Origin of the sequence: Halosimplex halophilum, assembly GCF_004698125.1 — an archaeon.
Taxonomy (GTDB): Archaea; Halobacteriota; Halobacteria; order Halobacteriales; family Haloarculaceae; genus Halosimplex; species Halosimplex halophilum.
On record NZ_SRHV01000005.1, the window covers coordinates 278,527 to 391,205 of the forward strand.

Annotated in this window: 106 protein-coding genes and 3 pseudogenes (2 of these 109 only partly in view); 53 read left to right on the forward strand and 56 right to left on the reverse strand. The window is 68.3% G+C overall.

Annotation, left to right across the window (positions count from 1 at the left end):
• On the forward strand, positions 1–118 hold the 3' end of the coding sequence (locus tag E3328_RS17785; protein WP_135365980.1) for an ABC transporter permease subunit. The gene continues 917 nt to the left of window position 1, outside the view; the window shows 118 of its 1,035 coding nt (coding positions 918–1,035); its start codon lies beyond the left edge, outside the window; the stop codon is at positions 116–118.
• A 110-nt stretch (positions 119–228) separates the two neighbouring features.
• Here E3328_RS17785 and E3328_RS17790 read toward each other — a convergent pair whose 3' ends face one another.
• The 7 genes and pseudogenes from E3328_RS17790 to E3328_RS17820 form a co-directional block, all read right to left on the reverse strand.
• Positions 229–543 (reverse strand): hypothetical protein, encoded by a 315-nt coding sequence (locus E3328_RS17790; protein ID WP_135365981.1) that lies wholly within the window; start codon positions 541–543, stop codon positions 229–231.
• Between the two features lie 73 nt (positions 544–616).
• Positions 617–2,710, reverse strand: coding sequence for an NAD-dependent DNA ligase LigA (gene ligA / locus E3328_RS17795; RefSeq protein WP_135365982.1), 2,094 nt, complete (start codon positions 2,708–2,710; stop codon positions 617–619).
• Positions 2,711–2,786: 76 nt separating this feature from the next.
• Positions 2,787–3,047 carry a DUF7123 family protein gene (locus E3328_RS17800; RefSeq protein ID WP_135365983.1) on the reverse strand — a complete coding sequence of 87 codons (261 nt, stop codon included), beginning with the start codon at positions 3,045–3,047 and terminating at the stop codon, positions 2,787–2,789.
• An 82-nt stretch (positions 3,048–3,129) separates the two neighbouring features.
• A complete protein-coding gene (locus E3328_RS17805; RefSeq protein WP_135365984.1) occupies positions 3,130–3,867 on the reverse strand; it encodes a bacteriorhodopsin in 738 nt (245 codons plus the stop codon).
• Positions 3,860–5,461, reverse strand: a complete 1,602-nt coding sequence (locus E3328_RS17810; protein ID WP_135365985.1) for a methyl-accepting chemotaxis protein — start codon at positions 5,459–5,461, stop codon at positions 3,860–3,862. The genes E3328_RS17805 and E3328_RS17810 overlap by 8 nt, the downstream gene beginning before the upstream one ends.
• Positions 5,462–5,648: 187 nt before the next feature.
• Positions 5,649–7,937 carry a nitric-oxide reductase large subunit gene (locus E3328_RS17815; RefSeq protein ID WP_135365986.1) on the reverse strand — a complete coding sequence of 763 codons (2,289 nt, stop codon included), beginning with the start codon at positions 7,935–7,937 and terminating at the stop codon, positions 5,649–5,651.
• Between the two features lie 159 nt (positions 7,938–8,096).
• Positions 8,097–8,246 (reverse strand): annotated as a pseudogene (locus E3328_RS17820) (alanine--glyoxylate aminotransferase family protein); the annotation flags it as partial.
• 58 nt (positions 8,247–8,304) lie between these two features.
• Between E3328_RS17820 and E3328_RS22185 the strand changes: the two are divergent.
• Positions 8,305–8,457, forward strand: coding sequence for a hypothetical protein (locus tag E3328_RS22185; RefSeq protein ID WP_167837456.1), 153 nt, complete (start codon positions 8,305–8,307; stop codon positions 8,455–8,457).
• Positions 8,454–8,843: pseudogene (locus E3328_RS17825) on the forward strand (type II toxin-antitoxin system VapC family toxin). Before E3328_RS22185 ends, E3328_RS17825 begins: the two are co-directional and overlap by 4 nt.
• Before the next feature lie 107 nt (positions 8,844–8,950).
• Here E3328_RS17825 and E3328_RS17830 read toward each other — a convergent pair.
• From E3328_RS17830 to E3328_RS17840, 3 genes are all read right to left on the reverse strand, one after another.
• Positions 8,951–10,063, reverse strand: coding sequence for a pyridoxal-phosphate-dependent aminotransferase family protein (locus tag E3328_RS17830; RefSeq protein ID WP_135365987.1), 1,113 nt, complete (start codon positions 10,061–10,063; stop codon positions 8,951–8,953).
• A 123-nt stretch (positions 10,064–10,186) separates the two neighbouring features.
• Positions 10,187–10,585: an ArsR/SmtB family transcription factor gene (locus E3328_RS17835; RefSeq protein WP_135365988.1), complete on the reverse strand. Its 399-nt coding sequence runs from the start codon at positions 10,583–10,585 to the stop codon at positions 10,187–10,189.
• Between the two features lie 150 nt (positions 10,586–10,735).
• Entirely contained in the window at positions 10,736–11,131 is a 396-nt protein-coding gene (locus E3328_RS17840) for an Hsp20/alpha crystallin family protein (RefSeq protein ID WP_135365989.1), read from the reverse strand.
• A gap of 687 nt (positions 11,132–11,818) precedes the next feature.
• Between E3328_RS17840 and E3328_RS17845 the strand changes: the two genes are divergently transcribed.
• Positions 11,819–13,102: a TIGR00341 family protein gene (locus E3328_RS17845; RefSeq protein WP_135365990.1), complete on the forward strand. Its 1,284-nt coding sequence runs from the start codon at positions 11,819–11,821 to the stop codon at positions 13,100–13,102.
• A 140-nt stretch (positions 13,103–13,242) separates the two neighbouring features.
• Positions 13,243–13,998: an SIMPL domain-containing protein gene (locus E3328_RS17850; protein ID WP_135365991.1), complete on the forward strand. Its 756-nt coding sequence runs from the start codon at positions 13,243–13,245 to the stop codon at positions 13,996–13,998.
• A 205-nt stretch (positions 13,999–14,203) separates the two neighbouring features.
• Here the strand turns inward: E3328_RS17850 and E3328_RS17855 are convergent, their stop codons facing one another.
• On the reverse strand, positions 14,204–15,211 hold the full coding sequence (locus E3328_RS17855) for an NOG1 family protein (protein ID WP_135365992.1): 1,008 nt from the start codon (positions 15,209–15,211) through the stop codon (positions 14,204–14,206).
• 170 nt (positions 15,212–15,381) lie between these two features.
• Between E3328_RS17855 and E3328_RS17860 the strand changes: the two genes are divergently transcribed.
• A complete protein-coding gene (locus E3328_RS17860; protein ID WP_135365993.1) occupies positions 15,382–15,747 on the forward strand; it encodes a DUF5518 domain-containing protein in 366 nt (121 codons plus the stop codon).
• A gap of 65 nt (positions 15,748–15,812) precedes the next feature.
• On the forward strand, positions 15,813–16,127 hold the full coding sequence (locus tag E3328_RS17865) for an ASCH domain-containing protein (RefSeq protein ID WP_135365994.1): 315 nt from the start codon (positions 15,813–15,815) through the stop codon (positions 16,125–16,127).
• Between the two features lie 288 nt (positions 16,128–16,415).
• Here the strand turns inward: E3328_RS17865 and hisE are convergent, their stop codons facing one another.
• The 3 genes from hisE to pdxT form a co-directional block, all read right to left on the reverse strand.
• A complete protein-coding gene (hisE, locus tag E3328_RS17870) occupies positions 16,416–16,703 on the reverse strand; it encodes a phosphoribosyl-ATP diphosphatase (RefSeq protein ID WP_135365995.1) in 288 nt (95 codons plus the stop codon).
• Between the two features lie 67 nt (positions 16,704–16,770).
• Positions 16,771–17,016, reverse strand: a complete 246-nt coding sequence (locus E3328_RS17875; protein ID WP_167837457.1) for an SHOCT domain-containing protein — start codon at positions 17,014–17,016, stop codon at positions 16,771–16,773.
• A 157-nt stretch (positions 17,017–17,173) separates the two neighbouring features.
• On the reverse strand, positions 17,174–17,800 hold the full coding sequence (gene pdxT, locus E3328_RS17880; protein WP_135365997.1) for a pyridoxal 5'-phosphate synthase glutaminase subunit PdxT: 627 nt from the start codon (positions 17,798–17,800) through the stop codon (positions 17,174–17,176).
• Between the two features lie 324 nt (positions 17,801–18,124).
• Here pdxT and E3328_RS17885 point away from each other — a divergent pair, with 324 nt between their 5' ends.
• A complete protein-coding gene (locus E3328_RS17885) occupies positions 18,125–19,138 on the forward strand; it encodes a PrsW family intramembrane metalloprotease (protein WP_135365998.1) in 1,014 nt (337 codons plus the stop codon).
• A gap of 7 nt (positions 19,139–19,145) precedes the next feature.
• Here E3328_RS17885 and E3328_RS17890 read toward each other — a convergent pair whose 3' ends face one another.
• Positions 19,146–19,802, reverse strand: a complete 657-nt coding sequence (locus E3328_RS17890; protein ID WP_135365999.1) for a riboflavin synthase — start codon at positions 19,800–19,802, stop codon at positions 19,146–19,148.
• Between the two features lie 136 nt (positions 19,803–19,938).
• On the opposite strand from E3328_RS17890, the gene E3328_RS17895 reads away from it, so the two are divergent.
• Positions 19,939–20,187: a DUF7533 family protein gene (locus E3328_RS17895; protein ID WP_209452234.1), complete on the forward strand. Its 249-nt coding sequence runs from the start codon at positions 19,939–19,941 to the stop codon at positions 20,185–20,187.
• Positions 20,188–20,236: 49 nt separating this feature from the next.
• Complete coding sequence (locus E3328_RS17900) at positions 20,237–22,168, forward strand: flippase activity-associated protein Agl23 (protein WP_135366000.1); 1,932 nt, start codon at positions 20,237–20,239, stop codon at positions 22,166–22,168.
• Positions 22,169–22,180: 12 nt separating this feature from the next.
• On the opposite strand, the gene E3328_RS17905 is transcribed toward E3328_RS17900, so the two are convergent.
• Together E3328_RS17905 and E3328_RS17910 are read right to left on the reverse strand one after the other, a co-directional pair.
• Positions 22,181–23,086 (reverse strand): ketopantoate reductase family protein, encoded by a 906-nt coding sequence (locus E3328_RS17905; RefSeq protein ID WP_135366001.1) that lies wholly within the window; start codon positions 23,084–23,086, stop codon positions 22,181–22,183.
• A 9-nt stretch (positions 23,087–23,095) separates the two neighbouring features.
• The gene (locus E3328_RS17910; protein ID WP_135366002.1) at positions 23,096–23,389 is read right to left on the reverse strand and encodes a DUF7130 family rubredoxin-like protein; all 294 of its coding nucleotides are present in this window, start codon (positions 23,387–23,389) and stop codon (positions 23,096–23,098) included.
• Between the two features lie 711 nt (positions 23,390–24,100).
• On the opposite strand from E3328_RS17910, the gene E3328_RS17915 reads away from it, so the two are divergent.
• Both E3328_RS17915 and E3328_RS17920 read left to right on the forward strand, forming a co-directional pair.
• The gene (locus tag E3328_RS17915) at positions 24,101–24,835 is read left to right on the forward strand and encodes a class I SAM-dependent methyltransferase (RefSeq protein WP_135366003.1); all 735 of its coding nucleotides are present in this window, start codon (positions 24,101–24,103) and stop codon (positions 24,833–24,835) included.
• Positions 24,836–24,908: 73 nt separating this feature from the next.
• On the forward strand, positions 24,909–26,171 hold the full coding sequence (locus tag E3328_RS17920; protein WP_167837458.1) for a sulfatase family protein: 1,263 nt from the start codon (positions 24,909–24,911) through the stop codon (positions 26,169–26,171).
• Positions 26,172–26,214: 43 nt separating this feature from the next.
• Here E3328_RS17920 and E3328_RS17925 read toward each other — a convergent pair whose 3' ends face one another.
• Positions 26,215–27,633: a M28 family metallopeptidase gene (locus tag E3328_RS17925; protein WP_135366005.1), complete on the reverse strand. Its 1,419-nt coding sequence runs from the start codon at positions 27,631–27,633 to the stop codon at positions 26,215–26,217.
• 142 nt (positions 27,634–27,775) lie between these two features.
• Here E3328_RS17925 and pepF point away from each other — a divergent pair, with 142 nt between their 5' ends.
• A complete protein-coding gene (pepF, locus tag E3328_RS17930; protein ID WP_135366006.1) occupies positions 27,776–29,566 on the forward strand; it encodes an oligoendopeptidase F in 1,791 nt (596 codons plus the stop codon).
• 93 nt (positions 29,567–29,659) lie between these two features.
• Positions 29,660–29,998 (forward strand): DUF7968 family protein, encoded by a 339-nt coding sequence (locus tag E3328_RS17935; RefSeq protein ID WP_135366007.1) that lies wholly within the window; start codon positions 29,660–29,662, stop codon positions 29,996–29,998.
• 3 nt (positions 29,999–30,001) lie between these two features.
• Here the strand turns inward: E3328_RS17935 and E3328_RS17940 are convergent, their stop codons facing one another.
• The 4 genes from E3328_RS17940 to E3328_RS17955 all read right to left on the reverse strand — a co-directional run bounded on the left by E3328_RS17940 (position 30,002) and on the right by E3328_RS17955 (position 31,883).
• Entirely contained in the window at positions 30,002–30,328 is a 327-nt protein-coding gene (locus tag E3328_RS17940; protein ID WP_135366008.1) for a type II toxin-antitoxin system PemK/MazF family toxin, read from the reverse strand.
• A complete protein-coding gene (locus tag E3328_RS17945; protein WP_135366009.1) occupies positions 30,325–30,675 on the reverse strand; it encodes a MarR family transcriptional regulator in 351 nt (116 codons plus the stop codon). The genes E3328_RS17940 and E3328_RS17945 overlap by 4 nt, the downstream gene beginning before the upstream one ends.
• Before the next feature lie 92 nt (positions 30,676–30,767).
• Positions 30,768–31,226, reverse strand: coding sequence for a DUF5812 family protein (locus E3328_RS17950; RefSeq protein WP_135366010.1), 459 nt, complete (start codon positions 31,224–31,226; stop codon positions 30,768–30,770).
• 84 nt (positions 31,227–31,310) lie between these two features.
• Complete coding sequence (locus E3328_RS17955; protein ID WP_246023052.1) at positions 31,311–31,883, reverse strand: DUF8056 family protein; 573 nt, start codon at positions 31,881–31,883, stop codon at positions 31,311–31,313.
• A 139-nt stretch (positions 31,884–32,022) separates the two neighbouring features.
• Here E3328_RS17955 and E3328_RS17960 point away from each other — a divergent pair, with 139 nt between their 5' ends.
• The 3 genes from E3328_RS17960 (at position 32,023) to E3328_RS17970 (ending at position 34,879) form a co-directional block, all read left to right on the forward strand.
• Positions 32,023–33,318, forward strand: coding sequence for a glucose-6-phosphate isomerase (locus tag E3328_RS17960; RefSeq protein ID WP_135366011.1), 1,296 nt, complete (start codon positions 32,023–32,025; stop codon positions 33,316–33,318).
• 503 nt (positions 33,319–33,821) lie between these two features.
• The gene (locus E3328_RS17965) at positions 33,822–34,613 is read left to right on the forward strand and encodes a CPBP family intramembrane glutamic endopeptidase (RefSeq protein WP_135366012.1); all 792 of its coding nucleotides are present in this window, start codon (positions 33,822–33,824) and stop codon (positions 34,611–34,613) included.
• Positions 34,614–34,732: 119 nt separating this feature from the next.
• The gene (locus tag E3328_RS17970; RefSeq protein WP_135366013.1) at positions 34,733–34,879 is read left to right on the forward strand and encodes a CopG family transcriptional regulator; all 147 of its coding nucleotides are present in this window, start codon (positions 34,733–34,735) and stop codon (positions 34,877–34,879) included.
• A 78-nt stretch (positions 34,880–34,957) separates the two neighbouring features.
• Here the strand turns inward: E3328_RS17970 and E3328_RS17975 are convergent, their stop codons facing one another.
• Positions 34,958–35,416 (reverse strand): NOB1 family endonuclease, encoded by a 459-nt coding sequence (locus E3328_RS17975; protein WP_135366014.1) that lies wholly within the window; start codon positions 35,414–35,416, stop codon positions 34,958–34,960.
• A complete protein-coding gene (locus E3328_RS17980; protein WP_135366015.1) occupies positions 35,417–35,656 on the reverse strand; it encodes a PRC-barrel domain-containing protein in 240 nt (79 codons plus the stop codon).
• Positions 35,657–35,804: 148 nt separating this feature from the next.
• Here E3328_RS17980 and E3328_RS17985 point away from each other — a divergent pair, with 148 nt between their 5' ends.
• The 3 genes from E3328_RS17985 (at position 35,805) to infB (ending at position 38,933) form a co-directional block, all read left to right on the forward strand.
• A complete protein-coding gene (locus E3328_RS17985) occupies positions 35,805–36,344 on the forward strand; it encodes a plastocyanin/azurin family copper-binding protein (protein ID WP_135366016.1) in 540 nt (179 codons plus the stop codon).
• Positions 36,345–36,435: 91 nt separating this feature from the next.
• Entirely contained in the window at positions 36,436–37,020 is a 585-nt protein-coding gene (locus tag E3328_RS17990; protein ID WP_135366017.1) for a cupredoxin domain-containing protein, read from the forward strand.
• A gap of 98 nt (positions 37,021–37,118) precedes the next feature.
• The gene (gene infB, locus E3328_RS17995) at positions 37,119–38,933 is read left to right on the forward strand and encodes a translation initiation factor IF-2 (RefSeq protein WP_135366018.1); all 1,815 of its coding nucleotides are present in this window, start codon (positions 37,119–37,121) and stop codon (positions 38,931–38,933) included.
• A gap of 95 nt (positions 38,934–39,028) precedes the next feature.
• Here the strand turns inward: infB and E3328_RS18000 are convergent, their stop codons facing one another.
• Entirely contained in the window at positions 39,029–39,562 is a 534-nt protein-coding gene (locus tag E3328_RS18000) for a hypothetical protein (protein WP_135366019.1), read from the reverse strand.
• Positions 39,563–39,856: 294 nt separating this feature from the next.
• Here E3328_RS18000 and E3328_RS18005 point away from each other — a divergent pair, with 294 nt between their 5' ends.
• Positions 39,857–40,072 carry a DUF8015 family protein gene (locus E3328_RS18005; protein WP_135366020.1) on the forward strand — a complete coding sequence of 72 codons (216 nt, stop codon included), beginning with the start codon at positions 39,857–39,859 and terminating at the stop codon, positions 40,070–40,072.
• A gap of 13 nt (positions 40,073–40,085) precedes the next feature.
• Here the strand turns inward: E3328_RS18005 and E3328_RS18010 are convergent, their stop codons facing one another.
• Together E3328_RS18010 and E3328_RS18015 are read right to left on the reverse strand one after the other, a co-directional pair.
• A complete protein-coding gene (locus E3328_RS18010; RefSeq protein WP_135366021.1) occupies positions 40,086–40,439 on the reverse strand; it encodes a DUF5811 family protein in 354 nt (117 codons plus the stop codon).
• Between the two features lie 117 nt (positions 40,440–40,556).
• A complete protein-coding gene (locus E3328_RS18015; RefSeq protein ID WP_135366022.1) occupies positions 40,557–41,042 on the reverse strand; it encodes a pyruvoyl-dependent arginine decarboxylase in 486 nt (161 codons plus the stop codon).
• A gap of 109 nt (positions 41,043–41,151) precedes the next feature.
• Between E3328_RS18015 and E3328_RS18020 the strand changes: the two genes are divergently transcribed.
• Positions 41,152–41,730 carry a hypothetical protein gene (locus tag E3328_RS18020; protein WP_135366023.1) on the forward strand — a complete coding sequence of 193 codons (579 nt, stop codon included), beginning with the start codon at positions 41,152–41,154 and terminating at the stop codon, positions 41,728–41,730.
• 16 nt (positions 41,731–41,746) lie between these two features.
• Here the strand turns inward: E3328_RS18020 and E3328_RS18025 are convergent, their stop codons facing one another.
• The gene (locus E3328_RS18025) at positions 41,747–42,655 is read right to left on the reverse strand and encodes an NAD+ synthase (RefSeq protein ID WP_135366024.1); all 909 of its coding nucleotides are present in this window, start codon (positions 42,653–42,655) and stop codon (positions 41,747–41,749) included.
• A 166-nt stretch (positions 42,656–42,821) separates the two neighbouring features.
• Between E3328_RS18025 and E3328_RS18030 the strand changes: the two genes are divergently transcribed.
• Positions 42,822–43,457, forward strand: a complete 636-nt coding sequence (locus E3328_RS18030; protein ID WP_135366025.1) for a class I SAM-dependent methyltransferase — start codon at positions 42,822–42,824, stop codon at positions 43,455–43,457.
• 223 nt (positions 43,458–43,680) lie between these two features.
• Here E3328_RS18030 and pan2 read toward each other — a convergent pair whose 3' ends face one another.
• A complete protein-coding gene (pan2, locus tag E3328_RS18035; protein WP_135366026.1) occupies positions 43,681–44,901 on the reverse strand; it encodes a proteasome-activating nucleotidase Pan2 in 1,221 nt (406 codons plus the stop codon).
• Between the two features lie 193 nt (positions 44,902–45,094).
• Here pan2 and secF point away from each other — a divergent pair, with 193 nt between their 5' ends.
• On the forward strand, positions 45,095–45,949 hold the full coding sequence (gene secF / locus E3328_RS18040; RefSeq protein ID WP_135366027.1) for a protein translocase subunit SecF: 855 nt from the start codon (positions 45,095–45,097) through the stop codon (positions 45,947–45,949).
• Between the two features lie 55 nt (positions 45,950–46,004).
• On the forward strand, positions 46,005–47,600 hold the full coding sequence (locus E3328_RS18045; RefSeq protein WP_135366028.1) for a preprotein translocase subunit SecD: 1,596 nt from the start codon (positions 46,005–46,007) through the stop codon (positions 47,598–47,600).
• A 37-nt stretch (positions 47,601–47,637) separates the two neighbouring features.
• Here the strand turns inward: E3328_RS18045 and E3328_RS18050 are convergent, their stop codons facing one another.
• From E3328_RS18050 to E3328_RS18065, 4 genes are all read right to left on the reverse strand, one after another.
• On the reverse strand, positions 47,638–49,530 hold the full coding sequence (locus E3328_RS18050; RefSeq protein ID WP_135366029.1) for a hypothetical protein: 1,893 nt from the start codon (positions 49,528–49,530) through the stop codon (positions 47,638–47,640).
• Positions 49,531–49,636: 106 nt separating this feature from the next.
• Entirely contained in the window at positions 49,637–50,395 is a 759-nt protein-coding gene (gene rnhB / locus E3328_RS18055) for a ribonuclease HII (RefSeq protein WP_135366030.1), read from the reverse strand.
• A gap of 209 nt (positions 50,396–50,604) precedes the next feature.
• Positions 50,605–51,621 carry a GDSL-type esterase/lipase family protein gene (locus tag E3328_RS18060; protein ID WP_135366031.1) on the reverse strand — a complete coding sequence of 339 codons (1,017 nt, stop codon included), beginning with the start codon at positions 51,619–51,621 and terminating at the stop codon, positions 50,605–50,607.
• An 899-nt stretch (positions 51,622–52,520) separates the two neighbouring features.
• Positions 52,521–53,840 (reverse strand): HAD family hydrolase, encoded by a 1,320-nt coding sequence (locus tag E3328_RS18065; protein ID WP_135366032.1) that lies wholly within the window; start codon positions 53,838–53,840, stop codon positions 52,521–52,523.
• A gap of 135 nt (positions 53,841–53,975) precedes the next feature.
• Between E3328_RS18065 and gfcR the strand changes: the two genes are divergently transcribed.
• Together gfcR and E3328_RS18075 are read left to right on the forward strand one after the other, a co-directional pair.
• Positions 53,976–54,608, forward strand: coding sequence for a transcriptional regulator GfcR (gene gfcR / locus E3328_RS18070; protein WP_135366033.1), 633 nt, complete (start codon positions 53,976–53,978; stop codon positions 54,606–54,608).
• Positions 54,609–54,719: 111 nt separating this feature from the next.
• Positions 54,720–55,676 (forward strand): carbohydrate kinase family protein, encoded by a 957-nt coding sequence (locus E3328_RS18075; protein ID WP_135366034.1) that lies wholly within the window; start codon positions 54,720–54,722, stop codon positions 55,674–55,676.
• Between the two features lie 96 nt (positions 55,677–55,772).
• Here E3328_RS18075 and E3328_RS18080 read toward each other — a convergent pair whose 3' ends face one another.
• Both E3328_RS18080 and E3328_RS18085 read right to left on the reverse strand, forming a co-directional pair.
• Positions 55,773–57,251 (reverse strand): glycoside hydrolase family 32 protein, encoded by a 1,479-nt coding sequence (locus E3328_RS18080; RefSeq protein WP_135366035.1) that lies wholly within the window; start codon positions 57,249–57,251, stop codon positions 55,773–55,775.
• A 216-nt stretch (positions 57,252–57,467) separates the two neighbouring features.
• Complete coding sequence (locus E3328_RS18085) at positions 57,468–57,926, reverse strand: universal stress protein (RefSeq protein WP_135366036.1); 459 nt, start codon at positions 57,924–57,926, stop codon at positions 57,468–57,470.
• Between the two features lie 183 nt (positions 57,927–58,109).
• Here E3328_RS18085 and E3328_RS18090 point away from each other — a divergent pair, with 183 nt between their 5' ends.
• Positions 58,110–59,462: a glycoside hydrolase family 68 protein gene (locus tag E3328_RS18090; protein WP_135366037.1), complete on the forward strand. Its 1,353-nt coding sequence runs from the start codon at positions 58,110–58,112 to the stop codon at positions 59,460–59,462.
• A gap of 137 nt (positions 59,463–59,599) precedes the next feature.
• Here E3328_RS18090 and E3328_RS18095 read toward each other — a convergent pair whose 3' ends face one another.
• The 5 genes from E3328_RS18095 to E3328_RS18115 all read right to left on the reverse strand — a co-directional run bounded on the left by E3328_RS18095 (position 59,600) and on the right by E3328_RS18115 (position 65,622).
• Positions 59,600–60,784, reverse strand: coding sequence for an ABC transporter ATP-binding protein (locus tag E3328_RS18095; protein WP_135366038.1), 1,185 nt, complete (start codon positions 60,782–60,784; stop codon positions 59,600–59,602).
• A 2-nt stretch (positions 60,785–60,786) separates the two neighbouring features.
• Entirely contained in the window at positions 60,787–61,764 is a 978-nt protein-coding gene (locus E3328_RS18100) for a carbohydrate ABC transporter permease (protein ID WP_135366039.1), read from the reverse strand.
• Between the two features lies 1 nt (position 61,765).
• Positions 61,766–62,761, reverse strand: a complete 996-nt coding sequence (locus E3328_RS18105; protein ID WP_135366040.1) for a carbohydrate ABC transporter permease — start codon at positions 62,759–62,761, stop codon at positions 61,766–61,768.
• A 158-nt stretch (positions 62,762–62,919) separates the two neighbouring features.
• On the reverse strand, positions 62,920–64,386 hold the full coding sequence (locus tag E3328_RS18110; RefSeq protein WP_135366041.1) for an extracellular solute-binding protein: 1,467 nt from the start codon (positions 64,384–64,386) through the stop codon (positions 62,920–62,922).
• A gap of 168 nt (positions 64,387–64,554) precedes the next feature.
• A complete protein-coding gene (locus tag E3328_RS18115) occupies positions 64,555–65,622 on the reverse strand; it encodes a TrmB family transcriptional regulator (protein ID WP_135366042.1) in 1,068 nt (355 codons plus the stop codon).
• Positions 65,623–65,742: 120 nt separating this feature from the next.
• Between E3328_RS18115 and E3328_RS18120 the strand changes: the two genes are divergently transcribed.
• Complete coding sequence (locus E3328_RS18120; protein WP_167837459.1) at positions 65,743–66,483, forward strand: IclR family transcriptional regulator; 741 nt, start codon at positions 65,743–65,745, stop codon at positions 66,481–66,483.
• A 1,777-nt stretch (positions 66,484–68,260) separates the two neighbouring features.
• Here the strand turns inward: E3328_RS18120 and E3328_RS18125 are convergent.
• From E3328_RS18125 to E3328_RS22190, 5 genes are all read right to left on the reverse strand, one after another.
• Positions 68,261–69,589, reverse strand: coding sequence for a tRNA pseudouridine(54/55) synthase Pus10 (locus tag E3328_RS18125; RefSeq protein ID WP_135366044.1), 1,329 nt, complete (start codon positions 69,587–69,589; stop codon positions 68,261–68,263).
• A 94-nt stretch (positions 69,590–69,683) separates the two neighbouring features.
• Positions 69,684–70,640, reverse strand: coding sequence for a type IV pilin domain-containing protein (locus tag E3328_RS22390; RefSeq protein ID WP_209452235.1), 957 nt, complete (start codon positions 70,638–70,640; stop codon positions 69,684–69,686).
• Positions 70,641–70,729: 89 nt separating this feature from the next.
• A complete protein-coding gene (locus E3328_RS18135) occupies positions 70,730–71,092 on the reverse strand; it encodes a type II toxin-antitoxin system PemK/MazF family toxin (protein WP_135366045.1) in 363 nt (120 codons plus the stop codon).
• Positions 71,093–71,359, reverse strand: a complete 267-nt coding sequence (locus E3328_RS18140) for an AbrB/MazE/SpoVT family DNA-binding domain-containing protein (RefSeq protein WP_135366046.1) — start codon at positions 71,357–71,359, stop codon at positions 71,093–71,095.
• 141 nt (positions 71,360–71,500) lie between these two features.
• On the reverse strand, positions 71,501–72,586 hold the full coding sequence (locus tag E3328_RS22190; RefSeq protein WP_167837460.1) for a hypothetical protein: 1,086 nt from the start codon (positions 72,584–72,586) through the stop codon (positions 71,501–71,503).
• Positions 72,587–72,963: 377 nt separating this feature from the next.
• Here E3328_RS22190 and E3328_RS18150 point away from each other — a divergent pair, with 377 nt between their 5' ends.
• A complete protein-coding gene (locus E3328_RS18150) occupies positions 72,964–73,836 on the forward strand; it encodes an undecaprenyl-diphosphate phosphatase (protein WP_135366047.1) in 873 nt (290 codons plus the stop codon).
• A 100-nt stretch (positions 73,837–73,936) separates the two neighbouring features.
• Here the strand turns inward: E3328_RS18150 and E3328_RS18155 are convergent, their stop codons facing one another.
• Entirely contained in the window at positions 73,937–74,194 is a 258-nt protein-coding gene (locus E3328_RS18155; protein WP_135366048.1) for a hypothetical protein, read from the reverse strand.
• Positions 74,195–74,393: 199 nt separating this feature from the next.
• Between E3328_RS18155 and E3328_RS18160 the strand changes: the two genes are divergently transcribed.
• From E3328_RS18160 to hepT, 4 genes are all read left to right on the forward strand, one after another.
• On the forward strand, positions 74,394–75,332 hold the full coding sequence (locus E3328_RS18160) for a winged helix-turn-helix domain-containing protein (protein ID WP_135366049.1): 939 nt from the start codon (positions 74,394–74,396) through the stop codon (positions 75,330–75,332).
• Positions 75,333–75,417: 85 nt separating this feature from the next.
• Positions 75,418–76,287: a CheF family chemotaxis protein gene (locus tag E3328_RS18165; RefSeq protein ID WP_135366050.1), complete on the forward strand. Its 870-nt coding sequence runs from the start codon at positions 75,418–75,420 to the stop codon at positions 76,285–76,287.
• A gap of 63 nt (positions 76,288–76,350) precedes the next feature.
• Positions 76,351–76,785: a type VII toxin-antitoxin system MntA family adenylyltransferase antitoxin gene (mntA, locus tag E3328_RS18170; RefSeq protein WP_135366051.1), complete on the forward strand. Its 435-nt coding sequence runs from the start codon at positions 76,351–76,353 to the stop codon at positions 76,783–76,785.
• Positions 76,786–77,214, forward strand: coding sequence for a type VII toxin-antitoxin system HepT family RNase toxin (hepT, locus tag E3328_RS18175; RefSeq protein ID WP_135366052.1), 429 nt, complete (start codon positions 76,786–76,788; stop codon positions 77,212–77,214).
• Between the two features lie 115 nt (positions 77,215–77,329).
• Here hepT and E3328_RS18180 read toward each other — a convergent pair whose 3' ends face one another.
• The gene (locus E3328_RS18180) at positions 77,330–78,415 is read right to left on the reverse strand and encodes a Gfo/Idh/MocA family protein (RefSeq protein ID WP_135366053.1); all 1,086 of its coding nucleotides are present in this window, start codon (positions 78,413–78,415) and stop codon (positions 77,330–77,332) included.
• A gap of 211 nt (positions 78,416–78,626) precedes the next feature.
• On the opposite strand from E3328_RS18180, the gene E3328_RS18185 reads away from it, so the two are divergent.
• The 6 genes from E3328_RS18185 (at position 78,627) to E3328_RS18210 (ending at position 86,103) form a co-directional block, all read left to right on the forward strand.
• On the forward strand, positions 78,627–79,487 hold the full coding sequence (locus E3328_RS18185) for a CheF family chemotaxis protein (protein WP_135366054.1): 861 nt from the start codon (positions 78,627–78,629) through the stop codon (positions 79,485–79,487).
• 55 nt (positions 79,488–79,542) lie between these two features.
• Complete coding sequence (locus E3328_RS18190) at positions 79,543–79,818, forward strand: ribbon-helix-helix domain-containing protein (protein ID WP_135366055.1); 276 nt, start codon at positions 79,543–79,545, stop codon at positions 79,816–79,818.
• Positions 79,819–79,947: 129 nt separating this feature from the next.
• A complete protein-coding gene (gene glmU / locus E3328_RS18195) occupies positions 79,948–81,147 on the forward strand; it encodes a bifunctional sugar-1-phosphate nucleotidylyltransferase/acetyltransferase (RefSeq protein WP_135366056.1) in 1,200 nt (399 codons plus the stop codon).
• A gap of 61 nt (positions 81,148–81,208) precedes the next feature.
• Positions 81,209–83,017 carry a glutamine--fructose-6-phosphate transaminase (isomerizing) gene (gene glmS / locus E3328_RS18200; protein ID WP_135366057.1) on the forward strand — a complete coding sequence of 603 codons (1,809 nt, stop codon included), beginning with the start codon at positions 81,209–81,211 and terminating at the stop codon, positions 83,015–83,017.
• 88 nt (positions 83,018–83,105) lie between these two features.
• Positions 83,106–84,899, forward strand: a complete 1,794-nt coding sequence (locus E3328_RS18205) for an ABC transporter ATP-binding protein (RefSeq protein ID WP_135366058.1) — start codon at positions 83,106–83,108, stop codon at positions 84,897–84,899.
• A gap of 199 nt (positions 84,900–85,098) precedes the next feature.
• Entirely contained in the window at positions 85,099–86,103 is a 1,005-nt protein-coding gene (locus E3328_RS18210; RefSeq protein WP_135366059.1) for a hypothetical protein, read from the forward strand.
• Positions 86,104–86,122: 19 nt separating this feature from the next.
• On the opposite strand, the gene E3328_RS18215 is transcribed toward E3328_RS18210, so the two are convergent.
• The gene (locus E3328_RS18215; RefSeq protein WP_167837461.1) at positions 86,123–86,854 is read right to left on the reverse strand and encodes a class I SAM-dependent methyltransferase; all 732 of its coding nucleotides are present in this window, start codon (positions 86,852–86,854) and stop codon (positions 86,123–86,125) included.
• Between the two features lie 564 nt (positions 86,855–87,418).
• Between E3328_RS18215 and E3328_RS18220 the strand changes: the two genes are divergently transcribed.
• Together E3328_RS18220 and E3328_RS18225 are read left to right on the forward strand one after the other, a co-directional pair.
• Positions 87,419–88,270: an FkbM family methyltransferase gene (locus tag E3328_RS18220; RefSeq protein WP_135366061.1), complete on the forward strand. Its 852-nt coding sequence runs from the start codon at positions 87,419–87,421 to the stop codon at positions 88,268–88,270.
• Positions 88,267–89,106, forward strand: coding sequence for a glycosyltransferase family protein (locus tag E3328_RS18225; RefSeq protein ID WP_167837462.1), 840 nt, complete (start codon positions 88,267–88,269; stop codon positions 89,104–89,106). Before E3328_RS18220 ends, E3328_RS18225 begins: the two co-directional genes overlap by 4 nt.
• A 133-nt stretch (positions 89,107–89,239) precedes the next feature.
• Here E3328_RS18225 and E3328_RS18230 read toward each other — a convergent pair.
• Positions 89,240–90,060, reverse strand: a pseudogene (locus E3328_RS18230) (IS1595 family transposase).
• A gap of 128 nt (positions 90,061–90,188) precedes the next feature.
• On the opposite strand from E3328_RS18230, the gene E3328_RS18235 reads away from it, so the two are divergent.
• Positions 90,189–90,974, forward strand: a complete 786-nt coding sequence (locus E3328_RS18235; protein WP_135366063.1) for a class I SAM-dependent methyltransferase — start codon at positions 90,189–90,191, stop codon at positions 90,972–90,974.
• A gap of 33 nt (positions 90,975–91,007) precedes the next feature.
• The gene (locus tag E3328_RS18240) at positions 91,008–92,123 is read left to right on the forward strand and encodes a glycosyltransferase family 4 protein (RefSeq protein ID WP_135366064.1); all 1,116 of its coding nucleotides are present in this window, start codon (positions 91,008–91,010) and stop codon (positions 92,121–92,123) included.
• Between the two features lie 23 nt (positions 92,124–92,146).
• Here the strand turns inward: E3328_RS18240 and E3328_RS18245 are convergent, their stop codons facing one another.
• Positions 92,147–93,238, reverse strand: coding sequence for a glycosyltransferase family 4 protein (locus E3328_RS18245; protein ID WP_167837463.1), 1,092 nt, complete (start codon positions 93,236–93,238; stop codon positions 92,147–92,149).
• A 24-nt stretch (positions 93,239–93,262) separates the two neighbouring features.
• Positions 93,263–94,369 (reverse strand): alkaline phosphatase family protein, encoded by a 1,107-nt coding sequence (locus tag E3328_RS18250; RefSeq protein ID WP_246023053.1) that lies wholly within the window; start codon positions 94,367–94,369, stop codon positions 93,263–93,265.
• A gap of 71 nt (positions 94,370–94,440) precedes the next feature.
• Between E3328_RS18250 and E3328_RS18255 the strand changes: the two genes are divergently transcribed.
• The 7 genes from E3328_RS18255 to E3328_RS18280 all read left to right on the forward strand — a co-directional run bounded on the left by E3328_RS18255 (position 94,441) and on the right by E3328_RS18280 (position 101,949).
• Positions 94,441–95,580 carry a glycosyltransferase family 4 protein gene (locus E3328_RS18255; protein ID WP_135366066.1) on the forward strand — a complete coding sequence of 380 codons (1,140 nt, stop codon included), beginning with the start codon at positions 94,441–94,443 and terminating at the stop codon, positions 95,578–95,580.
• 48 nt (positions 95,581–95,628) lie between these two features.
• Positions 95,629–96,804, forward strand: a complete 1,176-nt coding sequence (locus E3328_RS18260; RefSeq protein ID WP_135366067.1) for a hypothetical protein — start codon at positions 95,629–95,631, stop codon at positions 96,802–96,804.
• 66 nt (positions 96,805–96,870) lie between these two features.
• Positions 96,871–96,999, forward strand: coding sequence for a hypothetical protein (locus E3328_RS22765; RefSeq protein ID WP_281275813.1), 129 nt, complete (start codon positions 96,871–96,873; stop codon positions 96,997–96,999).
• Positions 96,996–98,540: a sulfatase gene (locus E3328_RS18265; protein WP_135366068.1), complete on the forward strand. Its 1,545-nt coding sequence runs from the start codon at positions 96,996–96,998 to the stop codon at positions 98,538–98,540. The genes E3328_RS22765 and E3328_RS18265 overlap by 4 nt, the downstream gene beginning before the upstream one ends.
• A 126-nt stretch (positions 98,541–98,666) precedes the next feature.
• A complete protein-coding gene (locus E3328_RS18270) occupies positions 98,667–99,851 on the forward strand; it encodes an NAD-dependent epimerase/dehydratase family protein (protein ID WP_135366069.1) in 1,185 nt (394 codons plus the stop codon).
• 3 nt (positions 99,852–99,854) lie between these two features.
• The gene (locus E3328_RS18275; RefSeq protein ID WP_135366070.1) at positions 99,855–100,829 is read left to right on the forward strand and encodes an NAD-dependent epimerase/dehydratase family protein; all 975 of its coding nucleotides are present in this window, start codon (positions 99,855–99,857) and stop codon (positions 100,827–100,829) included.
• 157 nt (positions 100,830–100,986) lie between these two features.
• On the forward strand, positions 100,987–101,949 hold the full coding sequence (locus E3328_RS18280) for an NAD-dependent epimerase/dehydratase family protein (RefSeq protein WP_135366071.1): 963 nt from the start codon (positions 100,987–100,989) through the stop codon (positions 101,947–101,949).
• 32 nt (positions 101,950–101,981) lie between these two features.
• Here the strand turns inward: E3328_RS18280 and E3328_RS18285 are convergent, their stop codons facing one another.
• Both E3328_RS18285 and E3328_RS18290 read right to left on the reverse strand, forming a co-directional pair.
• Complete coding sequence (locus E3328_RS18285; RefSeq protein ID WP_135366072.1) at positions 101,982–103,187, reverse strand: glycosyltransferase family 4 protein; 1,206 nt, start codon at positions 103,185–103,187, stop codon at positions 101,982–101,984.
• Between the two features lie 13 nt (positions 103,188–103,200).
• A complete protein-coding gene (locus tag E3328_RS18290; protein WP_135366073.1) occupies positions 103,201–104,643 on the reverse strand; it encodes a sugar transferase in 1,443 nt (480 codons plus the stop codon).
• Positions 104,644–104,856: 213 nt separating this feature from the next.
• Here E3328_RS18290 and E3328_RS18295 point away from each other — a divergent pair, with 213 nt between their 5' ends.
• Together E3328_RS18295 and E3328_RS18300 are read left to right on the forward strand one after the other, a co-directional pair.
• Positions 104,857–107,844: a LamG-like jellyroll fold domain-containing protein gene (locus E3328_RS18295; protein ID WP_135366074.1), complete on the forward strand. Its 2,988-nt coding sequence runs from the start codon at positions 104,857–104,859 to the stop codon at positions 107,842–107,844.
• Between the two features lie 133 nt (positions 107,845–107,977).
• Positions 107,978–108,904 carry a DUF1616 domain-containing protein gene (locus tag E3328_RS18300; RefSeq protein ID WP_135366075.1) on the forward strand — a complete coding sequence of 309 codons (927 nt, stop codon included), beginning with the start codon at positions 107,978–107,980 and terminating at the stop codon, positions 108,902–108,904.
• A 46-nt stretch (positions 108,905–108,950) separates the two neighbouring features.
• Here E3328_RS18300 and E3328_RS18305 read toward each other — a convergent pair whose 3' ends face one another.
• The 3 genes from E3328_RS18305 to E3328_RS18315 form a co-directional block, all read right to left on the reverse strand.
• Positions 108,951–110,072 carry a glycosyltransferase family 4 protein gene (locus E3328_RS18305; RefSeq protein WP_135366076.1) on the reverse strand — a complete coding sequence of 374 codons (1,122 nt, stop codon included), beginning with the start codon at positions 110,070–110,072 and terminating at the stop codon, positions 108,951–108,953.
• Between the two features lie 87 nt (positions 110,073–110,159).
• Entirely contained in the window at positions 110,160–111,995 is a 1,836-nt protein-coding gene (locus tag E3328_RS18310; RefSeq protein WP_135366077.1) for a hypothetical protein, read from the reverse strand.
• 81 nt (positions 111,996–112,076) lie between these two features.
• A protein-coding gene (locus E3328_RS18315; RefSeq protein ID WP_135366078.1) for a flippase crosses the window boundary here: on the reverse strand, positions 112,077–112,679 show its final stretch. The gene runs 930 nt beyond the window's last position; the window shows 603 of its 1,533 coding nt (coding positions 931–1,533); its start codon lies beyond the right edge, outside the window — the gene reads right to left on this strand; its stop codon occupies positions 112,077–112,079.

The following is a 112,679-nucleotide window of genomic DNA, read 5'->3' on the forward strand; positions in this document are numbered from 1 at the left end:
GGGCGGCTCCGGCGTCCCCCTGTACTTCTCGGACCCCGCCGTCTTCGCGAGCTTCCTCGTCTGGATCGGGCTGGCCGCCGCGATCAGCTACTACACCTTCGACCGCGTGGACCTCTGAGGCGTTCCCCGTTCGGATCCAGTTTTCGTTCGGACCCGCCCGGGCAGCTCTCCCGTACGACGAGAAACCGATAGGCTCCCGCCCGGGGTGAGACTCCGGATACGGGCGTGCTACAGCGTCACGCCGAAGATCCCCAGGACGATCTCCAGGAGGACGTACCCGACGGAGAGCGCGAGAACGGCGACTATCGCGAGGATGGCGACCGTCTGGAGGACCGAGTCGCCGGAATCCGCCCCGGTACTGCCGCCCCCGCCCACTTCGCTTTCGCCGTCGATGTAGCCCATCGACCGCAGGGTCCCGGTCGCGGCGTCCTCGTCGGGGTCTCCCCCCGCACCAATGTCGATGTTTCCGTCCGCACCCCCTGTCTCGAAGCTGTTCATCTCCCCCCTGCCGCGGTTCGGGCCGTCGTCGCCGTCTCCGTCCATGCTCTTTCACACCTACCGACACGTATAAGCTTTCTCCGGCGGTCGGTCCGCGATCCCGATCGCGACGCCGGCGTCACGCCGTCGTCTCGACGCCGTACTCCCGCAGTTTCGCCTCGAACGCCTCGACGCCGTCCAGCGTCTCAACCCCGTGCTCGGCGGCGTCGTCCCGCTTGGTCTGACCGGGGTTCTCCCCGAGGACCAGATAGTCCGTGTTGCTCGACACGCTACTGGTCGCCGACCCGCCGGCCCGTTCGACCAGCTCCTGGGCCTCGCTGCGGGTGTAGCCGTCCAGCGAGCCGGTGAAGACGAAGGTCAGTCCGTCGAGGGCGTCGCCGGTCGAAGTTTCGGCCTCCTGGGGGTCGACGTGGGCGAGCAGGCGGTCGAGCACGTCCCGGTTGGCCTCGCTGTCGAAGAAGTCCCGGATCTCCGCGGCGACGGTCGGCCCCACGTCCTCGACGGCTTGCAGGTCGTCCTCGGAGGCTTCGCGGACCGCCTCGAACGTGCCGAAGTGGCGGGCGAGCGACGCCGCGACGGTCTCGCCCACTTCGGGGATGCCGATGGCGGTGAGGAAGTCGGCCAGCGGCGGTTCGCGGGCGTCGTCGAGTTCCGCGAGGAGGTTCTCGGCACTGGTCTGGCCCCACCCCTCCAGGTCGGTCAGGTCGTCGGCGGTCAGCTCGTAGAGGTCGGCCACGTCGTCGACGAGGCCGGCGTCGAGCAGCTGCTGGACGCGCTCCTCGCCGACGCCCTCGATATCGAGGCCCTTCCGGGAGGCGTAGTGCTGGACCGACCGCTCGCGCTGGGCGCGACAGCCCAGGCCGCCCGAGCAGAACGCCATCGGGCCGTCGCGCTCGACGGCGCTGCCGCAGACGGGACACTCCTCGGGGAACTCGAAGTGGCCGTCGCCCGCGGGCTCGGTCACCTCGGCGACCTCGGGGATCACGTCGCCCGCGCGGCGGACGCGCACCTCGTCGCCGACGCCGACGCCCAGGCGCTCGATCTCGGCGGGGTTGTGCAGGGAGGCCCGCGAGACCGTGACGCCGCCGACCTCGACGGGGTCCAGCAGCGCGACGGGGGTCAGCCGGCCGGTCCGGCCGACCTGGACGACCACGTCCCGGACCGTCGTGTGCTCGCTGCGGGCGGGGAACTTGTAGGCGAACGCCCAGCGGGGCGCCCGCGAGGTGGTCCCCAGTTCGTCGCAGGCGTCGGTGTCGTTCACCGAGATCACGACGCCGTCGATCTCGTAGTCCAGGTCGTCCCGTTCGTCCAGTCGGGCGTCGCGGTAGTCGATGGCCGCCTCGACGTCGTCGACGAGTTCGGTCTTCTCGCAGACGCGCAGCCCCCACTCGGGGAGGGTCTCGTGCATCTCCCAGCGGGTGTCGAACTCGGCACCGTCGAGCACGTCGAAGAAGAACACCGAGAGGGGGCGCTCCGCCGTCACGGACGGATCCAGCTGGCGGAGCGTCCCGGCGGCGGCGTTGCGGGGGTTGGCGAAGGGGTCGTCGCCCCGCTCGACGAGTTCGCGGTTGTACGCCTGGAAGGCGGGTTTGGGCATGTACACCTCGCCCCGCACCGCGAGGAAGTCGGGGTGGTCGCCCCGCAGGCGCTGTGGGACGCTGGGGATGGTGCGGACGTTCTCGGTCACGTCGTCGCCGACCGCGCCGTCCCCGCGCGTGGCCGCCCGCCGGAAGACCCCGTCCTCGTAGACGACCTCGACGGAGAGGCCGTCGAACTTCGGCTCGCAGTAGTACGCGAGTTCCCCGTCCCAGTCGGCCGAGTCGAGCCCCTCGCGGACGCGCCGATCGAACTCCCGCACGTCCTCGGCGTCGCCGCCCTGGTCGATGGAGCGCATCGGCGCGACGTGCTCCACGTCGGGGAGTTCGTCGCGGGGTGCGCCGCCCACCCGCTGGGTGGGGCTGTCCTCGGTCTGCAGGTCGAACGCCTCCTCCAGGTCGCGCAGCCGCGAGAAGAGGGCGTCGTAGGTCCGGTCGTCGATAGCGGGGTCGTTCTCGACGTAGTAGCGGTGGTCGTGGTAGCGGATCGCCTCGCGCAAGTGCTCGGCCTGGGCCTCGGCGTCGGACTCCGACAGGTCCTCGACCGGGTCGAAGTCGGTCGGCGGCTCGGCGAGATAGGGGTTGTCGGCTGACGGGTCGGCCGCGTCGTCGCTCATTGCCCGACTCTCGCGGCGGCACCCTCTTTGCAGGTTCGGTGCCGGACCGGTCCGCCGACCGCGGGTCGCCGGGTCCTCACTCCCGGGCGCTGACCTTCCAGGTCGTACTGGACGAGCGGCCCCACTGTTCGATCGTCACGTCGTCGGCCCGGTCGGCGAGGATGCCCATGTTGATCCCGACCTCCTTGCTGGAGAGGTCGAGCTCCTCGGCGACGTACTTGGCCTTCAGGTAGGCGGTTCCGTCGACCCGGTCGCGGAGGTACGAGAGGAGCCGCGCTTGCGTCTCGGACAGCGAGGGGCTCGCGACAGAGCCGTCCCGGCGGGCTGGCGTGGGCATGGCCGGGCGGACGGCGCGCAGGCACATCGTTATGCGCCGTATTCCGGCCGAAAACGGGGCGTTCGCGGGCGACCGTGACCGGTCAGTCGCCGCCGGCCGCGTCCGGCCGGTCGGGGTCGATCTCCGGTCGCACGGCGTCGAGCAGTTCGTCGCCGGCGTCGTCGACGTCGATCGCGTCGACGTTGGCGAACAGGAAGCCGGCGAACCCGACGCGGATCAGCGCGCCGACGTACTCCCCGAGGACGCCGGAGACGTAGGTGTCGAAGACGCCCGCGACGCCGAGGACCGCGTAGGCGATCAGCATCCCGATCAGGAACAGGAGGAGGTTCCGGGCCTTCCAGTGGAGGAGCCGCTGGCGGTCGGGGAGTCGCCCGGCGCGCTCCCAGACCGGGCCGAACAGCAGGTACGCCAGCAGGAGGTGGCCGGCGACGACGGTCGCGATCCCGACGAGGCCGACGACGCCGCCGAGGACCGAGGCGGCGTTGAACGCGACGACCTGGACCACGGGGACGGCCACGAAGACCCCGACCGTCCGGCGCGACTCGTTGGCGAGCAGCGCCGCGACCCCCCACAGCAGCGGGTAGGCGATCAGGTCGTCCAGCACGCTCGGGAGGTCGAGCGAGCCCCCGCCGACGGCGACGACGCCGACGCCGACCAGCGACAGCGCGGTCGTCACCGCCGAGACGCCGACGGCGGCCACCGCGGGGTAACAGTACGTCCGGCGCCGCTCGGGGATCCGGGTCAACCAGGCGACCAGGCCGACCGCGGCCAGGGCGTAGACGGCCGCGGCGACCGCGTAGACCGTCGACAGCTCAATCATCGTCGCCCCCCGCGACCGGCCGCGCGGCCGGGGCCGGCCCGTCGCCGGCCGGGTCGTCCCCCCGCGTCTCGAACTCGGCGAGGCGGTCGAGCAGCGCGTCCGTCCGGGCGGTGAGGTCGTCGGCGCGCTCGCGCACGTCGGCCATCGTCCCCGCCGTCTCGGCGGCGGTGTCGGCCAGCTCGTGCGAGCGGTCCGCGACGCGGCGGGCGACCTCGCCGACGGAGTCGACGGTCGCGGCCACCTCCTCGGTCGCGGCGGCGCCGTCGTCGGTGGCGCGGGCGATCTCGCCCATCGCGGCGTCGACGTCGTCGACGGTGTCGGTCAGCGAGTCGAGCGTCTCGCCGACGCCGGTGACCGTGTCGACGCTCGCGCCGATCCGGTCGCGCGTCCGGTCCATCTCGTCGGTCACGTCGTCGACGTCGGCCCGCGCGCCCTCGACGATGGCCTCGATCTCGTCGATGGCGTCCTGGGTCTCCTCGGCGAGCTGTTTCACCTCGTCGGCGACGACGGCGAACCCGTCGCCGCCCGCGTCGGCGTGGGAGGCCTCGATGTTGGCGTTCAGCGCGAGGATGTTCGTCTGCTCGGCGATGTCGTCGATGATCCCCGTCGTCGCCGCCACCTCGTCCATCCGGTCGTCGAGCTCGGTGACCAGCCGGTCGAGCTCGTCGACCGTCGTCTCGACGGTCCGGATCGCCTCGATGGCCTCGTCGGCGCGGTCGGCCCCGGTCGCGCCCACCTCGGAGGCCTCGGTGGCCTGGTCGGCGATCTCGTCGGTCGTGGCCGCGACCTCCTCGATGGTCGCGGAGAGGTCGTCGACCTCCGCGACAGCGCTCTCCAGCTGCTCGGCCTGCTCCTCCAGGTCGGTCGCCAGCTCGCGGATGTCCTCGGCGAGCCGCTCGTTGAGCCGCTGGACCTCCGCGGCCTCCTCGGCGACGGCGCCGCTCGATTCCTCGACGCGCTCGGCGAACGTCCGGATCTCCTCGACGGTGCCGGAGAGGCCGGCGGCCATCTCGTCGTAGGCGACGGCGATCCGGTCGACGGCGTCGACCTCGGTGTCCGTCGCGAGGTCGCGCGTGAAGTCGCCCTCGGCGGCCGCGGTCATCGCGTCGCCGATCCGCTCGGCGTGGTCGAGCAGCTCCTCGTTGAACGCCTCGGCCTGCTCGGTCGCGGCTTCGGCCTCCTCCCGGGCCTGTTCGGCCTCGCGGCGGGCCCGCTCGGACTCGTCGAACGCCTCGTCGAGCGACCGGCGCATGCTGTCGAAGGCGTCGGCCAGCCGGCCGAACTCGTCGGCGCGGTCGACGTCGGCCGAGGCGTCGAGGTCCCCCGCCTCGACGGCCGCCGCGGCGCCGTTCAGCCGCCGGAGCGCGACCGCCGCGTTCCCGCCCAGCACGATCGCCAGCAGTCCGAGGTTCAACACGACGACGAACAGCGTCCCCGCGATGCCGGCCAGCCCCGCGCCGCCCTCGGGCGCGGCGTCGACGTACACCGCAAAGAGCGCCCCGAGTCCGACCGTCGCCGCCGCCGTCAGCGCCACCGACGCGGCGATGCGCCGGCTGTAGTGTTCGAAGACCGCCTTTCCTGTCGCGATAGCCATCACTGCCGTCGGATTTCTCGACGGCCGTCTTATCGGTGATCCTCCGAGAACAGAATTTGATAACAAATGAACGAACGATCCGGATGTTCTGAGGCCTGTCTGCGGGGAAACCCCTCTCGGTATCACCGTCGAGTTCGAGAGGGCTGCGGACCGGTCCCCCGGTGGTGGCCGGCGGCGTCCCCGGGGTTCAGTCGTCGCCCAGCACGCCCTCGGCGACGGCCATGTCGTCGACGCTGGGGTCGTCCTCGGTCCCGCGGAGGACGAACCGCTTGCGCACCAGGTCGGCGGCGTACAGCGCCGTCCCGGCGATGATCATGGTGTCGCCGGGCAGCCGCGCCCAGAACAGCGTCTGGACGATCGGCCGCTCGTAGAACGCGAGGCTGCGGCCGGCGTCGTAGCTGGCGGTGAAGATGGCCTCCAGCTGGAGGAACCCGACGGGCAGGACGGAGACGAACACCATCAGCGCGAGGCCGACGTTCCACAGCCAGAACGCGCCGCGCAGCCAGGAGCCGTCCCAGCGCTCGGGCCGGATGGCGATCCGGAGCATGTAGGTGACCATCCCCAGCGCGAGGAAGCCGAAGGCGCCGAACATCGCGGCGTGGGCGTGGCCGACGGTGAGGTAGGTGCCGTGCTCGTAGTAGTTGATCAGCGGGAGGTTGATGAAGAAGCCGAGCACGCCGGCGCCGACGAAGTTCCAGAACCCGCTGGCGACGATGAACATGAAGGGGAGCCGGTAGGGGAACGGGTCGCTCCCGGAGTGCATCGCGCGGTACTGGCCGATAGCCTCGTAGAGGATGAAGACGAGCGGGAGCAGCTCCAGCGTGGAGAAGACGCTCCCGATGGGCACCCACAGGTCGGGCATGCCGATCCACCAGTAGTGATGCGAGACGCCGATGACGCCGGTCGACATCACCAAAAGCGCCTGGAGCATGACCGCCTTCTCGGCGCTGCGCCGTTTGAGGAGGTTCATCGACACCAGGGTCAGGCCGACGATGGCGACGATGAAGAACTCGAAGGCGCCCTCGACCCACATGTGGACGACCCACCAGCGCCAGAACTCCGTGACGGCGATGTTGGTCTCGGGGGTGAACAGGAACCCGGCGGTAAAGAGCAGGGCGATGGAGCCGCCGGCGTAGAGGATCATGTGCGCGAGCCCGTAGACCGGTTCGCTGTCGAGCATGGGCTTGAGCCCGCGAACGGAGAGGACGGCCCAGGCGAGGAACCCGGCGAGCAGCCCCGCCTGCCAGACCTTCCCCACTTCGAGGTACTCCAGACCCTCGTTGCCGATCAGCCACCACAGCGCGCCGTCGAGGTAGCCCTGCGCGCCGAGCCAGATGCCCGCCATGCCGCCGACGGTGACGACGACGACCGCGCCGAGCAGACCGTTGACGAACGTCGACTGGCGCTTCGGCTCGTGGCCGGTCAGCAGCGGCGGGAGGAACAGGCCGGCGCCCAGCCACGTCGCGGCGATCCAGAGGACCCCCAGGTCGATGTGCCAGGTCTTGGCGAGGGCGAAGGGGAGCAACTGGAGGATGTGGACGCCGAATATCTCCTCGATCCCGAAGAAGCCGGCGCGCTCGATGTAGAAGTGCGCGAGCAGGCCCCCGAGCATGACCTGCGCCAGAAAGAGCCCGGCGGCGACCGGGATGAATCGCAGCGCGGCCCGCTGGCTCGGGAAGACGCTCACGTCGCCGGGTTCGGGGACGGAGATGCCCTCGGCGGAGGGCTCGGGGAGCCGGACCGACTTGTAGAGCCAGATGCCGGCGCCGGCGGCGCCGACCAGGAGGACCATGGCGATGACGCTCCAGGTCATCGCGGCGGCGGTGGCGTCGTTGCCGGCGGCGGGCTGGTAGGGCCAGTCGTTCGTGTAGGAGTGGTCGCCCGCCGGCCGGTCGGTGTGGGAGAACCAGGCCGTCCACAGCGCGAAGTCCGCGAACTGCCGGGCCTCGGTCTCGTCGTCGATCATGTCGACGGGGACCCCGCGCTCGTGGTCGCCCTCGTGGTAGCGCTCGACGTACTCCTCGCGGACCTGCTCGTGGGCGTACACCTCGGCGGCGGAGTACTCGATGGCGCCGCCCCCGTAGGACTCGTCGAGGTCCTGCTCGACGTCGTCGCCGACGGCGGCCTGTTCGGCGGAGTCGAGTTCGCCGTACTCGGCGCCGTAGCGCTCGCGGGCGTAGTACTCGCGCATGTGCTCGACCTTCAGGTCGAGCGTGTCCGCGGTGTAGTCGGCGCCGTAGTAGGCGCCGTTGCCGAGTATCGACCCGTGGTTCATCAGCCCGTCGCGCTGGAAGGCCTTCTTGCCCTCGCGGATGTCCGTCCCGGTCATCACCGTCTCGCCGTCGGGCCCGACGACCTCCTCGGGGATCGGCGGCGCCTCCTGGTAGGCCAGCCAGGCGCCGCCGGCCATCACCACCAGGTTGAACACGAAGACCGCTGCCAGTATCTTCGCGATCGTCGCGCGCTTGACTTCCATGTGCGGGCCTCTGTCGCCCGCACTTACCAAACCCCGCCCCGCTCCCGGTGACCGGAACGCCATGCGAACATCTTCGCCCGACCCGGGTCGCTATCGTCCGTCGATCCGGACGCAATCGTGCGAAAAGCGGTGTTGGTTCCCCGTCGTCCGGCGGCCGTTTCAGAGGTCGGCCACGTCCTCGATGGCGTCGGTGAGCGCCCGGATGCTCTCCAGGTCGTGCTCACCCATGTGGCCGATGCGGAATGTTTTCTCGCCGAGCTGGGAGCCGTAGCCGTTCGAGAACACGAAGTCGTACTCCTCGAAGACGGCACCGGCCCGGAGTCGAACCGCCGGCAGGTTTTTGCGAACGGCAGTGTAACCGATACACATGAGCCTCACTACGGAAGACCTCGCGGAGTTCGTGGCGACGGACCCGGAGGACGACGAGAGCGTTCCGCTGGGCGACGCGCTGGAGGAGCTGGCCGTCGACGTCGAAGTCGATGCTGTCGAGGCGGTTCGCGACGCCCGCGAACGGCTATGAAACTGCTTCTCGATACGAACGTCCTCGTCGCAGCGGTCACGACCGATACGGAGCGGTCGGACCTGGCACGAGAACTTCTCAACGAGGCCGACGACCCGCACGTCTCGGTACTCAACCTGATGGAGCTCAGGAGCGTCCTCTCGAAGAAAAAGCAGTTCGAGCGCGACCGGATCGAACAGATCGAAAACCGGGTCACGTCCCGAACGACGGTCACGTTCATCGATGCTTCGGACGGGATGGCTGCCAACTGACTCCAGTCCGAAACACTCCTCTATCCGATGGACGCCCTCGTTCTCGCCGCGGCCGAGGCGATCGACGCGACGCTCGTCTCGTTCGACGGCGAACTGGTCGAACACGGAGCAGTGCTCCCGGAAGACGCGGTCTGAATACGCAGGAAACCGGATCGCCGGTCACTTCGCCACGCGGCCGCCCGTTCGACGACTTACCCCGGTCGGGCCGCGAATCGCGCTCCCCCGGCGCAATCAGGCTCCGCTCAGAGGTCGGCCACGTCCTCGATGGCGTCAGTGAGCGCCCGGATGCTTTCCAGGTCGTGCTCACCCATGTGGCCGATGCGGAATGTTTTCTCGCCGAGCTGGGAGCCGTAGCCGTTCGAGAACACGAAGTCGTACTCCTCGGACACCTGTTCGATGGTCGCGGCCACGTCGATGCCCTGGGTGTTCTCGATGCAGGAGACGGTCTGGGAACGGTAGCCTTCCTCGGCGAAGAGATCGAAGTGTTCGCGGGCCCAGTCGTGGACGTACTCGGTCATCTCCTGGTGGCGCTGGTCGCGGGCGCGGTGGCCCTCCTCCAGCATGTGTTTCATCTGCTTGCGGTAGGCGAGCATGACCGGGATGGCGGGGGTGGAGTGGGTCTGACCCTTCCGGTCGTAGTAGTCCAGCGTGCGCTGGAAGCCGCCGTACCACGACGCCGAGTCCTTGTCGAGTTCCCGCTCGTAGGCCTCGTCGCTGACGACGCAGACTGCGAGGCCGGGGGGCATCGCGAACGCCTTCTGCGTCGAGGCGAAGATCACGTCGATGTCGTGTTCGTCGATGTCGACGTAGTCGCCGCCCAGCGCGGAGACGGCGTCGACGACGAAGTAGGTGTCCGGGTACTCGGCGACCACGTCGCCGATCTCCTCGATGGGGTTGCGGACGCCCGTCGAGGACTCGTTCATCACCGTGGCGACCACGTCGTAGTGTTTGTCGCTCTCCTCCAGTTCCGCGCGGATGTCCTCGGGCTTGATGGCCTCGCCCCAGTCGTACTCCAGGCGGTCGACGTCCTTGCCGAGGCGCTCGGCGACGTTGGCGTGGCGCTCGCTGAAGCTCCCGCAGGTGGGGACGAGGATGTTCTCGTCGACGAGGTTCAGCGTCGAGGCCTCCCAGAACTCGGTGCCGGAGGCGGTGAGGATGACGACCTCGTTGTCGGTGCCGAGGAACTCCTTGGTGTCCTCGACGATGGTCGTGTAGAGGTCGGTCATCCGGTCCATCCGGTGGCCGAACATCGGCTGGGCCATCTCGTCGATGACGTCCTCGCGCACTTCGGTCGGGCCGGGGATGTACAGCGTCTTGTCGTCGTAGTCGCCTGTGTATTCCTGTTTCTTGGGCACGGAAACCACCGTCTGTTACCGGAACGGTCGGAGCGAGGCGGTATGGTAGTTTTGATGCCGGGGCGACACGGTCGACGCAGTCGACACAGTCGGCGTCGTCACCCCCCGCGAATCGGTAGTTCGTCACTCGCCCCGCCACGGCGCCGAGAGGTGGACGTGGAACAGCTTCTCGCACTCCTCGTCGCCACAGACCGGACACTCGTCGGTGCCGGCGGCGTTCGCGTCCGATCCGGCGGTGTCGACGGTTGGAGCGTCGGTGTCGTCCGCCTCGCCCGTCGCCGCGATCACGCGACTGCCGGCGTGTCCGAGTTCGTAGCCGTCGGCCGTCTCGCGGACGAAGTACTCGCACAGGCGCCGCAGGTGGTAGCTGAACCGGCCGGAGTCGGCCACGCCGGCGCGCTCGCGCAGGCGGGTGAACGCCAGCGGCTCGTCGGCCTCGGCCAGCGCCCGCAGGATCGACAGTCGCGTTTCGTCGCCCAGCAGTTCGAACGCCTCGGCCGGGTCGTCGACCGGACCGGTCATCGGCGGGAGTGCGGCCGGCCGGTTCCTGTATTTTGTGGCGGGTGCGGGACCGACGAACTGCCGGCCGTCGAGGGCGAGCCGGGGGCTCGGGACGTGTGGTGGGAAGCGAGCGACTACCGCCGCGGTGGCGGCGGGGACGACCGGAACCGCTCAGGACAGGTCGATGTTCGCGGAGTCGTCGGCGCGGTCGAAGGTCACTTCGAGGATGCCGTTGTTGTACGACGCCGCGGCGGAGTGTTCGTCGACGCGAGCGGGCAGGCGGACCCGCTCGTGGTACTCGCGGGCGTCGCCGGCCGCGTCGAGGGTGAGCACTTCGCCGTCACAGCGCAGGTCGATGTCGCGCTTGTCGACGCCGGGGATGTCCGCGACCACCCGCAGGGAGTCGTCCTCCTCGTACACGTCGAGGTGGACGTCCGCGCCCGACGGCTCCGAGGCGCCGGGGTCGGCGCCCCCGCGGGTGCGGGCGTCGTCCATCACGTCGTTCATCATCCGCTCTATCTCCCGGAAGAACTCGTCGAAGGGGTCGTCGCGGTCGTCGCGTCGCATGCAACGTGCTATGTGGATCGGCGGCAAAAGCTTTCGGCTCGCGGATCCGTCCGGGCGTGACGGCGTGTGAGTCGAGTCGGTGTTTCGAGTCGCCCCCTCGTGAAGGGGATCGGGCCGATCGCGACCGCACTCGACGACAGGCGATGAAAGCCCTCGGCGCGCTCGCGGTCGCTGTCGCCGGAAATCGAAGATTTCCAAGATGACGAGAGCGCTTCGCTCTCTCGAACCAAGCGACATATCCGCGCTCTCCGCACCGCCCGCTCACGGCACAGCCGTTCGCTTCGAGGCGCTGCGCGCCTCGCACCGCGCGGACAGGGGTCGCTCAGACGACTACATAAACGCGAGCACGCCTCGCCCGTTCAGTCCGCCGGGAGAGCAAGCTCTCCCGAGCCCGCGCTCACACGTTCGCGCGGACGCCAGGGACCGCGCCGCACCGCGACCGCAACCGCCCCGCACAGCACCGCAGACGGCCACGAACCTCCCCAGCCGATTCGCTCCGTCACTCCGTTCCTCCGCTCATCCCTCGCGCGGTTTCCGTCGCGCGCACGAGAGCGCGCTCCAGCGCGTGCCGACCGCACCGCGACCGCTACCTGACCCCTGTACCGCGGAGCAACCCGCCGGTCGACCGCGAAGCGCGGCGGGGTTCGATCCCGAGCGTATTTCACCGTCCTGCACGTTCGGTGGCACGTGCGTCTCGTCCAGATCACGATCCCGACGGGCAAGCGCGAGACAGTCACGCGGGCGCTCGACGAGGAGGACATCGACTACATCGTCACGGACGAGACCAGCGGCCGGGAGTACGCCGCGGTGGCGTACGTCCCGCTGCCGACCAACGCCGTCGAGCCGGTGCTGGACACGCTCCGGGGCGCCGGCATCGACGAGAGCACCTACACGGTCGTCCTCGACGCGGAGACGGTCGTCTCCGACGAGTTCGAACAGCTGGAGGAGCGCTACGCCGAGGAGGAGAACGGCGACCGCATCGCCCGGGAGGAGCTGGTCGCGGCGGCCAAGGACCTGCTGCTGTCGACGCCGGCGTACCTCGTGATGACGGTCGTCAGCGCGGTCATCGCGACCGCCGGCCTCCTGCTGAACTCCCCGGCGGTCATCGTCGGGTCGATGGTGATCGCGCCGCTGATCGGCCCGGCGATGGCCGCCAGCGTCGGGACGGTCGTCGTCGACGACGACCTGTTCGCACGCGGCGTCAAGCTGCAGGCGGTCGGCCTCGCCGTCTCGATCGCGAGCGCCGCCGCCTTCGCGTGGCTGGTCAAGACCGTCCACCTGATCCCGCCGTTTACCGACGTGACGGCCATCCCGCAGGTCCGCAGCCGGCTGTACCCCGACTTCCTCTCGCTGGTGGTCGCACTCGGCGCGGGCGTCGCCGGCGCGATCTCGCTGACGGCGGGGATCTCCTCTGCGATCGTCGGCGTGATGATCGCCGTCGCGCTCATCCCGCCGGCGGCCACCGTCGGCATCGGTATCGCGTGGGGCAAACCCGTCGTCTCGCTGGGTTCGAGCGTGCTCGTGCTGGTGAACCTGCTGTCGATCAACCTCGCCGCGCTGGTCGTCCTCCGCTACAGCGGCTACCGGCCGACCAACTGGTTCCAGCTGGAGGAGGCCCGCGGCGCGACCGTCCGCCGGATCGGCATCCTCGTCGTCGCCATCGTCGCGCTGTCGGTGTTCCTCGGCGGCGTCACCTACGACTCCTTCCAGGGGGCGACGACCGAGGAGCGGATCCAGGAGGCGACAAACGCCGCGCTCGCCGAGACGGAGGGCTCCCCGGAGGTGCTCTCGATGGAGGTCAACCGCAGCGGCGGTCCGCTCTTTCGCCACCCCGTCGGGATCACGGTGACCGTCGGCGTCGACGACCACGACCACCCGGCGCTGGCCGAACGGATCGACCGCCGCGTCGAGCGGGCCATCGACCGGGAGGTCGAGACACAGGTCCGGTACGTCGTCACCGACTCGGCCTGACAGCCGGCTGTCACCCGCGGCGGGCCGGTCCCGGTCCGGTGTGTCCCGTCAGACGCCCGTCAGACGGTGATTTCGGACCTTCAAAGAGGCGTTTGAGTTAACGTGGTTGCTATTTGATAGGGGGTCGTCCGACCGAGTGCATGAACTCACGACTCACACTCGCCGGCGTGGCCGTCGTCGCCGCGCTGCTGGCGACGGCGGGCGTCGGCGCCGCGTTCGCGGCCGGCGGCTCGCCGGTCGAGGCACAGCAGTCCGCCCAGGCGGACGCGAGCGACACGATCACCGTCGGCGCCTCCGGGCAGGTCCAGGCCGAGGCCGACCGCGCGGTCGTCCGCGTCGGCGTCGTCGCCACGGGTGACGACATCGAGACGGTCCGGTCGCACCTCTCGGAGAACGCCAGTTCGATGCGTTCGGCGCTCGAAGAGATGGGCATCGAGAGCGGTCAGATCCGGACGGCCTACTACGACATCTCGACGAACCGCCGCTACGGCGGCGGCCAGAGCGAGGAGCCGGCCTACCGCGCCATCCACACGTTCGCCATCACGACCGACGACCCCGACAGCGTCGGCCAGGTCGTCGACACCGCCGTCACCAACGGCGCCGACGAGGTCGACGGCATCGAGTTCACCCTCTCGGCGGACAAGCGCGAGGAGCTCCGCCAGGAGGCCCTGACCGAGGCGATGAACACCGCGCGCGGCGAGGCCGGCACCATCGCCGCCGCCGAGGACCTGAGCGTCACCGGCGTCGACCGCGTCTCCACCACGGAGTACAGCGCCCGGCCCTACGCCGTCGAGACGGCCGCGCTCTCCGCCGGCGGCGACGCTGGCACCTCCATCGACAGCGGCCCGGTCAGCGTCAGCGCCTCCGTCACCGTCGTCTACGAGACCGACGGCTGACGCCGACTGCCGCTCGTCCCACGACCGGTTGCCATCCGCCACCCACCGCCCGGCGCCCCGTACCGGTCCCGCGGCGTCGGGCACTCCCCACCCGCTGACGGTTCCGTTCTCCCGTCACCGGTTCCCCCGGTGACGCTTCGCTCGCCTCGACAGCCGCGGCTCGCGGTTCTGCGGGCCGCCGAAAAACAGCGGTCCGGTCCCGCCGTCAGGACCCGTCGTAGGGCAGTTCCGGCTCGTAGTCGACCGCCTCGACCGCGGCGTCGAGGACGCCCTGGACGTTCTCGTCCTCGGTGACGCTCATGTACAGGTCCGCGTCCACGTCGCGCGAGCGGTCGGCCTTGTTGCAGACGGTGAGCACGGGCACGTCGAAGCGCGCTTCGAGGTCGTCGCGCAGGGCGAGCTGCGTGTCCAGCGGGTAGCCACACTCCCCGCTGGCGTCGACGAGCACGAGCACCCCGTCGGCGAGGTGTTCGAGCGCGCTGACGGCCTGCGATTCCACGTCGTTGCGCTCCTCGGGCGCCCGGTCGAGGAGACCCGGGGTGTCGACGATCTGGTAGCGGATGTGTCCGTCGTCGAAGTGCCCGACGCGGATCTCGGTCGTCGTGAACGGGTAGGAGGCGGTCTCGTTTTCGGCGTTGGTGACGGCGTTGACGAACGTGGACTTGCCGACGTTGGGGTAGCCGGCGACGACGATGGTCGGCTCGTCGGGACGGATGTCCGGCAGCGTCTTCAGGTCGTCGCGGGCGGCGCCGACCGCCGCGAGGTCGTCCTCGACCTCCTCGACCACGTCGGCGATGCGGGCAAAGGCCTGCTTGCGGAGCTCCCGGGCGGTGTCGATGTCGCCGGTGGCAATCCGGCCCTGGTACTCGTCGCGGATCTCGGCGGTCTTCTGACTCGCCCAGTTGATCTCCGAGAGGTGCTGTCGGACGGCGTCGATACCGCCAATCGCCGGCGCGTCGTCGCCGGTGGTGTTGGAGGCGATGACGGCGTCGGCCAGTTCCTCGTAGAACGGGTCCAGGTCGTCGAAGTCCGGCCAGTCGGTGACGACGTTCTCCAGGTTGTCGGAGGCGATATTGGAGGCGGTCTGTAGCATCGAGAGTGGGGCGTCGTGGCCGCTCTTGGCCCGCCCCGCGCGCGCGGCCCGCGAGAACGCCTTGTCCACCAGCTCCTCGGCGGTCGGCGTCGTCGGCAGGTCCTCGAACGGTTGGCTCATTGGGCCCCCGTAGACGGCCGGCGCGTAAAAGGCCGTTTACTCGCCGACGGCCGTGTCAGCCCGCCGCAGCCCGCGAGCCGGCGCCTGTTCCCCGACCCGCCACCCGCCCCGCCCACCGGGCCTGCGAACCACGGCGGATCGCCTATGGGTCCCGGCGCCCTACAGAGGGTATGACAGACTGGAGCGCGGTCGTCTGGGGGTTCGTCGCCGGTATCGTCGCGGGACTCGCCGCCTTCCTCGTCCCGGTGGTCGGCCACGTCGGCGCCGGGCTGATCGCGGGGTTCGTCGCCGGCTACCTCGCCGGCGGCGGCCTCGGGAACGGCCTCTGGCACGGGCTGCTCGCCGGCGCCTTCGGCGGGCTGGTGCTCGTCGTCGTCACTGCCCCCATCGCCGGCCTCCTGGGCGGCGCCCTCGGCGGCCCCATCGGCGGGCTGCTCGGCGGCGTCAGCGTCGTCGTCGTCGGCCTCGTCATCGCGTTCGTCTTCGCCCTCGACAGCGCCGTCGGCGGCGCCATCGGCGCGGTCCTCGCGGACTGACCCGGAGCGTCGGGAACTGACCCGCCGGAGTCACCCTTTTGCCGGTCCCGTCCTGACGCTCGCACATGACCGAGATCGACGCCGGCGAACTCCTGCCGAACGAGCACGTCCAGCGGATGGCCGCGGCCGGGGAGGTCACACAGCTACACCGCGGGCACAGATACGCCGACGAGGGCGACACCTTCGAGGTCGACGGGACGACCTTCGAGGTGACCGACGTGACCCGCCGCACGCTCGGCGACCTGACCGACGAGGACGCCCAGCGTGAGGGATCCGAGGACCTGGCGGCCTACCGCGAGCGGCTGAAGCGCGTCCACGACTCCTTCGAGTGGGACGACGACAGCGAGGTCGTCCGTCACCGGTTCGAGCCGCGGGAGTAGCTTCCGAACCCGTCCGAGGAGGACTACTGCCACGGCTACGGAAACCGGGACCGCAAGTAGTGTGAAAGACCCCACCCGCGTAGACTGCTCGTTCAGGAGAAACGGGTGGGAATGAAAGGGGCGACCGTCTGCACGAACCCCGGCGACGCAAGCACTGGACCGAGCGAAGCGAGGGAAGCGCGCAGCGAGCCGCGGGAGTGCAGACGGTCGGGGCTTTCACGCTGTTCGCAGTGCCGATCGAGTCCGCGGTCGCCGTGAGAGCGGTCGCGGTGACGACTGCGTTCGTCTCTACCGCCGCTCAGCCAACTCGTCGCGCAGGTCCGCCAGGTCCATGTCCTTCATCGCCAGCAGGACGAGCAGGTGGTAGACGATGTCGGCGGACTCGTGGGCGACCTCCTCGCGGTCGTCGTCCTTGGCGGCCAGCAGCAGCTCGGTCGTCTCCTCGCCGAGCTTCTCCAGGACGGCGTTCTCGCCCTTCTCGTGGGTGAACAGCGAGGCGGTGTAGGAATCCTCGGGGAGTTCGGCCTTGCGGTCCTCGATGACGGCGAACAGTTCGTCTAGCACGTCGTCAGTCATTACACGGGCTGTCGGCGCGCTCCGGTAAGTCCCCTCGGGTTCGCGCTCGCGGCGACCGAGCGGGGACTCACAGTCGGTCGCGCTCGCTGAGCCGGATCCGGCGCTCCTCGAAGGCCTCGTCGTCGATCTCGCCGCGGGCGTACCGGCGTTCGAGCGTCGTCATCGGGTCCGCCGCCTCGCGGGCGCCGCTGTCCCCCAGCCGGTCGGCGAGCAGATACGCTGCGGCGAAAAGCAGGGCGACCGAGAGGAGCACCCACAGCAGTCCCCAGGGGAGTCCGAACCCCATCCAGCCGCCCCCACCGGCGGCTCCCATCGCTCCCCCCTGGGGTCCGTGGTGCGGTCCGTGCTGAAGCAGTATCGCTGTGTCGAGCATGGAATCACTCCTCACTCGAACGGACGCACCGCGGAGATAAACCGCTGGTCGGGATTGTCACGACCTGAGAACGGGGTCGACCGGCCGCGACCGGACGCTACGCTTCGGGCTCGCTTCCACGGTCGTTCGCCGCGCTCGCGGCTTCGCCCTCGAAGAAGGCCAGGTCGTGGATCCGGGCGTCGTCGGTCAGCTCGGGGTGGAAGGAGGTGGCGACGACGGGTCCGTCGCGGACCGCGACGGCGCGGCCGTCCCACTCGGCGAGGACCTCCACGTCGCCGACCGAGTCGATGACCGGCGCGCGGATGAACACGGCGGGGAAGGGTTCGTCGAGGCCAGCCACGTCCAGCGGCGCCTCGAAGCTGTCGGCCTGGCGGCCGAAGGCGTTGCGCTCGACGCTCACGTCGACCAGCCCCAGCGAGTCGACGCGGTCGTCGTTCGGGTCGGCCGCGGCGACGATGAGGCCCGCGCAGGTCGCCAGGACGGGCTTGCCGTCGGCGACGTGGGCCTCGATCTCGGGGGCGATGCCCTCGCGGTGGAGGTGCCGGGAGATGGCCGTCGACTCGCCGCCGGGCATGAGGAGGATGTCGCAGTCGGGGACGACGCCCGACTGGCGGATCTCGACGACCTCGGCCTCGGCGCCGCGGCCGGCGGCGGCTCGTCGGATGGCGTCGGCGTGTTCGCTCACGTCGCCCTGGACGGCGACGACGCCCGCCCTGATGGTCATACCACTCCTATCGAACCTGTGGCGAAAAAGCTCTCGCTCCCCGCAGGCGTTGCGCGCTACTGGTCTCCCCGATGCAACCTCCGGCGACCCGCTCAGTCGTCGGCCGATTCCTCGGCCGTCGGCTCCTCGTCGGCGTCCTCGCCCGGCGGGGTCGAGTAGAGCATCCCGCGGCTGGAACTGACTCGTGTCATCGGGCGTCACTCCCGGGTTCGCACGCATAACCGTACCCCTCAATGGGATATGGTGTGTTAAACTACCTCTAGCACGTATAAGGTCGGGCCGGCAGGGCCAAACTGTTAGGGGTTGTGGGCCGACAGTGGATCCATGTCAGACAGTCGGGATCCGGTCGAGGCGCGCGCCGACAGCGGGCGCGACCTCTACGAGGTGTCGACGTGGGAGCCGCGGTCGCTGCTGGACAGCCTGTCCGTGTTCGTCTACTCGGCGGGGGTGTCGGGGCTGCGGCTGCTCGTCGTGGTGCTGGCGCTGGCGATCCTCGCGTCGCAGTTCGTCCTCGGCGGGCTCGGGGCGGTCACGGACCCGATCGTCGGCACCTTCACGCTGCTGTCGGCGGTGCCGGCGCTGGGGCTGGCGGCGTACGTCTGGTACGCCGACGTGACCAGCTCCGAGCCGCTGGAGCTGCTCGTGGGGACGTTCGCGCTCGGCGTGCTGTTCGCCGGGTTCGCCGGCGTCGTGAATACCGTCGTCAGCGTCTCGCTGGAGAGCCTGGGACTGATGTTCTGGGGCACCCAGATCCTCTATTTCTTCCTCGTCGTCGGCCCGGTCGAGGAGACGGTGAAGCTGCTGGCGGTCCGACTCTACGCCTACCGCACCTCGAAGTTCGACGCGGTCGTCGACGGCGCGGTCTACGGCGCGATGGCCGGCCTGGGCTTCGCGACCATCGAGAACGCCATCTACATCGCGGGCCAGACGCAGGGCATCGCGGACACGTTCAACCTCGTCCTCGCCGGCAGCGGCATCACCGCAGTCCGCGCGCTCGCGGGGCCGGGCCACGTCATCTACTCGGCGTTCGCCGGCTACTACCTCGGCCTGGCGAAGTTCAACCCCGACCGCGCCGGCCCCATCGTCGTCAAGGGACTCATCATCGCGACGGTGGTCCACGCGCTGTACAACACGCTGTCGGGGTACCTGCCGGGCGTCGTCGCCGACATCACGGGGATCCCCTGGTTCGTCGCCTTCTTCGGGTTCATCCTCGTCTACGACGGGGTCTTCGGCCTCCTGCTGATCCGGAAGATCTCCCGGTACAGGCGGGCCTACCGCGAGGCGACCGACGAGGCGCCCGACGACGAGCCCGCGGAGCTCACCGAGTTCGACGGCTGAACGCCGGCTACCGGTACTCGCCGAGGGCCTCGCGGACGGCGGCGGCGTCCGCGAGGCCCTCGGCGTCGCGGTCGGCCATCCCGAGCATCCGCTCGACGTACTTGGCGAACACGTCCACCTCGACGTGGACGGGGTCGCCGACTTCCTTCGCCGAGAGCGTCGTCTCGTGGTAGGTCGTCGGGATGATCGCCACGGAGAACGTCCCGCCGGCGTCGTCGAGCGCGGCGACGGTCAGGCTGATCCCGTCGAGCGCGACCGACCCCTTCTCGACGACGTACTGTTCGAGTCCGGCGGGGAGCTCGAAGGTGTACGCCCAGTCCTCCCCCACCCGTTCGATGTCGACGATCTCGGTGGTGCCGTCGACGTGGCCCTGGACGACGTGGCCGTCGAACCGCTCGTCGGCCGAAAGCGCCCGCTCCAGGTTGACCGCCTGGCCCTCGCTGGCCGCGTCGAAGGTCGTCCGCTCCAGCGTCTCGGCGGCCAGGAACACCGAGAACCACTCGCCGTCGGCGTGTTCCTCGACCGTGAGACACGCCCCGTCGACGCTGATGCTCTGGCCGCCCTCGAGGTCCGCGAACGTCGTCGCGATCCGGAGCCGGCGGCCGGCGTCGCTGTCCTCGATCTCGACGATCTCGCCCGTCTCCTCGACGATCCCGGTGAACATACCCGACGCTTGGGAGGATCGTCGCAAAAGGGTTACCGTTCCCGGATCTGGAACGGGAGTGTCGCTACCGGGGCGGAGCGGTCCGACCCCGGACGGGAGGCGGGGAGCTTTTGCCCGTCGGCGGGGAACCGGGGGTATGGCGCGGAGCATCCTCGGGATGGTCGGGCTGGGGACGACGCTGGTGTTCGCGATCCCGGTCGCGCTGCTGGGGCTGGAGTTCCTGCTGGCGCGGGGCCGGCCGACCGTCGGCGCGGGGCTGCTCGTCGTCGCCGTGCTGATGGTCGCCATCGAGGAGTACGTCACGACGGCCGAGGACCTGGCCGGCGAGGCCGTCGACAGGACGGTCGGCGCGGTCGCGAAGTCGCCCGACGAGGACGAGGAGTGACCCGCTGGAGATCCAAGCGTTGAAATCGTGAGGGGGCGACACGGCGGACATGAGCCGCTCCGACTCCGAGTCAGACGCCGCCGACGGCGGGGCCGAGGGCGTTGCCGGGCCCGAGGCCGCCGATAGCGACGCGGACGGTGACTCGGCCGCAGCGGGCGATTCGGCCCGTGAGTCCCCGGCGAACGACCGCTCCTCCCGGGACCCGGACGACGGGCTCGCCGGCCGGTTCGACCGCGTCGACCGGACGACCCGCTGGGTCCTCGGGATCGTCGCCGCCGGCCTGCTCGCCCGCCTCGCCCTCCTCGGCCATCGCGTCGCCCACTACGACGAGGGCCGGGTCGCCTGGTGGTCGACGTACTTCCTCGACTCCGGCGAGTTCCACTACCGGTACATCATCCACGGGCCGCTCGTCCAGCACGTCAACAAGTTCCTCTTCGACGCGCTGGGCGCCAACGACTTCACGATGCGGCTGTTCGTCGCGCTGGTCGGCGCCGCCCTCCCGCTCGCCGCCCTCCTCTTCCGCGAGCACCTCGACGGCGACGAGATCGTCGGGACCGCTTTCTTCCTCGCGTTCAGCCCCCTCCTGCTGTACTACTCGCGGTTCTTCCGGAGCACGCTGCTGGCCGCGGCGTTCGCGTTCGTCGCCTTCGGCCTGCTCGTGCGGGCCTACGACGAGCGGTCGGTGTGGTACGTCTACGGCGCGGTCGTCCTCGTCGCGCTCGCCTTTACCGCCAAGGAGAACGCCGCCGTCTATCTGCTGGTGTGGGTCGGCGCCACCGCCCTGTTGCTCGACCAGACGCTGTTCCGCACCGGCGGCGACCGCTCGGGGTTCGAGTGGGCGCGCGAGCGCTTCGACGACCTGCGGGGGCGGCGCCCGCTCGCCGACTACGTCGCCGACTTCGTCTGGCACGGGACGGTCGCGCTCTTCCTCTTCCTCGCGGTCACGCTGTACTTCTACGCGCCGCGCTCGCCCGACACCGCCGCCGTCGGCTTCTGGCAGGCGGTCGTCAACCCGACGCTGTTCCCGGATCTGTTCGACCGGACGCTCGACGACGTGGTCAGGGGCTACAGCTACTGGTTCGGCGGGACGACCGACGCCGGCTGCCGGAAGGACAACATCATCGACGCCTACCTCTGTTTCCTCGGCCAGGAGGTCCACGCGATGGCCCAGTCGGCGCTCGCGCTGACGCTGATGGCCGTCGTCGGCTTCCTCGCCGAGCGGTGGGGCCGCGTCCGCTCGCGGGGCGTCGTCCTCTTCTGCGCCTACTGGGGGTTCGTCTCCGTCGTCGGCTACCCGCTCGGGACCGACATCGCCAACGCCTGGATCGCCGTCAACGCCTTGGTGCCGCTGGCGGTCCCCGCCGGCGTCGGCATCGCGCTGGTCGCCGACAGGGCCCGGGACGCCCTCCACACGGACTCGGTCCGGTTCGGCATCACCGCGTTCGCCCTCGTGTTGATCGCCGGCTACATGGCCGGCTCCGCGGGGTGGTACGTCTACATGAACGACACCACCGACGACAACGAACTCGTCCAGTACGCCCAGCCGGCCGACGACTTCCGCCCCTCGATGGCGGTGCTGGAGGACCACGCCGCCGACCACGAGGGGGTCGACGTGCTCTTCGTCGGGAACAGCTACGTCCGCGACAACCCGCGGGACGCCGGGATCGAACCGACGTGTACGAGCATCGGCAACACGCTCCCCTTGCAGTGGTACGTCGAGGCGTACGGCGCCGAGGGCGACTGCATCCAGGACGCCGAGACCGCCGCCCAGCAACTCCAGGACGGCGACGTCGACCCGCTGGTCGTCATCGCGCCGAACGAACTGGAGACGGATCTCGCGCCCGCGCTGGAGGGGTACGACGCCGACGAACACCGCCTGCGCCACTACGGCAGCGAGGCCGTCTTCTTCAGCGACCGGTCGCCCGACGAGTCGAGCGACGCGAGCGCCGTCGAACCGCGCGCGCTCGCCGTCCGCGACTGACTGGCCTCCGAGTCACGTTTCGCCCTCCGGCCGCAACCCGCGCTCGCGCTCCCAGCCACGGACCAGCGCCGCCAGCGTCTCGTTGACCGGCACCGCTCCCTCGGCCCGGTCGACGACCGCGCCGTTGATCGCGTCGATCTCGGTCCGCTCGCCGCCGTCCACGTCCTGCAGCATCGACGACCGGTTGGCGCTCGTCGCCGCCGCCACCCGTTCGACCGCCTCGACGGCCGTCGACTCGGGCAGGTCGACCCCCCGCTCGCGCGCGACCCGCGCGGCCTCCCTCGCGGCGCGGCGGGCCGGCCCGCCCGCCGGCCCGTCGACGACGGCGCCGTTCTCGACCCGCGCCAGCGCGGTCACGGCGTTGATACCGGCGTTGACCGCCAGCTTCTCCCACAGTCGCCGGGGCATGTCGGCCGCCACGGTCGTCTCGACCCCGGCCGCCCGCAGGGCCGCGCCGACCGACTCGGCGACCGGCGACTCGCCGCCGTCGGGCGGCCCCAGCGCCACCTCGCCGCGGCCGGTGCACTCGACGACCCCCGGCTCGGTCAGGCGCGCGCCGTACGTGCAGGTGCCCGCGAGCACCGCGGCGTCGAGCGCGCCCGCCAGCGTCGCCTCGTTGCCCAGCCCGTTCTGGATCGAGAGGACGGCGTCGACCCTCGCGGTGGCGAGCGCCTCGGCGGCCGCCGGCGTGTCGAAGGCCTTCACGGCGACGACGGCCAGGTCGAAGCGCTCGTCGGGGACCGCCGTCGCGGCCGCCGGTTCGACGCGCTCTGCACACTCGCCGGTTATCCGGAGGCCCTCGCTCCGGACCCGCTCGACGTGGGGGTCGCGGCCGACCAGCGTCACGTCGTGGGCGCGCGCGAGCAGGCCGCCGAGGAGGCTGCCGAGGCTGCCGGCGCCGAAGACGAGGACGCGCACGGCCGGGCGTCAGTCCTCGGTCCAGTAGTAGATGCTCTCCCGTTCGGCGCCGCAGGCCGGGCACGTGTCGGGGATCTCCTCGATGTCGCCCATCTCGCCGCACTCCCAGCAGCGCCACATCAGCTCGGCCTCGCCGGAGTCGGCGGTCGTCGAGAGGTGTTGGCCCATCGCGGCGATTCCCTCCTCGGTCGTCACGTAGAAGCCGTGCTCGTCGAACCCGCGGATGGTCCCCAGCCGGTTCCCCTCGTCGTCGAACACGGCCTGTCCGAACCCCAGGTCGATCTCCTCGTCTCCTTCGCTCATACGTGAATCGACGCCTGACTGACGCTTAAATGTAGGTGCCGAACCCCGTGATCGTGTACCGCGTGGTGGGTTCGAACCGGGTCCTCGGAAGTCAAACGGGGACGAACGTGTCGTCGGGGGCCGCGCGTGTTGAAGGCCCTCGATGCGTCGCTAGCTGACGTGTCTACTGCAGGAGACAGCAGGCGACGAAAGCTCTCGACGCGCTCGCTAGCAGTCGACTCGACCGTCCGAGACAGTAGGCACTGAAAGCCCTCGGCGCGCTCGCGGTCGCTGAGCGACATATCCGCGCTCTCCGCACCGCCCGCGCGGATAGGGGCCGCTCAGACGACTGAACTGGACGCGAGCGCGCCTCGCCCTTTCAGTCCGCCAGGACCGCAACCGCACCGCTCCGCAACCGCCTCGCACAGCACCACAGACCGCCTCACACCTCCCAGCCTCTTGCGCTGTCTGCGGGCGACCCGAGCGTCGCCCGCATGGCCCGAGGGACCGCCGGTCGCTCGCTGCTCGCAGGCTGCGCTTCTCATCCACCGTCAGAGCAAGCGCTGACGAGCCTTCGCTCGCAAGCTCGCGAAGGCCTCGCCCGGTTACGGTCGCGCGCACGAGAGCGCGCGACAGCGCGCGCCGGGTGTCCGACTCCCGGGCTCGAAACGCCGTGGGACGGTCACGCAGGGCGACACAAGACCTATCGGAGCCGGCCGAAACAGACGGGGTATGACCGAGGAAGTGAGGGAGTGGTGGGAGCTGACGGCCCGCTGGTTCCAGGACGACATCGACCTCGACGTGGGGGTCAACTGGACCGGCGTGGGCGTCGACGACGACCTGCGGCTCCTGCTGGACGTGGCCGGCAAGGACGTGCTGGAACTCGGCTGCGGGGGCGGACAGTGCTCGGTCGCGCTGGCCGAACGCGGCGCGAACGTGACCGGTATCGACCTCTCGGCGGAACAGCTGGATTTCGCCCGCGAGCTGGCCGCCGAGTGCGACGCCGACGTGGCGTTCCTCCAGGGCGACGTGACCGGCCTCCCGCTCGCCGACGATTCGTTCGACGTGGCGTTCAACGCCTACGTCTTCCAGTGGGTCGACGACCTCGCCGCCTGCTTCCGGGAGACCCACCGCGTGCTCCGCGAGGGGGGTCGGTTCGTCTTCTCGATGCCCCACCCCGTCTACGAGTTGGCCGACCCCGAGAGCCACGAGGTCGAGGAGAGCTACTTCGATACGGGGCGGCAGGTCACGCCCCAGGACGACCTGGGGACCGACATGGTGACCTACCGCCACCGGGTCGGCGACGTGCACAACGCGCTCGTGGGCGCGGGGTTTCGGGTCGAACGGCTGCTCGAACCCGGCTCTCCCGACCCCGACGACTACGAGGAGGGGCCGTGGGGCGAACGCAAACCCGAGTTACTTGCGAAACTGCCGTCGACGCTGCTATTCGAGGCGCGGGCGGCGTGACCGGCCGACCGGCAGCTGGCCCGTCGGTCGACCCGGGCGTAGCTTTTTCTCCCGGGGGCGAAACTGCCGAGTCGTGCCACCGGACACCACGGACCCGCCGAACGTCGTGGTCGTCTTCGCGGACGACCAGGGGTTCGGCGACATCGGCTGTTTCGGCTCGCCGTACATCGAGACGCCGCACCTCGACGGGATGGCGAGCGAGGGCGCGAAGTTCACGAGCTTCTACGCGGGCGCGCCCATCTGCACGCCGTCGCGCGCGTCGCTGCTGACCGGCTGCTACCCCGCCCGGGTGGGGCTGGAGGAGTGGGTGCTGTTCCCCGGCGACGACGAGGGACTGCACCCCGACGAGACGACGATCCCGGAGGTGCTCGGCGAGGCCGGGTACGCCTCGACCTGCATCGGCAAGTGGCACCTCGGCGACCGCGAGCCGTTCCTGCCGACGAACCACGGGTTCGACGGGTACTTCGGCGTGCCCTACTCCAACGACATGGGCGCCGCCCACACCGAGGGGAAGTACCGCGACCTGCCGCTGATGCGGGACACGGAGGTGGTCGAGGCGCCCGTCGACCAGTCGACGCTCACCCGCCGGTACACCGAGGAGGCCGTCGAGTTCATCGAGGACAACCGCGACGGCCCCTTCTTCTGCTATCTCGCCCACACCATGCCCCACGTCCCGCTGCACGCCTCCGAGGGGTTCGACGGCGCCTCCAGGCGCGGCGACTACGGGGACGCAATCGAGGAGATCGACTGGAGCGTCGGGCGGATCCTGGCGACGCTCGACCGGCTGGGCATCGACGACGAGACGCTCGTGATCTACACCTCGGACAACGGGCCCTGGCTGGAGGAGGGGGTCGACGGCGGGAGCCCCGGCCACCTCTCGGGCGGCAAGTTCTCCGTCGCGGAGGGCGGCCCGCGCGTCCCCGCTATCGCGCGCTGGCCGGGGACGGTCCCCGCCGGGAGCGTCTGCAGCGAACTCGTGACGACGATGGACCTCCTGCCGACGCTGGCGAACCTGGCCGGCGTCGACCCGCCCGCCGACCGGGCCCTCGACGGCGAGGACGCGACCGACCTCCTGACCGACCCCGAGTCGGCGGACTCGCCCCGCGACAGCTACCTCTACCAGACCGGCGGCGGCGACTTCGACGCGGTCCGCGACGCCGACGGCTGGAAGCTCCGCCTCGACTCCGGGGACCTCTATCACCTCCACAGCGACGTGGAGGAGCGGTTCGACGTGGCCGACGAGAACCCGGGTGTCGCCGACCGACTCCGCGAGACCGCGAGGGACCTGGCGACGGACCTGAGCGAGAACGCCCGACCGGTCGGCCGCGTCGACTGAGCGGCGGTCGGCGGCGGTGACCTCGCGGCCGCCGGACCGACGCTCACGCCCACTCGTCGGGCCAGATGTCGGCGGCGCGCATCCCCTCGTCGGCGCCGTACTCTTCGAGCGCGTCGCGGACGGCCGCGGGGTCGAGCCGCGGCAGGTCGCTGGCGGCGACCGCGCGGACGAACAGGGCGACCAGCATCGCGTGCTCGCGGAGCGTCCGCCGGTCGGCCTTGTCGCGGGTGTCGGCGCGGGTGTGGGTCCACCCGCGGTCCCACGTCCCCTCGGCGTCGGGGCTCTTGCTGTGCAACTGCAGCGCCGGGACGCCCGCCCGGAGGAACGGCCAGTGGTCGCTGTAGGGGTGTGGCCGCTCCTGCACGTCGACGGGGTGGCCGACCGCGTCGGCGACGCCCTCGGCGAGGTCGCCCATCGCGTCGGAGGCGTGAACGAGGGCGCTCAGGTCGCGGTACCGGCCGGCGCCGTCGACGTTGACCACGGCGTGGACGCCGTCGAGGTCGAGGCGGTCGGCGAGCGCCTCGCTGCCCACCAGCCCGAGCTCCTCGCAGCTGACGCCCGCGAGCCGGACGGGGCGGTCGAGGTCCATCGCACTCAGGATCCGGGCCGCGCCGGCAAGGGTCGCGATCCCGCAGCCGTTGTCCAGCGCCCCCTCGCCCACGTCGTGGGCGTCGAAGTGCGCCACGACGACCACCTCGCCGTCGGGCGCCGCCCGCTCGCCGCGGTCGTCTGGGTCCGGCTCCGGTTCCGTCCCCGGCCCGACCCGGCCGACGACGTTGCGGCTCGTGCCGGGCTCGGTCTCGGCGTCGACGCGCAGGTGCGCCCGGGCGCCCTCGCTCGCGTACTCGCGGAGCCACTCGCCGGTCTCCCTGCTCACGCCGAGCCCGGGGATCGCGGCCTCGGCGTCGAACCGGAGCGAGCCGGTCGGCGGGAGCTGTCCGGGGACGTGGTTGGTGAAGACGAACGCCTCGGCGCCCGCCGCGGCGGCGTGCCCGACCTTCTCGGCGCGGTGGTACGGTCGCCCGAAGTCGGGCGGCGTCGCGGTGCGCGTGACGGCGACGGCGCCGGCCACCTCGGCCTCGTCCAGTTCCGCGGGCGTGCCGTAGCCCACGTCCACGAGCGGCGCCTCGCACTCGTGGGCCGGCGAGTACGGGAGCGCGACGGCCTCGAACGACCGCTCGACCCCGCGGTCTGGAACCGCGACGGCGAGGTCGGTCGTCCCGCGGGTCCAGCGGTTCACGTCGAACGGCCGTTCGCGGACCGCGCGGACGCCCGCCGACTCGAAGGCGTCGGCGACGAGTTCGGCCGCGCGGCGGTCGCCGGGGTGGCCGCCCAGCCGGTCGTCGAGTTCGGTCAGCCGCGTCAGCAGCTCCCACGAGTCGTCGGCGAGCCAGGCGCGCCCCAGCGCCGCGGCCGCCGGGTCGTCGCCGGCGAGCGACCCGCCGGCGTCGGATCCGTCCATACCGCCCCTGGCGTCGCCGGCGACAAAAGCGCGCCGTCCGGCGGCCGGGCCGACCCGGGCTTCGCGACTCCGCGGGGTAGCCGTCGGGCCCACCCCTTCCGGCATCGAACGGCTTACGGCGCGACGGCGCCAACTCCGTGCCATGAGTTCCGTGCCCGAGCGCAGCGACATCGACGAGGAGTACAAGTGGGAGCTCGAATCCCTCTACGCCGACGACGACGAGTGGGAGGCCGCCTTCGAGTCCGTTCAGGAGCGACTGGACGACCTCCGGGCCTTCGAGGGCCGGGCGACCGACGACCCCGAGACCCTGCAGGACTGCCTAGAGACCTACGAATCGGTCATGCGCGAGGTGGCGAACGTCTCCGCCTACGCCCGGATGCGCAGCGACGAGGACACCGCCGACAGCCACTACCAGGCGCTGTCCTCGCGGGCCCAGTCGCTCTCCTCTGAGGCTTCCTCGGCCGCCAGCTTCCTCGAACCCGAGATCCAGAGCCTCGACCGGGAGACGGTCGAGCAGTACATCGAAGAGAACCCCGATCTGGAAGTCTACGAGCACTACTTCGACGACGTGTTGCGGATGAAACCGCACACCCGCTCGGCCGAGGTCGAGAACCTGCTCGCGGATCTGGGCGAGGTGCTGGGCTCGACCGGCGAGGTGTACAACATGCTCGTCAACGCCGACGTGGAGTTCCCCAGCGTCGAGGACCCAGACGGCGAGCCCCGGCGGATCACCCTCAACAACTTCACGACGCTGCAGGAGAACCCCGACCGCGACTTTCGCCGCGACGTGTACGAGACCTTCTACGACGAGTGGGAGGAGTACCGCAACTCTATCGCCGCCGCCTACAGGAACAGCGTCAAGACCGACGTGAAACTGGCCCGCGCCCGCGACTACGACACCGCCCGCGAGGCCGCCCTGGACGGCCCCAACGTCCCCGTCGAGGTGTACGACACGCTCGTCGACACCGTCGACGAGAACCTCGACGTGCTGCAGCGCCACGCCGACCTCAAGCGTCGCTCCATCGGCGCGGACGAACTCAAGATGTGGGACCTGTACGTCCCGATGGTCGAGGGCGAGAGCCCCGACGTGGAGTACGACCAGGCCCGCGAGTGGGTCACCGGCGCCGTCGAACCGCTCGGCGAGGAGTACCAGGAGTGGCTCGCCGAGGGGCTCGAATCGCGATGGGTCGACGTCTACGAGACCGAGAACAAGCAGTCGGGCGCCTACTCGGGCGGGACCTACGACTCCCAGCCGTTCATCCTGATGAACTACCAGGACGACGTGGCCTCGATGTACACGCTCGCTCACGAGCTGGGCCACTCGCTGCACTCCGAGTACACCAGCGAACACCAGCCGTACGTCTACAGTTCCTACGAGATCTTCGTCGCCGAGGTGGCGAGCACGGTCAACGAGACCCTCCTCACCCACCATCTGCTCGATGTGGTCGACGACGAGCGTCTGCGCCGGCACGTCCTCAACCAGTACCTCGAACGATTCAGGTCGACGCTGTTCCGACAGACGATGTTCGCGGAGTTCGAGCACGAGACCCACCGACTCGAAGAGGACGGCGAGGCGCTGACCGCCGACCGGCTGGACGAACTGTACGGCGACCTCAAGGGGAAGTACTACGCCGACGCGGACGTGGACGACCGCATCGCCCGCGAGTGGATGCGCATCCCGCACTTCTACCGGGCGTTCTACGTCTACCAGTACGCGACGGGCATCTCCGCCGCCGTCGCGCTCGCGCAGGGCATCCTGGAGGAGGGCGAACCGGCCGCCGAGCGCTACCGGGAGTTCCTCGCCAGCGGCTCGCGGGAGTACCCGCTCGAACTGCTGGAGGCCGCCGGCGTCGACATGACGAGTTCCGACCCGATCCAGTCGGCCATCGACACCTACGACGAGTTCTTGGACGAGTTCGAAGGGCTGATCTGAGTCGCACCCTCGTCTCAGCCCTCGATCCCCCCGTTTCGACTCGAACCGACGACCGACGGAACCCCTTTCCGCGTCACGACCCAACACCGACCGATGAGCACAGACCAGCGACAATCAGGGGACGACGCGGCGACGAAGGTGGTGCTGTCCTACCCGTCGGACCTCAGCACGTGGGGGCGGGACAAACTCGACGGGTCGCCGTTCCGCGCGTACCTGCGGAAGACGCTCGGGCGCGTCGAGGCGGGGGAGACCACCGAGCAGTTCGCCGGCGTCGGCTGCTGTGGCGACACGCTGGACGTACCGCTACGGGTCGAATCCGTCGAGGGCGGCGATGCCGTCGGCGAGTCGACGGCCATCGAGTACGAGGTCCGCGACGCCTGCGAGGTCGAGGGCGGCTGGCGCGTCCAGAGCGCGGGCGGCCCGACGGAGTAGCCCTCAGCGGAGATACGTCGTCAGCGCCTCGACGGCGTCGTCGACGGTCGACGACCGGAGCCGACCGAACCGCTCGCCGATATCGCTCTCACCGGGCGACGCGACTCCCCACGGGACGACGAAACTGTCGTCCGGAACCCCGCCCTCGACGAAATCACCGTCGGAGAGCGGGATCGTCCCGTCGAACCAGGTGCGGGTCGTGAGCGTCAGCGCGACGTACTGCTCGCCGTGAAACGGGTGGTCGTCGGTGTTGACCACCACGAACGGACGAGCCTCGTTGTCGTCGAACGGGTCGCTCACCGCGACTACGTCGCCGCGTTCGAGCGTCATTCCCCGTCGTCGCTCCGTTCGGCCGCCTCGCGCCACTCGTCCATGTCCTCGGTCCCGAGCCGGTCGTTGAGCGCGGCCAGCGAGTCGCTCGTCGCGCTCGCCTCGCGGAGCCGTTCCGGGTCGCCGACCGCCCAGTAGGGCCGCTTGTGTCGCACGAGGTCGCGCGTCTTCAGCCGGTGCAACACCGAACTCACGGTATCCGCATCGATGCCGGTCTCGGCGGCGATCTCGCCACGCCGGAATGCCTTGTCGTCGTTCGCGGCGAGAAACTCCAGGATTCGAGCCGCGTTGGTCTCCTCGCTCCCGAACTCCCCCTCGCGCTCGAACCGCTCGATGTCGATCGGCACGTCTGTCTGTTTGTCTGACTGCCGTTTGAATGTTTGCCCGTTTGTCGCGAGCGGTGGCCGGCCGTGAGGGAGTCGGCTGTAGAAACCCGGACTCAGGGCAGGTAGCGGACGCTCACCACGCCGGGTTCCGAGCGGATCTCGACGCGTTCGACGCCGAGGCGGGCGGCGCGTTCGACGGTCGCCTCGTCGTCGCGCACGTCGGCGACGGCACCCTCCGTCGCGTCCTCGGGAACGGTCAGCACGTGGACCTCCCCCGTCCCCGCGCGCTCGTGGGTGGTCACCTCGCCGACGGGCTGGTCGGCGGCGGTCTCGCGGGCCCGCTGGGTGGGCGGTTCGTCGTGTTCCTCGACGGAGACGGTGAACTGCCGCTCGATCTCCTCGACGGTCCAGACCACGTCCATCGGCGGCTCGGGCGCCAGCGTCCCCTCGACGGCGACGCCGGCCTCCAGGTCGGGATTCGAGCCCAGCGTGTGGATCTGCCCGTCGCTCACGTCGCGCAACACCGCCGACTCGGGGTCGGCCTCCGTGACGACGAACGTCCCGGTCTTCATGGGCGTCCGTAGCCGGTCGGGGCTTTTCCCCGTTTCGACGGCGACTCGCGCCGACGGCCCCTCGTCCGCGCGGGGCCGCGCCGGTTACCCGAGCTGTCGATGGGTGAGGTAGATCAGCAGCGCCGCGGCCACCGGCGGGACGACCGCCGCTTCGTTGGGTAGCCCGTAGAGGACTTCGGCGACCGCGCCGAGGGCGCCGTCGGGGTCCTCCCGCAGGTCGGTCGGCGTCGTGATCACGAGGGCGACGTACATCGCCAGGAGGAACCCGTAGCCCGTCGCGGCCATCTGCCGGTCGTAGCGGGTGTCCGACCCGGTCCGGCGGTGGCGGCGGGCGACGAACAGCACCGGCGCCACCAGCGGCGCGACGACCAGCAGCATGAGAAACAGGAAGAAGGCCCGGGAGAAGGTGAACGAGCCGCCGGGCGCCTCGGCGGTCGACCCCAGCAGCGTCACGACCGCGAAGGTGAACAGCAGGACGATCCCGGCGCCGAACAGCGCGCTGGTGCCCGCGTAGATCCGGAACGCCAGCGAGTCGCTCGCGCGGACGGCGTAGGGGTAGGCCGTGAGGATCCCCTTGTACGTCTCCGCGGCGCCCCCGTCGCTCGACGCCGACGCGACCTCCCCGTCAGCGCCCACCTCGTCCGTGGCGTCGCTCATCCCCGGAGGGTTCGGCGCGGTCAGGAATAAACCACCCGTTCGACGGTCAGGGGCCGTCCGGGAGCCGTCCGGTCGCGCCGTGACGGCCGGCCGGCGCGACCCGAAAAGGACTATCCCCTCTCCGGGCGACCACCCGGCCATGAAGATCGACATCGGGAACGCGCTGGCGAGCGAGGCCGACCCCGGCATCGAGCGGGCGGCCCTCGACGACCTCGACGAGCGCGTCGCCGACGCCCACGACCGGATCGCCCGCGGCATGGCCGACGACGAGTTCGGCTACGCCGCACTCAACCTGCCCGAACGCGCCGACGCGGCCGAGATCGAGGCCGCCGTCGACGGCTTCGATCCCGAGGCCGTCCTCACCGTCGGCATCGGCGGGTCGGCGCTGGGCGCGGTGACGATCACCGAGGCGCTGGCCGGCGACTCGCCGGTCGACCACCACGCGCTGGACAACGTCGACCCCGCCCACGTGAACCGGCTGCTCGACGAGTTGCCGCTCGGCGAGACGGTCGTCCACGTCGTCTCGCGGTCGGGGACCACCGCCGAGACGCTGGCGAACTTCCTCGTCGTCCGCGAGGCGATGGCATCGGCGGACGTCGACTGGACCGAGCGGACCGTCGTCACGACCGGCGAGTCCGGCCCGCTCCGCGAGCTGGCCGAGCGCGAGGGCCTGCCGGCGCTGGACGTGCCCGACGGCGTCCCCGGCCGCTTCTCGGCGCTGTCGACGGTCGGGCTGGTGCCCGCCGCGCTGATGGGCGTCGACCTGGAGGGGCTGCTCGCCGGGGGTCGCGCGGGCGCCGACGCGCTCGCGGGCTCGCTGTACGACTGCCCGGCCTACGCCTACGGCGCGGTCGCCTACGCGCTCGACGAGCGCGGCGCGACGATCAACGCGATGATGCCCTACGCCGAGGGGCTGGAGTCGTTCGCCGAGTGGTTCGCCCAGCTGTGGGCCGAGAGCCTCGGGAAGGACGGTGGGGGCCAGACGCCCGCTCGCGCGCTCGGCGCGACAGACCAGCACTCCCAGCTGCAGCTCTACCGGGCGGGACCCCGGGACAAGCTCGTCACCGTCGTCCGCCCGCGCGAGCGCCCGGACTGCCGGATTCCGGAGACGGACGTGGAATCCCTCGAATACCTCGGCGGGCAGGACCTGGGGACGCTGCTGGACGCGGAGTTCGAGGCCACCGAGGCGAGCCTCGCCGCCGCCGAGCGCCCCTCGGTGCGGGTCGAGATCGACGGCGTAGACGCCGAGAGCGTCGGCCGGCTCCTCTTCGACATGGAGGCCGCCTGCGTGCTGGCGGGCGAACTCTACGGCGTCGAGACGTTCACCCAGCCCGCGGTCGAGTGGGGCAAAAAGGCCGCCCGCGGCCTGCTCGGCGGCGGCGACTTCGAGGAGGCCGACGCCGTACGCGAGAAGACGGAACTCGTCGTCGAGTAGCCGGCGAGCGACAGAGTCCCAACCAGCGTCACTGCTGGCGTACAGGCAGGAGCCGTTTCGGTAAGCGGTCGCGGTGCGGTCGGCGCGCGCTGGAGCGCGCGTTCATGCGCGCGACGGTAGCCGCGCGAGGGATTCGCGACTCGTGTGTCGCGAATCGGCTGGGGAGGCTCGTGGCCGTCTGCGGTGCTGTGCGAGGCGGTTGCGGTCCTGGTGGACTGAAAGGGCGAGGCGCGCTCGCGTCCAGTTGAGTCGTCTGAGCGGGCACTATCCGCGCGGGCGGTGCCGAGAGCGCGGGTATCCCGCTCAGCGACCGCGAGCGCGGCGAGGGCTTTCATCGCTCGCTGTCCCCTGCGGCCGATCCTGAAGCTAGCGAGCGCGCCGAGGGCTTTCGTCGCCTGCTGTCGACTGCGGTCGCTGTCGCGCTCATTTCACCCGCACCAGAACCAACTACTCAACGAATATTGTGAACTGAACGGCTCCGCGGGACCGGTGCAGTCAAACCCGTGGACTCCCTACCGGCGGCCACGCAGATGGGTACGGAGTACTACCGCGTCGCCGACATGGAGACTCGCGTCGAGAGCCTGTTCCACTCGATCGCGCTGGTGGTCTCGGCGTTCATCCTCGGGACCTTCCTGATCGCCGGTGCCGGGTCGGTCCTGAGCGCGCTCGGCTTCGACGTCACGTCGACGGCGACGCTGCCGCCGCTGGCCTACGCCGCGCTGACGGCCACGCAGTTCGTCGGCTTCTTCGCCGTCGTCGCGGCCTATCTCACGTGGCGCTCCGACGAGCAGTTCTTCCAGGTCGCCGTCCCGTCGCTCCGGGACCTGGGCTGGGTCGTCGCCGGCTTCGTCGCCCTGTTCGCCGTCGCGTCGGCGCTGTCGGCGGTCATCCAGGCCGCCGGCGTCGACAGCGCGACCAACCAGGTGATCACGCAGGGCCAGCAGGACCCCGTTCGCTTCCTCTACCTGATCCCCGTGACCTTCCTGTTCGTCGCGCCCGCCGAGGAGCTGCTGTTCCGCGGGATCGTCCAGGGACTCTTCCGCCGGGCCTACGGCGTCGTCCCCGCGGTCGTGCTGGCCAGCGCCGTCTTCGGCGCGATGCACTACTTCGCGCTGTTGGGCTCGGAGGGCAGCGTCGTCTCGACGCTCGCCGTGGCCGCCGCGCTCGGGCTCGTCCTCGGGACGCTGTACGAGCTCTCCGAGAACATCGCCGTCCCCGTCGTCGTCCACGGGCTGTGGAACACGATGAGCTTCCTCCTGCAGTACCTGCAGGCGACCGGCGCCGTCGGCGGGTGAGCGGCCGGCCCCGTCGGCGCCGAACCCGACTCCGCGACTCCCCGACTCGACTGCCAGGAATCGCAGTCTGACGGCCGTCTGACGGGTAGTTAAGCCGAGCGGGCGAAAATACGGGGTGTATGCCGACCCGCTACACGGTCGTCTGTGACGACGACCGCGCCCGGGAGATCGAGGCGATCGCCCGGCAGTACGACCTCACGGAGGAGGAAGTACTCCGGCAGCTCGTCGACACCGGGCTCGAACAGCTCGACGAACAGACCCAGTAGCGGGTGGGCGGGACTGGGGCAGTCGCCGAGGGCGGATGGCTGGCCAACGGCGGCTCGGGCGGACTCGCGAGCGGCGGCTCAGGCGGGGTTCTTCCGCGTGAGGTCGCTCCCGCAGACGGGACAGCGGTCGTGGTTCTCGTCGAACTCGCGGCCGCAGCCGGAACACTGGAAGCGCCAGTCGCGCTGCTCGGTGATCCCCTCGCGGGCGATGAGCTCGACCGCCACCTCCAGCTTCTCGGCGACGTTCTGCATGGCGTAGTCGTCGGTGACGAGCCGGCCGTCGAGCTCGAACGCGGCGGCGACCAGCCGGATGTCCGTCTCCGAGAGGGTCTCGAGGTCGCCCGTCTCGCGGGCGGCGCGCTCGATCCGCTCGACGGTCTCCTCCTCGGGGATGTGGATGTGCATGCCCGACCCCTCCATGGCGTCGTAGCGGTAGGCGCTCTCGTCCTCCAGCTCCTCGCGGACGAGCGGGATCGTGGCCTGCTGTTCGGTCGTGTGATACTCGTTGATAAAAGCCGAGGCGTCGAGGACGTACATTTAGCGCTGGACGATCATCTGGTCTTTGACTGCCTGGACGCGGTCGACGGGCACGAGGAGGTGGCCCTGCTCGTCGACCTCGAACTGCGAGTTGTCGAGGTGCTCGTTGGGCTCGATGATGAGGTTCTGCAACCGACCGGTCTCCAGGTCCATCGTGATGTTGTACAGCATCCCCATCTCGGCGCCGTCCGTTCCGGTGACGGCCTTGCCGGAGAGGTTCTCGGCGAGTATCTCGGCCATACTCCCGACTACCGAGTGAGGCCCCATAAACGCCACGGGGCCGTCTGACGACCGCGTGACGCCCGCTGTGCGGTCCGTCGGGGCCCGCCGCGGGCTCACAGTCGCCGGAACCACCGGGATTATGCGGGTGGTCGTCCATGTCGTCGCCATGGAGCGCAGACGCCTGTTGCGGACGAGCGCCGTCGCGCTCGCGGGGCTCGTCCCGGGGTGCGGGCTGGGATCGGGTGACGGCACGGCGACGCCGGACGACGATCCGGCACCGAGCGACCCGCCGGCCGCCACGACCGGCGCGCCGACCGCCGCGCCGACGGCGACGCCGACCGCGGAGCCGACGCCGACGCCGACGGCGACCCCCACTGCCACGCCGACGGCGACGCCCACGCCGGCGCCGAGCGACGCCGACCAGGTCGTCGCCGTCGCCGACGGGTCGGGGGAGTTCGACCCCGAGACCTTCGAGATAGCGACCGGCGAGACGGTCGTCTGGGTGTGGCACGCGTCCGGCCACAACGTCCGGGCGACCGCGCGGCCGCGGGGCTCGACGTTCACCGGCACCCCCGGCGGCGACGGGACCACCTACGGCGAGGGGTACACCTTCGCCCACACCTTCGAGGTCGCCGGCCAGTACGAGTACCGCTGTTACCCCTACCGGAACCTCGGCATGACGGGCTCGTTCACCGTCGTCGAGTGACGGGGCGTCGCCCGCCGGGTGACGCAGCCTCGCCCACCGAGTGGTCCGGAGCGTCGCGGGGTTTATTCCGCGACGGTCCTGAGCGGGGGGCATGGACCGCCGTAGCCTGCTCCGACTGGGTGGAACCGCGCTCGCCGCCGCCGTCGCCGGCTGCGGCGGGGACGACGACACCGAAACCGACGACGGCTCCGGGACCGACGGCGACGCGACGCCGACCGAGAGCCCGACGCCGACGGAAACGCCCGGGACGGATACGCTCACCCCCTCACCCACCGCCGAGGCGACGCCCACCGCGACGCCGACCGACACGCCCGACTCGGCGGGGACGCCGACCGCGAGTCCCACGCCCACCGAGACGCCGACGCCCACGGCGACACCCAGGCAGGCCGCGCAGGTCGTCGCCGTCGCCGACGGAGGACTGTCGTTCTCGCCCGAGACCTTCGAGATAGCGACCGGCGAGACGGTCGTCTGGGTGTGGCACAGCTCCGGGCACAACGTGCGTCCCGCGACGACCCCGAGCGGGTCGGCGTTCTCGGGGACGGCCGGCGGCGACGGCGACCTCTACGACGAGGGCCACGAGCTGTCGTTCACCTTCGAGACGCCCGGCGAGTACGAGTACTACTGCAGCCCCCACCGAACTGCCGGGATGACGGGCTCGTTCACCGTCACGGAGTAGCCCCGTGCGAGCGACGGCGGGCGCGCGCACGGGCAGATGAGATCACTTATCCGGCCCGCGGGGCTGATCCGAGACAACCGAACTTCTGTGGTGATAGGATGGCAGACTCACAACCGACAGACACCGACGACGAGTCCGAGGCGACGCTTCGGACACCGATAGTCGCCGTACTCGGCCACGTCGACCACGGCAAGACCAGCCTGCTCGACGAGATCCGCGGCTCCGCGGTCACCGAGGGCGAGTCCGGCGCGATCACCCAGCACATCGGCGCGACCGCGGTCCCGCTCGACGTGATCTCCGAGATCGCCGGCGAACTCGTCGACCCCGACGACTTCGACCTGCCCGGCCTCCTCTTCATCGACACGCCCGGCCACCACTCCTTCTCGACGCTGCGCTCGCGGGGCGGGGCGCTGGCCGACATCGCGATCCTCGTCGTCGACGTGAACGACGGCTTCCAGCCCCAGACGCTCGAAGCCGTCGACATCCTCAGCCGCACGCAGACCCCCTTCATCGTCGCCGCGAACAAGATCGACACCACGCCCGGCTGGAACCCCAACCCGAACGCCCCCAGCAAGCAGACCATCGAGGCCCAGACCGACCGCGTCCAGAGCGACCTCAACGAGAACCTCTACGAGCTCATCGGCGATCTGTCCGACAACGACTTCTCGGCGGACATGTACTGGCGCGTCCAGGACTTCCAGAACAACGTCGGCGTCGTCCCCGTCTCCGCCGAGACCGGCGAGGGCATCCCCGACCTGCTGACCGTCATGATGGGCCTCTCCCAGCGCTACATGAAAGCGGAGATGGCCGTCGACGTGGACGGGCCCGCCGCCGGCACGGTACTGGAGGTCACCGACACCCAGGGCTTCGGGGCGACCGTCGACGCCATCATCTACGACGGCACCATCTCGGCCGACGACCAGATCGTGGTCGGCGGCGTCGAGGGCCCCATCGTCACCGAGGTCCGCGCGCTGCTGCGCCCGCGCCCGCTCGAGGAGATCCGCACCGAGGGCCAGTTCGAACAGGTCGACTCGGTCAAGGCCGCCGACGGCATCAAGATCGCCGCGCCGGACCTCGACGACGCGATGGCCGGCGCGCCCATCCGCGTCGTCGGCGACCGCGACGTGGACGACGTGATCGAGGAGGTCCGCGCCGAACTCGCGGACATCGCCGTCCAGACCGAGGAGGAGGGCGTCGTCGTCAAGGCCGACACGCTCGGGAGCCTGGAGGCCCTGGCCTCGACGCTCGAAGAGGAGGAGATCCCCATCGTCCGCGCCGAGGTCGGCGACATCGCGCCGCGGGACGTGCGCGTCGCCGAGACGGCCAACGAGGACAAACACCGCACCATCCTCGGGTTCGGCGTCGAGGTGCTCGACGACGCGGCGGACCTGGCCGAACAGGAGGACGTGCGGGTCTTCGACCACGACGTGATCTACCGGCTGGTCGAGGAGTACGAGGAGTTCGTCGAGGAGCGCGAGCGCGCCCAGCAGGACCAGGTCCTCGAAAATATCACCCGGCCCGCCCGCTTCCGGATCCTCGACGACCACACCTTCCGCCAGTCCGATCCCGCCGTCGTCGGCGTCGAGGTGCTCGGCGGCACGCTCAGACGCAACTCCAACGTCGCGCTGTTCGAGGGCAGCGAGCCCGAGCGCGTGGGCCTGCTCAAGTCCATCCAGGACGAGGGCGAGGACGTCGACGAACTACAGCGCGGCGAGCGCGCGGCCGTCTCCATCGACGGCCCCACCGTCGGCCGCCAGATCGAGGAAGGGGACGAACTCTGGACGGAGATCCCCGAGAAACACGCCAAGATCCTCGAACAGGAGCTCTCGGAGGACATCCCCGTCAGCGAACTCGAGACGCTCAACGCGTACCTCGAGAAGCGGCGCAACCGCGACCCCTTCTGGGGGAAGTGACCGACCGAGAAGGGGCCGACGCCGAACTAACCGACTTCGGCGGCCGCTCCGAAGTCGTCCCGGCGCCGTTCAAATTGACGCGAGGGAACTGGCGTTCAGGTATCTTCACCGTAGTCGCTCAGGACGTCAGCCCGGCTGAGTACCTCGATCACCCCCGAGTACATCTTCGCTGTCTCGGGACTCACATCTCGCACGTCTCTGTAGACGTCCAGAAACGTGAACGACTCGCCAGTGTGCATCTGTGACCTGACGTAGAGCGGTACCAAGACGTTCAATATCTCGTCGGCTGTACGGACTGCCTCTGAGCCTTCATCGTAGTCCTGTTCGAACTCATCTGCCAACTCGTCGGGGGGCTGGACCTCCCCGTCCGGATCTTCGAGACTATCGAAGGTCTCTGCCAACCGCCCGGTGGTCGCCTGCAGTATGTCGCCCGATAAGTCGGCAGCAGGCCGGACTATCCGATTGTACGCGGCCGCTTGAGTGCGGATCTCCTCGGCGATCTCTTGGGGGGGTCGATCGAAATCGCCCGCTCGTAGCGTGCCGGTGTCAAACAGTCGCAGCAGCTCGCGCTCGACCTCCGCTGGAGCGATACGTTCGGTATTCGCGTCGTCACTGGCGTCTTCGGTCATCGATAACCCATAGAGCTCCGAATATGTATAATTGATGTATATTTTCGGGACTCGATGGAGGGCGGGGTTCTCGGGAGCGCCACTGGCGCAGCGTAATGTATCTACCCTTCGAGGCCTGTCACGGCGTCCGGTGAACGTCGGAGTTTTTACTCCGTCTTCGATCTGCGATCTCGGCCGGGGGAGTGGGACCTCCTCGGGGAGCGTGCCCGTGTGAACGTAGACAACCGCCTCTCGATCCCCCTCACTGCACACGCAGTAATAACATTTAATTAGGTCACGCTCGACGGTTGACACGTGCTTCGACCAGCAGCGAGCGACGCGCGCGGTGTGGTGTCGGTCCACGACGCGGTTCTGGCGCTGATCCCGGCGCTGCTCGCGCTCGCGGCGCTCGCCGGCGTCGTGCTGTCGTGGTCGTGGGGGACCGCGATGGCCGTGGGGAGCGTCCCGGCCAGCGGGACCATCGGCTACGCGCTGTTCTACAACCCGCCAGAAGCGGCCGTCGAGAACTGACTGGGGCCCTCCGCTATCGCGCGGCCGGGCTGTCGTTGTTGGAGAGGGCCTGTTTGACCTGGAGGGCGGCGCTGGCGGCCAGCCCCTGTGCGAGGTCGGCCTGTTCGTCTTCGTCGATCGTGGCGTCGGCGTCCTCGGGGGTGTACCCGGCCGAGACGACGGGGCCGACGGGCGGGCGGACGGCGACGGTGGCCTCGGGGCCGTCGGAGCCGGCCGTCAGGTCCGACCCGACGACGAACTCCTCGGGGAGGAGTCTCCGCGTCTGGTGGGCGACCTGCGAGAGGTCCCGCTCCAGCCGGCGGCGCTGGTCGGGCGTGAGCGTCTCGGGATCCAACCCGTCGTCGCCGAGCGGCGAGTTTCCGTACATTGGGCTCTTCCGCGGCCGTATGCGGCCCAGGGTCTTAACCCCTGGGAGAGGCGTACACCTTGCCGTTCTACACGATCGATCGTGGCCGCGCGGGCCGCGCGCTCCCGCCGTTCGCGGTCAGTCGAGCAGCGGTTCGCTCCCGCCGTAGGCCGCGACGACGACCGCGGTGGCGTGGTCGGCCGGGTCGGCGGGGGTCGACTCGACGACGACCTCCGGTTCCTCGCGGAAGGTCCACTCGCGCAGTTCCATCCCGCGGCGCAGGCCCGCCTCGACCGCCTCGGCGACCGCGTCGGGGTCGGTCCCGCTGGCCTCGTAGAACAGCCCGCGGCCGGACTCGCTGCGGACCCACCCGAGGCCCGCGCAAGCCTCGCCGTCGGCGCCCGGGGGAAGCGTCTCGCGGCCGACGACGGCGTACAGCGCCTCGCCGGCCGGTCCCAGGTCCGGCGCCGTGCCGACGCGCTCCACCCGGGCCGCCGCGGGGATCACCGAGGAGAGCGTCACGAGATTATAATTGTGGACGCCCGCCTCGGCCAGCGCCGCGTCGAACGACGACATCGCGGTCGGGCCGGCGGCCGACCCCCACGCGACCCGGATGGTGCTCATACCTCCGCCTCGTCGACTCGCGCGCTAAGGGGTTTCGCTTCCGGGCGAACGGCACCGCCCACGCCTGTCGGCGAGAAAGTATTTACCGGCGGGCGCGCCCGTCTGTCCCGTGACGCCGACACGCCGCTCGGTCCTCAGGACGGTCGGTACGGCGAGTGCGCTCGCGCTGGCCGGCTGTCAGACGGGAGGCCCAAGCGACTCGGGCACCGACAGCGCGCCGCCGCGGGCGCCGACCGATTCACCGACGCCGGAGCCGACGCCGTCGGAGACGCCAGAACTACCCGCTCGGCGGGCGCTCCCGGAAGCGGGCGATGATTGGGAACTCATCGGGATCGACCGGATCAGCGCGACGAACCTCGGCGGGAAGGCCGGCTTCACCGGCGGGTACCGGGATCCGGAGGGTACTCGCTTTCGCGTCGTCGCCCTGGAGATGAGCGAGGGGTACGACGCCGCCGACAAGGCCGAGCGGTGGGCCTGCATCGGCTGGGACATGGCGGTCGCCTACGAGGGCTTCGCGCTCGCCGCCGGGACCGGGACCGAGCAGCGGAACTACACGCCGGAGACGCCACCGAACATGGACCGGACGGCGATCCCCGGCAGCGCGGACCGGTCCCGGGAACTGCTCACGCGGTCGCCGCTGCTCTCCGCGGAACGCGTCGACGCCAACGAAGTCGCCTGTGAGGAGTGAGCGGCTCGCCGACCCCTCACAGTCCGTTCGCCATCGGCGCGAGGTGCAGCGGGTGGGAGCCGCCCGACCCGTCCCCGCGGTCGTCGATGCCGGGCGTGGGCGGCACCGCGCGCTTGTGGAGCGAGTCGACATACATCCGTGCGACGGTCTCGGCGGTCTCCGGGCTCACGTCCAGATCGTCGATAACGTCCTCGACGCGCTCGCTGCGGTCGACGACCCGCCGGAGCACGGGGTCGATCTCCGAGTAGCGAGCGCCGAGGTCCCCGGCGTCGGTCTGACCGGCCCACAGGTCCGCGGTCGGCTCCTTGGCGACGATCCGCCGCGGGACGCCGACCTGCTGGGCGAGCGCCTGTACCTCCGTCTTGTAGAGGTCACCGAGCGGGAACAGGTCGGCGCCGCCGTCGCCGTACTTCGTGAAATAGCCCAGCAGTAGTTCCGAGCGGTTCGCCGTCCCGCAGACGAGATACGACCGCGCGTTGGCCGCGTAGTACAGCGCGCACATCCGCAGGCGCGCGGTGAGGTTCCCGATGGCCCGCCGGCCCCCGTCCGGCGCGACCTCGGGCGCGACGTGGTCCTCGAACAGGTCGAGTAGCGGCCGCAGGTCGACCTCGCGGAACTCGATGCCCAGCCCCTCGGCCATGGTCTGTGCCTCCTGGGCGTTGTCCTCGTCGGTGTGGGCGGGCAGTCCCAGCCCCAGCACGCGGTCGCTTCCGAGCGCCTGGACGGCCAGGTTCGCCGTCAGTGTCGAGTCGACCCCGCCGCTCAGCCCGACGACGACGCCCCGCGCACCCGCCGCGGTCACTCTGTCCTTGATGAACGCCACCGCCTCCTCCCGGACCGCCGCCAGGTCGTCGCGGTCTGTCAGGAAGCCCGGACCGTCAGTCCGGACCGACGTTACCCCCTCGTCGGCGTCACTGGATACCATGTGTTCGGTCACCGTAATACGTTTTCTCTGGTCGAACGTCTCGTATTTAGTTTTGATCCTTAAACAAGTTCTAAGGATCGGCCTAAACAGTGATCGGAAGCGTTCGAGTAAGTCGGTGGTCGCGGGGCCGCCGGATATTTCGTCTGGGGAGTACAGCGACGCACACATGGCCGGGGATCGGTGGAACGAGTTCTACGCCGGCGGCGAGTACGAGCGGTGCGCGTACCTCGCGGGGGAGGAGATGGACGAGTACGTCGACCGGTTCCTCGACGGATCGGGAGCGGACCCCGAGTCGTTCGCCTCGGTCGGGTGCGGCCCGGCGGTCACCGAGTTCGCGCTCGCCGAGCGCCATCCCGACATCGAATTCTACTGCTGTGACCTTTCGGAGGACGTGATCCGGGACGACCGCGAGGTGGCCGACCGACGCGACCTACCGAACATCTCCTTTCACGTCCGTTCGCTGCCGGACCTCGACCTGGGTCGGGAGTTCGACATCGTGTACTGCATGGCGACGCTGTACTTCGTCGAAGCCATCGAGGACGCTATCGAGGCGCTCTACGACCACGTGAAACCCGGCGGCTACCTGATCTTCAACTATCCGAACGAGGCGACCCGGGAGTGGCTGCGGGACGAACCCGAGGGGAAGCGGGAGTTTTTCGCGCCCGTCGCCGCGGGAGCGAACCTGCTCACTCGGGAGGCGATCGAACAACTGCTCGGCACGGATGTCGACGATTACTGGGAGTTCGTCGGGGCGGCCGAGTTACAATCCGGGGATAGTCCTGCGGTCTTCGTGCAACGATAGCTCGTCAGACTGTATCGAGCATCCGCGCCGCAGGCGCGGTCCGCCGTCAGAGCAAGCTCTGACGAGCCTGCGGTCGTTCGCGGTGCTCACTCCCGCAGACACCGGACGCAAGCGAGCGAAGCGAGCGCGCCGTCCGGCCTTTTTCCCCAAGTTTTTGCGACGGAGGATCCCCGCAGCGAGGCCGAAGGCCGAGCGAGGAGCTCTCCGTCGCAAAAAGTGGGCCCTAGTAGAAAGCGACCGGCTGGCCCTCGGTGGCGTCGCCCTCCTCGATCTTCTCTAAGGCCTCCTCGAAGTCCTCGGTGCGCACGTCGGTGCGGCCGTCGCGGATGGCGAACATACCGGCTTCGGTGGCCAGTGAGGCGAGTTCGGCGCCGGAGAAGCCGTCGGTCTCCGCGGCGAGGTGCTCGAAGTCGACGGTCTCGGCGAGGCTCATGTCCTCGGTGTGGATCTCGAGGATGCGCTTGCGACCCTCGGCGTCCGGTTCGGGCACCTCGATGAGGCGGTCGAAGCGACCGGGGCGGAGGATCGCGCGGTCGAGCATGTCGAAGCGGTTGGTGGCGGCGATGATGCGGATCTCGCCCCTGTCTTCGAAGCCGTCCATCTCCGAGAGGAGCTGCATCATCGTCCGCTGGACCTCGGCGTCGCCGGAGGTCTTCGACTCGGTGCGCTTGGCGGCGACGGCGTCGATCTCGTCGATGAAGATGATGGCGGGCTCGCGCTCGCTGGCGAGTTCGAAGAGATCGCGGACCAGCCGCGAGCCCTCGCCGATGAACTTGCGGACGAGCTCGGAGCCGGCCATCTTGATGAAGGTGGCGTCGGTCTCGTTGGCGACCGCGCGGGCGAGCATCGTCTTGCCGGTGCCCGGCGGCCCGTGCAGCAGGACGCCGCTGGGCGGTTCGATGCCGACCTCGTCGAACTGGGCGGCGTCGACCAGCGGCTGCTCGACGGCCTCGCGGACCTCCTGGATCTGCTCCTCGAGGCCGCCGATGTCGTCGTAGGTGACCGTCGGGGACTCGTCGACCTCCATCGCCTGGGCGCGGGCGTCGGTCTCGCTCTCGAGCTGGGACTGGATGGAGAACGAATCGTTGATGGCGACGCGGTCGCCGGCTTCGAGCCCCTCGCGCAGCTGGGCGGGGAGCTCGGTGAGCACCTCCTGGTTGTTGCCGTGCTGTTTGACGACGACGCCGTCGTCTAAGATCTCCTCGGCGGTGGCGACGTACAGCGAGGAGGTCTTGAGCGTCTCGTTCTCGCGTTCGAGCTGGTCGACCTCCTCCGTGAGCTCTTCGCGGCGCTCGCGCGCGCTTTCGAGCTTCGCTTCGAGTTCGCGGTTCACCTGGACGAGCTGTTCGTAGTGGTCCGTGAGCGCGCCCAGTCGTTCGGACGGAGACATGTCGGGGTCGAGTTCCAGCCGGGGGCGCTCGGGGAGCGAAGGACTGCGGGACATCGGGTTAGTGGGTGGTAACGAGCGAAAGAAAAAGTGCCTTTGGGTGTCCCGGCTCGCGTTCGCGCCCGTTCCGTCGGCCACTCGTGTCGTCGAGCGGTCGTTCTGGCCGGGATCCGCGGTCGCTCCCGGTCGGCCCCGTCGCCTGCCGGCGCAATGGAGAAGGCTTATCGGCCGGCGTCGCACACCGACGGGCATGGTCGAGTTCGTAGTACCGGAACCCGATTACGACCGGTACTCAAACCGTCAGCTGGCGGCCGTCCCGCTGGCCGTGCTGGCGATCGCGTTGCTGGTCCTCGCGGGGTGGTACCTGATGACCGGGGCGCCGGTCACACCGGGGATCGCCTTCACCGGCGGGACCGAGGTTCAGATAGCGACAGACGACTCGCGCGCGCAGGTCAGGCAGACGCTCGACTTCGCCGAGAGCGTCCAGCCGATCGCCGGCTCGAACGAGTTCATCGTCGCGACGCAGTCGACCGACACCGACGCCATCCGTTCGGGCGTCCAGTCGGCCGACTACGAGATCGTCTCCATCCAGTCGCGCTCGGCGAGCTTCGGCGCCGACGCCCAGCGGCTCGCGCTGATCGGCGTCGCCGTCGCCTTCGTCGGGATGAGCCTGCTCGTGTTCGCCCTCTTCCGGACGTTCGTGCCCTCCATCGCGGTCGTCGTCTCGGCGTTCTCGGACATCATCATCCCGCTCGCGCTGATGAACGTCTTCCAGATCAAGCTCTCGCTGGGGTCGGTGGCGGCGCTGCTGATGCTGATCGGGTACTCCGTCGACTCGGACATCCTGCTGAACAACCACATCCTCCGGCGGCGCGGGAGCTTCTACGAGAGCACCTACCGCGCGATGCAGACCGGTGTGACGATGACCGTCACGTCCATCTCGGCGATGGTCGTCATGTGGATCGTCTCGTCGCTGTTCGGCATCCCGCTGTTGCCGGATCTCGCGATCGTGCTCGTGTTCGGACTGACCGCAGACCTGCTCAACACCTACATGCTGAACCTGAGCCTGCTCCGCTGGTACAAGTACGAGGGGGTGGCCCGATGAACGCCGTCACACGCAGGGCGCGTGACGAGCTCGCGCGAACCCAGGGGGGATTCGCGTGAACCTCCGCGAGAACTGGCGGATCGTCATGCTGGTCGTGTTCGTCCTCGCGTCGACGTTCGCGCTGTTCGGGCCGGCCGGCGCGATCGACGCCGGCGCGAACAACAGCTCCGCCTACAGTTCGGCGGACGGGCCGACGAACCTCAAGTTCGGCCTCGAACTGGCGGGCGGGTCGCGCATCCGCGCGCCGCTGGTCGGGACGACCGCCGAGAACCTCGACATCGGACAGGACGACCAAGCGAGCGTCCGCCAGACCGTCGCCGCCCAGCTGGACGTCTCGACCGGCGACGTGTCCGTCGTGTCGAACACCGGCAACGGCGACGCCGTCGAGGTGCTCGTCGAGAACGTCAGCGAGCAGCGGTTCCGCGACGCGCTCGCGGAGGCGGGGCTCGACGCCGACGCGGCGACGATACGCGACGGCGTGACCGCACAGACCCGCCAGCAGACCGTCGAGACGATCACCGCGAAGATCAACCGCGGCGGCCTGAGCGGCGGGCAGGTGGCCACCCAGCGCTCGGCGACGGGCGAACAGTACGTCGTCGTCGACGTGCCCAACGCCAACACGACCGAGGTGCTCAACCTCATCGGCGACGAGGGCGAGGTCAGCATCGTCGCGCACTACCCCGTCGAGTCCGGCAACGGCACCGCCTACCGCAACCAGACGGTGCTGACGAACGACCAGCTCGAACAGTCCCAGGTCGGCGTCGCCGAGACCTCCGAGAGCGGCGAGCCGTTCGTCCCGATCACGCTGACCGAGGACGCCGCACAGAGCTACGCCGGCGACCTCGTCGACCTCGGGTTCACGTCGAGTCAGGCGACCAGCCCGTCGAGCTGTCGCTGGCGGGAGAACCCCCAGGACGCGGGCTGGTGTCTGTACACGGTCGTCGACGGCGAGGTCGTCTACGCCGCGTTCATGAGCGACGGGCTCGCCCAGTCGATCGAATCGGGCGAGTTCGAGAAGGCGCCGACCTTCCGGATGTTGACCACCTCGACCGACGAGGCCCAGCGCCTGCAGGTCAACCTCCGGGCGGGCGCGCTGCCGACGCGGCTGGCCGTCGAGGACGGGACCGTCCTGTTCCTCCAGCAGAGCCTCGGTGACCGCTTCAAGTGGCAGGCGCTGCTGACGGGCCTGATCGCGTGGCTCGCCGTCAGCGGGATGGTCTTCCTGCGCTACCGGAACCCCCGCGTCGCCCTCCCGATGCTGGCGACCGCCGCCGCCGAGGTGTACCTGCTGCTCGGGTTCGCCGCGGCCATCGGCCTCCCCCTCAATCTCTCGTACATCGCCGGGTTCATCGCCGTCATCGGGACCGGGGTCGACGACCTGCTGATCATCGCCGACGAGATCCTCAACGAGGGTGAGATCGCGACCGGTAGGGTGTTCCAGAACCGCTTCCGCAAGGCGTTCTGGGTCATCGGCGCCGCCGCCGTGACGACCATCATCGCCATGAGCCCGCTCGCCTTCCTCTCGCTGGGCGACCTGCAGGGCTTCGCCATCGTCACCATCGTCGGCGTCCTCATCGGCGTGCTCGTCACCCGCCCGGCCTACGGTGACGTGCTCCGGAACCTGATGCTCAGCGAGGAACAGCGCGAGTAGGGACCCCTCGCCGGATCCCTCGGCTACCGAGCCCCGTTCAGCAGTCGGAGCGAGCGGTGCCGGAGGCGTTGTCGTAGACGTTCGCGTCCGCGATGTCGCTGAAGGTCACGTTCGAGCAGTCGAGGTCGGGGTTGTACGTGCTGATCCCGTGTTTCGCGCTCTCCCGGATCGTCGCGTCGTGGAGGTCCAGCGCCCAGCCGTCGTTGCCGAACCACCCGACGACGAGACACGCCTTCGTATTGTCGCCCCCGGCGGCTCCGGACCCGCCACCGGCGTACTCCACGACGACGTTTCGCAGGCGGTTCCGCGAGTTCGAGGTCTGGATGCTGAGTCCGGTCCAGTGGCCCGGCGTCTCCTCGACGCCGGTGAACACGACCGGGTCCCCACCGCCGGCGTCCGCGCGGAGGTACCCGTTCTCGACGCGGATCGTCCTGTTCTTCCCGACCGTGAGGGTGGTCCCGGGCTCGATCTCGAGCGGCGCTCTGACGTGGAGGTTCCGACTCAGCCGGTAGGGGACCTCCAGACTCGCCCAGGTCGCGTCCGTGGTCGTCGACATCTCCGTTCCGTCGTACCCGACGTAGACGTGGCTCTCGTCGTTCCCGAGGAAGCTGTTCGATCCGGCGACGTGTCGAACGAGGTCCGGGGGGAGTCGCATGGGGCGGTCGTTCGCGCCGAACTCCGTGTCCTCGACGGCGAAGTCGAACCCGGCAGCGTCGGCGGTCAGACCGCACACCGCGTTGTCGAGGAAGACGCAGCCCTCGACGGTGACCGCGTCCTGCACGAACAGTCCCGCCTTCGACGCGGGGTTGCCGGTCCACGCGCCGCCGCCGGCGTTCATGATGTGGGCGTGTTTCAACGTGGTCGTCGCGGAGCCGGCGTCGGCGACGCGGATCCCCTGCCAGGCCCCGGCCCCGCTGTCGACGCCCCGGAACTTGACCATGCCGTTCGACGTTCCCTCGACGGACAGTTCGCCGCCGTCGACGCTGAGTCCCGTCCCGTCGCGGAACTCGAACTCCACGCTCGCTTCGACGGTCAGCGCGCCGGTGAGCGAGAGGTCCGTCGCCACCTCGTAGGGCTCGCCGGTGTCCACGCAGGTCTGGTCCGTCGAGATCTCGGCCCCCGTCCCCGTCGAATCGAGGCGTATCCTGTCGGTGTCGTTCCCGGTGACGAGCACGTCCGAGGCGAACGACCCGAGGTGATCCGGGTGGACGCGGACGGGCAGGGGGTTCGACTCGAAGGTGCTGTTCGCGACCGAGAGCACCGAACTGCGCTCCCTGGCCACGAGCCCGGCGCTGTCGGACGCTCGCACGGTCGCCTCCGAGAGCGCCACCTCGGCGTCCCGAACGAACAGCGCCGCCGCCGACGCGGCGTCGCCCGTCCAGGGCTCGCCGCCCGCGTGGGCGACGACCAGCCCGCGGAGATCGTTCCTCCCCGCGCCGGCCCCGCTGGACCCGTCGTCGAAGCGGATCCCCTTCCAGAACCCCCGCTCGGCTCGCCGCCCTCTGAGCACCACCGGATCGCTTCCGCTGGCGTCGGTCTCGAGCCGCGGCGGGTCCGCTCCGTCGTCGGTGGCGACGAACTCCAGGCCGGCGCCGGCGGCGAACTCGACGACGGCACCGGCCTCGAGCGTGAGCGTCCCCTCGTCGATACGGTGGAGCGAGTCGACCCGATAACACCCCGGCCCGACCGTCGCGCCACCGTTGAGGTCGCTCCGGGCGAGCGTCGTGTACCTGGAACAGTTCGCCGGGACCGGCGTGCCCGTCGGTTCGTCCGTGGTCCCGAAGTCGTCCTCGCAGCCTGCCAGCCCGGCCGCCCCGACGGTCGCGCCGAGCGTCCGCAACAACTGCCGCCGATCTGTCGCGCCGAGTGCTCCGTCCGCGATACGCGCTCCGCGTTCGTCCCGACTCGCCGCCCCCGTGCGTTCGCTCATGCAAATTGATGAGAACGAGATATAATAAGTTGACATGATCGTTCGAGTGAACTTACGAACTCGTAAGTGGTCGTCGGTCCACTGCCGCTCCGATGGACTGCCGGTCTCAGAAGTCGTCGAGCGTCGTCCGCCGGAGGCCGCTGCCGTCGGAGCGCACTTCGGTCTCCTCGGGACTCTCGTCGACCGCACGGCCGCCGTCGGGTTCGAACTCGCCGAGCGAGGACTGCGAGACCGCGGCGAGGGCGTCCTTGCTGGTCTGCCAGGACGCGCGGGCGCAGGCGGGCAGCTCCTCGTGGTCGGCGACGTAGGCTTCGAGGAACTCCCGGGTCGTGTCGTCACCGGGGTAGCCGCTGCCCACCTCGCCGTACTCCTCGGCCAGCCGTTCGACGTGGGCGTCGCGGGCCACCTTCGCGACGATGCTGGCCGCGCCGACCACGGTGTAGGTCTCGTCGGCGCCGTGCTCGGCGCGGGCGTCGACCGCGGCGTCCGCGGCGTCCTCGACGCGGCGCTCGAAGCGGACGGCGTTGGTGTCGCCGGCGTCGACGTAGCCCTCCAGCGGGTCGTCGTCGGTCGGCGTCTCCTCGACGGCGTCGGCGAGCGCGTCGACCGCCTCGGCGTGGGCGGCGACGGTCAGCGAGTTCATGTCGGTCTCCTCGTCGTCGATGCGCTCGACGGGGATCTCGGCGACGCCGACCGACCCGACCTCGCGGATCCGTTCGGCGAGCTCCGCCCGGCGCTCCGGGGCGATCCCCTTCGAGTCGCCCACGTCGCCGGGCAACTCGGCGGGGTCGACCGCGACCGCCGCCGCGAACATCGAGCCCAGCACCGGCCCCTTGCCGGCCTCGTCGACGCCGAACTCCTGCATGGCCGCGGCTTGTGTCCCCTCGTATTTAAACCGTCGCGGTCGAGACGCCGACCGTCTGACGCGCGTCTGCCGTCTCGGGGTCGCTCCCGGCGGTTCTCCCCGCTCGAACCGGGCTATCGGCCGGTCCGAACGGCGTCGGCGACCTGAAAAAGCGGGGCGGGTACGTTCGCGCGCGGTCGGGACGGGTCAGGCCCCGCCGGTCGGCGTCGTCACTCGACCCGCTCGTCGAGTTCCCGGGCGAGGCTGCGGCCGATGGTCTCCATGCCGGCGTCGCCGGGGTGGAGGATGTCGGCGGTGTAGCCGGACACGTCGGTCAGCTCGCGGCCCTCGACCACGGAGATGTCGGGGTGGTCGGTGTCGGCGACGATCTCCCGGAGCGTCTCGCGGTAGGCTTCGGCGCGCTCGGCGTCGCCGCCCGCGACCACGTCGGGGTAGTAGGGGAACAGCGTGATACAGAAGATCGGCTCGTCGGGGTGGGCCTCGGCGACCGTCTCGACGAACGCTCTGGCCTTCGCCTCGAACTCGTCGACCGGAAAGTCCTGGTTAGCCATGTTGATCGACAGCGCGAGCGTGGCCACGTCCCAGTCGTCGCGTTCGGCGATGTACTCGCCCATCGGCAGGTCGGCGTACGCCGAGCCCGAACAGCCGAAGTTCAGGGGGTCCCAGCCCAGTTCGCGGGCGGCCCGCGAGACGTAGTTGAGGTGGTCCGCGGAGGCCGCGGCGCCCTCAGTGATCGAGGTGCCGTAGGCGAGATAGCGGGTGTCGGGCAGCTCTTCCGGTTCGGGCGGTCGGCAGTCGCCGCGCACGTCGTGGACGGCGACCGCGGGGACGCGCTCGAAGCAGATGCGACAGACCCGTGGGTCGTATCGTCCGTCCAGATCGGCGTCGAGTTTTCGCAGCCGTTCGGGCACCGAGAGCGTGAGCGTCGTCGGCTCCGGACCGATGTCCGTGGGCTTCCAGGGCTGGAACCCGCCCCAGAACACGTGGAGTTCGCCCGGCTCGTCGGCCGAGAGGGTGACCTCGACCTCCGCGTCGTCGCTCCCGGGGACGAACCGGAGTTCGCTCCCGGTCGGGTGGCGCACCCGGTCGTCGGCCATCTCGTTGAGTTCGGCGGCCACGTCCGCCGGGAGCCGGTGCAGCCGGTCGCCGTCGTCCGTCCAGTCGGCGGGCACCGTCTCCGCGACGTTGTGCAGCGACACCGAGGGGTACTCGTCGAGCGTCGTCATTCGGCCTGACAACTCGCAGCCGCCCCCTTGGCTCCGTCGGTGTCGGCGCTCCCCTCCGGCATCCGCCGACGGCGCGAGGCCCGACCACGCGACTCGCCGGTGGCCGCGACCGGCGACCCGAAACGGGGCGGTCCGAGCCCGACCGCTCCCCGTCTTTCGTCACGCTCCCGCAGAAATATCGATTTCACATATTGTATTCTAATTTGTTATACACGATCTGACAGAGTTCCGAACCCGTCAGGCGAGGCGGCGTCCGCTCGAACGCCGCGGCCTCGTCTCCGTCCGGTTCCCGCCCGGCCCGAACGACGCTCCCCGGGAACGTGATACTCCGATAGCAAGCCGTTAGACCGCTGTAATCGCGATACGACGGTCTCTCGGCCGGTTCGACGCTCCCGCCGGGACCCACGAGTGTCGACCGTCGACCGGTCGGCGTTCGCCTCGCGACCCCGCGGGTCACTCACGCCGAATTCGCGCCAGACATGGGGCGAGCGTCGTATCGAATCGGATCCTGAATCACCGGATTCGGGCCGTGACACCCCACGACAGACCGATGCGCGGCCCCCTCTACGAACCGACCCTGATCGACCGCGGACCGGAGCCGCTCGGGCCCATCGCGCGCTCGGCTACCGGCGGGTCGGACCCGACAGCGAACTGCGCTTCGGTCGGCGCTCTCCGCGCACGGATCGGCCGGACGGCGGGCCGGCGCTCGCCCCGGCCACACCGCGAAAGTCTATAATATCTCTTAGGTTATAGAGTAACGATAGGAAAACTATCAGTATCCGATCGGGGGTGCGACGAGTCGAGCGCCGTCGCGAACCGATCCCTCCGGGACCGCGCCACCGGGGTCGGCGGTGTCGAGGCGGGCGTAGCCGGGTCCCGCCGGTGGGACCCGGATCGGATCAGGCGGTCTCGGCGAACCGGTTGAGCGCGTAGACCGTCGCGAGCGGGTCGCTCGCGCCGCCGGCCGGGAACACGAGGTCGTCCGTCGACCGGACGTGGTCGAGGACCGCGGGCGAGGCGTGCTCGGGCGCGGCGGCGATCCCGGCGTCGTGGTCGTCGACCCACTCCATCACCCGCAGGTCGGTCTTGCTGTCTCCCAGGACGAGCGCGAACGGGTCGTCGACGCCCAGCACGTCGAACGCCGCTCGGACGCCGACGACCTTGTTCAGGTCGCGGCTGGCGACCTCGGCGGCGTCGCCCTCGTAGTAGGCCACGTCGAACTGGTCGAGGTACGCCTCGACGCGGTCCGGGACCGTCGTTCCCTCGGGCAGCGCGTCGCTCGTGGTCAACACCTCCCGGATCTCCCCGTCGGCGCCGGCGTAGTACGCGCGGGTCCAGTCGACCGCGGCGGCCACTGCGGCCGGGGCCGCGTCGACCGCAGCGGCGATCGGTTCGTAGTGATCCGGCGGGAAACCGCCGTCGTGCCCGCCGGGATCGACGTTGAGTTCGGTCGCCACGACCCCGCCGAGGAGGTCAAGCAGCGTCACCAGCGCGGTGTCGATGACCGCGACCGCGTCCTCGCTGCCGGTCTCGAAGTTCGGCTTGACGGTGACGTTGAACTCGTTGCCCTGGAGGTGACACCCCCGCCGAACGGAGTCGGGGGCGACGGCGAACACCTCCCGGCGCAGTCGGTCGAACACCGCGCGCACGTCCTCGTCGAGGTCCTCGTACAGCAGGCGCTTGGTGTCGGGCCCGTGACCGGGCGTGAACACGCCGTTGCCGCTCTCGTAGACGACGCTCAGGTCGCCCGAGTGGACGATCTCGTTGCCGAGGCCCTGTATCAGGAAGCCCTTGACGTTCTCGAGGGTCTGGCCGGTGCAGACGACGATCGGGACGCCCGCGTGGTGGAACTCGGTGAGCGCGTGGAGGGTCTCGCGGGGGATCTCGTTGTCGGTCGTCCCCGCCGAGCGCAGCGTCTCGTCCACGTCGAGGACGAGCACCGAGACGGCGCGGCCGTACTCGTTGTAGAGGTCGAGGCCGGTAAAGGCCTGGTCGCGGGTCGCGCGGGCCGCGATGTCCGCGTACGTCTCGCCCGTCGCCGGGAACGCCTCGCGGATCTCCTCGCGGTGGGCTTCCAGTTCGTCGCTCGCGTCCTCCCAGTACGACAGGGCGACCGGCGAGTCGACCGGCGGGAACAGGTCGACCATCTCGCGGTAGGCCCGGAGCGACGCCGTGTCGAACTCGTCGTACAGGTGGTACAGCTGCTCGTAGCGGTCCATACTCTCCGACACGGGGACACGGGTGAAACTGGTTTCGGTGGTCGCTCCGGCGCCCGATGCGGGACGGGTCCCCGCCGGCACCCGGGGGCGACACAGCGGAACGGCTAACACCCACCGGTCTGAACGACGAGAGGGATGAAGAACATCGACGACCTCATCAGCAGCGCGACCGCCCTCGCCGAGGACGGCCTCGCGAAGGGCGAGATCGCCGACGAACTCAACGTCTCGAAGGAGACGGCCGCCTGGCTGGTCCAGCGAGGGGACGCCCAGTCGCCTCCCCCGGCCGGGTCGACGACCGAACCGGAGGACATCCACGTGGACTGGTCGGCGATCGGCCGGGACAGCGCCCGGCTGACACACGTGGGCCGCGCGGTCGCGGACCTGCTGTCGAAACAGGGCGAGGAAGTGGATCTCACGATCGGCGTCGAGAAGGCCGGCGCGCCCATCGCGACGACGGTCGCCCGCGAACTCGACACGGATCTGGGCACCTACGCGCCGAGCAAACACCAGTGGGACGACGGCGAGAGCGAGGAGCTGTCGGGCTCGTTTTCCCGCAACTTCGCGGGGATCCGCGACCGGGAGTGCTACGTCGTCGACGACACCATCACCAGCGGGACGACGATGACCGAGACGGTCGAGGCGGTCCGCGACCGCGGCGGCGAACCCGTGGCCTGCGCCGTGCTCACCGACAAGCGCGGCGTCGAGGAGATCGAGGGCGTCCCCGTCTACTCGCTGGTGCAGGTCCTGCGCGTCGGCCAGTCCGAGTGACCGGCCGGCTCGCGCGCGGCCGGCGGTCGAGCGGCGTCGCCCGTGCCGTCGGGACGGAACCGCCGGTGGGGAACCCCCGAACTTTTGTCGGACGGTTCGGTGGTGGGTCACATGGACCCGTCCGTGCTCGTCGCCGGGGAGACGCTCGTCGACTTCCTCCCCGACGCCGACCGGCCACTCGCATCGACCGAGCGGTTCGCCCGCCAGCCGGGGGGCGCGCCGGCGAACGTCGCCGTCCGGCTCGCCCAGCTCGACCACATACCCTGGTTCTGGACGCGCGTCGGGGCCGACCCGTTCGGCGAGTTCCTCGCGGGCGTGCTCGCCGACCGGGGGCTCCCCGACCGCTTCGTCGAGCGCGACCCGTCGGCCAAGACGACGCTCGCCTTCGTCAGCGGCGACCCGACGAGCGGCCCCCGGTTCACGTTCTACCGCGACGGGACGGCCGACACGCGCTTCCAGCCCGGGCGCGTCCCCGACGAGACGCTCGACGCCGTCGAGTGGGTCGTCGTCGGGAGCGTCCTCCTGGCGAGTTCCCCCTCCCGGGAGGCCGTCCACGACCTCGTCGAGCGCGCCGAGGCCCGCGACTGCACGGTCGTCTTCGACCTGAACGCCCGGCCGGAGCTGTGGCCGGACGCCGACTTCGCGGCGGAGACCCGGCGGCTCCTCCCCTCGGTCGACGTGGTGAAGGCCTCGCCCGAGGACCTGGGGCCCGCGGGGTTCGACGCGGACGCCGCCGACGATGCGGCGCTGCTCGACGCCGTCGCACCCGAGCTCCACGACCTGGGACCGCACACCGTCTTCCTGACGCTGGGCGACCGGGGCGCCGCCGCGTCGGCGACGGCCGCCGCGCCCTGGGGCGCCGACGACGCGACCCACGACGGCCACCGCGTCGACGCCGTCGACACGACCGGCGCGGGCGACGCGTTCACCGCCGGCGCCGTCGCGGCGCTCGTCGAGGGTGAAGACGACCTCGACTCCGTCCTCGCCCGCGCCAACGCCGTCGCCGCGGCGTCGACGACGCGGGCGGGCGGGATGGCCGAACTGCCCGACCCCGAGTCGGTCAGGTGAGTTCCGGGGCCGGGCGGGGACGGCGGGAAACCAGTCGAACGAGTTCCGGGGCCGGGCGAGTCCCGCGTCGGGGGACGGACAGTCCGCGACGGCGGTCTAGGACCAGATGCTCTCCATGTCCCACACGTCGAGCGATTCGAGGCGGGCGGCGCCGCGGCGGGCCGAGAGCGAGAGGCCGACGCTGTCGTCGCGGTCGGGGTAGACCCGCGTCGTGAGCGTCCGGCGGCCGTTGGCGAACACCTCGACGATGCTCCGGTCGACGAACACGCGCAGGTCCAGCCGCTCGTCGTCGGCCAGCGACAGCGAGCCGACCTCCGGCGGCCGGCTCCGCGCCGCCGGGTTCTCGCTCGACTGTCCGAGCTCGATCCCCAGCGCGTCCGCGTCGTCCCAGTAGGTGACCGTCGTCGCCTCGTCGCCGTCGGGCGAACGGAGGACCGAGAGACCGACCTCCGCGGCGTCGCCGACGTCGATCTCCGCCCGGAGTTCGAGGCTCGCCCCGCCGATGTCGGGGACGACCCACTCCTCGTCGGCCGCGAGCGGCCGGTCGTCGACCCGGCGGTGGTTCGTCCGGAGCGCGGTCAGTTCCTCGACCGGCTCGACGCGGAGGTCGTCGCCGTCGAGCGAGAGCGCACGCGGGAGGCTGACGACGCCGGCCCACCCCTCCTCGGGGTCGGCCCGCCAGTCGCGGCGGCCCTCGACGACGTTGAAGAAGGCGATCGACCGGTCCTCGGCGTGGAGGACCGACGGCGCGTGGAGGTTGCCGTGGTCGACCGGGCCGAAGTTCAGCCGGCCGTGCGACCGGATGTCGAAGTCGGTGCCGCCGTGGTAGTCGCCGACGTAGTACTGCGGGCCGTGGCTGTGACTGAAAAACAGGAGGACGTGCTTCCCGTCGAGCTCGAAGAAGTTGGGGACGGCACCGTCTTCCTCTGGGTTCGTGTGGTAGCCGTCCTTGACGAGCGTGCCGCGGTAGTCCCAGTCGGTCAGGTCCCCGGAGGTGAAGTGGAACTCGGCCGTGCGGCCGTCGCGCTTCCAGCCCGACAGCGAGTGGTACGTGTCGCCGTCGCGCCAGAGACACGGGTCGAAGATCTCGTACGGAGCGTCCTCGTCGATCGGGATGACGGGGTTCTCCTCGGCGCGCTCGAAGTCCGTGAGGTACTCGTCGTCCGCGGCGGCGATGCAGTTGCCCGCCTCCGTCCCGAAGTACATCACGAGCGCGCGGTCGTCCTCGACGAGCGCCTGGCCGCTGAAACAGCCGGCCTCGGGGCCGTTCTCCGGTGACAGGGCGATCGGGAGGTCTCGCCAGTGGACCAGGTCCTCGCTGACCGCGTGGCCCCAGTGCATGGCCTCCTCCCAGGGCCGGTCGTCGGTCACGTGGGGTGGCCAGAACTGGTAGAAGAGGTGATACCGGCCGTTCCAGTAACACGCGCCGTTCGGGTCGTGGAGGATCCCGCCGGGCGGCACGAAGTGGTAGTCGGGTCGATACGGATCGCTCCTGAACTCCCGCCGTCGGTCGACCAATCGGTCCAGATCCGACGACATAGCGATCTCTGCGGGGAGCTCACCGTCGAGGCTCATACGTGTCCGTTCCCGGGAATCGACTTAAATGTGTACGTTGAACGAGCCGCGGGCCGGCCGCTTCATCACCGGATGGCAGGGGGACGGACCGATCGCGGGTCGGTAGCACCACGTCGCAGGTCGGTGACGGAACCGCCCGCCCGAGCCACCCACCGTCGGTACCCGGAGCAGTACCCGACGCTGCAGTACCGCCCAGGCCCGCGGTGCGTGTCGCGGTCACTCCCCTTCGCCGGCGCGCTCCTTGACGAACGTGACCGGGCAGTCGGCCTCCAGGAGGACGGTCTGCGCCGTCGACCCGAACAGCGCCTTCCCGCTTGGCGAGCGCTTGCGCCCGCCGATCACCACCATGTCCGCCGCGACCGCCTCGCTCACGTCGAGGATCGAGTCGCTCTCGTCGCCGACCGCGCCCCGGACGACCACGTCGACGCCGGCGCCGTCGAGGTGGTCGGCGACCGAGGCGGCGACGCCGTGGCGCTCGGCGAGCGCATCGGCCGCCCCTTCGGCGTCCGGAGACATGTTCAGCTGGTCCAGGAGCTCGTCGTAGCGGTCGGCGTCGAACGCGTGGAACACGACCACGGTACCGCCGTCGTCGACCACGTCGGCGGCCGTCTCGGCGAGACGCTTCTGGCGCCGGTCGTCGGTACTACTGACAGCGAGGACTACCGTCTCGATCATGCCAACGTATCGCACTATCACGGCGCTACTAAAGCTTTGGTACTGTTCCGCGCGATTCACCGCGCTGGGCGGCCGGCCGACGCCTCCCGGGATCGGTCGGGGGCGACCCCGTGACTGCGACCGCCCGTTCGTGTCTGATATCGTATGAGAAACCTTTTATATTAGTATAATCCCATCAGGCATATGGTCGAACGCTTCGCGGACGAGGAGTCTGCGGTGTCGGGGGTCTCGCCCCGGTCGAGATGGACGCGCGAGCAGGCCGCGCACATCCGGCGGATGCCCGAGACGGTCGCTCCGGTCGTCTACCCGCCCGAGGGGGTCCCGAACGAGGACGTGCACGTCTGGGACACGTGGCTGCTCCGGGACCGCCACGGGCGGGTCGCGACGGTCGACGGCTGGCAGGTCGCCTTCTCGCTGACGGCGGCTGCGGATCTGTTGCCGGGGACGCGCCACGACGTGGCGACCATCCGCTATTTCTACTCCCGCGACGGCCGGACCTGGCACAGCGGCGGGCGGGTCTTCGCCGAGGGCCGGGCGTTCGGGCAGCGCCAGTGGGCCGGGTCGGCGCTGTACGACGACGGCGACGTCTACCTCTACTACACGGCCGCCGGCGAGGCCGACGCCGACGAACTGCGCTACAGCCAGCGGATCGCCGCCGCCTCCGGCGCGACGGTCCGGACGGGCGACGAGCGCGTCGCGTTCGACGGCGAGTGGGACCACCGGCTCCTCCTGCGGCCCGACGGCGAGCTGTACGAGACAGAGGCCCAGTCGCGGGCGATGACCTACACGTTCCGGGACCCCTGGTTCTACGAGAACCCCGAGACGGGCGAGACGTGCCTGCTCTTCGAAGCGAACGTCCCGGTGCCCGAGGGCAGCGACGCTTGCGGCGGTGACGACGCTCAGCAGGTGTACAACGGCTGCGTCGGCGTCGCAGTGTCGGAGTCGGGCGACCCGCTGGAGTGGGACCTGCGGCCGCCGATCCTCGACGGCGTCTGCGTCAACCAGGAGCTCGAACGTCCGCACGTCGTCCGCCGCGACGGTCGGTACTACCTCTTCGTCTCGAGCCACGACCACACGTTCGCGCCGGGGATCGACGGCTACGACGGGCTCTACGGCTTCGTCGCCGACTCGCTGGGCGGCCCCTACCGCCCGCTCAACGACTCCGGCCTGGTCGTGACGAACCCCGCGAACGCGCCGTTCCAGGCCTACTCGTGGATGGTCCTGCCCCACGACGAGGAGCTGCTCGTCCAGTCGTTTTTCAACTTCTACGACTTCGCCGGCGACTCGGTCGACCTGATCGGCGAGCTGCCCGAGTCCGAGCAGCTGCGACGGTTCGGCGGGACGCTCGGCCCGACGCTCAGGCTCGCACTGGACGGCGACCGGACGCGGATCCGCGGGACGCTCGACGCGTGGCACCTCCCGACGGCCGATGCGGCGCTGCCCGACCTCGCACCGGACGAACCGGGGTCGACGCGCGCGTTCGAGGGCGGACGCGGTTCGTACGGCGCCGACGAGTCGAGCGCCGACGGGAACTGACTGCTCGCGGCCCGGACGCGGCATCCGCCGTCCGCGTCGCCACTGCGTCCGCCGGGACGCTCGAACGCGGAGTCCGGACCATCGAAAGAACGAGCGACGGCGGGCGTCGCCGGTCGGCCAGCGCGGCGCCGCTGGCGTCAGTCGACCTGCGCGTCGCCCCTGTCGGCGTCGGTGCTGGCCTCCGCCTCCCGGACCAGCCCGTGCGAGAGCGCGTCGCCGGACGCCACGTCGAACAGGTGGAGGCGCCCGCGGTCGATGACCACCTCGACCGACTGGTCCTCGCTCACGTCGCTGTCGGGGTCGACACTCATCAGCAGCCCCGCGCGCTCCTCGGCGTCGCCCATCCCCGACTCCTCGCCCGAGATCGGTTTCAGGTAGACGAATATCTCGTCGCCCATCGGTTCCAGCACGTCGGTCTCGACGGCGATCGGGTCGGTCGGGTCGACCGCCTCGGTGCTGTTGTCCGCGAGGTAGATGTCCTCGGGGCGGACGCCCATCTCCACGCTATCGCCGCGACCGAGGCCGTCGACGGCAGTCGCGTCGAACGCGACGCTGTAACCCTCCGCTTCGAGCGCGCCGTCGGCGACCGTCGACCGGACGAAGTTCATCGACGGCGAGCCGATGAAACCGGCGACGAAGCGGTTGGCCGGCTCGTTGTAACAGGTCAGCGGCGGGGCGATCTGCTGGAGCTCCCCCTTGTTGAGGACGGCGATGCGGTCGGACATGGTCATCGCCTCGGCCTGGTTGTGCGTGACGTAGATGATGGTCGTGTCCAGTTTCTTGTGGAGGCGCTGGAGCTCGGTGCGCATGTTCACGCGGAGCTTGGCGTCGAGGTTGGCCAGCGGCTCGTCCATCAGGAACACGTCGGGTTCGCGGACGATGGCCCGCGCGATGGCGACGCGCTGGCGCTGGCCGCCCGACATCTCGTCGGGCATCCGGTCGAGCATCCCCTCCAGTTGGACGATCTCCGCGGCTTCCTCGACGCGCTCGTCGATCTCCGCCTTGGGGAAATCGCGCAACCGGAGCCCGAAGGAGATGTTGTCGTAGACGTCCATGTGCGGGAACAGCGCGATGTTCTGGAAGACCATCGCGATCCCGCGGTCCTTGGGCGGGAGGTTCGTCACCTCGCGGTCGCCGATGCGGATCTCGCCCGAGGTGGGCTTGGTGAGCCCCGCGATCGTCTCCAGCGTCGTCGACTTCCCGCAGCCCGACGGCCCGACGAGGGTGATGAACTCCCCGTCCTGCAGGTCGAGGTTCATCTCGTTGACCGCCGTTACGTCGTCGTACTCCTTGACTACGTCCGTGAGTTTGACTCGTGCCATGGTTACTCCTTGAGCGCCCCCTGCGTGAGGCCGCTGATGATCTTGTCCTGTGCGACGACGACGAGGATCGCGACCGGGACGATCGCCACGAGGCTCGCTGCCGCCTGGAGGTCGTAGCGGGTGGTGTACTGCGTCTGGAACGCGAGCACGCCGTCGACCACCGGCGCCCACTCCGCGGCGCTGTTACCCGTCATCAGATACGAGAAGAAGAACTCGGTGTACACCGTGATGAAGGTGAGAATGCCGGCGGTCGCGACGCCCGGCGCCGAGAGCGGCATGATCACGCGGAACAGCGCGCCGACCCGGGTCGTCCCTTCGACTCGCGCCGCCTCTTCGAGTCCGTCCGGGATCTGGCCGTAGAACGTGGTCAGGATGAAGATCGCCAGCGGCATCGTGAACGCGCTGAGCGGCGCGACGACCGCACCGGGTGTCCCGTACACCTCCACCGGGAGCGTGAACAGGCCGAGCATCGGGACCTGCTGGTTGAACGCCCGGAACAGCGGGATGAACAGCGTCGCCGGCGGGAAGAAACTGAACACCAGAAGCGAGAACAGCAGCGGCGTCTTCCCGCGGAACTCCAGGCGACCGAACGCGTACCCGGCGAGGCTTCCGACGAGGAGCACGAACAGCGTCACCGTGAACGCGTAGAAGAGGCTGTTGAACATGAACCGCGCGAACGGGACCTGCTGGAAGACCTGGATGAACGCCGACATGTCGATCGTGGTCGGGACGAGCGGGATGTCGGTCTGTCCGGGGGGCGCCATCGCAACGTTGAACAGCCAGTACAGCGGGAACAGCGAGGTTGTCAACAGGGCCCCGCCGAGGAACACCAACATGACGGCGTACGCCTTCTCCGGGTGCCGGATCCAGTCGTCCGCCCACCGCCCGATGGGGGATTTGTCCTCCCCGTCGCCGTCCGTTTCGTCGTCCGATCCGTCGAACGTCTCCGCGTCTTCGTGGTTGCGTGCGTCGATACTCATGTTATGCGAACCCCAGGTTCTGATTGCTTCGGCGGATGAATCCGAGGTATATCGTGATGAACAACCCGACGACGATCGCGATCAGTACGCTCACGGCGGCCGCAGAGCCGTACAGCGTCGCCGACCCGAACATCATCTGGGTGACCAGACAGGTCATCGACGGGACGGTCGAACACCCGACGCCGGTCGACTCGATGATGCCGTACACCCGGAGCGCGCCCATCGTCCGGAACAGCATCGCGACCATCAACACCGGGAAGACCAGCGGGAACGTGATGTGGCGGAACCGCTGCCACCGGGAGGCGCCCATCACGTCGGCCACTTCGTAGAGATCCTGGTTGACGCTCTCCAGGCCCGCCAGGATCAGCAAGGCCATGAACGCCGAGGTCTTCCAGATGTCCGCGACCGTCACGATGACGAACCCGTCGAAGGTCGTGTTGAGGGGGAGACTCGAGAAGAGCCCGATCTGTTGGAGCGGCTCGGTCAACAGGCCGTAGCCGGGCCGGAACAGCAGGAAGAAGATCATCCCCTGGATGACGATCGGGATCGCCCACGGCAGGATGATGAGCAGCCGGACGAGCCGTCGGCCCCTGTACTCGGCTCTCATCAGCATGGCGTAGAGGAATCCGAGCAGCGTCTCGCCGGCGACGCTCAACACGGCGAAAAGGACCGTCATGAACAGCGCCTGTTCCAGGATCGGCGTCTGGAACGACGGGTCGACGAACGCCGCCGGAGCCAGCGCATTGTCGTTCGTGAGCAGCGCAACGTAGTTGCTGAACCCGACGAACTCCCCCAGGTTGCCGCCGGTGATCACGTCGGCGAAAAACGACATCCTGACGGCCGACGCCAGCGGCCAGAACGCGAACAACAGCAACACGAGGAACCCCGGGGCCAACAACAGGTACGCGTACGCTTGCTCGCTTAGATTCTCCGTCCACGTCGCGATCCGAGTCAGTATCCCGTCGGACACCTCCGGGCCCGCCTGTTCAGTTGCCATGGCGGCTGTCACCTCCCTGTGCGATTGCCCGCCCTTGTGGTACGAGCATCGACCGCACGTTTTTCTTGCGGATAGTTATCATTATCGTTCGTTTTAGCTGTGGGTTAACTCCTGTGGGCCCGACCGCCGTCGGGACAGAGTCGGTCGGTCGGACGCGGTCACCCCGACTGCTCCTCGATCGCGGCGATCTGCTCTTGCATCGCCGTCGCCGCCTCCTGGGGCGTCTGCTCCTGACGGAGCGCCGCGTTGACCTCCTCGGCAACGATGCTCCGCTGGTTCGGCCACACCGACGTCGTCGGGCGGGGGATCAGGTTCTCCGTCGAGTACTGGAGCGCCTCGAAGTACGGCCCGTACGTGTCGCTCTGCTCGACGTAGCTGTACAGCTCGGGCTTCGGCGGCATGAAGTTCGCCGTATCGAACTGGTACTTGAGGACTGAGTCCTCCCACCACGCCTTGATAACTTCCTTCGCGGACGCCATGTTGTCGGTGTAGGGGTTCATCGACATGATCCAGCCGCCCTGGGCGTGCCAAGACCCGTTCGGCCCTCGCGGCAGCGGCATCACGCCGAGTTCCATGTCCGTCCCCTCGAAGGCGGTCACGGCCCCGCCGATGGAGTACGTCCAGTTGCGCTGGGTGACTGCGCTCCCGTCCTCGAAGAGGCTCTTCGTGTCCGGTTCGCTCCAGCCGGCCACCTCCACGGGCGAGACGCCCTCGATATCCATCGGCGCGCTGCCCGTGCCGTGAATGATGTCGACTGCGGCCTCGATCCCGTCGATGGACTTCTCGGAGTCGAGGGTGACGGGACGGTCGCCGATCGGACCGAAGAGGTTGTCCCGCCCGCCGAAGAAGGCGCCACCCATGCTCGTGAGGAACTCGTTGAACGTACAACACGCCAGCCCGGCGTAGTTGTTCCCCTGCCAGAGGTGCCCGTAGTCGACGTCGGCTCCGTCCACGGCCTCGGAGACGATCTGGGAGAACGTCCCCCACGTCGGCGGGTCCCCGCGCCACGTGTCGAAGTCCGAGTCGCCGTAGCCCGCCTCCCGAAGCAGGTCCTTCCGGTACGTGATGGTCGGGAAGTCGGGGAAGACCGGAACCGAGTACAGGTCGCCGGTCTCGGGGTGGGTCCCCGTGTTGATCATCGACTGGACGCCCTCCTCTCTGACCCGGGAGATGAACTCGTCGTCCATCTCCTCTTCGAGGTTGACCAGGTCGCCGCGGACGATGAACGGGATCGTCCACCCGTTGTCGGTCAACACCAGGTCCGGATCGGACTCCTCCGCGTTGATCGCGGTCCGGAGCTGCTGCTGTTTGCTGCCGGTGTCCTGGGGCGGCCGAGTCATCTCGATCGTGATCGAGTCGGGCACGCCCGCTTCGTGCAGGACCTCGGGGAACCCGGCGTCCACGAACTGCGGCCCCGAGAAGACGGTGACCGTGCCGCCGATATCGTCGCCGCTCGTTCCCATCGGCGTCGCGGTGCCGTCGCCGCCGTCGCCACCGTCGCCACCGCCGCCACCGCTACAGCCGGCGAGCCCGGCGGCCCCCGTCGCACCGATCGCCTTCACCATCCGGCGCCGCGAGATGCTGGTTCCTCGGCTCTCCGTTTCGGTTGAGTCACTATCGACCATGCACTTCCCACGTATTCCCTATACTATTTAAATTCTTGGACAGCGTTCTGACACGGTACGTGCCGGTTGGCTACACGAGCGGTCGGGACCGACGGGAGTGGGCCGGGGCGGCCCGTCCCGCGGGGCCCGTTCACTGGTCGGTTCGGGTGGTCGCCCACATCGTCTGCGTCACTTGATGTCCGTGATCGTCATCTGGATCGCCCGGATGTCCTCCAACACGGCGCCGTACCCGCCGATGGTATACTCCTCGTCGCCGGATCGGACCCGGAGCGCGGCCTGGATGAACTGCTGTGCGAACGTCACGTCGCGGTCCTCGTAGATGTCCGTGTAGATCACGTCGACGACCTCGCCCTCGATCTCGACGGCCTCTCTGCTCTCGGTATCGACCCCCTCAACGCGGACGGTGACGGTCTCGTCGTCGGTTCGGACCGACTCGATCTCCCGGATGAGCTCGCGGATGCTCACGAAGGTCGTCGGCGTCCCCATCGAGGCCGAATACAGCGTGTCCCAGGGCTCCCACAGCTGGATCTGGTAGTACCAGTGGAGGATCGAGCCGAGCGTGTTGTCGTCGACGACGAGTCCGTACTGCCCGTCCCACTCGTTGTCGACGGCGAGCGCGGCGAACGAGCCGTCGACCAGCGCGATGAAGTGGGCGGCCGCCTCGCACTGGCGAACCTCGAACGCCACGTCGGGAAAGAGGTGCGGCAGGTCCGTGTCCGCGCCGGTCTCCCCCGTCTGTACCGCGATCCGGATCACGACATCACGGTCGATCGCGTCCCGGAGCGGGTCCGCCAGTTCGAGGAGTTCGTCGGGGGTCACGCAGAGATGCACCGTGTGTTCCGCCGCATCGATCCGCGCGGTCGCTTCCCTGACCGTCGCCGCGTGGGTCTGGAAGACGCTGATGTCGGTCTGCTCGAAGCGCGGCCGCTCCCAGACCGCTTCGAGGCGGTCGGCGCCGTCTTCCAGCTCCGTCGCGCGGTCGCGGAGCTCTTCGGCCGCCGCCGAGACGTTGGCGATGCGGCCCCGGAGCGACTCCCGCTCGTAGGTCTCGACGTACCCCTCGTCTTCCAGGTCTCTGAGCACGTCGTAGAGCCGTGACCGCGGCACGGAACAGACACTCGCGAGCTCCGCGACCGATGCATCACGCAACTGGAGCAATCCGAGGTACGCCTCCGCCTCGTACCCGGAGAACCCTGCGTCGGCGAGCACCCCCTCCAGTTCGTCGAGGTCGTCCATAGCCTAACAGCGGGGTCGACCCTCAAAAACTTCTCTGCCGATCCCGTCGCCCGAGTGATCCGTCGGGCGGGCCGTTCGAATATGGCGAACGCTTTTGACGGATCCGTCCGTGGACCAGGTATGGATACGGACCGCGTCAGCGCGACCGCTACCTCCCTGGAGATACTCGAGTCCCTCCGGCGGCAGGGTAGCGCGGGCGTCACGGCGATAGCGGAGGACATCGGTGGGTCGAAAGCGAACGTCCACAAACACCTCGCGACCCTCGAAGACGCGCGTTTCGTCCGATCGACGGACGGGCAGTACGAACTCGGACACCGGTTTCTCGGGTTCGCCGTCGCGGGGAAACAGCGGGAACCGGTCTACATCGAGGGGCTCAACAACCTGGCAAAGCTCGCGGACGTGACCGGCGCGACGGCGATACTCGTCGTCCGGGAGGGGCTCGAAGCGGTCTATCTCCACACGGTCACTCCGGTCGGTCGGGTCGGGACGGATCCGCTCGAAGGCCGTCGGGGGCCGCTCACCGAGATCCCCGGCGGACTCGCTATCCTCTCGTGTTACTCCCCGGAGCAGCGCCGATCGCTCGTCGAGGAGGCCGTCGGCGAGACGGACCGCGTCGAGCCGATCCTCGACAGACTCCGGACCGCAGCACAGGAGTCGGTCCTCGTCGAACGGGCCGAGCCCGCCGGTAGACCGGAGGAGATCGTCGCACCAGTCACCGGACCTGACGGCGATCCCGCCGGCGCCGTCGGCCTCGAACAACCGACGACCAGCGACGAGAGCGAGCGTGTCGAGGCGGATCTCCGGAAACTCGTCCGGAACACCGCCGGGACAATATCCAACCGATTGTCGCTGACGCAGTGACCCCCATCCGTTCGCTGACTTCGAACGAAGCTGCGCACCTCCCGGGTCGGGTGAGTTATTGCTGATGTTTGCAGCGGATCGCGGCGACGATTCCGGCTCGGCGCCGTTCTTGACACCGATCCAATTCTGTTGCGATCCACTTCACAACAGACTCGCGTCCTCGGTAGTACCACCGCGTGTAGATTACACTGGTAATATTGTAATCGGTTCGGGGTCCGACCGGCAAGTCGCACGGTTGTACATCCGGGTCTCCCCCGGTCGGATCGACGCCGATGCGAGTCCCGGAGGCTCCGATCGCGGTTCTGTTGAAGACGGATCCGACGACAAATTATAAAATACGAATATATCTACTATATCTATCACTATATCTATCCTGTACCGTCGTCGGCCGAGATCTGACGCCGGTCCGGAGCGATGCCACCGCTCGGTCGATCGATACCGTACCGAGACGGGTGGTACCGTGCGGATGCCCTCCGGACCGGAACGTGACGGCCGGCGGCGACTCCCTCAGTATCGAACGCATCGACGGTCGACCCCGCCACGGCGTTCACGCCACGGATCCCGCGAGATTCCGGGCCACACCGGCGACACAGCTCCGAAACGCGTCCGGCCGCTCGCCGATACACGAGCTCGGTCGCAGCGCGATACGCCGCCGACGTGTGGCGAGGGATCACCGTCGGGACGGGATATCGACCGCTTCGACCACCTGCCGAGTATGCGCGCGGCGATTCGCAAATGTCCGCCCGCGCAATCGATGGGACCTGACCCCGTCGACTCGTTCGATCGCGGATGCCCCGGCGCCCTCTGACATCGGCAGGGAGTTTCAGCGCGGAGTGGTCGGCAATTCGCCGGGAATCACGGCATGTGCCGTGGACGGTGTATCCCACGGGCGGTCGCCGCATTCCCCGGGACTCCGCCCGCACTCACACTCCCGGACCGGCGCGTGACTGTGGACTCCGTCCTGCGGAGCGGCCGCACCCGCGAGGCTCGGGGGATCGTCGTCGGTGCGAACCCCGACTCCTCACCGATCTATCTCGGCCGATATTTGTATTTGGAATATGGTACGAATCCGGATTAATAACGAAGTAAATACTTCATTAGCTGAGTCAGCAGCCGCTCGCGGTCACTCGCGAGGGGTGGCTTGACATCCTCCTCCGCGTAAACGCGGAGGAATCCCGAGCGGTGGGAGTTTCAGGTGTGCAGTCCAATCATCGGACTACCAGTCCTTTCGGGTACGGGTAGTCCCACAGCATCGGACTGGTGGACTGCTGGCGGTGCCAAACCGCCGTTACCCCTATCTTCGACCACTGTTTGGCGTCCCGATGTTGTTTTGGCCACAGGGACACCAGCAGGCGTCAGCAGAGTTGGGGGTATCGTGATGCTCGCTTTGAGCAGTCGGCACAGACACACTCCTCTGGAATGTGCGTTCACCGACTGGTCTTTCGGATACTGCCTCGTTACGCGGGCGGACGGACCGCCTCCGTAGGACGGTTCGGAATCCGCTCCGTTCCGACCGATTCCTACTCCTCGGTACAGCGGCCTGTCACTTAAACATCAGCGTGGGAAACTCGGGGCAGCGTTTGAACGAGGGTTCGTTACCACAACTGACGGCGCGTATCCACGGCCTGAAGGCCATGGTATTGCGCCTGTTCAGTCTATAACCCGGTCGGCGAGTCGCGATGTCGGCGGGGGTCAGGAGAACCGATTCGGGTCAGAGCGAAAGGACACCGGTCGACCGCATCCCGGCCCGAGCGCCCGTGTCGGGCGTCACTCGAAGTCAGTTCGCGTTTCGGTCGCGGAAGAACTCCTCTTTCGCGAACGGTTCGTCCTCGCCCTGGACGTCGAGCACGTCCAGCGCCGTCACCTCGGCGTCGACGCCGAGCAGGCCCGCGAGGCTCGGCTCCGTGCGGCCCTCGTCGCTGGAGACGAGTTCCTTCACGTAGAGGCCGCCCTCGCCGTGGAGTTCGACGGTCGCGTGGCGGTCGTCCTCCAGTTCGCCCTCGATGTCGTACACGTCGCGGGTCCGCTCGATGTCCGCGCGGCGGTGGTCGACCCGCTGGGGCGTCCGCTGCTCGACCGTCACACCGTCGAGTTCGTCGAGCGCGGCCTCGAAATCGGTGGGGTCGACGGCCTCGCCGAACTCGATCTCCATGCGGTAGGTCTTGCTGGCGTCGAGCTCCTTGACGCGCTCGACCATCTCGTGGGTGGCCTGCCGGAGGTCCGTCACCTCGACCTTGCCGTCGGCGAACTCGTTGATCTCGGGCTGGAGGGTCGCGGCGTCGACGGTCCGCTCGCGGGGCTCGTCGATCTCGATGACGAACGGGCGGCCGCCTTCGAGCATCAGGGCGTCCACGTCCTCGCGGCCGGCGCCGTGGAAGGTCGCCGACTCGCCGTCCATGGCCTCCAGCACGACGGGGGCGGTGAGCTGTTCGACGCTCTCGTCGTAGCGGTACCCCGAGCCGTCGCAGCCCTCGCAGATCTCGCCGCGGATCAGGCCGGTGCCGTTGCAGTCGTTGCAGGGCCACTTCGTCTGGGGGATGTCCCGTTCGAGCTTGCGGTAGCGGCCGTAGACGAACGCGGAGTTGACCTGCGCGTCGACGGTGTCGTCGCCCAGGTTCAGCGTGATCTGCACGTCCGGGCGGCCGAACTCCACCTCGGCGCCCGTCTCGCGGCCGAACCGCTTGCCCACTTCCCTGTTGAGTTCGGCCTTCAGCGCCTCGCCGGTGTCGTCGGCGAGGCCCAGGTCCTCCCGGAGGAGCGCGTCGTTCTCCTCGAACAGCGGCGGGACGCGCGTCCCGACCTGGAAGGTCTCGAAGTCGTAGTCGTCGACGGCGTAGGCGGCGCGCTCGGCCCACTCCTGCACCCGCTCCTCGGTGGACTCGCCCTCGCAGACCCAGCAGGACTCGTCGGGTTCGAGGTCGGCGACGGGGCGGTCGTCGGCGAGTGCGACGGCGACGCGGAGGCTCCGGCCCCGCTCGCGGTTGGTGAGGCCGAAGCTCCGCTCGGCGAACAGGCGGCCGAGACAGGGGTCACAGAGCGGCCCCGTCTCGACGGCCCGCCGCGCCAGGTCGAGCACGTCGTCGGTCGGGCGCGCGTCGTCGGTCATGGGAGAGGGTGGGCGACCGGGCCGTAATTCCCTTTCGACATCCGCGGACGCGCTCGTCTCCCGGCGATACCGTCCGTTCGGGACCCGGCGCCGCTCAGGCGTCGGGGTCGGTCGGCGAGTACTCGCTGCAGTCCCGGCCATCGACCGTCGAGTCGGTGCAGTCGAACCCCGAGGGATCGACGTACACGTCGCCGCCGACGGTCGCGCCGTCGAGCTTGACCCCCTCGTCGGCGGTTACCGACCCGTCGACGCTGCTGTCGAGGACCTTCACCGATTTCTCGTCGCTCTCGGCGTCGCCGCCGACCGACCCGCCGTCGATGACCTCGACGGTCTTCTCTGCCCGCACAGCGCCGCCGACCGTCGCGCCGTCGACCTTCGCGGTCTCGGTCCGTGCCCGCACCGAGCCGCCGACGGTCCCGTCCTGGACGTTGGCGTCCTTCTCGACGGTCACGTCGCCGTAGACCCGCGAGTCGTCGAGGTCGAGGAGCTTCGCGTGGCTGACCGCGTCGCCGACGACCGCGCCGCCGTTCTGGAGCTCGATCACCTTGTCGGTCTCCACGTCGCAGGCGACGACGATCCCGTCGACTTTCGCGTCGTCGGTCCCGCCGCTGGTCTCGGTGTCGACCCAGTCGCAGCCCTCGTCCGGCGGCGGCACCGTCGCGTCGGCGTCGACGGTGAACTCCCGGAGGACGTAGCTGGTGTCGTGGTCGCCGAACCAGACGACCTCGACCGTCTCGTCGGTCGCGTACACGCGCCGGCTGTCGGCCGCGGCGAAGTCCGCGCCGGCCAGCGCCTCGTCGTTCGCGACCCCGCGGAGGCGAACGTCGTCGCCGTCGAGTGCCTCGCCGTGGTCGTGGACGAGTGCGTGTTCGCCCCGGAGGTCGCCGGTCGACTCCAGCGACAGCCGCACCTCCGGCGCGGGCTCGCGTTCCTCGGTCAGCCCGAGGACGACCCCGCCCGCGACGACCGCCAGCACCACCACGATCGCGACGAGCAGCGCGCCCCCGATCACCGGGGAGAGTCCCCTGTCCCGTCGGTCGAGCCGCGACACTGTGTCGGAACCCAGGAGCGGACCGACTTGACCGTTTCCGGTGGTTTCAATTCGTGAAACCGCTTCCCCGACGAGACCGGCTGTCGGGATTACACGTCTCGAAGGCCGAGACTGTACTCCAGGGCGCGATCGACCTCGTCGAGACGCTCGTCCGGTATCGATCCGATCACCTCGGTGACCCGTTCCTCGATCGATACCGTCCGGATCTGGCTACATAGAGCGACCGAATCCTCGCGGAGGGCACACTCCTCGGCGGGCACGAGCACCTCGAAGGGGTACAGCTGGTCGCCGAACGAGGTGGTGAACGGGACGACGACCGTGGTCGGGGCGTTCTCGTTGCCGACGTCGTTCTGGACGACGAGACAGGGGCGGGTGCCCCGCTGTTCCGACCCGCGCGTCGGGTCGAGGTCGACGACGACGATGTCGCCGCGACGGACGTGTGTCCCCGCCATCTACCAATCCGGCGCGTCTCCGAGGTACTCGTCGGCTTCACTGGACGTGTGTTCCATCTTCTCGGCGATCTCGCGGGCGCGCTCGGCGGTGGCACGATAGCCCGCTGCGAGTTCCTCGCGCGTGACGGGCTTCTCGATGACGACCTTCCCCTCGTCCTCCCGGACGACGACCTCGTCACCGCCCTCGATACCCAGCCGCTCCCGGATCCCCTTCGGGAGCGTCACCTGCCCGCGCTCGCCGACCGTTCGCTCTTCCTCGTTCGACATACGCGATCATATCATATTCGTACTTTTGGCTGTTTCGTTCGCCGCGCTCTCGTGGGCCGTGACCGGCGACGACCTCCCGTCGCGGCCGGTCTGTCGGTGTGGCCCCGTTCGCCGCCGATGAGCCCGGTTTACTGACCGGTGCTACGCCGGGGTCGCACCGGGCTCGTCGGTCACCGGCGTCTCACCGGGGGCGTCCGTCGGCGTCGGTTCCGGCGTCTCGACGGGCGCGGCCGTCTCGATGGACAGCCGCTCCGCCTCGATCGACTCGATGGTCGCGCTCTCGACCGTGACGTTCTCGACGACCCGGACGGTGACGTTCTCCGCGTCGGCGGGCGTCTCCGGCGTGGCCTCGGTCGGCGTCGCGGTCGCCGTCGGGGTCTCGGTCGCGGCCTCGGCCGGGGTCCCGGCCGCCGTCTCCGTCGGCGTGTCCGTGGCGGGCGCCTCGGTGGTGGCGAGCGTCTCCACGTCCATCTCCTCGACGTCGAGGTCGTCGACGGAGACGTTCTCCACCACGAGGTGCGTCTCGGCCGTCTCCTCGTCCGCCGTCGGCGTCGCCGTCTCGTCGCCCTCGGCCGGGGTCTCGTCGTCGGTCGGCGTGTCCGTGGCGGACGCCGGGGCGCCGTCGGTCGGCGTCGGGGTCGCGTCGCCCGCGTCGGCGGGCGTCGCGGTCTCGTTGGCGTCGTCGTCATCGCCGCCGAATAACCCTCTGATGAAGTCGAGGATACCACCGATCACGCCGCCGCCCGCGCGGTCCTCGACATCCAGTTGCTCGATGGTCACGCTGTCGACGCTCATCTGTTCGATCGTCGCGTTGGACACCGGCCCGACCTCGGGGTCGGTCGCGCCGGCGTCAGCGGCGTCCCCGACCCCGACCGAGAGACCGTCGGCCGACGCGTTCTCCAGCGCGAGTTCCTCGAAGGACACGTTACGCAGCACGACGACGTCGTTCTCGACGCCCAGCGTCTGATTGAGGTCGTCGATACCCGTCTGGTTCTCCACCGTGAGCCGGTCGATCCGGAGTTCCCGGATCGTGACGTTCTCGACCGTGGCGTTGTCGAGCGTGAGTTCGTCGACCTGTGCGTTCGCGACCGTGACCGACTGCGCTGTCCCGTCTGCCGGCTGTGTCGTCTCGCCGGCGACGCCGGCGTTTCCGGCGAGGACCGGCGCCGACAGCGCCGATACGGCGATAGCAGTCGCTACCAGTGCGGCTGTGACTTTCCGTCTCATTACGCTCGGATCTGGCGGCGGAGCGCCGATAAAGGCCGAGAGCCGTTTTCGCGACAAACGCGAGCGTACTCGCTCGCCCGCACCGCTAGGGCGGCCCTGTCGACCGATCGGTCCGGGGTACTCGACGCGGGATGGACCGTCCCGTCGCTAACGCCACCTTTCGACCGGGAGCGAACCCGGCCCGGCCGCCGGTAGTCCGGTCGTCCGTTCGCGCCGGGCCGCTGAAAGGCGATCTTACGGCGCGAGTGTGCGGTGTTGCGGTGACGGCGAGACCGGCTGGTCCCCTGTCACGCGACGCGACCCTGTGGGTCGTCTCGACGACGCCGCGACCGGTCGAGATCCGAACGCCTTTACTCGCGAGGCACGCCCCTGCCGCCATGGATCCGCGGGCGACGCTGCTCGCACTGCTGGTCGGGCTCGTGCAGGGCGTCCTGGAGTGGCTGCCGGTCTCCAGCGAGGGCGGCGTCGCGCTCGTCGTCGCGCTGCTGACGGGCGAGTCCGCGTTCGACGCGACGCAGTTCGCCCTCTTTCTACACGCGGGGACGGCCGTCGCCGCGCTGGCCTTCTACCCCGAGGAAGCGGCCGGCGTCCTCGAATCCGTGCCGGCGTGGCGCCCCCGCGACGCCTTCGGGGCCGACCGCGCGGACCTGACGTTCTACGGGGTCGCGACGCTCGTCTCGGGGGTCGTCGGGCTCTCGATCTACGCCGCGCTCTCGGAGGCCGCCACGGAGCTGGCGGGCGGCGCGTTCGTCGCCGCCGTCGGCGTCCTGCTCGTCGGCACAGGTCTCATCCAGCGGGCCGCCGACCGCTGGGGGCTGGGCGAGCGCGAGACGCCCGGCGCCGCCGACGCCGTGCTCGTGGGCGTCTGCCAGGGCCTCGCCCTGCTCCCCGGCGTCTCCCGGTCGGGAACCACCGTCAGCGCGCTGCTCCTGCGGGGCCACGAGGGCGAGCGCGCGCTGCAACTGTCCTTCCTCCTCTCGATCCCCGCCTCGCTCGGCGCGGGCCTGCTGGTCGTCCTCGACGAAGGGGTGCCGACGATCCCGGTCCCGCAGGCAGTGCTGGCGCTCGCGGTCAGCGCCGTCGTCGGCTACCTGACCGTCGGTGCGCTGGTGGCGCTGGTCCGCCGCGTCGCCTTCTGGGGCGTCTGCGTCGGCTTCGGCGCGCTGGCGGTCGCCGGCGGCGGACTGCTCGTGCTCGCCGAACACGGCTGGCTCGCCGGCGTCCAGGACTGGCTGCTTGCCGCCGTGTGACTAATTGCCGTGGTGTACGTGGTTACCGCGACCCCGGTACCGCAGCGGGGGCGTGGGGAGGGCCGAAGCGAGGTCTCGGGAGTCGTTCAGTTCGCTCGCGTCACTTCGCCGCCGGGCGGCCGCGCTCGGCGCTCAGCCGCTCGTGGGCGCGCCGCGCCACCGGAACGGTGACGACGCGCCGGAAGCGGACGGCCGCCGCGACGGCCGCGACGCCGACGGCGACCGCGGGCTGGGCGACGACCGCCACCATGGCGACCGCCACCGCCATCGCGACCGCGCTGACTGCGACGACCCGGGCGACCGATTGGGACGCGACGGAAGCCGATACCGCGGCCGAACCGTGGACAGGTTGGCTCATATCTGATCGAAGGGCCGGGTTCACCATAAGCATAATCTGAAATACATTTCTGTAGGGCGAGATACTGAAACGCAGTCCGGTAAGCAGTCTGTCACGACGCGGCCGACGGGGTCACCGAGGGACGAACGGTGGAGCGGGATACCGGCGTGTCCGTGGCCGCCCCGGGATATTTGTGCCGCGGGGTCCCGAGTATCGAGATATGGCCGACGGCGGAGACTCCGGGGCGGAGAGCGAGCCAGGCGGTGACGATGCGGAGAGCGAGCCGGGCGGTGACGAGCCCGAGGGCGGGATCGTCGAGCGAGTGTCCGCGGAGGGCGCCTTCGAGTTGCTGGGCAACGAGACGCGTCTGGCCACCGTGCGGGCGCTGTTCGAGGCCGACGACCCGCTGTCGTTCTCGGCGTTGCGCGACGCGGTCGGGGTCCGCGACAGCGGGCAGTTCAACTACCACCTCGACAAGCTCCGCGGGTCGTTCGTCCGGGAGACCGACGGGGGGTACGCGCTGACCGCGGCGGGAGCCTACGTCGTCGGGTCGGTGCTCGCGGGCCAGTACACGAAGACCGTCACGGGCGACCCGGTCCCGGTCGACGCCGACTGCCCGTACTGCGAGGGGTCGCTCGCGGCGCTGTTCGACGAGGAGTACGTCCGCGTCGCCTGTGCCGACTGCGACCGGAACGTCATCAGTCTGTTCGTCCCGCCGGGCGCGTTCGAGGACCACCCCCGCGAGGAGTGGCCCGCCGTCGCCGAGCGCTGGACCCGCCGGACGTTCGAGAACTACCAGCACGGGTTCTGCGGAATCTGTCACGGTCCCGTCGACCCGCACCTGGAGCTGGACCCGCCCGACGTACACGACGTGTACGACGCCGGTGTCCGGTACGCTTGCGGGCGGTGCGGCGACGATATGTTCGCCAACGTCGAGGCGACCGTCCTCTCGCACCCGTCGGTGGTCGCCTTCTACTACGAGCGGGGGATCGATGTCGCCGAGACCCCGATCTGGGCGTTCGACTGGGCGGTCCAGCCGACGGCCTCGGTCGTCGCCGAGGACCCGCCGCGGGTCGAGGTCCCCGTCGAACACGAGGGCGACCGCCTCGTACTCACGCTGGACGAACACGCCGACGTGGTCGAAGAGCGTCGCGCCTGACCGCGGTGCGTGTCGCGGTCGGACAGCGCGAGGTCGCCCAGACGAATTTATATGCGTCGGGCTGTCATCCTTCGATAGCTGCGACATGAGCGGGGACGAAGCCAAACTCGTGGACGCCTCGGGCGACTACGCGTTCGTCGTCAGGGACGGCGAACCGGTCGACCAGCCGCGCTGGCGCTCCTCGCGTGTCGTCCTCACCAGCGAGCGGGTCGTCCTCGCCGACGCCGACGGCAACCGGTCGTTCCCCCACGGCGCCGTCGAACTCGTCGACGACCCCGACGGCGTGGTCCCGGAGGGGTTCCCCGCCGACGGCGCCACCGCGCTCCGGGCCGGCAACCACACCCTCCTCGTCGACGCCCCCGAGGTCGAGGCCCTCGACCGGGAGTACTGCCGCGCGGCGCTGGACGCGGAGGTCATCCTCGTCAAACACCCCGCGGTCGTCGGCGGCGTCGTTCAGGACACCGAGTGGTCGAAGGCCCGGTTCCGCTTCGCCGACGACACCGTCAGGCTCGCGCTCCCCGGCGGCCGGAGCACGTCCTTCCCCGTCGAGGACGTGGGCACCGTCGAGACGGCCACCCAGGAGGTCATGGGCAGCCGGCGGCAGGTCGTCCGGCTCGAACACACCGACGAGGAGGACCGCAGCGTCGAGACGCACTTCTCGGGCACCGACGCCCACTGCCGCGCGCTCGCTCACCTGTTCGAGGCCGTCGTCTCCGAGCGGGGCAGCGAGGAACACGAACTCACCGAGACCGAACGCCAGGTCCTGATGGCGCTGTACTCGGGCGTTTCCCCCTTCGAGATGAGCGACTTCGTCGGCATCAGCGTCGAGGAGGTCGAGGAGATCTACGGGAAGTTGCTGGAGATGGACGCCGTCGACGAGGTCCGCACCCGGACCGAGGTGTCGCTCAACGCCCACGGGCGGAACCTGGCGAGTGAAGCGATGAGCGAGCAGTGAGATTCCGTCACGAAACCGGACGGAGCACTACAATTATTTATTCGCGTGGCTGCATGATCAACTATGCCGAAGTCGGGTAGCCCGGAACTGCCGGGTGTCGATGTCGACCGGATGCGCGAGTGCCTCGCGCAGACGGATGTGGTATTCGCCATCGTATTCGGCTCTCACGCGCGTGGAGCGGCGACGGAATCCTCGGATGTCGATATCGCTCTCCGGTTCTCCGATGAGATGGACGATTATGAACGGTTCAAACGGCGAAACCGGATCGATGCGACCCTCCAGCAGTACGCTTCGGGGTTCGTCGACGTAAGTGACATAGAAGACCTACCGACTCACGTAGCACACGCCGCGCTGCGCGACGGAATTCCAATTGTCGGTGACGAACAGGCGATAGCGGACTACGAGGAACGAGTCGCGGCCGAATACGAACGCGATCGGTCGGAGCGAGAACGGGAACGGCGGGCATTCATCGACCGGTTAGCCCGAGGCGATGTTTGAATGGTCGACGAATCGGTCGTCACCGATAAACTCCAGTACGTCAACGAGTACACGTCCGATCTGGAGGAGATGCGGGGGATGTCGAAAGACGAGTATACGTCCGATGTTGTCGTTCAACGCGCTGTCGAACGCACTTTTATGAATCTGATCCAGTCCTGTATCGATCTTGCCCAGCACATCCGGGCATCGGAGAACCTCGAACCGAGTGGGACAGCCAAACAGGAGATCGAAGCGCTCGGGAACGGCGATATCATCTCACGCGAGACGCAGGAAAAACTGGAAGAGGCTGTCGGGTTTCGGAACGTCCTCGCTCACCGCTACGGGGATGTCGACCACGATGTCGTTTACCGAACGCTCCACGACGATCTGGTGTGGTTCGAACGGTTCCAGCAGGAAGTCGCGCAGTGGTTCCAGCAGCATCGAAACTGACGTTTCGTCGTCCGTTTGGTCGACCCCGAGTGATCCCTGAGCCCCTACGTCGGAACCTCATCAGCGGCGCGATGAGCAAACGAGGCTGTAGGCCGGTCTTCAGTTTGCCTCGCTTTCACTCGTCGTCGACACTCACGCACGTCCCGGCCTCGGCCGACCGGTAGATCGCGTCCATGACGCGCTGGACGGTCAGCGCCTCCTCGACCGTACTCTCCGCGGGCGGCTGGCCGCTGGCGACGGCCTCCAGGAACCGTCTGTCGTTGCCCTCCCAGCCGGTGTGGTCGAGCGACCCGTCGGCCAGCTCGGCCTCCATCACGTGATCGGTGCCCTGACGACCGGACTCGATCAGGTGCAACTCCTCGCCGCCGAGGTCGAGGCGCGCCCCGGCGTCGGTCCCGCGGACGACGAACTCCTGTGAGGGCTGCTGGTTGGCCGCCCAGGCGACCTCCAGGGAGACCGTGCGGTCGTCGGCACAGCGGATCATCGCCGTCGCCGAGTCCTCCACGTCGAAGACGGCCTCCTCCGTCTCGTCGTACCAGTCGCCGGGGTCGGCGTAGTCCTCCCGGTTCCCGAACTCCGTGCGGGTGACGGCGAACACCTCCTCGACGGGCGGGAAGTCCATCAGGTACAGCGCGAAGTCGATGGCGTGGACGCCGATGTCGACGACCGCGCCGCCGCCCGACAGCTCCTCGTTGGTGAACCACGAGCCGACGCCGGGGATGCCCCGCGAGCGGACGTAGTCGGCCTGGACGTGGGTCACGTCGCCGAACCGGCCGTCGTCGCGGTAGCCGGTGAACACCTCCGCCGCGGTCGAGACCCGGTTGTGGAAGTTGACCATGCAGAAGCCCTCGGCCTCGCGGGCGGCCGCGGCGATGCGCTCGGCGGCGTCGAGGTCGTCGGCCAGCGGCTTCTCGCAGAGCACGTCGTAGCCGCGTTCGAGCGCGCCGACGACCGACTCCTCGTGGAAGGCGTTGGGCGTCGAGACGACGACCGCGTCCAGATTCTCGCGTTCGTACATCTCGTCGGCGTCCTCGTATGTCGTCGCGCCGAACTCGCGGGCGAACTCGTCGCGGCTGTCGGCCACCACGTCCGTCCCCGCGACGACCTCGTGGCCGAACTCCGCGGCGTTGGTCGCGTGTGTCTGGCCCATGAAGCCGAGTCCGACGACGCCGAGGCGCACCGTCTGCTGTCCGTCTGTCATAGCTGTGATCCCGTCTGGACGGCGGATGAGCCTTTGGGCCGCGGTGGCCTGCTCCGGCTGTCACTCCGCGCGAGCGCGACGCCGACTCCGCTGTGGGGTCGGAGGCCGCTGGCGGGTTCGGGTGCCAGCCGGGCCGACCGATTTCGGGAGGCGATAATCGGCCCGCAACGCCTATGGCGGGCGACCGGGAAGCGCCGACAACTGCGGTCCCATGAGCAACTCGGAGAAGAAGGTGACGGACATGCAGGGGCGGTACATGCAGGCCGTCGCCGACGGGCGCGAGCGCGACGACGCCGACTGGCAGTCCTGTCGGATCGTCCTGACCACGGAGCGGCTGGTGCTCGTCGCCGAGGAGAAGCTAACCGTCCCGCTCGCGGAGATCGACGAGATCGGGCAGCGCTACGACGTGAACCAGCGGGCCGCGAGCGTCGCAAGCTACCTCGGTCTCCACGTCGGCGAGGACGTGGTGCTGGTCTCGGGCGCCGACCACGACGAGTTCGAGACGGACTTCTACCACGCCTGTCTCAACGGCGAGGTCCTCTACGTCGACCACCCGGCCGTCGAGGGCGGCGTCGTCCAGGGCACCGACTGGACGAAAGCGCGCATCCGCATCACCGACGACGACATCCGGCTGGCGCTGGCCGACGGCGAGCGCGTCGTCATCGAGCGCGACGACATCGGCGAGGTCGAGGAGGACGAACGCCAGGCCGCCGGCGAGCAGCGCCGCGTCATCGAGGTCGAACACAGCCAGGGGGAGATCAGCGTCGAGACCCACGTCACCGGCGACCCGTACGACCTGTCGGTCCTCTCGCAGGTGCTCGAGGAGGGCGTCGAGCGCAACCGCGCCGACCTCGACCTGGGCCCCGTCGAGAAACAGGTCGTCATGGCGCTGCACTCGGGCGTCTCGCCGTTCGAGATCCCCGAGTTCGTCGACAGCGAGGTCGAGGAGATCGAGGAGATCTACGACCGACTCATCGAACTCGACGTGATCGAGGTGGTCCGCGAGCGCACCGAGGTCGAGATGACCGCCCGCGGGCGGTCAGTCGCCGGCGACACGATGGGCGAGCAGTAGCGATTACCGAGAGCGGCAGTAGTGTTTCGTGTGTGTGCGTCCGACGTACGCTCGTATGTCGAAAACCGGTTCGGACGGGAACGATCCCGAGATCGACCGGATTAACCTCCGAATCTCGCGTTCGTTTCTCGATGTGGTCGACGAGACGTGGCGCGAGCGTGGATTCAACAGCCGAAGCGAATTCATCCGATACGCGCTACGTGACTCGGTGAACCATCCCGAGGGTGCAGGTGTCTGGAAGGATCTGGCGATCAGTGAAGCACAGTTCGACGAAGGTGAGGGGACTCCGAGCGACGAGATGCGGGAGATGTATGGAATAGACGCAAGGTGACGACTGAACAGGTCGGTCACGGGAATCCGGACGCGGGGATCGGCCGATTCTGAACGAGGCGACTCTACCAGACTACGCGTCGTATCCGCCGCCCAGAAAGTTGAAAGTGGCAGGCGACGACGAACACGTATGAGCATCGATACGGCGGTGGTCCTCGCGGCGGGTGAGGGGACGCGGCTGCGGCCGCTGACCCGCAACCGGCCCAAGCCGATGTTGCCGGCGGCCAACCGGCCGATCCTGGAGTACGTCTTCGACGCCTTGGTCGCGGCCGACGTGCGGCAGATCGTGGTCGTGGTGGGGTACAGGCGCGGGCGGGTGCAGGACCACTTCGGGCCGACCTACGACGGGGTCGACCTGAAGTACGTCACCCAGCGCAAGCAGCTCGGCAGCGGGCACGCCCTCCTGCAGGCCCGCGAGGCCGTCGACGGGCCGGCGCTGGTCGTCAACGGCGACCGCGTCATCGACGCCAACATCGTCCGCGACGTGGTCCGGGAGTTCGAGGACAGCGGCGAGCCCTCGATGGCCGTCCTCGAACGGCCCGAGACCAGCCAGTACGGCGCGGTCGTCCTCCACGAGGGCGACGTGGCCGAACTCGTCGAGAAGCCCGACACCGACGAGTACCGGCTGATCAACGCCGGCGTCTACGCCTTCGAGCCCTCGGTGTTCGACGCGATCGACGCGACCGACCGCTCGGACGGCGAGCTCGCGCTGACCGACACGATCGGTCGGCTGATGGACGAGGGACGGGTTCGCGGGGTGCGGACCGAGGGGATGTGGGTCGACGCGACCTACCCCTGGGACCTGCTGGCGGTGGCCGACGAGGTGCTCGCCCGCGGCCACGTCGACGAGCCCGCTCGCGGCGACCGCAACGCCGACGTGTGGGTCGACCCCGCGGCGACCGTCCACGACGCCGCCGTCCTGCAGGGTCCGGTCGTGGTCGGCCCCGACTGCGAGGTCGGCCCCGGTGCAGTGGTCGGCCCCGGCGCGGCACTGGGCCAGAACGTGACCGTGGGCGCGAACGCGACCGTCCGGAGTTCCGTCCTCGACACGGACACGCGCGTCGAGTCGGGCTCGACGCTCATCGACGCCGTCACCGGCCAGGACGTAACTCTCGGCGCGGGGACGGTCGTCCCGGGCGGCCCCGCCGACGTGCGCGTCGGCCGCGAGGTGTTCGAGGACCAGCGGCTGGGCGCGGTCGTCGCCGACCGCGTGACCGCCGAGGGCGACGCGAGTTTCGCCCCAGGGACGCTCGTCGGCCCCGACGCGCACATCGGGACCAGCGTCCGCGCGAGCGGCACGATCGCCGGCGACGCGGAGGTGGTTCGATGAACGGACGCGGTGGACCTGCGGCGGACGGGCGTGAAACCGAACGGAACGAGGTGACTCGCTAATGTGTGGTATCATCGGGTGTGTGGGGCGCGAGGACGAGACGCTTGACGTGCTCGTCCACGGCCTCTCGAAACTGGAGTACCGCGGCTACGACTCGGCGGGCGTCGCCCTCTCGGGCGAGCGCGTCGACGTGTGCAAGAAATCCGGGAAGATCGAGGACCTGAAGGAGGCGCTCGAATCCCGCTCGATCGGCGGCGCGGCCGGCATCGGCCACACCCGCTGGTCGACCCACGGCCCGCCGACAGACGCCAACGCCCACCCGCACCTCGACTGCTCGGGCGACGTGGCCGTCGTTCACAACGGGATCATCGAGAACTACCAGTCGCTCCGGGACGAACTCGTCGCGGCCGGCCACACGTTCAAGAGCGACACCGACACCGAGGTCGTCCCCCACCTCGTCGAGGACGCGCTGGCCGACGGGCTGGACAACGAGGGCGCCGTCCGCGAGGCCATCTCGCGGCTGGAAGGGAGCTATGCGGTGGCAGTCGTCGTCTCGGGCGACGACACCATCTACGCGGCGCGCAACGACTCGCCGCTGGTGCTCGGGATCGACGACGCCGACGAGGAGTCCGACCCGGCCTACTACCTCGCAAGCGACGTGCCCGCGTTCCGCGATTTCACCGACAGGGTGGTCTACCTCGCCGACGGCGAGTTCGCGACGCTCTCGGCGGACGGCTGGCGGGTCTCGGACGTCGACGGCGACACGGTCGACAAGGACGTCGACACCGTGGACTGGGACCCCGAGGAGACCGGCAAGAGCGGTTACGACCACTTCATGCTCAAGGAGATCCACGAGCAGCCACGGGCCATCCGGCAGTGTCTCCGCGGGCGGGTCGACGAGATGGCCGCGACGGTCGACATCGGCGACCTGGGCGACCTGTCGCCGACAGGCGTCCAGTTCGTCGCCTGCGGCACCTCCTACCACGCCGCGCTCTATGGCGCGCAGTTGCTGCAGAACGCGGGGATCCCCGCCCAGGCGTTCCTCGCCAGCGAGTACGCCACCTCGCCGCCGCCCATCGGCGACGCGCTCGTGGTGGGTGTGACTCAGAGCGGCGAGACTGCGGATACCCTCTCGGCGCTCCGGGAGGCCCGCAAGCGGGGTGCCCGGACGCTCGCGGTGACGAACACGGTCGGGTCGACGGTGGCACGCGAGTGCGACCACGCGCTGTACATCCGGGCCGGCCCGGAGATCGGCGTCGCCGCCTCGAAGACGTTCGCGTCGCAACTGGCCGCGCTGAACCTGTTCACGCTCGGGACGACCCGCGTCGACGGGACGCGCGACATCATCGGCGCGCTGCGGGACCTGCCGAGCAACATCCAGGCGATCCTCGACGACTCGCAGGCGGAGGCCGTCGCGGAGACCTACGTCGACAGCGACGCCTACTTCTTCATCGGCCGCGGCCTGCAGTACCCGGTCGCGCTGGAGGGCGCGCTGAAGATGAAGGAGATCACCTACAAGCACGCCGAGGGCTTCGCTGCGGGCGAGCTGAAGCATGGGCCACTGGCTTTGGTTACGGAGGATACGCCGGTGTTCGCTGTCGTGACTGGTGACGGCGAGATGGCCCGCAAGACCATCGGGAACGTGAAGGAAGTCGAGGCTCGCGACGCGCCCGTGGTGGCCGTTACGGACGGGCAGTCCGACGTGGAGCGCTACGCTGACCACGTGCTGGAGGTGCCCGAGACGCATCCGCAGGCTGCGGCTGTGCTGGCAAACGTGCAGTTGCAACTGGTGTCCTACTACGTGGCGGACGAGCTGGGGCGGTCGATCGACAAGCCGCGGAATCTAGCGAAGAGCGTGACGGTAGAGTAGCTATCATAATTAATACCAGATCGTGGTGGTTTTATAGCTCCATCGTCGAATTTCAGGAAAGCCGCGGGTACCGGCCTGAATCCGAACGATGACTGAGAAGCTTTCTCGGCGAGCAAAGCTGCGAGCCATCTATCGCGTCGCTCAGTTCCGACCCCTAACTACAGCCGCGATCGTCGCTCTGAGTGTGTTTGCGGCAGTGTTCGAAGGGATCGGCCTGAGTTTCCTGTTGCCTATCATTGAACTCGCCCGTGGCGATGCCGAGGGTAGGGGCCAGTACTTGGAGTGGTTCATCACCGGATACGAGACGCTGGGGATCCCGTTCACGCTGGAGTACGTGGTCGTCGGGGTTGCTCTAGTCATGACCGCTCGGTACACGTCGAGTTTCCTGGTGTCGTGGCTGCAAGCGGCGCTTCGGACGAAATATGTCCGGTATCTCAAAGTCGAATCATTCGACCACGCTCTGGACGCCGAAGCAGCGTACTTCGACGACGAAGGTTCCGACGAGATTTTAAACGCGATCGTCACCCAGTCGGAGTACGCCGGTCGGTCGATCACCCGGCTGGTCAAACTGGTCCAGCAGGGCTTTTTGACCGCAATGTACGGCGCAGTTGCGCTCGCGATGGCGCCGCTGTTGACCTTCGGGTCGGTGCTGGTGCTCGGGGTAGTCGCGCTCGTCTCGCGGTACGCGGTTGAATCGGGCTACGCGGTCGGCGACCGGGTCGCTGAGGCTAATGAGCGGATCCAGGCAGCCGCACAGGCCGGGACCCAAGGCATCAGGGATGTCAAGCTGTTCGGTCTGGAGCCAGAACTGTTCGAGCGGTTTTGCGAGGCTGCCGACAGTCTGACCCTCGAACGGGTCACGCTGCGGCGCAACGAGGCCGCGCTCGATAACATCTACCAGCTAGCTATCGCGATCACGGTCTTTCTCCTCATCTATGTCGCGCTTGAGCTCGTGGAACTCTCGTTTGCGGCGCTGGGCGTGTTCTTGTTCGCGATGTTCCGTCTTGCACCCCGAGCGAGCACGCTGAACAATCTGGTATATCAAATCGAGAGTGACCTCCCCCATCTCGTCCGGACCCAATCGTTCATCGACGAACTCGCCGTGCGGGCAGAACCGCGGGACGAGGCTGAACTGGTGCCCGACCGGATCGACGCGATCGCGTTCGAGGACGTTACGTTCGGCTACGAAAGTGACGAAACGGTCGTCCGGGGCCTTTCCTTCGAGGTCCAGCACAGTGAATTCGTCGCCTTCGTCGGTCCGTCTGGTGCGGGAAAATCGACAATTGTCTCGCTGTTGTCGCGCCTCTATGAACCGGATTCGGGGATAATCACTGCAAACGGGACGCCCATCGACACCTTTGACGTGCGCGAGTGGCGTGAACACGTTGCTGTGGTTCGACAGCAGCCGTTCATTTTCAACGAGACGCTACGGTACAACGTGACCGTCGGTGACCGAGACGCCTCGCAGGCCGAGATCGAACGCGCCTGTGAGATAGCACAGGTGACGAAGTTCTTAGATGAGTTACCTAACGGTTATGACACGGTGTTAGGGGACGACGGTGTCCGTCTCTCGGGGGGTCAGCGTCAGCGGATCGCTATCGCCCGTGCGGTGCTGAAAGACGCCGACATACTCATACTTGACGAGGGGACCAGCGATCTGGACACCACGCTTGAGGAACGGGTTCACGACGGCATTGAGTCTATGGGCCGGGACTGTCTGTTGGTCGTCGTGGCCCACCGGCTCTCTACGGTCCGGAATGCTGATCGGATCTACGCGATGGAAGACGGTGAGATCTTGGAGGCGGGTCGTCACGAGAAACTGATCAAGTCTGGCGGGAAATACGCCGACCTCTATGAGTCTCAGACCCGGAGTGCCCAATAGCCCGTATTCGGCACCGTATTGTCGGTAAAATCGGTTAACGCGCTACTATAATTTTCGTACGTTTCGAATCCAGAATTCGATAGTGTTATCTCAATCTTGCGGTCGTCAAGTGGAACGTGTAGTCGTTACTCGGGAGTCAGAGGACTGCATAAAATCCCATCCCTATGTTTCAAATACACACAAGCAAATACACACAACGATGGATCTTCTGGGACGGGTCAGATCTATGAATAGTAATGGATGTATTCTATCATCAGACAAAAATATATTATCAAGCTCACTCCGTCGTTTGGAGCACGGTCCTATTCGCCACTCGTACAATTTTTATTGGAACATCCGGCACGGTTCAGGAACTTCAATCCTTGACAAAGAGTGGGATAATCTTTTGCTATTAGATGCATGTCGCTATGATGAGTTCCGCCGTATCTCCCCTTTCCAACCTTCTATTATAGATAAGCGGATAACACTCGGCTCAAAGACACCTGAGTTCTTACAACGTACGTTTAGAAATATCCGCTTACACGATGTGGTGTATGTAACTGCAAACCCCCAAGTTCTGAAATTTTTGGCCAAAAACGAAGAAGGCGCACCGATTTTCTACGATACTATTTCCTTACTTGATGAGTGGGAGGCTGAAACACAGACAATCCCTCCAGAAACGGTTCGCAAAGCAGCTTTAGAAGCGGCCGAAACGTATCCCGACAAGCGGCTATTGATCCATTTTCTCCAGCCGCATGCACCGTTTCTCGGGAGAACAGCAAACGCAATCAAGCGCCGAACCGGAAAGACGATAGGTGGATTAGACCCAGGACGCGACTATACAGAGGTCAAACCCAGAGATATCGAGACGGCGTCATACCGGGACATGTTGCGGGAAGGTGTTACTCGTGAGGAGATCCGGTGTGCTTATCGGGAGACGCTTCAACTTGTAATTAATGAATGTCTTCCACTCATAGATACGCTCCCGGGGAAAACAGCCATCACGTCTGATCATGGAGAACTATTAGGTGACCCAATTTATCCTTTCGGCCGTGAGCGTTGGGAACACCCGAGCGGCTATCGAACAACTGAGTTATGTGTCGTTCCGTGGCTTAAATTCGGTGGTGAGAATCGGAAGCAGGTGATCTCAGAAGCGCCTAAACAGAGCAGTCCAGCTGACCGAGAAAAGATCGAGAAGCGACTCCGTTCTCTTGGATATAAATGAGTTGTGAAGAATTGCTATGTTAATTTTGACATTGATCTGTATCAGAGTTTGACTGTTTAAACACGAACACGTTTTCGGGTATTTCGGTTGTGACCTCTAGAGACAACTCATCGCGGATCGTCCGTACAGTCGCTTCGTCATACTCGTAGCCACGCTGATTGAATTTCTCGATCCAGTAGGATCGGGGTTGTTCATTAACGTGGTGTCTTCCACTTTGTCCTGGCGTAGCCGCGGTGAAAAACACGACAGGTGCCGCATCGGTAACTGTATCAACGAGTGTTTCGGAGTACGGCTCTGCAAGGTGTTCAGCGACTTCGATGCAAAGTGCCAAATCATACTCTTGAGCCGATGAATACGGATCGCGAAGATCAAACTGCTCAAGATGTTCTCGGGGCACGACCGCGTGCTCGAGTGCCTTTTCGCTACCTTCGACGCCGTAGATCGTCATGTCCTGATCGTGAAAATACTCTAGATGTTGGCCGATCGCACAACCGAAGTCTATCACTGAGTCCGGCTCGAATAATTCATCGAGTGTTACCGCGATTTGCTCGGCATCGGCATGCCACTCGTCGCTTTTCCGTTTAGCATAGTACTCCTCGCTGTAGACAGTATCTGGTGAAGTGATCCGGGACTTATCAGTATAAGTATAAAATCGGTTTTTTATTGCGCGAAGAACTTCTCGAAAAACCGATTGTAATCGCCACCGGATGAAGTTGAACGTTCCTTTCAGGAGAGATGTGATTCCTCCCATACGATATCGTTTCAATGCGCGCGTTAGCAATCTCATTGGAAATACTTCTTTGAATCTATTATTTATATCCAAGGGCTCGCAGTCCATGTTGAGTCGTGTGCTAGACCGGCGGAATTTGTTCTACGGGTGAGTGATCTGAGTCTGATCACGGACTGCGGGATGAGAGATCCGGGGTACAATACAGAGTTGCGGCGTCCAGACGCCCGATGAAGACCCCAACGGGGATAACCCACAGAACGAGTCGTCTATCCCAGAATTCACCGTGATCGGTCGTCAGGATGTCGTACCTTCTAGCGCATTGAACAGTTGCGCACACTCCTAACATACTATTTGGTGGGTTTACGGTAACTTGACGGATCGTCTTCGGTCTACACTAGTATCCTAGACGGATGGCTCAACGGAGTCTGAATTCTGGGAACAGCTTTGAGCGATGGGATACTACTAATACGTACGACACTCATTAGTTCGATGACGGAGGCGCTGGTTCGGTAACGGACGAAGTTCACCACTCGCTAGAACAGTATCCCGAGGAGTTGACTTCGGGTCGTTTCCGGTCGTACATACATGACGGCTATCACTAACACTGCTGGACAGATACTCCCTGACTGGGTGAAACCATTCCTCGTTCCGGTCTATAAACAAATTAGACACCTCTACTGGGCTGGCAGGTGTGTCTCTGGCATCAATTACTATACGTATCGTTTCGGAGATCGGACGGTTCAGGTGTACTATACCGTCGAATCAGCTGGTGCCTTTTCAGGATTGGTGCCGGATGGTATTGTCACAACGGAACAGATACCGCTTGACCTGTTGGAAGTGAACGAGCGGGTCAACGCGGTGATCGATGTCGGTGCACACTTCGGTACGTACACCGTTCTTTTTGAGCTGTTGAACAGGAAGATCGACGTATACGCTTTCGAACCGGACGATTACAACCGAGACGTGCTGAAACGCGTTGTTGAGGAAAACGAGTTCGACACTCATGTTCGGCCAGAGGTGGTCGCCGAAGAAACCAGCGTCGTCGACCTCTACACGAGTAACCGTGATGGATCTGAACGAAACTCCATATCAGCAATCGACGGGTTCGAAACTGTTGAAAAGCAAAGTGTTTCGCTGTCGGATTTTATCGAAGAACGCGGACTATCGTCCGTATTCGTCAAAATCGATGCCGAAGGAGCGGAACTCGATATCCTCCGCGATCTGCTGTCTGCCCCCAATGAATACGTAGCGGGTATAGTCGAAGTTCACCCTGAAAAGCTCTCGGAACCGCCAGAAGAGGTGATCCGGTTACTCGAATCAGCGTGTGATGACTACCAGTATATCGCCGAAACCTCCCCGAGTCATGTCGATAGCGATTCGATCGAGTTTGAACACAATCGGCCGATGTACTACTTCGTCCAGGGGGATACACAATGAGTCGTGGCGTACTCTACATGGCGGTCGGAGAACAATTCGTTCGGGAAGCGGTCCAATCGGCGGCGTCAGTCCGCAAACAGATGCCGACAGTCGATATCACACTGGCAACCGATTCAGAGGACTACGACCTGGATCCGTTCGATCGAGTGATCGAACTTGACCAGGCTAGCCAGGAAACTATCGAGGACCGCACGTGGTTGATAGACTCCACAATAGGTCCAGATCTGAGTCCGTACGAGAAGACGTTGTATCTGGATAGTGACACATACGTGTGCAACGATATCTCTGAATTGTTTGACCTGCTTGAACAGTACGACTTGGCGATAGCGAGAACTCCGGCCAAACCGCAGCTTTCGGATCTGCCAGAGCCGTGGCACCTCTATAATTGCGGTGTCATTGCTTATCGTGACACTACTGAGACGCGTGAACTGCTGAACGACTGGCAGCAACGTTACAGAGCGGAGTTGGCTGAACAGGACCGTCCGGTCGATCAGCCTGCGTTCGTTCGCGCACTATGGGACAGCGATGTCAGGTGGTTCACTCTACCACAGGAGTACAACGTACGGATCCCGAACAGAGGTGCTGTCGCAAACGAAGTCAAGATCGTCCACGGCCGCCATCCCGCCGGCCTTGAACAGGCGGCGGACGAACTGAACCGCCATTCTCGGCTCCGAACGTATCGGGAACACTCGTACAGCGGCAAACCGATATTCACCGTCAGAAACGTAGCAACGCTTCGGTATCGGATCGAGCGAAAGATCAGGCAAGAAGGGATCGTGGCAACACTTCGACGGGCACCGGGGTTTCTCGTCGAACGCCTACTTGGAACCGACTGATTACCGATCAGGGGCCGCTTCATGTGGATCACAGCCTCTGTGGATCCAGTTGATCGGACGAAGTATCCTGCCTATATCCGGATGATCTTTAATTAATCGTGAAACGGTCATGGGAAAGCTATTATTGGTGGCGTCATAGCACGGTTTCGAGCATCGTTTTGAGTACTTCTTCGCTGGGTTTACGGCGGACGTGTTGACGAAGTTGAACCGCTCTGAAGTAAGTGTGAGCTTGCCTTTTGAGACTTCTTGATGCGGCGAGAGCCACCGCCGTGCCAGCGACGCGTGGCTCTCGCAGGTGTTGACGTGAACATGTCCATCAACGTATTCCCCGTCGCCGTGGCGACAAATCGCGGTCAAACTCGTCGTTGACCTCTAGCGGGTCGTATGCCCGAAATTCGTATAGATCGTCATCGACTCCTGCTCAGTGTTGGTGAACAGGAACGAATAGTCGATTCCTCGGTGGATTTCGCTGGCAACACGTAGCAGTCGTTCGTTTCCCAATCAACCAGAACGAACACAGGCGGCTTGTCATCTATATTTTCCACGTCCGCGTGTCGACAGCCCACGCGAGCGCGACTGTCCGTCGCCCTCGCGGCCCTTGAGTCTGGTTTGACGTACAGTTCGTCAAGCTCAACCGGGCCATCTAACTGTGGCTTAGGCGCGTTCAGCGCTCGCAAGAAGCGCTGGACGCGCCGGTTCATCTCTTGGAGGAGATATCGGTTTCCACGTCCAGTTGCCAAAGACTGGTGTTGAACTGGATGTAGACAGCGAGAAACCACTTTCTGAGCGCGACCGAGGAATGCTTGAAGACCGTGCCAGTCTTGTCGTTGAATGTGCGGTCGCAATTCTTACAGCGATACCATTGAAACACCCGATAGCTTCGTCATGCCAGCGGATCTGTACCAGCAGATTTGTGGCGCGACGCTCCGAGACGAACAGCTTGAGTGGAATCATGCTTCGTCGGGTGGCGCGAACCCGTCACCCTTGTCCGCTACGACTTTCAGCTACTGCAAGCTGACCAACAATCTTCTACCCAAGTGCGCATCAGAACTATCATGGTGATATGAGACCAACCGAGATGCGTGTCGTCGGAACGGGACTTCGAGTCGTTCCATGAGGCCCTCGTTGAACAGGGGATCGTTGACCCAAACCCGTCGTCGATAGCGGGCCGTCTGGTCCAGCCGGTGTCGACGACGTGTGACCGTTTGCAAACGCGACTAAACATCTTGTTCGATACCGTCGACTTCGAGTCTAACCGGGTTCTGGATGTCGGCGCCGGGAGTGGTCTCTACAGCGCGTACGCGGCACACCGAGGGGCTAGCGAGGTGATCGCACTTGAACCCGAATTGGATGGGAGTGCCCAGGGGATGTTTGAGACGCTGCAGGCGGTTGCGGCCGAGTATCCGTCCATAGAGCCGGAGAAGACGACCTTTCAGGAATACAACGTGCCCGAAGATCGGTTTGATGTCGTCGTTCTACACAACGTGATCAATCACCTTGACGAGGAAGCGTGTGTCGACCTTCACCGGTCACAAGTGGCTAGAGAAACCTACCACGGAATCTTCGCTGAACTGCGGTCGGCGACGGCGCCGTCAGGAGACCTCGTCGTCGCCGATGTCACGCGCCGAAACGCGTGGGCAGATGTTGGACTCACGAATCCGTTCGCGGAGACGATCGAGTGGGAGAAACATCAGTCGCCGGCCCTCTGGAATCAGCTGCTTGCCGAGCACGGGTTCGTCAGACGGGATTTGAAGTGGGTATCTTATCTCTCTGCGTTAGGATCCGTCGGTCGGCGACTATTCTCGAACTATCCGGCCGCGTATCTCACCGGAAGCACGTTCGTTCTCCGGATGGAACGGGAAGCGTAGAGATATATGCTGGCTGGATCTATGCGGTGACGAATGACACGGGCGGTCTGTTTCGTCTCGCTTAAATCGTACGGCTACTTTAATCCTGATTCCGGATTTCAGGGCGGAGGTGCTGAACGCCAGATCTATCTTCTCAGCAAAGCACTGTCTGAATCCTTTGTCGTTCACGTGATCGTTGGCGATTTCGATCAGCCTGAGCGTGAACGGCGTGACGGCGTGATACTGCATCGAGCGTACCCGCTGCAAGACCGACAGAGTGTTCTGCAGCCGGTCAAACATTTGCTGCTACTGTGGGACGCGATGCGGCGGGCGGATGCCGATGTCTACGCGCACCGTGGATTCCTCCGAGCTGCTCCGTTCACATACTCCATGGCTCGGCTCCTCGGGTCGCGGTGGATGTTCAACCTCGCGAACGACTCGCATATCTCCGAGGAACCGGCGACGCTTCCTGCTCCCGTCCGGTTGCTCTACTGCCATGCAGTCCGTAACAGCGACGCGGTCGTCGCACAGACGGAGCGGCAGGCGCGCGGAATGCAGTCCGAGTACGGTGTCGAAGCGCACGTCGTTCCCAACGGCTATCCCACTGCGGAGGAGCCACCTGCTGTTGACGACCGGGACGGATTCCTGTGGGTCGGCCGTCTGGACGAGGATCAGAAGCGTCCGCATCTGCTGCTCGACATCGCCGAACGGCTCCCGTCGGAATCGTTCCGGGTCGCGGGACCTGCCGAGGGATACGGCGAGTACGCCCGGACCGTCGTCGACCGCGCGGAGTCGTTACCGAACGTAGAGTATCTCGGGGTTGTTCCGCCAGATGAGATCCACTCGGAGTACCGCCAGGCTCGCGCCGTGATCAGCACATCCGCCTACGAAGGGTTCCCCAATACGTTTCTGGAGGCGTGGCGTCAGGGAACGCCGGTGGTCAGTCTGTCCGTCGACCCGGAGAGATACTTACACACCGGCGAGGAAGCTATGACCGCGACGAACGATCTGGAGACGCTCGTCGACCGTTGTCGACGGCTCGCGTCTGACCCGGATTTCTGGTTGCGGCTCTCGCAGCACAGTCAAACTGGGTTCGAGGAGAACTACACGATAGATGCGGCCGCACGGAAGTACGCGGCCGCCATCGAGGCAGCACTGTCGACCCGATGACTCCTCGGCCGTTCGGCCTCTCCTCAGGGCCAGGTGTCGGTCTCCGAGCGATAGATCGTCTCGAGTTGTTCGACCGTGCGACAGATCTCGTACGACGGGGCGACGCGACGAGCGTTCTCGATCAGTCGTTGAGGGTCTTCGAGACACGACCGGACCGCTTCGACGACATCGTCGATGTCCGACCGTTCACACCGAACCCCGTTGCCGCCTCGAAGGTATTCAGTGAGGCTACTCTGTTCGCTGACCAGCGCCGGTGTGGCACACGAGAGCGATTCGATGAGCGTGTTCGGGCCCATTTCGTCGGCGTACAGACAGACGAACAGGTTCGCCCGGTTGTAGTATCTCGGTAGTTCGGCCCGCGGAACGAAGCCGTGGTATCTCGCGTCTATCGTCTCGAACCGAGGTTTCCGGTCCGGCGTTCCGCCAACAATATCGACGCGAAGGGACCGCTTCCCGTCGAGTCGCTCCAGTGCATCGACGAAGATCGAGTACCCCTTTCGGTCGGAGAGATCGCCGACGTAGAGCAGATCTGTCTCGCGTGGAACGCTCGCGTCCGGGGCAAATCGGGGATGGACGCCGGGTCGGAGCACCTCGATGGGGGTCGCGGCTCGAGCGGAGCGAACCATCGTCCTGTGGTAGTCGCTGAACGCCAGCAGGCGGTCGGGATCGGTCAGCCTGATCGACGCTCGGTTCGCGAGGTAGTTGAGTCGGTTTCGGAGGCGGTCCCCGGTCGAGTCCTCCCAGAGGTGGTTCGGTCGCGCGGGGAACCACCCGCCGACGTTCGGACCGCAGACGACCGGGATATCGAGTCGCTCTGCGACCGTTCGAGTGAGGGTCGACTCGACGGGGCGCGCCGTCAGTACGTGGACGAGATCCGGTCGGTAGGACAACAGCTGACGCAGGACCTTCGGGGCGGAGACGAGCGCCTCGACGTTGTGTGTTCGACTGGCCCAGAGGTCCTCGGCGTCTAATCCGAGCGCGGAGAGTGCTACCTCTCTGTCCTCCCGGATGAGTGAAAATATCCGCCAGTCGAATCCGGGCTGACACGTCTCGAGCCCCTCGAAAACGTCGTGCATCCGTCCGTATCGTCCCTCGTCGTCTTCGAACTGGAACACCGTGAGGTAAGCGACCCGCATGTGTCAGGCGTACCCGAGCTGTTCGAGGCGGTCGGTGACCACCTCGTCGGCGACCTCGGCCCGCGTTTCGGCCGGCGCTTCGCTGACGATCGTTCTCCGGTCGCCGTCGACAACGAGCCACGGGACTTCGACCAGTTGGTCGGTGTAGATACCCCGCGGATGTCCCCACTCTCGGATCGGGAACGGACGTGCGCGCTCGCCGACCATATTCCCGTGGTCGGCGCTGACGACTGACTTTCCGTCGAGCCCCTCCAGCAGTCGTTCGACGTGTGGTAGCGTCCGGTCGAGCGTGGACTGATACGCGCGCCAGACCTCGTCCGGGTCGGCCCCGAGTTCACCCGTCATCACCCGGTTCCAGAACCCCGCCTCGTCGGGGTCGAGAAACGAGTGGTCCACCGCGAACGACTCGTCTGCGTCGGTCAGAAACGGGTAGTGTGGCTGCATGTAATGGACGAGGTACCGCTTGTTCGGATACGTCTCGGCGGCTTCGAGCGCGCGGGCGGTCGTCGTCTCGGGGAGGACGGTCCCGTACCGCTCGTCCCACCCGTCTTCCATCCAGACGTGTTCGACCGCGTGAAACGAGGCGTTCAACCAGTCACGATGCCAGTACAGCTGTGGGTTCGCGGTGACGTAGACCGTGTCGTGCAGCGTTCTGTCCTGGACGTTCCCGCGGAGGAACTCCTGCGTACTGGACCCGCGTGAGCGACGGCTCTCGAGTCGTCCGGCCAGCTCCGACTGTCCGGAGAACATGTCGTATCGGCAGGCGTCGAGGAGAACCAGCGTATCCCAGTCTTCCGCGAACACGTCGACCCCAGCGGTATTGTACGCCCTTCGGTTCAGCCGCCGGTGATAGAGACGGTTCGCTTCGCGAAAAAGTAACGACGGCGTCCGGAGCGCTCGTTCGACCTGTGCCCGGGAATACATACGCCGATAGAGTACCCTCGTCGGTTTATATCCAACTCCCGTTCTCGTCCCGTACCGGAGACGCCGAACGACCCGCGACGCGGCCGAGACAGTCGACAGGTGCGGCGGAAAGCTACATACGAGTCGACCGACTATCGGTGGATCGTGTGTGACTCTCCGACTGCGGGCAGTTACCGGATTGGTCATCTGTGCGACCCGGTGAACGACGACGAGATCCGTCCCGGCGCGTCGTCCGGAACAGCAACCGCGCCACGGCGATGAACACGAAGGAGCCGCTGGATATCTGTTTCGTCTCGGCGCGCGCATACCGGTATCTGGATCCCGACAGCGACCGGCCTGCGGGGGGCGCCCAGCGTCAGCAGTATCTGATCGCCTCCGAACTCCGTGACCGTGGATACGAGGTCGGATTCGTCGTGGGGGATTTCGGCCAACCCGACGAGCAACTCGTCGAGGGCATACGCGTGTTCACGGGGTGCCCCCGTTCTCTCGACGGACCGAAAGGCGTTCCGGCGGCCTGGTGGCGACTGTATCAGGCGCTCAAGCGGGCAGATGCGAGTGTCTATTACGTCCGAGGCGCGCCGCGTCTCGCGACTGCGACCGCCCTTTGCTGTCGAATACTCGACCGTCGGTTCCTGTTTTGCGTCGCCAACGACGCCGACGTCGACCCGGACCAGCTGAAGGACCGGTATCGAGGGTTCGTTCGACGGGGGTATCGATGGGCCCTTCGGAGGGCCGATACGATCGTGGCCCAGTCGGAGGCGCAAGCTGATTCGCTCCGCGACGGCTTCGGCCGAGAGAGCTCCGTGATCCCGAACGGATACGATCTCCCGCCGGAATCGGCCGTGGTACCGCCGACGGACCGGGAGTTCGTCCTCTGGGTCGGTAGTAGCGACCCCGATCAGAAGCGTCCGGCGGCGTTCCTCGAACTCGCCCGCACGCTGTCCGAAACGGAGTTCGTGATGATCTCCCAGCCGGTTCCCGGGGTAGCGTACCACGACCAGCTCCGACGAGCGGCGGCCGACATCTCCAATCTCGACTTTCTCGGCGCCGTCCCGCCCGACGAGATCCATCGGTACTACCGACGCGCGTCGTTGCTCGTCAACACGTCGCGCAACGAGGGGTTTCCGAACACGTTCCTCGAAGCCTGGCGCTACGAGACTCCGATCGTCTCGCTCTCGTTCGACCTCGATGGACTGCTGTCGGCGTCCGAACCGGATCTAGGTCGGCTCGCCGGTGATGAGCGGGCGCTAGTTCGGATCGTCGAGCAACTCGTCTCGGACCCCGAAACGAGAGGGGAAATTGGGCGGTCGAGCCGGACGTACATGCGCGAACGCTACTCGCTCGATTCGGTCGTCGACGAGTACGAGCGGATCCTCTCCGCGTTTGTCGGCGAATAGCGGGCCTGCACTTGTTTTTATCAGTCTGCGCTGGAGGTACTGAAACGAATGACTGCTCAGCGAACCCGACGGCTCGGTGTCGGCGTCTTTCTCGCGGCCCTCGGGGCGCGTCTCGTCGGCGTCGGGATCACTCTCTTCACGTCACTGAATCCCTACGATGAGGCCGACGCCGGGAGTTTCGCCGCCAGTGCGGCCGAAACGGCAGCGGTACTCGCATCCGGGACCCTCCCACAGATCCCCACGAATCCGAACCGCGTCACCACGCTCTGGGGATTCTTTCTCTCGCCGCTGTGGTTGCTTCCGGGCCCCAACCGGCTGTACGGACGACTGTTCGTCGCCCTCCTCGGCGCACTCGCCGTCTACGGGCTCTATCGCCTCACCAGCGCGCTCCACTCCCGTGAGGCCGGCGTCGTCGCCGCGCTCCCGATCATCTGCTATCCGAGCTTCGTCTTCATCCATAGCACCGTCCTTCGGGAGTCGTTCGTCCTCGCGGGGCTCGTCTGGGCGACGGTGTTGCTGAGTGGTGCCGTGTCCGCCCCTGCGTGGATTCCGAACGATATCGGGCCGGGATGGGCCCCGGACGGAACTGCTCGACTCGTCGCGGGTCTGGCAGTTCTGGGCGTGATATCGATCGTCCGGTGGGAGAACCTGCCGCTGTACGGGCTCGCGATCGGGGCAGGCGTCGCGGTCGGATACCGCGATCTCCTCTCCCGGGTTCGACTCGCCGCCGCGACAGGTCTCAGTGCCCTCATTGCGCTCACGGTCGCCCGACCGACGGTTCGATCGGCGCTCGACTTCCTGGTCGTCAAGCGCCGCCGCCGGAGCCGTGGTCGGACGGTCTATCTCCCTGGATTCCTCCCGGACACGATCCCGAAAGCGGTCACGTTCGCACCCGTTGGCGCAATCTACTTCCTGTTCACGCCGTTCCCCTGGATGGTTGAGCAGGCGGCCGACGCCGTCGTGTTCGCCCAGGCGGTCGGCAACGTCGTCGCGGCGGGCTTCGCGGTCTTCGGCGTCCCGGTCCTGTGGCGACGCTCGAAGCGGACGACCGCTGCACTCGTCGCAGCGTTCGTCGTCGGGACGATGCTCTACGGGCTGGTCAACGCGAACGTCGGGGCGAACGTCCGACAGCGCCAGATGTTCCTCTGGGTGCTCTTCCTGTTCGCCGGCGTCGGCGTCGCCGAGCGCGTCGATCTCGCCGAGCGGTTCGAACGGCTTCACTGATCGCGCTGCCGACTCGCTCCGATCCGACCGACATCGTTAGGGGGCTGAGCGGACGTATGGCGAACGATGACTGTCGGACCGGTCGTTCGCGAGACTGGGTGTGCCCAGTCGCTCGGCCCGGTCCGGCTGGCGAAGTCTGGCACCGCCGACACGCTGCTGTTCGAGATGTCCATCGCGACGGGTGAGCAACAGTGACCCGTAACGTCGTCGTCGTGGTGATGGACACGGCCCGCTACCGGGACGTGTTCCCGGAGACCGAAACCGTCGCGCCGGAACTCGAATCGCTGGCCGCGGACGGCACGCGGTTCGACCGCGCGGTCGCGCCGGCGCCGTGGACGCTCCCGTCGCACGCGTCGCTGTTCACGGGCACCTACCCGTCGAAACACGGCGCCCACGCCGACCACAAATACCTCGACGACGACCGCCCGACGCTGGCCGAGGCGTTCGCGGGGGCGGGCTACGAGACCGTCGCCGTCTCGAACAACACCTGGATCAGCGACGAGTTCGGCTTCGCCCGGGGGTTCGAGCGCTTCCGCAAGACCTGGCAGTACCTCCAGGCCGACACCGACCTCGGGCCCGTCGCGCGCACCAACGAGGGCAGAGAGAAACTCCGGGCGCTCGCCCGGTCGCTGTTCGACGGCAACCCGCTTGTCAACGCGCTCAACGCGGTCTACGGGCAGTTCTTCCGCAAGCGCGAGGACAGCGGCGCGCGCAGGACGAACCGATGGGTCCGCGAGTGGCTCGCCGACCGCGGCGGCGACCGACCCTTCTTCCTGTTCGTCAACTACCTCGAACCCCACCTGGAGTACCGGCCGCCCCGCGAGACGACCGAGCGGTTCCTCCCGGACGGGACCAGTTACGAGGAGGCGATGGCCGTCCCGCAGGACGCGTGGTCGCACGTCGCGGGCGACCTCGACCTCGACGAGGAGGACTTCGCGGCGTTGCGCGCCCTCTACCGCGGCGAGATCGCCTACCTCGACGACCGGATCGCCGAACTTCGTGACGCGCTCGCGGCGGCCGGCGAGTGGGAAGACACGGTGTTCGTCGTCACGGGCGACCACGGGGAGAACATCGGCGACCACGGGCTGATGGACCACCAGTACGCGCTCTACGAGACGCTCCTTCACGTGCCCCTGGTCGTCCACGGCGGGCCGTTCGACGGGGGACGCGACGAGCGACTGGTGTCGCTGACCGACCTCGCACCGACGCTGCTCGACGCCGTCGACGTGGACGCGCCGGCGTTCCGCGACCAGGCACAGGGCGAGTCGCTGCTCGCCGACAGCAGCGGACAGCGAGAGCACGTCTTCGCCGAGTACCTCGCGCCTCAGCCGTCGATGGCGGCGCTGGCCGAGCGGGTGGACCGCCTCCCCGACGACGTGCGCCGGTACGACCGGTCGCTGCGCGCCGTCCGCGGCGACGACTGGAAGCTGATTCGCGGGTCCGACGGGTCGCGCGAGTGCTACCACCTCGCGACCGACCCCGACGAGACGGTGGACCTGCTCTCGACTGACGCCGACGGGACGGCCGGCGCGGATGGGGTAGCCGAGGCGGGTGGGACAGCCGAGGCGAACACGGCGGACGAGGAATCCGTCGACGCCACACGCCGGGCCGACTCCCTCGACGACGTACTCGACGACTGGCTCGCCTCCTTCGACCACGCCGACCCCGATGGCGACCCGGCGATGTCCGAGACGACGGCCCAGCGCCTCGAAGACCTCGGGTACCTGCAGGAGTGAACGCCTGATACGGCCGTCTCTGCCCTGATTCCGACAGCTCTCCCTGGGGAACCCAGCGACAGCACCGAACCCCGGGTGATGAAAAAACATATAACCTAGCGGAGTTACTCACAATCTGAGTAACCCATGACGATCCTCGTCACCGGCGCCGACGGCTACATCGGCTGGCCGACCGCCCTGCGCATCGCGAACCGGACGGACGACCGCGTGCTGCTCGTCGACAACTTCGCCCGCCGCGAGTGGGTCGAAGAGGTCGGCTCGAAGAGCGCGACGCCCATCGCGGGCATCGACCAGCGCCTCGACGCGGCCGAGGACGTGTTCGGCATCGGCAACATGTCCTTCGTCGAGGGCGACCTCGTCGAGAAGTCGTTCGTCGACGAACTGCTGGCGGTCCACGAACCCGACGTGGTGGTCCACGCGGCCGCCCAGCCCTCCGCGCCGTACTCGCAGATCAACGGCGAGCGGGCCAACTACACCCAGCACAACAACATGCAGGCGACGCGGAACCTGCTGTGGGGGCTGGACGAGCACGACCTCAACGACACTCACTTCATCGAGACGACGACGACGGGCGTCTACGGCGCGCCGGAGTTCCCCATCCCCGAGGGCGGCGCCGTGATGGAGAACGACGGCGAGCGCGACGAGGTGCCGTTCCCGGCGATGGCGGGCTCGTGGTACCACCTCACCAAGAGCCACGACGCGGCGAACATGCGGCTGGCCCACCAGCAGTTCGACATCCCCATCTCGGACGTGCGCACGGCCATCACGTACGGCACCGAGACCGAGGAGACCCGCGAGGACCCCCGCCTCAAGACGCGGTTCGACTTCGACTACTACTTCGGCACCGTCGCCCACCGCTTCGCCGCCCAGGCCGTCGCGGGCTACCCCGTCACCGTCTACGGCAAGGGCGAACAGCGCAAGCCGTTCATCTCCCTGGAGGACGCCGTCGAAGGCCTCGCGAACCTCGCGCTGCAGGACCACGAGGAGCGCCCGGACGACCTGACCGTCTACAACCAGGTGACCCGCGCCATCTCCATCGTCGAGATCGCCGAGACCATCGCGGGGGTCGGCGACGAGTTCGACCTCGACGTGGCCGTCGAGCACTTCGAGAACCCGCGCGACGAGGACGAGACCCACAAGATGGAGATCGAGAACGACCGCTACGCCGACCTCATCGGCGGCCAGGCCCAGGAGTTCGAGGGCGGCATCCGCGACGTGTTCGAGACGCTGACCCAGCACGCCGACACCATCGAGGCCCACGAGGACCGGTTCCTCCCGGGCGTCCTCGACGACTGGGACGAAGAGGAGTAACCCGTGGACGTGCTCGTCACCGGCGGGTGTGGCTACATCGGCAGCCACCTCGTCCCGAAACTCCAGGCCGACGACGACGTCGACCGGGTGGTCGTCCTCGACAGCCTCGTCTCCGGGTCGCCCCGGGCCCTGTTCGGCTGTTTCGACGACGGCCTGGACTTCCGCCGGGGCGACGTGCGCGAGTACGGCGATGTCGAGAGCGCGATGCGCGATGTCGACCGCGTGGTCCACCTCGCGGCTATCACGGGTGCGGCGAGCACCCACGACCGCCGCGAGGAGACGTTCGCCGTCAACTACGACGGCACCGAGAACGTCCTCACCGCCGCGGGCAAACTCGGCGTCGACCACGTCGTCTTCGCCTCCTCGTGCAACATCTACGGCCGCGCGACGAGCACGGACATCGACGAGACGGTCGACCCCGACCCGATCAACCCCTACGCCGAGACGAAATACGAGTCGGAGGACCTGCTCGCCGACTACTGCGCCGAGTACGACATGACCGGCACCGCCCTGCGGATGGCGACCAACTTCGGCTACTCGCCGGCGGTCCGGTTCAACCTCGTCGTCAACCACTTCGTCTTCCGCGCGGTGACGGGCCGCCCCCTCACGGTGTACGGCGACGGGTCGAACTGGCGGCCGTTCGTCCACGTCGACGACGCCGCCCGTGCCTACAAACACGCCGTCTGCGAGCCCGACGCGTGGGACGAGCCCGTCTACAACGTCGGGTCGAACGACGGCAACTACCGCATCGAGGAGATCGCCGAGGTTGTCCGCGACGAGGTCGGCCCCGTCGACATCACCTACCTCGAAGACGAACACCCCGGCCCCTCCTACCACGTCAACTTCGACCGGCTGGACGGGACTGGCTTCGAGACCGAACACTCCCTCCGCGAGGGCGTCCGCGACCTGGCCGCGCGGTTTCGGGATTCCGAGGTCGCCCCCGACTCCGGGATCGAAACCGCGAGCGAAGAGCGATGACCGACGGCGTCCGTGCTGAGGGTCCCGGTGGTCGTGGGGAAACTACCGATCGCGTACTGGCAGTTACGTCGGAACGAAACGGACGTAATGGCGGGTATGCGGTTCGACACCCGACCGTTCCTGATATCTACCACACAGGTAAACGGAAACACAGACTATGACAGACCAACGCACCGTCGCCGTCACAGGCGCGGCGGGATTCATCGGCAGTCGCGTCGTTCACGAACTACAGCAGGCCCACCCCGACTGGGAGATCACCGCGCTCGACAACTTCTACCTCGGTGACGTGCGCGAGATCGGGGACGTGACCGTCGAGCACGTCGACGTCCGCAACCGCGACCGGCTGGAGGACGCGCTCGACGGTGCGGACATCGTGATGCATCTCGCCGCCATCTCCGGCGTCGACGACTGCGAGGAGAACCAGGACCTCGCCTACGAGGTCAACGTCCAGGGGACGAACAACGTCGCGTGGTACTGCCGGAAGAGCGGCGCGGCGCTCGTCTTCCCGTTCTCGATGGCGGTACTCGGCGACCCCGTCGAGTTCCCGATCACCGTCGACCACCCCCGCGACCCGATGAACTGGTACGGCCGGTCGAAACTCCTCAACGAGCGCGCCATCGAGTCGTTCGCAGAAGGTGAGTTCCCGGCCCATCTCTTCCTCAAGTCGAATCTGTATGGAGAGCACGAGATCGAGGGAGACATCGTCTCGAAGGGGACGGTCATCAACTTCTTCGTCGGCCGCGCGAAGGACGGCGAGAACCTGACCGTCTACGAGCCCGGCGACCAGGCGCGCAACTACATCCACGTCAAGGACGTGGCCCGTGCGTACGTCCGGAGCGCCGAGCGCCTCGACGACCAGCTCGCCGCCGGCGAGACGGGCGTCGAGAAGTACGAGATCGCCAGCGACGAGGACCCCGGCATCACGACCGTCGCGGAGATCGTCCGTGACATCGCCGCCGAGGAGATCGACTTCGAACCGGAGATCGAACTGCTGGAGAACCCGCGCGACGAGACGCTCGTCAGCGAGTTCGAGGTTGACACGACCCGCGCCCGGGAAGAGCTGGGGTGGAGTGTCGAGCACTCCGTCGAGGAGAGCATCAGGGAACTGTTCCGCCAGTAGCTACCCCCTCGATCCAAGCGGTACTTCCTGCGCTAGCATCGATTCTCCACGATTCGCTGGAGATGTGCGGTCGTCCGCTCGACGGTCGTCTCCCAGTCGTAGCCATCTTCGACGACTGCACGCGGCGAGTACGTCTCCCTGTTCCCGGTGACCGCCATCAGCGCGTCCGCGAACCCCTCGATATCGCCGACAGGGACCGTCTCCCCGCCGCCGTCGACGACGCCGGTGAGCTGGTCGAGCGCGCTCGTGACGACGGGCACGCCGGTCGCCATCGCCTCAAGCACCGTGCGCGGTAGCCCTTCGGCCTCGCTCGGCAACACGAGCGCGTCGGCCGCCCGGTAGACCGACGGCATCGCATCGTACGGCAGGTGGCCCAGAAACTGGACCGCGTCGTCGAGACCCCTTTCGCCGACCTGTCGTTCGAGGTCCCCGCAGAGCGGGCCGTCGCCGCAGATCGTGAGCCCGGCCTCGGGCACCCGGTCACGCAGGCGATCGAAGGCCGCGAGCGCGTCGCCCGGTCGTTTCCCGTCGACGAGCCGACCCACAAAGAGGACTGCGGGATCGCCGACCACATCGTCACGGCGGGGGCCGTCCGAGGTGAACCGCGCCGTGTCGATCCCGTTGGCGACGACCTCGATCGGGGTCGAGACACCCAGCTCGCGGAGCCGGTCGCGGTCCTCGTCGGTGTAGCAGAAGGCCACGTCCGCGCTGTCGAACGTCCAGCGCCCGATCGTCCGGAGGTAGCCGTCGAAGACCCACTTCGGCGCTGTCTGGGAGTACAAGCCGTGGTTCGTGACCGCCAGCGGCGTGCCCGACAGCCGGCGGGCGAGCGCCGCGAGGTTCGTCGAGAAGTACAGGTGCGAGTGGGTGTGGACAACGTCGTATTCGCCGACGCGACGGAGGAACTGCGCGACGCCCGCGGAGACGGCGTTGCCGAGCGGCGCGGCGGTCGGCGGGAACCGGACGACCGTGTAGCCGTCGCGCTGCTCGACGTGGGGCCAGTCCCCGTCGGCGTCGGGCGCGACCGCCAGCACCGTCACGTCGTGGCCCATCGCGACCTGGTCGCGGCTCAGTGCGTGGACGTGGTAGGCGCCCCCGCCCGCCACGTCCGGGTAGACCTTCTGTGCGACCCGCAGGATCCGGAGCGAACGCGAGCGGTCGTCGGGACCTTCTGACTCGTCCTCTCCCTCGGACGTCCCCGACGCTGTGTCCGGTACCCTGCGACGGTCGCGCGTCATCGGGTGAGGTGACTCATCGGTCGGTGTTAGGCCGGACGGTTCGGACCGCGTCGGCGCCGACGTCCCACAGCTGACGGATCACGATCTTGAGGTCGAACCAGAACGACTGTCGGCGGATGTACTCCACGTCGTAGCGGAGCTTCTCCTCGGGGTCGTGGCCGGTCGCGTCGTTGATCTGCGCGAGACCGGTCAGGCCCGGCCGGACGAACCACCGCCGGCGCCACGTGTCGGCGGCCGTCTCCATCTCGGTGTCCAGCTCGGGTCGCTCCGGGCGCGGCCCGACGACGCTCATGTCGCCGACGAGGATCGACCACAGCTGGGGGATCTCGTCGAGGTGAGTCCGCCGGAGGAACCGACCGACCCGGGTGACTCTGGGGTCGACTTCCCCCGCGTCCTCCTCGCTCAGTTTCGGCCCGGACGCGGCCTCGGCGTCGGTCACCATGCTCCGGAACTTGTACACCGGGAAGCGGTCGCCGAACTCGGCGGTGCGCTCCTGGCTGTACAGGACCGGGCCGGGGCTGTCGAGTTTGACGGCGACGGCGACGGCGGCCATCACCGGCGCGAGGACGACCAGCCCCGTCGCGGCGAACCCGATGTCGAACGCCCGCTTGACGACGTAGTCCTGGGTGTCCCACGGTTCCAGGTCGATGTCGAGGAGTTCGCGCTCGGAGACGCCGCTGGTCAGCACGCTGTCGGCGTGGTCGCGGTGGACCTTCGCGACGACGCCGTGCTCGTAACAGGTGTCGAGCGTGCCGAAGAACTCCATGCGGTCGGCGTCCCCGAACGCGAGTACGGCCGTGTCCACGTCGTAGGCGACGAGGACTTCCTCCAGCCGGGAGAGCCCGCCGAGACACTCCAGTTCCGCCAGGGGGTCGGCCTCGACGACGACGCCGCCGTCGGTGTAGCCGGCCTGATCCGGGGACGGCTCGCCGTCCCGCCCCGCGAACGGCGAGACGTAGCCGACCACGTCGAGGTCGGTCGTCGCGAGCACGTCGCCCATCGCCTCGGGGTCGTCGCCGACGAGGACGGCCCGTTCGGTGCCTGGCGGCCGCCGCCGGATCGCCGCCATCGCCACCGGGAGGACGACGAAGAGCAGGCCGGTCACGATCATCAGCGTCGACCGCGGGAGCTTGTAGGTGTAGTTGTAGTAGCCAAGGGCGGCGAGGCCGACCATCGCCAGCAGGACCCGCTTCTGGGTCAGGAGGATGGTGTCGAGGATCCGCCGCGGCCGCGGCTTGAACACGGGCCACATCGCCGCGGCTACGACGCCGACCGTCGTCGCGATGGCGACCGTGAACTGCCCGCCCGCGAGCACCGCCGGCGCCGGCCCCCCGAAGTACGGGACCAGCGCGAACAGGTTCTGGACGAACGGGTGGTTCGCGACGAGGACGGCGACGAGCGTCAGGGCCAGCGTCGCCCCCACGCTCGCGACCCGGTACTGCCACCGCGAGTTCATCACTCCCGATTCAGTAGCCCGTCATATAAGGTCTATGCCACGATTATCGCTGCTGAGTCTCTCAGCGACGGATCCCGCCCGGCGACCACCTCCCCGACAGACCGGCGCGCCCGCGAATCGCTTTCTGTCGGTCGGCGCCGCCACCCGGTGCGCGTGCCGGCGGGCACCGCGCTGTCGGTAGGTTTTAAACACGGCCTACCGTCCGTTCGAGACATGTCCGAGGTTCGCGAGGCGACGGCCGACCTCGTGGAATCCCGCCCCGCCGCCGAAGACGCCCTCCGAGATATCCTCGCGGCCGACGAGTCCGGTCCGTGGTCGTTCGACGATGTCGCCGTCGACTCCGGCACGTTCGGCGAGATCGTCGCCGCCGGGATCGTCGAGGAGGTCGACGACGGGTACCGCGTCGCCGACCCCGACGCCGTCCGCGGGGCGCTCGACGGATCGCCGGGCGAGTCACAGTCCGGGGGCGGCGGCGCGTCGCTTACCGGGCGCGCCGCGGCTCTCCGACCGGCCTCCGTCGACCGGCGGGCGGTCGCCGCCCTCGCCGTCGCCCTGCTCGCCGTCGCCGTCGTTCGCGTCGCCCTGCCGATGGGCGCGGTGTTCCGGAACGGCGACATCGTCCTCAGCGGCAACGACCCGTACCTCTACCGCTACTGGGGCGAACAGCTTCTGGAGCGTCCGGCCCCGGCGCTGGACCCGACGGCGCTCGGGTCGCTCCCGTCCTCGGTGGCGACCCACGACGTGGCGATGGTCGTCGCGGTCTGGTGGACGGCCGCGCTGTTCGGCGGGACCCCCGAGACGGTCGGCCTCGTCCTCGCGTGGTACCCGGTCGCCGCCGGCGTGGTCAGCGCCGCCCTCGTCTACCTGGTCACGGTGTCGGTCAGCGCCGACCGGCGTGCGGGCCTCGCCGCCGTCGCCCTGCTGGCGGTCACGCCGGTCCACGCCTTCCGCACGTCGCTCGGCTTCGGCGACCACCACGCCTTCGACTACGTCTGGCTCGCGGTCGCCGCCTACGCCCTCGTGCTGGTCGCCCGCGAACGGATCGACCGCGACGGGCCGCGTCTGGGCGTCTCCGCGACCGGGTGGGCCGCCGTCGCGGCGCTCTCGACCGCGGTGACCGTTCAGGTGACCGCCTGGCGCGGCGGCCCGCTGCTGGTCGCGCCGCTGGGGCTGTACGCGCTGGCACGGTCGCTCGCGGACGTGCGAGCCGACCGCTCTCCCCTGTCGGGATCCGGCCCGCTGCTGGTCGCCCTCGCCGGGAGCGCCGCGCTGACGCTCGCGTTGCACGCGCTGTACGGCTGGCTGGAGCTGTATCGCGCGCTGGCGCCCGCGCTGCTGGCGGTCGGGAGCGCGTTCGTCGTCGCCGCGGGCGAGCTCGCTCACCGCCGGGACCTCGCGGCGCGCCGCGCGGCGGCCGCGGAAGTGGGCGTCGGCCTCGCCGTCACCGCGGTCGCCTGGGTCGCCGTCCCCGCGGTCTCCGAGGGGGTCGGCGAGTTCCTCGCCTACATGCGGGAGTTCGGCGGGAGCGGCATCGCCGAGACCGCCTCGCTGTTCTCGGGTGCGCAGGGCTCGCTGTTCGCGCCGCTGCTGCTGTTCGGGTTCGTCGCCGTCGTCGCGCTCCCGGTGCTGGCGTGGGCGCCTGTCGTCGGCTACCGCGAGGACCGCCCGGCGTGGCTCGCCCTCGGCGCGTACGGCTGGTACCTCTTCGCGCTCGCCGTCGTCCAGATCCGCTTCGCCGGCCAGCTCTCGCTGTTCACCGCCGTCTTCGGCGGCGTCGGCTTCGTCCGGCTGGCCGCCTGGGTCGATATCGCCGAACCGTCGACCGCCCTCTCCGGGTCGCCCGCCGCGGCGATCCGGGGGCTCGGCTCCCCCGACCTCCGGACGGTCGGCTACGTGGCCGTCCTCTTCCTGCTGGTCGGGAGCCTCGGGATGGTCCAGTCGCCGGTCAAGATCAGCCAGGTCACGACCGACGACGCCACCTACGGGACGGCCGCGTCGATCGACGACCACGCCGCCGCCCACGACCGGACGTTCCCGCGGAACTACGTGTTCAGCCAGTGGGGGCGCAACCGCGTCTACAACTACTTCGTCAACGGACGGGCGTTCTCCTACGGCTTCGCGCTCGCGGAGTACGAGTCGTTCGTCTCCGCGACCGACCCCGGCGACGCCCGCGCCGCGCTCAGCGGCCGCGAGGGCTACGTCGTGACCGCCCCGGCCGCCTCCCTGTCGGACTCGACGATGCAGGCGCGCCTGCACAGACAGTTCGGGAGCCGCTCGGGGTCGGTCGCGGGACTGGGACACTACCGGCTGATCCACGACGCCGGCGAGGGCGAGCAGAAGGCCTTCGCCGTCGTCGACGGCGCCCGCGTCGTGGGGGCCGGACCCGCGAACGCGTCGGTGACGCTCTCGGTCCCGGTCACCGTCGGGAACACCTCGTTCACCTACGAGCGGCGGGTCCGGACCGGGCCGACGGGCGACGTGACCCTGCGAGTCCCCTACGAGGGGACCTACGACCTGCCGCTGGGCAACAGTTCGGTGACGGCGGCCATGGTCCGGGAGGGCGCCCAGCCCGGCCAGTATCTGGCCCACTGGGCGTTCGAGTCCGCCGGGACCGGCACCGCCGTCGACCGGATCGGGGGTCACAACGGGACCGTCGACGGTGCGACCCCCGTCGCCGGGCCGCGCGGCTCCGCGCTGTCGTTCGACGCCGCCGACGGGGAGTTCGTGAACCTCGGGCCCGACGCGGTCGACCTCAGCGGGCGCGAGGCGTTCACCACCTGTTCGTGGGCGCGGGTCGACGACCCCGGGGGGCCGGGCAACCACGACGTGCTCCACCTCGGCACCTACGAGGTCGTGTTGAGCTACGACTCCGCCAACGAGCGGTGGATCTCGTATTTCCACAACGGGACCGAACCGAACGTGGTCCGGGCGAACGCGACCGGCTCCGGGGAGTGGAGCCACGTCTGCGGGCGCTACGACGGCGAGGCGCTGTCGCTCTGGGTCGACGGCGAGCGCGCCGGGAGCGTGGCCGCGAGCGGGGCCGTCCGGGACAGCGGCGGCGTCGACGCGATCGGCGGGACCGGACGCCGCGACCGCTTCTTCGACGGCGCGGTCGACGACGTCCACGTCTACGAGCGCGCCCTCGCCCCCTCGGAGATCCGGACGCTGTACGGCTACGGTGCGAACGAAACCGGCCGGTAGCCGACGCCGACTCGCTCGCGGCCGCGTCGTCGCTTTGCAGCGTGTTGCGCGCTCCGGGCAGCCTGTACTCCCGTGACCGGCTCGGCGTTCGCCGAATCGCGCTTTTTTTATCCGGGTGCGTACAGCACAGCGTATGGACACCGACCCGGAGCCGGCGGCCCGTCCGGTCTCCGGGTATCAGGTCGACCTCGTCGGGGCCGCGGTCTACACCGTGGTCGCGGTCGCGGTCGCCCTCGTGCCCGGGCTCGACGAGACGGCGCTTCGACCGGTCATCGCCGTCGGCTTCGGGCTGTTCCTCCCGGGATACGCGTTCGTCGCCGGGCTGTTCCCGGCCGGAGGGACGGTCTCACTCACGGCTCGGCTCGTGTTCTCTCTCGCGGCGAGCCTCGCGCTCCTCCCGCTGGTCGGCGTCGCCCTCCACGTCTCGCCGTTCGCGATCACGGGCGCGTCGGCCCTGATCGCGACGGTCGCGCTGACGCTCGCGTCGCTGGCGGTCGCGAACCGCCGCCGGGAGGCGCTCCCGCCCGACGAGCGGTTCCGGCTCGGCCCGGCCCTGCCCTTCGACCCGACCGCCCTCCTGGCCAGCGAGGGCCGCGCCGAGTCGCTGGTCAACGGGCTGGTCCTCGTGAGCCTCCTCGTCGCCGCCGTCAGCGTCTCGGCGGCCGTCACCGTCCAGCCGCCCGCGGAGCGCTACACCGAGTTCGCCGTGCTCGGGGAGAACGAGACCGGCGACCCCAGCGCGACGGCCTACCCGCGGTGGATCGACGAGGAGGACGGCGCGCCCGTCTACGTCTCGCTCGGCAACCACCACCAGCGCGCGATGGACTACACGGTGGTCGTCACGCTGTCCGAGGACGCCTCCGGGTCCGGCGAAACGATCGACCGGTTCGGCGTCGAACTGGCGCCGGGCGAGCGAACGCAACTCCGACGGACGCTCTCGCCGCCGACGACCGGGAGGGACCTGCGGCTCACGTTCCTGCTGTACCGCGGCGACCCGCCGGCCGACCCCTCCCGGTCGACGGCCCGGCAGGACCTCCAGCTCGTCGTCGACGTGTACTGAGGGGCCGTGACTCCGCCGCTCGGCCGGCGCGCGTGCATCTCGCCGGTCAGTCCGCGCTCTCGCGGTAGGCCGCCAGCGCCTCCGTGGCGACGCGGTCCCAGTCGAACTCGCCGGCGCGCTCGACGGGCGAGGTGGCCGGCGGGTCGCCGAACAGGCCGGTCTCGATCCCGTCGACGAGCCCGTCGACCGTGGGTTCGACCAGGTGGCCGGCGTCGCCGACGACCTCGGCGCTGGCGACGTTCGGGTGGTCGGCGGCGACGACCCGACAGCCCGCCGCCATCGCCTCGACGAGCGTGATGCCGAACCCCTCGCGGACCGACGGCGAGACGAACACCGTCGCGGCCCGCATCGCCGCCAGCACGTCGTCGTGGTCCTCGACGAAGCCGCGGAACTCGACGCGGTCGGCCACGCCGAGGTCGTCTGCGAGGGCGCCGAGCGCCTCCCGTTCCGGACCGTCGCCGACGACCGCGAGCGAGAGGTCGTGGCGGTCGGCGACCCGCGCGAACGCCCGCAGCAGCGTGTCGAGGTTCTTGTCGGCGATGAGCCGGCCGACGAACAGCAGGTCCGTCCCCTCGTCGGCCGGGGCGACCCCGCGAACGTGGTCGAAGTCGATCCCGTTGGGGACGACGGTGATCGCGTCGCGGTCGGGGCCGATCCGCGCGAGGTCGTCGGCGGTGGTCTCCGAGACGGCGACCGCGTGCTGGGGGACGTTCGCGGCGACGTACTCGACGGCCCGGCCGAACGGCGCGAGCCGTCCGAGGTACTCGTTCCACCACTCGCCCCAGACCTCGTGCCACGTCGTGACGAGCGGCGTCCGCGTCGCGGTCGCGAGCCGCCCCGCGAAGACCGGGAAGTACGGGAAGACGGAGACGACGAGCACGTCGTGGCCGCCGGCGCGTTTCACGAGCGGCCCGGTCGCCCGGGCGGCGAAGTCGACCGCCTCCGCGATCGACCGCCGGTCGTCCGTATACAGATCCCGTTCGGGGGCGACGGCCCGCAGGGTCATCCCGTCGTGGCGTCTGACCGCGGGCCCGTCCCAGAAGTGCCGCCCGTAGACGGTCACGTCGTGGCCCCGGTCGGCGAGCCGGCGGCCGATCTCGTGGATCCGCTTCTCGGCACCGCCCGTGACGAACGGATACACCACGTTCGAGACGTAGCCGATGTCCACAGTGGCACCTGACCGGGTGCGGTCAATGCTCTTTCGGTCGCCCCGCCCCGCGACGGGCCCGAGTTCCCGGGAGCGGCCCGGAGCGGCTCACCGCCTGACGAAGGTCGTGTCCGTGCCCGTCGAGTGGACCTTGTTCCACGTCTCGCTCGCGGTCAGCTCCGCTCCGAGGTCGGGGTTGGGTTCCGTCGTGATCGACGCCCGGTGGCTCATCCCGACCTGTTCCATCTGCCCGCGGACGAGGTAGGCGCTCGGCGCCGGGTCCGCCCCCGCGGGGTCGCGGTAGTAGAGGTCGACCAGCGTCGACGCGTTCTCCCGGCTGCTGTACAGCGGTGCGCCCCCGCTCGGGAGGTACGTGTTCCCCCGACCGCCGGCCGTGTAGTAGAGGCTCAGCGTGTTGAAGTCGCTCGTGACGCGCCGCTCGTTCAGGTGCTCGCCGGCCCACCGGGCCTGGTCGACGTCCGACCCGGTCGTGCTGATGATCTCCATCCCGGGCGTCGTCGGGGCGAACGTGAACACGGCGAAGGCCGGCCCGGCGACGAGGACGACCACCGCGGCGACGGCCAGCACGTGTCTCGGGGTCGGTCGTGCCGGGAGGGTCCCGTCGAACAGCCGGCTCAGCACGTAGCCGCCGAACACGGGCGTCACGAGCAGGCCGAGCAACTGCGGGTCGATCCCCCCGCTCGGCGCGAACACCGGCAACAGCACGAGCGTCGCGATCCCCTGGACGGCGACGCCCACCAGGAGGGCGTCGATCCGGTCGCCGGCCGCCGTGACGACCGCGTCCGACCGGAGGAACGTCACCACCCGGTGGAGACCGGCGGCCGCGACCAGCCCGACGGCGGTGAACCTGGCGACCCACCGGAGGTGTTCGTACCAGTCGCGGGCGACCAGGTCCGTCAGCTGGTACTCGACGACGAGGGGGTGGACGGACCCGGAGGTGCGGGCCGCGGCGATGAGGTCCGCGGGCGTGAACACGACGACGACCGCCGCGATGGCGACCGCGACGAAGCCGCTGACCGCCAGCGCGAACGACCGCGCCGGGACCGACCGCTCGGCGAGCGCCCGCCGCACCGCGTCGCTCCCGACGACGACGGCGGCGATGCCCGCAACCCCCGCGAGCACCGCGAGGGGTCTGCCCGGGGTGAACCCGCCGGCGCCGAACAGCCCGCCGAGCCGGCCGGTGAACAGCGAGAAGACGGTGAGAAACCAGTCGAAGACGACCCCGTAGTAGACGACGATCAGTCCGCTGATCGTGACGTACTGCCCGCGGGTGAGCAGCGGCGTCCGCAGGACGCGCCCGGTCGCGTACACGACCGACAGCAGGAGCAGCGACGCGACCGGGAGGGTGTGGGCACCCATGATGAACCCGAGCGCGAGGAGGGCGACGCCCAGCCGGGCGTCCGTTCGGCCGTCCCGGTTGACGGTCACGACGAACGCGAGCAGGGCGAACAGCAGCGCCCACGCCATCGCGCCGCGGTGTGCCGAGAGGGCGAGGTGGGGGACGTAGAACTGGTAGGCCACGGCGAGCGCGACCGCGACCGGGAAGACCGCGGCCCGCCGGGCGAGCTGGCTGGCCAGCAGCGCCTGGCTGAGCACGAGCACGAGCCCGAACAGCGGGAGCGTCTGGACGAACTGGACGTCGAGTCCGCCGAAGTCGGCGAGGAAGCGGACGACCACCGCCGAGGCGACGTTGTCGTCGAAGACGTTCACCCAGGAGACGAGAAACGAGTCGCGTTCGAGCGCGAACGGCCAGATCCGGCCCGACCGCTCGATGCTCCAGGCCCACAGCGACTGCTGGTACCGCCAGTAGGGGTCGGTCATGAACAGCGTTCGCGACCGCTGGACCGCCGTCGGGACGAGCAGCGCGAGCGACAGCAGGAGTCCGGCGAGGGAGAGCTTCGCGGTCACCCGCCGTGATGGCATTGTTTCCGAGTAGCCCGGCCGCGGCATAATACTCCCGCATCTCCGTCGCCCGCGACGGGTCGGTCGCGGAGCGGCCGTCGTTCACCGGCGCCAGCGGATCGCCCGCTTGACGGGCGCCAGGTCGACCCCGAAGCGCGACTCCCACCGCTCGACGAGTTCCCGGTCGCGCTCGTCGAGACTCCGGGTGACGACGAGCGCGACCACCTGCACGACCGTCAGCGCGGCGCCGACGCCGAGCAGGGCAACGAACGACAGCTCGCGACCGGCGAGCGCGCGGGCGATCCCGGCTCCGGCGGCGACCGTCACGACCAGCGGCTTGACGGTGTCGAACGAGAAGGGGTGGCTCCCGGTCTCCAGGTAGATCGCGACCACCTCCACGAGGTTGAACACGGCGAAGCCGGCGCCCGTCGCCAGCGCCGCGCCGACGAGCCGGTAGCGGGGGATGAGCAGGAGGTTGAGCGCGACGTTGACCACCAGCCCCAGCGCGGACGCGACCAACTCGACCCGGGTCCGGTCGATGGCCTTCAGCATCGCGCCGTTCGGACCGACGACGACCCGGAGGAACATCCCCGCGATCAGGACGGCCAGCGCCGGCGCCGCCGGGAGGTACCGCGCGGTGAAGAACACGCGGACCACGTCGGGCGCGAACAGCACGAACGTCAGCGCGAGCGGGAGCGTCGCCGT

What these genes read in the sequence shown, in the direction of transcription:
- E3328_RS17790 (WP_135365981.1), bottom strand. Translation starts at nt 543, where the DNA reads ATGGACGGAGACGGCGACGACGGCCCGAACCGCGGCAGGGGGGAGATG.
- ligA (WP_135365982.1), bottom strand. Translation starts at nt 2,710, where the DNA reads ATGAGCGACGACGCGGCCGACCCGTCAGCCGACAACCCCTATCTCGCC.
- E3328_RS17800 (WP_135365983.1), bottom strand. Translation starts at nt 3,047, where the DNA reads ATGCCCACGCCAGCCCGCCGGGACGGCTCTGTCGCGAGCCCCTCGCTG.
- E3328_RS17805 (WP_135365984.1), bottom strand. Translation starts at nt 3,867, where the DNA reads ATGATTGAGCTGTCGACGGTCTACGCGGTCGCCGCGGCCGTCTACGCC.
- E3328_RS17810 (WP_135365985.1), bottom strand. Translation starts at nt 5,461, where the DNA reads ATGGCTATCGCGACAGGAAAGGCGGTCTTCGAACACTACAGCCGGCGC.
- E3328_RS17815 (WP_135365986.1), bottom strand. Translation starts at nt 7,937, where the DNA reads ATGGAAGTCAAGCGCGCGACGATCGCGAAGATACTGGCAGCGGTCTTC.
- E3328_RS22185 (WP_167837456.1), top strand. Translation starts at nt 8,305, where the DNA reads ATGAGCCTCACTACGGAAGACCTCGCGGAGTTCGTGGCGACGGACCCG.
- E3328_RS17835 (WP_135365988.1), bottom strand. Translation starts at nt 10,585, where the DNA reads ATGACCGGTCCGGTCGACGACCCGGCCGAGGCGTTCGAACTGCTGGGC.
- E3328_RS17840 (WP_135365989.1), bottom strand. Translation starts at nt 11,131, where the DNA reads ATGCGACGCGACGACCGCGACGACCCCTTCGACGAGTTCTTCCGGGAG.
- E3328_RS17850 (WP_135365991.1), top strand. Translation starts at nt 13,243, where the DNA reads ATGAACTCACGACTCACACTCGCCGGCGTGGCCGTCGTCGCCGCGCTG.
- E3328_RS17855 (WP_135365992.1), bottom strand. Translation starts at nt 15,211, where the DNA reads ATGAGCCAACCGTTCGAGGACCTGCCGACGACGCCGACCGCCGAGGAG.
- E3328_RS17860 (WP_135365993.1), top strand. Translation starts at nt 15,382, where the DNA reads ATGACAGACTGGAGCGCGGTCGTCTGGGGGTTCGTCGCCGGTATCGTC.
- E3328_RS17865 (WP_135365994.1), top strand. Translation starts at nt 15,813, where the DNA reads ATGACCGAGATCGACGCCGGCGAACTCCTGCCGAACGAGCACGTCCAG.
- hisE (WP_135365995.1), bottom strand. Translation starts at nt 16,703, where the DNA reads ATGACTGACGACGTGCTAGACGAACTGTTCGCCGTCATCGAGGACCGC.
- E3328_RS17875 (WP_167837457.1), bottom strand. Translation starts at nt 17,016, where the DNA reads ATGGGAGCCGCCGGTGGGGGCGGCTGGATGGGGTTCGGACTCCCCTGG.
- pdxT (WP_135365997.1), bottom strand. Translation starts at nt 17,800, where the DNA reads ATGACCATCAGGGCGGGCGTCGTCGCCGTCCAGGGCGACGTGAGCGAA.
- E3328_RS17885 (WP_135365998.1), top strand. Translation starts at nt 18,125, where the DNA reads ATGTCAGACAGTCGGGATCCGGTCGAGGCGCGCGCCGACAGCGGGCGC.
- E3328_RS17890 (WP_135365999.1), bottom strand. Translation starts at nt 19,802, where the DNA reads ATGTTCACCGGGATCGTCGAGGAGACGGGCGAGATCGTCGAGATCGAG.
- E3328_RS17895 (WP_209452234.1), top strand. Translation starts at nt 19,939, where the DNA reads ATGGCGCGGAGCATCCTCGGGATGGTCGGGCTGGGGACGACGCTGGTG.
- E3328_RS17900 (WP_135366000.1), top strand. Translation starts at nt 20,237, where the DNA reads ATGAGCCGCTCCGACTCCGAGTCAGACGCCGCCGACGGCGGGGCCGAG.
- E3328_RS17910 (WP_135366002.1), bottom strand. Translation starts at nt 23,389, where the DNA reads ATGAGCGAAGGAGACGAGGAGATCGACCTGGGGTTCGGACAGGCCGTG.
- E3328_RS17915 (WP_135366003.1), top strand. Translation starts at nt 24,101, where the DNA reads ATGACCGAGGAAGTGAGGGAGTGGTGGGAGCTGACGGCCCGCTGGTTC.
- E3328_RS17925 (WP_135366005.1), bottom strand. Translation starts at nt 27,633, where the DNA reads ATGGACGGATCCGACGCCGGCGGGTCGCTCGCCGGCGACGACCCGGCG.
- pepF (WP_135366006.1), top strand. Translation starts at nt 27,776, where the DNA reads ATGAGTTCCGTGCCCGAGCGCAGCGACATCGACGAGGAGTACAAGTGG.
- E3328_RS17935 (WP_135366007.1), top strand. Translation starts at nt 29,660, where the DNA reads ATGAGCACAGACCAGCGACAATCAGGGGACGACGCGGCGACGAAGGTG.
- E3328_RS17940 (WP_135366008.1), bottom strand. Translation starts at nt 30,328, where the DNA reads ATGACGCTCGAACGCGGCGACGTAGTCGCGGTGAGCGACCCGTTCGAC.
- E3328_RS17950 (WP_135366010.1), bottom strand. Translation starts at nt 31,226, where the DNA reads ATGAAGACCGGGACGTTCGTCGTCACGGAGGCCGACCCCGAGTCGGCG.
- E3328_RS17955 (WP_246023052.1), bottom strand. Translation starts at nt 31,883, where the DNA reads ATGAGCGACGCCACGGACGAGGTGGGCGCTGACGGGGAGGTCGCGTCG.
- E3328_RS17960 (WP_135366011.1), top strand. Translation starts at nt 32,023, where the DNA reads ATGAAGATCGACATCGGGAACGCGCTGGCGAGCGAGGCCGACCCCGGC.
- E3328_RS17970 (WP_135366013.1), top strand. Translation starts at nt 34,733, where the DNA reads ATGCCGACCCGCTACACGGTCGTCTGTGACGACGACCGCGCCCGGGAG.
- E3328_RS17975 (WP_135366014.1), bottom strand. Translation starts at nt 35,416, where the DNA reads ATGTACGTCCTCGACGCCTCGGCTTTTATCAACGAGTATCACACGACC.
- E3328_RS17980 (WP_135366015.1), bottom strand. Translation starts at nt 35,656, where the DNA reads ATGGCCGAGATACTCGCCGAGAACCTCTCCGGCAAGGCCGTCACCGGA.
- E3328_RS17985 (WP_135366016.1), top strand. Translation starts at nt 35,805, where the DNA reads ATGGAGCGCAGACGCCTGTTGCGGACGAGCGCCGTCGCGCTCGCGGGG.
- E3328_RS17990 (WP_135366017.1), top strand. Translation starts at nt 36,436, where the DNA reads ATGGACCGCCGTAGCCTGCTCCGACTGGGTGGAACCGCGCTCGCCGCC.
- infB (WP_135366018.1), top strand. Translation starts at nt 37,119, where the DNA reads ATGGCAGACTCACAACCGACAGACACCGACGACGAGTCCGAGGCGACG.
- E3328_RS18000 (WP_135366019.1), bottom strand. Translation starts at nt 39,562, where the DNA reads ATGACCGAAGACGCCAGTGACGACGCGAATACCGAACGTATCGCTCCA.
- E3328_RS18010 (WP_135366021.1), bottom strand. Translation starts at nt 40,439, where the DNA reads ATGTACGGAAACTCGCCGCTCGGCGACGACGGGTTGGATCCCGAGACG.
- E3328_RS18015 (WP_135366022.1), bottom strand. Translation starts at nt 41,042, where the DNA reads ATGAGCACCATCCGGGTCGCGTGGGGGTCGGCCGCCGGCCCGACCGCG.
- E3328_RS18025 (WP_135366024.1), bottom strand. Translation starts at nt 42,655, where the DNA reads ATGGTATCCAGTGACGCCGACGAGGGGGTAACGTCGGTCCGGACTGAC.
- E3328_RS18030 (WP_135366025.1), top strand. Translation starts at nt 42,822, where the DNA reads ATGGCCGGGGATCGGTGGAACGAGTTCTACGCCGGCGGCGAGTACGAG.
- pan2 (WP_135366026.1), bottom strand. Translation starts at nt 44,901, where the DNA reads ATGTCCCGCAGTCCTTCGCTCCCCGAGCGCCCCCGGCTGGAACTCGAC.
- secF (WP_135366027.1), top strand. Translation starts at nt 45,095, where the DNA reads ATGGTCGAGTTCGTAGTACCGGAACCCGATTACGACCGGTACTCAAAC.
- E3328_RS18050 (WP_135366029.1), bottom strand. Translation starts at nt 49,530, where the DNA reads ATGAGCGAACGCACGGGGGCGGCGAGTCGGGACGAACGCGGAGCGCGT.
- rnhB (WP_135366030.1), bottom strand. Translation starts at nt 50,395, where the DNA reads ATGCAGGAGTTCGGCGTCGACGAGGCCGGCAAGGGGCCGGTGCTGGGC.
- E3328_RS18060 (WP_135366031.1), bottom strand. Translation starts at nt 51,621, where the DNA reads ATGACGACGCTCGACGAGTACCCCTCGGTGTCGCTGCACAACGTCGCG.
- E3328_RS18065 (WP_135366032.1), bottom strand. Translation starts at nt 53,840, where the DNA reads ATGGACCGCTACGAGCAGCTGTACCACCTGTACGACGAGTTCGACACG.
- gfcR (WP_135366033.1), top strand. Translation starts at nt 53,976, where the DNA reads ATGAAGAACATCGACGACCTCATCAGCAGCGCGACCGCCCTCGCCGAG.
- E3328_RS18075 (WP_135366034.1), top strand. Translation starts at nt 54,720, where the DNA reads ATGGACCCGTCCGTGCTCGTCGCCGGGGAGACGCTCGTCGACTTCCTC.
- E3328_RS18080 (WP_135366035.1), bottom strand. Translation starts at nt 57,251, where the DNA reads ATGAGCCTCGACGGTGAGCTCCCCGCAGAGATCGCTATGTCGTCGGAT.
- E3328_RS18085 (WP_135366036.1), bottom strand. Translation starts at nt 57,926, where the DNA reads ATGATCGAGACGGTAGTCCTCGCTGTCAGTAGTACCGACGACCGGCGC.
- E3328_RS18090 (WP_135366037.1), top strand. Translation starts at nt 58,110, where the DNA reads ATGGTCGAACGCTTCGCGGACGAGGAGTCTGCGGTGTCGGGGGTCTCG.
- E3328_RS18095 (WP_135366038.1), bottom strand. Translation starts at nt 60,784, where the DNA reads ATGGCACGAGTCAAACTCACGGACGTAGTCAAGGAGTACGACGACGTA.
- E3328_RS18100 (WP_135366039.1), bottom strand. Translation starts at nt 61,764, where the DNA reads ATGAGTATCGACGCACGCAACCACGAAGACGCGGAGACGTTCGACGGA.
- E3328_RS18105 (WP_135366040.1), bottom strand. Translation starts at nt 62,761, where the DNA reads ATGGCAACTGAACAGGCGGGCCCGGAGGTGTCCGACGGGATACTGACT.
- E3328_RS18110 (WP_135366041.1), bottom strand. Translation starts at nt 64,386, where the DNA reads ATGGTCGATAGTGACTCAACCGAAACGGAGAGCCGAGGAACCAGCATC.
- E3328_RS18115 (WP_135366042.1), bottom strand. Translation starts at nt 65,622, where the DNA reads ATGGACGACCTCGACGAACTGGAGGGGGTGCTCGCCGACGCAGGGTTC.
- E3328_RS18120 (WP_167837459.1), top strand. Translation starts at nt 65,743, where the DNA reads ATGGATACGGACCGCGTCAGCGCGACCGCTACCTCCCTGGAGATACTC.
- E3328_RS18125 (WP_135366044.1), bottom strand. Translation starts at nt 69,589, where the DNA reads ATGACCGACGACGCGCGCCCGACCGACGACGTGCTCGACCTGGCGCGG.
- E3328_RS18135 (WP_135366045.1), bottom strand. Translation starts at nt 71,092, where the DNA reads ATGGCGGGGACACACGTCCGTCGCGGCGACATCGTCGTCGTCGACCTC.
- E3328_RS18140 (WP_135366046.1), bottom strand. Translation starts at nt 71,359, where the DNA reads ATGTCGAACGAGGAAGAGCGAACGGTCGGCGAGCGCGGGCAGGTGACG.
- E3328_RS22190 (WP_167837460.1), bottom strand. Translation starts at nt 72,586, where the DNA reads ATGAGACGGAAAGTCACAGCCGCACTGGTAGCGACTGCTATCGCCGTA.
- E3328_RS18150 (WP_135366047.1), top strand. Translation starts at nt 72,964, where the DNA reads ATGGATCCGCGGGCGACGCTGCTCGCACTGCTGGTCGGGCTCGTGCAG.
- E3328_RS18155 (WP_135366048.1), bottom strand. Translation starts at nt 74,194, where the DNA reads ATGAGCCAACCTGTCCACGGTTCGGCCGCGGTATCGGCTTCCGTCGCG.
- E3328_RS18160 (WP_135366049.1), top strand. Translation starts at nt 74,394, where the DNA reads ATGGCCGACGGCGGAGACTCCGGGGCGGAGAGCGAGCCAGGCGGTGAC.
- E3328_RS18165 (WP_135366050.1), top strand. Translation starts at nt 75,418, where the DNA reads ATGAGCGGGGACGAAGCCAAACTCGTGGACGCCTCGGGCGACTACGCG.
- mntA (WP_135366051.1), top strand. Translation starts at nt 76,351, where the DNA reads ATGCCGAAGTCGGGTAGCCCGGAACTGCCGGGTGTCGATGTCGACCGG.
- hepT (WP_135366052.1), top strand. Translation starts at nt 76,786, where the DNA reads ATGGTCGACGAATCGGTCGTCACCGATAAACTCCAGTACGTCAACGAG.
- E3328_RS18180 (WP_135366053.1), bottom strand. Translation starts at nt 78,415, where the DNA reads ATGACAGACGGACAGCAGACGGTGCGCCTCGGCGTCGTCGGACTCGGC.
- E3328_RS18185 (WP_135366054.1), top strand. Translation starts at nt 78,627, where the DNA reads ATGAGCAACTCGGAGAAGAAGGTGACGGACATGCAGGGGCGGTACATG.
- E3328_RS18190 (WP_135366055.1), top strand. Translation starts at nt 79,543, where the DNA reads ATGTCGAAAACCGGTTCGGACGGGAACGATCCCGAGATCGACCGGATT.
- glmU (WP_135366056.1), top strand. Translation starts at nt 79,948, where the DNA reads ATGAGCATCGATACGGCGGTGGTCCTCGCGGCGGGTGAGGGGACGCGG.
- glmS (WP_135366057.1), top strand. Translation starts at nt 81,209, where the DNA reads ATGTGTGGTATCATCGGGTGTGTGGGGCGCGAGGACGAGACGCTTGAC.
- E3328_RS18205 (WP_135366058.1), top strand. Translation starts at nt 83,106, where the DNA reads ATGACTGAGAAGCTTTCTCGGCGAGCAAAGCTGCGAGCCATCTATCGC.
- E3328_RS18210 (WP_135366059.1), top strand. Translation starts at nt 85,099, where the DNA reads ATGGATCTTCTGGGACGGGTCAGATCTATGAATAGTAATGGATGTATT.
- E3328_RS18215 (WP_167837461.1), bottom strand. Translation starts at nt 86,854, where the DNA reads ATGGGAGGAATCACATCTCTCCTGAAAGGAACGTTCAACTTCATCCGG.
- E3328_RS18220 (WP_135366061.1), top strand. Translation starts at nt 87,419, where the DNA reads ATGACGGCTATCACTAACACTGCTGGACAGATACTCCCTGACTGGGTG.
- E3328_RS18225 (WP_167837462.1), top strand. Translation starts at nt 88,267, where the DNA reads ATGAGTCGTGGCGTACTCTACATGGCGGTCGGAGAACAATTCGTTCGG.
- E3328_RS18240 (WP_135366064.1), top strand. Translation starts at nt 91,008, where the DNA reads ATGACACGGGCGGTCTGTTTCGTCTCGCTTAAATCGTACGGCTACTTT.
- E3328_RS18250 (WP_246023053.1), bottom strand. Translation starts at nt 94,369, where the DNA reads ATGACCAATCCGGTAACTGCCCGCAGTCGGAGAGTCACACACGATCCA.
- E3328_RS18255 (WP_135366066.1), top strand. Translation starts at nt 94,441, where the DNA reads ATGAACACGAAGGAGCCGCTGGATATCTGTTTCGTCTCGGCGCGCGCA.
- E3328_RS18260 (WP_135366067.1), top strand. Translation starts at nt 95,629, where the DNA reads ATGACTGCTCAGCGAACCCGACGGCTCGGTGTCGGCGTCTTTCTCGCG.
- E3328_RS22765 (WP_281275813.1), top strand. Translation starts at nt 96,871, where the DNA reads ATGACTGTCGGACCGGTCGTTCGCGAGACTGGGTGTGCCCAGTCGCTC.
- E3328_RS18270 (WP_135366069.1), top strand. Translation starts at nt 98,667, where the DNA reads ATGACGATCCTCGTCACCGGCGCCGACGGCTACATCGGCTGGCCGACC.
- E3328_RS18280 (WP_135366071.1), top strand. Translation starts at nt 100,987, where the DNA reads ATGACAGACCAACGCACCGTCGCCGTCACAGGCGCGGCGGGATTCATC.
- E3328_RS18285 (WP_135366072.1), bottom strand. Translation starts at nt 103,187, where the DNA reads ATGACGCGCGACCGTCGCAGGGTACCGGACACAGCGTCGGGGACGTCC.
- E3328_RS18290 (WP_135366073.1), bottom strand. Translation starts at nt 104,643, where the DNA reads ATGAACTCGCGGTGGCAGTACCGGGTCGCGAGCGTGGGGGCGACGCTG.
- E3328_RS18295 (WP_135366074.1), top strand. Translation starts at nt 104,857, where the DNA reads ATGTCCGAGGTTCGCGAGGCGACGGCCGACCTCGTGGAATCCCGCCCC.
- E3328_RS18300 (WP_135366075.1), top strand. Translation starts at nt 107,978, where the DNA reads ATGGACACCGACCCGGAGCCGGCGGCCCGTCCGGTCTCCGGGTATCAG.
- E3328_RS18310 (WP_135366077.1), bottom strand. Translation starts at nt 111,995, where the DNA reads ATGCCATCACGGCGGGTGACCGCGAAGCTCTCCCTCGCCGGACTCCTG.